87 protein-coding genes and 1 pseudogene are annotated in these 115343 nt (G+C 44.2%); 35 read left to right on the plus strand and 53 right to left on the minus strand.

Annotated features, from left to right (window positions below; all coding sequences use genetic code 11):
- Positions 1-425: 425 nt before the first annotated feature.
- The 13 genes and pseudogenes from L2729_RS13310 (at position 426) to panP (ending at position 17908) form a co-directional block, all read left to right on the plus strand.
- On the plus strand, positions 426-2450 hold the full coding sequence (locus tag L2729_RS13310) for an OmcA/MtrC family decaheme c-type cytochrome (RefSeq protein ID WP_248988702.1): 2025 nt from the start codon (positions 426-428) through the stop codon (positions 2448-2450).
- Between the two features lie 104 nt (positions 2451-2554).
- Entirely contained in the window at positions 2555-3544 is a 990-nt protein-coding gene (locus L2729_RS13315) for a DmsE family decaheme c-type cytochrome (protein ID WP_248988703.1), read from the plus strand.
- A gap of 13 nt (positions 3545-3557) precedes the next feature.
- Positions 3558-5675, plus strand: coding sequence for an MtrB/PioB family decaheme-associated outer membrane protein (locus L2729_RS13320; protein WP_248988704.1), 2118 nt, complete (start codon positions 3558-3560; stop codon positions 5673-5675).
- A gap of 348 nt (positions 5676-6023) precedes the next feature.
- Complete coding sequence (locus tag L2729_RS13325) at positions 6024-8987, plus strand: PKD domain-containing protein (protein ID WP_248988705.1); 2964 nt, start codon at positions 6024-6026, stop codon at positions 8985-8987.
- On the plus strand, positions 8980-9504 hold the full coding sequence (locus tag L2729_RS13330) for a hypothetical protein (protein ID WP_248988706.1): 525 nt from the start codon (positions 8980-8982) through the stop codon (positions 9502-9504). Before L2729_RS13325 ends, L2729_RS13330 begins: the two co-directional genes overlap by 8 nt.
- 304 nt (positions 9505-9808) lie before the next feature.
- Positions 9809-9925, plus strand: a pseudogene (locus L2729_RS13335) (MtrB/PioB family outer membrane beta-barrel protein); the annotation flags it as partial.
- Positions 9926-10092: 167 nt separating this feature from the next.
- Positions 10093-10668, plus strand: a complete 576-nt coding sequence (locus tag L2729_RS13340) for a hypothetical protein (RefSeq protein WP_248988707.1) — start codon at positions 10093-10095, stop codon at positions 10666-10668.
- A gap of 29 nt (positions 10669-10697) precedes the next feature.
- On the plus strand, positions 10698-11309 hold the full coding sequence (locus tag L2729_RS13345) for a uracil-DNA glycosylase family protein (protein ID WP_248988783.1): 612 nt from the start codon (positions 10698-10700) through the stop codon (positions 11307-11309).
- A gap of 37 nt (positions 11310-11346) precedes the next feature.
- Positions 11347-12501 (plus strand): sugar diacid recognition domain-containing protein, encoded by a 1155-nt coding sequence (locus L2729_RS13350; RefSeq protein WP_248988708.1) that lies wholly within the window; start codon positions 11347-11349, stop codon positions 12499-12501.
- Between the two features lie 97 nt (positions 12502-12598).
- Positions 12599-13132 (plus strand): type II secretion system protein, encoded by a 534-nt coding sequence (locus tag L2729_RS13355; protein ID WP_248988709.1) that lies wholly within the window; start codon positions 12599-12601, stop codon positions 13130-13132.
- Between the two features lie 251 nt (positions 13133-13383).
- Positions 13384-14742, plus strand: coding sequence for a GntP family permease (locus tag L2729_RS13360; protein WP_248988710.1), 1359 nt, complete (start codon positions 13384-13386; stop codon positions 14740-14742).
- 168 nt (positions 14743-14910) lie between these two features.
- The gene (locus tag L2729_RS13365; RefSeq protein WP_248988711.1) at positions 14911-16068 is read left to right on the plus strand and encodes a glycerate kinase; all 1158 of its coding nucleotides are present in this window, start codon (positions 14911-14913) and stop codon (positions 16066-16068) included.
- Positions 16069-16261: 193 nt separating this feature from the next.
- Positions 16262-17908: a pyridoxal-dependent aspartate 1-decarboxylase PanP gene (gene panP / locus L2729_RS13370; RefSeq protein WP_248988712.1), complete on the plus strand. Its 1647-nt coding sequence runs from the start codon at positions 16262-16264 to the stop codon at positions 17906-17908.
- A gap of 64 nt (positions 17909-17972) precedes the next feature.
- Here panP and L2729_RS13375 read toward each other — a convergent pair whose 3' ends face one another.
- Positions 17973-18608, minus strand: a complete 636-nt coding sequence (locus L2729_RS13375; protein ID WP_248988713.1) for a class I SAM-dependent methyltransferase — start codon at positions 18606-18608, stop codon at positions 17973-17975.
- Positions 18609-19209: 601 nt separating this feature from the next.
- On the opposite strand from L2729_RS13375, the gene L2729_RS13380 reads away from it, so the two are divergent.
- The gene (locus L2729_RS13380) at positions 19210-19692 is read left to right on the plus strand and encodes a hypothetical protein (protein WP_248988714.1); all 483 of its coding nucleotides are present in this window, start codon (positions 19210-19212) and stop codon (positions 19690-19692) included.
- A gap of 324 nt (positions 19693-20016) precedes the next feature.
- Positions 20017-20334: a VOC family protein gene (locus L2729_RS13385; protein ID WP_248988715.1), complete on the plus strand. Its 318-nt coding sequence runs from the start codon at positions 20017-20019 to the stop codon at positions 20332-20334.
- A gap of 251 nt (positions 20335-20585) precedes the next feature.
- Here L2729_RS13385 and L2729_RS13390 read toward each other — a convergent pair whose 3' ends face one another.
- Positions 20586-22307, minus strand: coding sequence for a phospho-sugar mutase (locus L2729_RS13390; RefSeq protein ID WP_248988716.1), 1722 nt, complete (start codon positions 22305-22307; stop codon positions 20586-20588).
- A 310-nt stretch (positions 22308-22617) separates the two neighbouring features.
- Here L2729_RS13390 and L2729_RS13395 point away from each other — a divergent pair, with 310 nt between their 5' ends.
- Positions 22618-23454: a pseudouridine synthase family protein gene (locus L2729_RS13395; protein ID WP_248988717.1), complete on the plus strand. Its 837-nt coding sequence runs from the start codon at positions 22618-22620 to the stop codon at positions 23452-23454.
- A 117-nt stretch (positions 23455-23571) separates the two neighbouring features.
- On the opposite strand, the gene L2729_RS13400 is transcribed toward L2729_RS13395, so the two are convergent.
- Entirely contained in the window at positions 23572-24321 is a 750-nt protein-coding gene (locus tag L2729_RS13400; RefSeq protein WP_248988718.1) for a cytochrome b/b6 domain-containing protein, read from the minus strand.
- Positions 24322-24843: 522 nt separating this feature from the next.
- On the opposite strand from L2729_RS13400, the gene L2729_RS13405 reads away from it, so the two are divergent.
- Positions 24844-26916 (plus strand): TonB-dependent siderophore receptor, encoded by a 2073-nt coding sequence (locus tag L2729_RS13405; RefSeq protein WP_248988719.1) that lies wholly within the window; start codon positions 24844-24846, stop codon positions 26914-26916.
- Positions 26917-27090: 174 nt separating this feature from the next.
- On the opposite strand, the gene L2729_RS13410 is transcribed toward L2729_RS13405, so the two are convergent.
- From L2729_RS13410 to L2729_RS13420, 3 genes are read right to left on the minus strand one after another with little or no spacing between them, the layout of a single operon-like run.
- Positions 27091-27690, minus strand: a complete 600-nt coding sequence (locus tag L2729_RS13410; RefSeq protein WP_248988720.1) for a GNAT family N-acetyltransferase — start codon at positions 27688-27690, stop codon at positions 27091-27093.
- Between the two features lie 32 nt (positions 27691-27722).
- Positions 27723-28130, minus strand: a complete 408-nt coding sequence (locus tag L2729_RS13415) for a GFA family protein (RefSeq protein ID WP_248988721.1) — start codon at positions 28128-28130, stop codon at positions 27723-27725.
- The gene (locus L2729_RS13420) at positions 28130-28816 is read right to left on the minus strand and encodes a glutathione S-transferase (protein WP_248988722.1); all 687 of its coding nucleotides are present in this window, start codon (positions 28814-28816) and stop codon (positions 28130-28132) included. The genes L2729_RS13415 and L2729_RS13420 overlap by 1 nt, the downstream gene beginning before the upstream one ends.
- Before the next feature lie 112 nt (positions 28817-28928).
- Here L2729_RS13420 and L2729_RS13425 point away from each other — a divergent pair, with 112 nt between their 5' ends.
- Together L2729_RS13425 and L2729_RS13430 are read left to right on the plus strand one after the other, a co-directional pair.
- The gene (locus L2729_RS13425; RefSeq protein ID WP_248988723.1) at positions 28929-31238 is read left to right on the plus strand and encodes a peptidase U32 family protein; all 2310 of its coding nucleotides are present in this window, start codon (positions 28929-28931) and stop codon (positions 31236-31238) included.
- 667 nt (positions 31239-31905) lie between these two features.
- Complete coding sequence (locus L2729_RS13430) at positions 31906-32739, plus strand: mechanosensitive ion channel family protein (RefSeq protein ID WP_283104232.1); 834 nt, start codon at positions 31906-31908, stop codon at positions 32737-32739.
- A gap of 122 nt (positions 32740-32861) precedes the next feature.
- Here L2729_RS13430 and L2729_RS13435 read toward each other — a convergent pair whose 3' ends face one another.
- Positions 32862-33851, minus strand: a complete 990-nt coding sequence (locus tag L2729_RS13435; protein WP_248988725.1) for a DUF1254 domain-containing protein — start codon at positions 33849-33851, stop codon at positions 32862-32864.
- Positions 33852-34822: 971 nt separating this feature from the next.
- On the opposite strand from L2729_RS13435, the gene L2729_RS13440 reads away from it, so the two are divergent.
- Positions 34823-36706 (plus strand): alpha/beta fold hydrolase, encoded by a 1884-nt coding sequence (locus L2729_RS13440; protein WP_248988726.1) that lies wholly within the window; start codon positions 34823-34825, stop codon positions 36704-36706.
- A 262-nt stretch (positions 36707-36968) separates the two neighbouring features.
- On the opposite strand, the gene L2729_RS13445 is transcribed toward L2729_RS13440, so the two are convergent.
- The 9 genes from L2729_RS13445 to L2729_RS13485 form a co-directional block, all read right to left on the minus strand.
- Entirely contained in the window at positions 36969-37193 is a 225-nt protein-coding gene (locus tag L2729_RS13445) for an amphi-Trp domain-containing protein (RefSeq protein WP_248988727.1), read from the minus strand.
- A gap of 50 nt (positions 37194-37243) precedes the next feature.
- A complete protein-coding gene (locus L2729_RS13450; protein ID WP_248988728.1) occupies positions 37244-37687 on the minus strand; it encodes a hypothetical protein in 444 nt (147 codons plus the stop codon).
- A gap of 51 nt (positions 37688-37738) precedes the next feature.
- Positions 37739-38143 (minus strand): GFA family protein, encoded by a 405-nt coding sequence (locus L2729_RS13455; RefSeq protein ID WP_248988729.1) that lies wholly within the window; start codon positions 38141-38143, stop codon positions 37739-37741.
- 108 nt (positions 38144-38251) lie between these two features.
- Positions 38252-39358, minus strand: a complete 1107-nt coding sequence (gene oleD / locus L2729_RS13460) for a 2-alkyl-3-oxoalkanoate reductase (RefSeq protein WP_248988730.1) — start codon at positions 39356-39358, stop codon at positions 38252-38254.
- Between the two features lie 6 nt (positions 39359-39364).
- A complete protein-coding gene (oleC, locus tag L2729_RS13465) occupies positions 39365-41068 on the minus strand; it encodes an olefin beta-lactone synthetase (RefSeq protein ID WP_248988731.1) in 1704 nt (567 codons plus the stop codon).
- A gap of 5 nt (positions 41069-41073) precedes the next feature.
- Complete coding sequence (locus L2729_RS13470; RefSeq protein ID WP_248988732.1) at positions 41074-41979, minus strand: alpha/beta fold hydrolase; 906 nt, start codon at positions 41977-41979, stop codon at positions 41074-41076.
- Positions 41980-42060: 81 nt separating this feature from the next.
- Positions 42061-43110: a 3-oxoacyl-ACP synthase III gene (locus L2729_RS13475; protein WP_101093280.1), complete on the minus strand. Its 1050-nt coding sequence runs from the start codon at positions 43108-43110 to the stop codon at positions 42061-42063.
- Positions 43111-43370: 260 nt separating this feature from the next.
- The gene (locus tag L2729_RS13480; RefSeq protein WP_248988733.1) at positions 43371-44660 is read right to left on the minus strand and encodes a methyltransferase; all 1290 of its coding nucleotides are present in this window, start codon (positions 44658-44660) and stop codon (positions 43371-43373) included.
- A gap of 129 nt (positions 44661-44789) precedes the next feature.
- On the minus strand, positions 44790-45950 hold the full coding sequence (locus L2729_RS13485) for a chemotaxis protein (protein WP_248988734.1): 1161 nt from the start codon (positions 45948-45950) through the stop codon (positions 44790-44792).
- 500 nt (positions 45951-46450) lie between these two features.
- Between L2729_RS13485 and L2729_RS13490 the strand changes: the two genes are divergently transcribed.
- Positions 46451-46696 carry a DUF1289 domain-containing protein gene (locus L2729_RS13490; RefSeq protein WP_248988735.1) on the plus strand — a complete coding sequence of 82 codons (246 nt, stop codon included), beginning with the start codon at positions 46451-46453 and terminating at the stop codon, positions 46694-46696.
- Positions 46697-46769: 73 nt separating this feature from the next.
- Here the strand turns inward: L2729_RS13490 and L2729_RS13495 are convergent, their stop codons facing one another.
- The 6 genes from L2729_RS13495 to L2729_RS13520 all read right to left on the minus strand — a co-directional run bounded on the left by L2729_RS13495 (position 46770) and on the right by L2729_RS13520 (position 55416).
- Positions 46770-47135, minus strand: a complete 366-nt coding sequence (locus L2729_RS13495) for a YajD family HNH nuclease (RefSeq protein ID WP_101093288.1) — start codon at positions 47133-47135, stop codon at positions 46770-46772.
- A gap of 225 nt (positions 47136-47360) precedes the next feature.
- Positions 47361-49337, minus strand: coding sequence for a BCCT family transporter (locus tag L2729_RS13500; protein ID WP_248988736.1), 1977 nt, complete (start codon positions 49335-49337; stop codon positions 47361-47363).
- A 499-nt stretch (positions 49338-49836) separates the two neighbouring features.
- Positions 49837-50547 (minus strand): phosphate signaling complex protein PhoU, encoded by a 711-nt coding sequence (phoU, locus tag L2729_RS13505; protein ID WP_248988737.1) that lies wholly within the window; start codon positions 50545-50547, stop codon positions 49837-49839.
- Between the two features lie 25 nt (positions 50548-50572).
- Positions 50573-51391 carry a phosphate ABC transporter ATP-binding protein PstB gene (gene pstB / locus L2729_RS13510; protein WP_101093294.1) on the minus strand — a complete coding sequence of 273 codons (819 nt, stop codon included), beginning with the start codon at positions 51389-51391 and terminating at the stop codon, positions 50573-50575.
- Positions 51392-51422: 31 nt separating this feature from the next.
- Positions 51423-53075 (minus strand): phosphate ABC transporter permease PstA, encoded by a 1653-nt coding sequence (gene pstA, locus L2729_RS13515; RefSeq protein ID WP_248988738.1) that lies wholly within the window; start codon positions 53073-53075, stop codon positions 51423-51425.
- 85 nt (positions 53076-53160) lie between these two features.
- Positions 53161-55416, minus strand: coding sequence for an ABC transporter permease subunit (locus tag L2729_RS13520; protein ID WP_248988739.1), 2256 nt, complete (start codon positions 55414-55416; stop codon positions 53161-53163).
- Positions 55417-55596: 180 nt separating this feature from the next.
- Between L2729_RS13520 and L2729_RS13525 the strand changes: the two genes are divergently transcribed.
- Entirely contained in the window at positions 55597-56097 is a 501-nt protein-coding gene (locus L2729_RS13525) for a glycine cleavage system transcriptional repressor (protein WP_248988740.1), read from the plus strand.
- Positions 56098-56184: 87 nt separating this feature from the next.
- On the opposite strand, the gene L2729_RS13530 is transcribed toward L2729_RS13525, so the two are convergent.
- The 3 genes from L2729_RS13530 to L2729_RS13540 form a co-directional block, all read right to left on the minus strand.
- Positions 56185-57051, minus strand: coding sequence for a sensor domain-containing diguanylate cyclase (locus L2729_RS13530; RefSeq protein ID WP_248988741.1), 867 nt, complete (start codon positions 57049-57051; stop codon positions 56185-56187).
- Between the two features lie 112 nt (positions 57052-57163).
- The gene (locus L2729_RS13535; protein WP_248988742.1) at positions 57164-57493 is read right to left on the minus strand and encodes a hypothetical protein; all 330 of its coding nucleotides are present in this window, start codon (positions 57491-57493) and stop codon (positions 57164-57166) included.
- A 694-nt stretch (positions 57494-58187) separates the two neighbouring features.
- Positions 58188-59909, minus strand: a complete 1722-nt coding sequence (locus L2729_RS13540; protein ID WP_248988743.1) for a methyl-accepting chemotaxis protein — start codon at positions 59907-59909, stop codon at positions 58188-58190.
- Between the two features lie 568 nt (positions 59910-60477).
- On the opposite strand from L2729_RS13540, the gene L2729_RS13545 reads away from it, so the two are divergent.
- The 4 genes from L2729_RS13545 to aguB all read left to right on the plus strand — a co-directional run bounded on the left by L2729_RS13545 (position 60478) and on the right by aguB (position 64817).
- Complete coding sequence (locus L2729_RS13545; protein WP_248988744.1) at positions 60478-61383, plus strand: LysR substrate-binding domain-containing protein; 906 nt, start codon at positions 60478-60480, stop codon at positions 61381-61383.
- Between the two features lie 221 nt (positions 61384-61604).
- Positions 61605-62711 (plus strand): agmatine deiminase, encoded by a 1107-nt coding sequence (gene aguA / locus L2729_RS13550; protein WP_248988745.1) that lies wholly within the window; start codon positions 61605-61607, stop codon positions 62709-62711.
- A gap of 54 nt (positions 62712-62765) precedes the next feature.
- Entirely contained in the window at positions 62766-63854 is a 1089-nt protein-coding gene (locus L2729_RS13555) for a polyamine ABC transporter substrate-binding protein (RefSeq protein WP_248988746.1), read from the plus strand.
- An 87-nt stretch (positions 63855-63941) separates the two neighbouring features.
- On the plus strand, positions 63942-64817 hold the full coding sequence (aguB, locus tag L2729_RS13560) for an N-carbamoylputrescine amidase (RefSeq protein WP_248988747.1): 876 nt from the start codon (positions 63942-63944) through the stop codon (positions 64815-64817).
- Positions 64818-65294: 477 nt separating this feature from the next.
- Here the strand turns inward: aguB and L2729_RS13565 are convergent, their stop codons facing one another.
- From L2729_RS13565 to L2729_RS13585, 5 genes are all read right to left on the minus strand, one after another.
- Positions 65295-66113, minus strand: coding sequence for an HNH endonuclease signature motif containing protein (locus L2729_RS13565; RefSeq protein ID WP_248988748.1), 819 nt, complete (start codon positions 66111-66113; stop codon positions 65295-65297).
- 804 nt (positions 66114-66917) lie between these two features.
- Entirely contained in the window at positions 66918-67220 is a 303-nt protein-coding gene (locus L2729_RS13570; RefSeq protein ID WP_102038947.1) for a hypothetical protein, read from the minus strand.
- 2 nt (positions 67221-67222) lie between these two features.
- The gene (locus L2729_RS13575) at positions 67223-67408 is read right to left on the minus strand and encodes a hypothetical protein (RefSeq protein WP_102038948.1); all 186 of its coding nucleotides are present in this window, start codon (positions 67406-67408) and stop codon (positions 67223-67225) included.
- Positions 67405-70002 (minus strand): hypothetical protein, encoded by a 2598-nt coding sequence (locus tag L2729_RS13580; protein WP_248988749.1) that lies wholly within the window; start codon positions 70000-70002, stop codon positions 67405-67407. The genes L2729_RS13575 and L2729_RS13580 overlap by 4 nt, the downstream gene beginning before the upstream one ends.
- The gene (locus L2729_RS13585; RefSeq protein WP_248988750.1) at positions 69999-71072 is read right to left on the minus strand and encodes a hypothetical protein; all 1074 of its coding nucleotides are present in this window, start codon (positions 71070-71072) and stop codon (positions 69999-70001) included. The genes L2729_RS13580 and L2729_RS13585 overlap by 4 nt, the downstream gene beginning before the upstream one ends.
- A 590-nt stretch (positions 71073-71662) precedes the next feature.
- Here L2729_RS13585 and L2729_RS13590 point away from each other — a divergent pair.
- Positions 71663-72142 (plus strand): DUF2947 domain-containing protein, encoded by a 480-nt coding sequence (locus tag L2729_RS13590; RefSeq protein WP_102038951.1) that lies wholly within the window; start codon positions 71663-71665, stop codon positions 72140-72142.
- A gap of 28 nt (positions 72143-72170) precedes the next feature.
- Positions 72171-72728: a chalcone isomerase family protein gene (locus L2729_RS13595; protein WP_248988751.1), complete on the plus strand. Its 558-nt coding sequence runs from the start codon at positions 72171-72173 to the stop codon at positions 72726-72728.
- A 15-nt stretch (positions 72729-72743) separates the two neighbouring features.
- Here L2729_RS13595 and L2729_RS13600 read toward each other — a convergent pair whose 3' ends face one another.
- Both L2729_RS13600 and L2729_RS13605 read right to left on the minus strand, forming a co-directional pair.
- Positions 72744-73628, minus strand: coding sequence for a DUF6268 family outer membrane beta-barrel protein (locus L2729_RS13600; RefSeq protein ID WP_248988752.1), 885 nt, complete (start codon positions 73626-73628; stop codon positions 72744-72746).
- Positions 73629-73795: 167 nt separating this feature from the next.
- Entirely contained in the window at positions 73796-74410 is a 615-nt protein-coding gene (locus tag L2729_RS13605; protein ID WP_428848251.1) for a TetR/AcrR family transcriptional regulator, read from the minus strand.
- Between the two features lie 162 nt (positions 74411-74572).
- Here L2729_RS13605 and L2729_RS13610 point away from each other — a divergent pair, with 162 nt between their 5' ends.
- The 3 genes from L2729_RS13610 to L2729_RS13620 all read left to right on the plus strand — a co-directional run bounded on the left by L2729_RS13610 (position 74573) and on the right by L2729_RS13620 (position 81067).
- Positions 74573-75685, plus strand: coding sequence for an efflux RND transporter periplasmic adaptor subunit (locus L2729_RS13610; protein ID WP_248988754.1), 1113 nt, complete (start codon positions 74573-74575; stop codon positions 75683-75685).
- 5 nt (positions 75686-75690) lie between these two features.
- The gene (locus L2729_RS13615; RefSeq protein WP_248988755.1) at positions 75691-78780 is read left to right on the plus strand and encodes an efflux RND transporter permease subunit; all 3090 of its coding nucleotides are present in this window, start codon (positions 75691-75693) and stop codon (positions 78778-78780) included.
- 283 nt (positions 78781-79063) lie between these two features.
- A complete protein-coding gene (locus tag L2729_RS13620; protein WP_248988756.1) occupies positions 79064-81067 on the plus strand; it encodes a methyl-accepting chemotaxis protein in 2004 nt (667 codons plus the stop codon).
- A 546-nt stretch (positions 81068-81613) separates the two neighbouring features.
- On the opposite strand, the gene cydX is transcribed toward L2729_RS13620, so the two are convergent.
- From cydX to purL, 5 genes are all read right to left on the minus strand, one after another.
- Complete coding sequence (gene cydX / locus L2729_RS13625; protein ID WP_101093332.1) at positions 81614-81730, minus strand: cytochrome bd-I oxidase subunit CydX; 117 nt, start codon at positions 81728-81730, stop codon at positions 81614-81616.
- Between the two features lie 16 nt (positions 81731-81746).
- Positions 81747-82886 carry a cytochrome d ubiquinol oxidase subunit II gene (gene cydB / locus L2729_RS13630; protein WP_248988757.1) on the minus strand — a complete coding sequence of 380 codons (1140 nt, stop codon included), beginning with the start codon at positions 82884-82886 and terminating at the stop codon, positions 81747-81749.
- Between the two features lie 15 nt (positions 82887-82901).
- Positions 82902-84458: a cytochrome ubiquinol oxidase subunit I gene (locus L2729_RS13635; RefSeq protein ID WP_248988758.1), complete on the minus strand. Its 1557-nt coding sequence runs from the start codon at positions 84456-84458 to the stop codon at positions 82902-82904.
- Positions 84459-84769: 311 nt separating this feature from the next.
- Complete coding sequence (locus tag L2729_RS13640) at positions 84770-85090, minus strand: hypothetical protein (RefSeq protein WP_248988759.1); 321 nt, start codon at positions 85088-85090, stop codon at positions 84770-84772.
- 578 nt (positions 85091-85668) lie between these two features.
- Positions 85669-89550 (minus strand): phosphoribosylformylglycinamidine synthase, encoded by a 3882-nt coding sequence (gene purL / locus L2729_RS13645; RefSeq protein WP_248988784.1) that lies wholly within the window; start codon positions 89548-89550, stop codon positions 85669-85671.
- Positions 89551-89830: 280 nt separating this feature from the next.
- Here purL and mltF point away from each other — a divergent pair, with 280 nt between their 5' ends.
- Positions 89831-91252, plus strand: coding sequence for a membrane-bound lytic murein transglycosylase MltF (gene mltF, locus L2729_RS13650; RefSeq protein ID WP_248988785.1), 1422 nt, complete (start codon positions 89831-89833; stop codon positions 91250-91252).
- 336 nt (positions 91253-91588) lie between these two features.
- Here mltF and tadA read toward each other — a convergent pair whose 3' ends face one another.
- The 4 genes from tadA to guaB all read right to left on the minus strand — a co-directional run bounded on the left by tadA (position 91589) and on the right by guaB (position 97584).
- Positions 91589-92119 (minus strand): tRNA adenosine(34) deaminase TadA, encoded by a 531-nt coding sequence (gene tadA, locus L2729_RS13655; protein WP_283104233.1) that lies wholly within the window; start codon positions 92117-92119, stop codon positions 91589-91591.
- Between the two features lie 145 nt (positions 92120-92264).
- Positions 92265-94196: an acyltransferase family protein gene (locus L2729_RS13660; RefSeq protein ID WP_248988760.1), complete on the minus strand. Its 1932-nt coding sequence runs from the start codon at positions 94194-94196 to the stop codon at positions 92265-92267.
- A 210-nt stretch (positions 94197-94406) separates the two neighbouring features.
- Positions 94407-95984, minus strand: coding sequence for a glutamine-hydrolyzing GMP synthase (guaA, locus tag L2729_RS13665; protein WP_248988761.1), 1578 nt, complete (start codon positions 95982-95984; stop codon positions 94407-94409).
- 127 nt (positions 95985-96111) lie between these two features.
- Positions 96112-97584, minus strand: coding sequence for an IMP dehydrogenase (guaB, locus tag L2729_RS13670; RefSeq protein WP_248988762.1), 1473 nt, complete (start codon positions 97582-97584; stop codon positions 96112-96114).
- A gap of 119 nt (positions 97585-97703) precedes the next feature.
- On the opposite strand from guaB, the gene xseA reads away from it, so the two are divergent.
- Complete coding sequence (gene xseA, locus L2729_RS13675; RefSeq protein ID WP_248988763.1) at positions 97704-99041, plus strand: exodeoxyribonuclease VII large subunit; 1338 nt, start codon at positions 97704-97706, stop codon at positions 99039-99041.
- 700 nt (positions 99042-99741) lie between these two features.
- On the opposite strand, the gene L2729_RS13680 is transcribed toward xseA, so the two are convergent.
- The 9 genes from L2729_RS13680 to rlmN form a co-directional block, all read right to left on the minus strand.
- On the minus strand, positions 99742-99888 hold the full coding sequence (locus L2729_RS13680; RefSeq protein WP_248988789.1) for a hypothetical protein: 147 nt from the start codon (positions 99886-99888) through the stop codon (positions 99742-99744).
- Positions 99889-101211: 1323 nt separating this feature from the next.
- Positions 101212-102687 carry a ribosome biogenesis GTPase Der gene (der, locus tag L2729_RS13685; RefSeq protein ID WP_101093351.1) on the minus strand — a complete coding sequence of 492 codons (1476 nt, stop codon included), beginning with the start codon at positions 102685-102687 and terminating at the stop codon, positions 101212-101214.
- A gap of 85 nt (positions 102688-102772) precedes the next feature.
- Complete coding sequence (gene bamB / locus L2729_RS13690) at positions 102773-103960, minus strand: outer membrane protein assembly factor BamB (RefSeq protein WP_248988764.1); 1188 nt, start codon at positions 103958-103960, stop codon at positions 102773-102775.
- An 11-nt stretch (positions 103961-103971) separates the two neighbouring features.
- Entirely contained in the window at positions 103972-104592 is a 621-nt protein-coding gene (locus tag L2729_RS13695; RefSeq protein ID WP_248988765.1) for a YfgM family protein, read from the minus strand.
- Positions 104593-104606: 14 nt separating this feature from the next.
- Positions 104607-105881 (minus strand): histidine--tRNA ligase, encoded by a 1275-nt coding sequence (hisS, locus tag L2729_RS13700; RefSeq protein ID WP_248988787.1) that lies wholly within the window; start codon positions 105879-105881, stop codon positions 104607-104609.
- A 138-nt stretch (positions 105882-106019) separates the two neighbouring features.
- Entirely contained in the window at positions 106020-107135 is a 1116-nt protein-coding gene (gene ispG / locus L2729_RS13705) for a flavodoxin-dependent (E)-4-hydroxy-3-methylbut-2-enyl-diphosphate synthase (RefSeq protein WP_248988766.1), read from the minus strand.
- Between the two features lie 22 nt (positions 107136-107157).
- Positions 107158-108168: a RodZ domain-containing protein gene (locus tag L2729_RS13710; RefSeq protein ID WP_248988767.1), complete on the minus strand. Its 1011-nt coding sequence runs from the start codon at positions 108166-108168 to the stop codon at positions 107158-107160.
- Positions 108168-108956: a type IV pilus biogenesis/stability protein PilW gene (gene pilW, locus L2729_RS13715; protein ID WP_248988768.1), complete on the minus strand. Its 789-nt coding sequence runs from the start codon at positions 108954-108956 to the stop codon at positions 108168-108170. The genes L2729_RS13710 and pilW overlap by 1 nt, the downstream gene beginning before the upstream one ends.
- A gap of 32 nt (positions 108957-108988) precedes the next feature.
- Positions 108989-110110 (minus strand): dual-specificity RNA methyltransferase RlmN, encoded by a 1122-nt coding sequence (gene rlmN, locus L2729_RS13720; protein WP_248988769.1) that lies wholly within the window; start codon positions 110108-110110, stop codon positions 108989-108991.
- A gap of 307 nt (positions 110111-110417) precedes the next feature.
- Here rlmN and L2729_RS13725 point away from each other — a divergent pair, with 307 nt between their 5' ends.
- Complete coding sequence (locus L2729_RS13725; protein WP_248988770.1) at positions 110418-111494, plus strand: CNNM domain-containing protein; 1077 nt, start codon at positions 110418-110420, stop codon at positions 111492-111494.
- Positions 111495-111893: 399 nt separating this feature from the next.
- Positions 111894-113636 (plus strand): bifunctional metallophosphatase/5'-nucleotidase, encoded by a 1743-nt coding sequence (locus L2729_RS13730; protein ID WP_248988788.1) that lies wholly within the window; start codon positions 111894-111896, stop codon positions 113634-113636.
- Between the two features lie 86 nt (positions 113637-113722).
- Here the strand turns inward: L2729_RS13730 and L2729_RS13735 are convergent, their stop codons facing one another.
- From L2729_RS13735 to L2729_RS13745, 3 genes are all read right to left on the minus strand, one after another.
- Entirely contained in the window at positions 113723-114232 is a 510-nt protein-coding gene (locus tag L2729_RS13735; protein ID WP_248988771.1) for a GNAT family N-acetyltransferase, read from the minus strand.
- 13 nt (positions 114233-114245) lie between these two features.
- Positions 114246-114761, minus strand: a complete 516-nt coding sequence (locus tag L2729_RS13740) for a GNAT family N-acetyltransferase (protein WP_248988772.1) — start codon at positions 114759-114761, stop codon at positions 114246-114248.
- A 132-nt stretch (positions 114762-114893) separates the two neighbouring features.
- Complete coding sequence (locus L2729_RS13745; RefSeq protein WP_101093368.1) at positions 114894-115196, minus strand: NrfJ; 303 nt, start codon at positions 115194-115196, stop codon at positions 114894-114896.
- Between the last annotated feature and the right edge of the window lie 147 nt (positions 115197-115343).

Consider the following 115343-nt stretch of genomic DNA (forward strand, 5'->3'; position numbering starts at 1 on the left):
GCTTGGTACTTGAACCCCGGCGGGAAAGAACATTCCCCAGAACAGTAAAGCCACGGCCTCAACGATATGCTAGAAACAAAAATGCCGCTCACCTTAAGTGAACGGCATTAAGGCTTAGCCTCCCTTTTTTAATGAGAGTCATTCTCACATCATCAATACTCATTTTATTACATATTTCGGATATTTATCGCGCATTTATTGATATTGATTCGGCTTTAGCACCCCTCATTAATACCTCTTTAGAAATAGAAAGATCCACGTCACACATTGACACCTGCTATGCAGATTTTCGCCTTGCATTACGTTAGCCTTTCATTGGGGAATCTTATTTCCAGCATTGACTTAAGCGGCAATTAAAAAATTACAGTCGGTCTACATAATCGGACCACACGTTTAGGCAGTGCCAAAACCTATGCAGGGAAAAAATGATGAACGTAAATAAATCTAAAATTGCGCTGCTGTTAGCAGCAAGCGCTGTATCAATGGCCCTAACAGGCTGTGGCGGCGATGATGGTACTGACGGTAATCCTGGCAACCCAGGTGGCCCAGCAGCTGACTACATCAACACACTCAACCTAAAAGTCACCGACGTGACTTATACTGACGGTGTGCCAACAATCAATGTCTTCGCAAGCAATGAAGAAGACTTACCCGTTGTTGGTCTTAAAGCACTTGAAGTTAAAAATGTAGATCAACTTATCCCTCAGGGCGCTACTGGTGCGGGTAATAGTGCGCAGTGGCAAAGGATTGGAAACCAAAAAGAGTTTACTGACCTAAAAAATGGTAACTACACTTTCACTATCGAGGTTAAAGGTTATAACGCTGAATTAACTCAACGTTACAACGTTATCGCCAGTGCTTCAACACTGCAAGATGGCGTCACATCCGTGCCGCGTACAGAGCTGTCACAAGACTTCTCTGGTGAAGGTTATGAGCCGCTTTACACTAAGAACATTGTTTCTCAGCAAACCTGTGCGAAATGCCACGCTGAAGGTGAGCCGCTAACTCGTAGACATAGCACCTATATCAACCAAGAAACCTGCGCGACTTGTCATGTTCCTGGCAGCTATGGGATGCCGGAAGAGAAAGAGTGGAATCACCTGATCCATAATATTCACAATACCAATAAGATATTTGAAAGCAGAGGCTATGTTTTCGATGGGAAAAAAGCTGAAGCTCTTATTCAAAACAATTGTAAGTCTTGTCACGTTGAGCCAGAAGCTGACAGTGGTGAGCTAACGGAATGGGGCAACTGGTCACGTATTCCTACTATGGAAACTTGTACTAGCTGTCACACAGGTATCGATTTTGTCGCCGGTAAAGGTCACTCACAACAGGCTGACAACTCAAACTGTGTTGCTTGTCATAGTGCCAGCTGGACTGCAGAGTTACACACTAGCGGCTTCGGTGACACTAAAGCGCTAATCGACACTTACGGCATGAATACAGCATTAGTTGTGAACCAAGATACTACAGCTACAGTGACTGTCTCACTCGTTAATGCTAATGGTGAAGCGGTTAATGCAACCACTTTATTGCCGCAAATTCAACGTATTGAAGCGACTACTAACGTTGGTCCAAACAATGTGAAGTTGGGTTATTACGGCAAAGATAGCCTAAACCTAGTATTAAACGGCGAACTTAACGCTGCCGCGACAATTACTGAAACTGGCGCTATTAGTTATACGACTAAAGCACTGACCTTCGGTGACGCTGGCGCAGATGCTGATACTGCATTCACCTTCACAGGCCTAGCACTTTGTTCTGAAAGTGGTCAGTTTGTTAACTGTGACACTGTTGCAGTAGATGGAAACCTTGATGATACAGGCCATCTGCTTAACGACTTTTTCACTGGTATGAAAGCTGATCTTGCTTTCGCTACGTTGTCTGGCGAAGCTGTAAGCATGCGTCATGTTGACTCAGTTAACTTCAGCGCATGTGCAAGCTGCCACAGCGAGGAGTTCCAAGTACACAAAGGTTCACATCACCCTGGTTTCGTTATGTCTGAGCAACTTTCTCATGAGAAAGATGCTAACGACCAACCGATCATCGGTGTAGATGCTTGCGTAGCTTGTCACACTCCAGATGGAACATATGCTGGCGGCGTGAACAAAGGCGCATTGGAGATGAAACTCCATAAGACTCATAGCCAAGGTGACTACGCAGTTATTCCAGGCATGAATTGTGACCAGTGTCATAACGACTTTAACCTTGATGCATTCAAGAAAAAAGGCGCCTTAGCAACCTCTAGCGGTAAGTACACTACCCCTATTGCTGCCACTTGTGTCTCTTGTCACAGCTACAACATGGATAGCTTCAAGGCGCACGTAGAAGGTCAAGGTGCATTAGTCGACGTATCTAAAGTAGAAGCGACAGACGCTGCTCAACTAGAAACGTGTTTCTACTGCCATGCGCCAACTCCAAGCGATCACACTCAGGTGAAGATGTAATTTGTACAACGCTTAAAACAACTTTGAAAATTAAAAATTGTTGAAATCGGGGGGAGTCCTCTCCCCCACTTTCATTAAGTTTGTGCAAGTTTAGGAAACCTATTATGAAGATCACCAAGAAACTAAAAACCTTACTTCCAGCGCTAATCGCATCGGCAGTACTTTCACTTGGCTTTGCTCACACAGCAGCAGCCTCAAAGTGGGATGCGAAGATGAGCCCTGATGAAGTAGAAGCCACACTCGACAAGAAATTCGCCGAAGGCAAATACTCGCCAAAAGGCGCAGACTCTTGCCTTATGTGTCACAAGAAGTCAGAAAAAGTCATGGCCATCTTTGACGGTGTTCACGGTGCTATAGACTCAAGCAAAAGCCCAATGGCAGGCCTTCAATGCGAAGCGTGTCACGGCCCAATGGGTAAACATAACCGTGGCGGCAAGGAGCCAATGATCGCTTTTGGTCCAGACTCTACGTTAATTGCTGAAAAGCAAAACAGTGTTTGTATGAGTTGTCACAAAGATGACAAGCGTATGGATTGGAATGGTGGACACCATGACAATGCTGATATTGCTTGTGCTTCTTGTCACTCAGTTCATGCTGCCAAAGATCCAGTATTATCAAAAAATACTGAAATGGAAGTCTGTACTAGCTGTCATACCAAACAGAAAGCCGACATGAACAAACGCTCAAGCCACCCAATGAAATGGGCACAAATGGTCTGTAGCGATTGCCATAACCCACATGGATCAATGAGTGATTCAGATCTCGTTAAACCTAGCGTTAACGAAACCTGTTACTCATGCCACGCAGAGAAACGTGGCCCAAAATTGTGGGAGCATGCACCCGTTACTGAGAATTGTGTTACTTGTCACAACCCTCACGGCAGTGTAAATGAAGGCATGTTAAAAACGCGTGCTCCGCAACTGTGTCAACAATGTCATGCCAGCGATGGCCATGAAAGCAGAGCTTACATGGGCAATACAGGACAAGGTTCGAGTGTCGGCGATAATGCCTTTACCGGTGGTCGCAGCTGTCTAAACTGTCATAACCAGATCCATGGTTCAAACCATCCATCTGGCAAGCTGTTCCAGCGCTAACGGAGACGAGAAGATGAAATTCAAACTAAATTTAGTCACCCTCGCCCTACTTGCAAGTGCTGGTGCAATTGTACCTAGCGTCGCAATAGCCGCTGACGGTTACGGTATTCAAAATGCGAATACCACTAAAGTAAAATTCGATAAGTGGGCTTGTAAGCGTTGCGCAGTCGAAACTGGCTATAGCGGCACTGTAGGTGTCGGTGTCGGTTACAACGACAGCGACGATATTCATTCAGCAAATGCGTTTGCCGCTGAAGATGAATTCGCAGGTAAAATTGATGCCGACCTTAAATACTCAGGTAAAAGCGGTTACCAAGCCTCTATCGAAGCTGATAATCTCGGTATGGAAAATGGCCGAGCTGATATCAATGTCGGTAAAGCAGGTCAATACAATCTAAACCTAAATTATCGCCAGATTGCTACCTACAAAACGGATAGCGCCATGAGCCCTTACCAAGGGGTTGGCAGTGATAACCTTACCCTTCCTGGTGACTGGGTAAATGGTGGCAGCACGCAAGACATGACCAACTTGAACTCAAGCCTTAACCCGCTTGAGCTATCGCTAAAACGTAAGCGAGCTGGGTTAGGTATTGACTACGCGTTTGTCAATCAGCAGGGTGAGTCTTTATGGAGCACCTACATCAATTATATGCGTGAAGACAAAAGCGGCCTTAAACAAGCTTCTGGTAGCTTCTCAAATCAATCGATGATGATTGCTGAACCTGTCGATTACACGACTGATACGCTTGAAGCAGGTATTCGTTTTGGCGGTGACAATTGGTTTACAGCGCTAAATTACAACGGCTCAATCTTTAAGAATGAGTACAGCGAGCTGTCTTTTGATAATGCCTTTAGCCCAACGTTTGGCGCACAAACGACCGGCTATATGTCACTTGATCCAGATAACGAAGCACACACAGTGTCGTTAATGGGTCAATATGTAGCAGGCAAAACAATCATCAATGGCCGAGTTCATTATGGTCAAATGACGCAAGACCAAGACTACAGCAGCTCAGGCTACGGCTATCAAATGCCGACAGAGTCACTCGACGGTAAAGTTGAAACCACGGGCGCCACACTTAAAGTTGTGTCACGTATTACTCGTCAACTGCGTTTAAACGCAAGCTACGATTACAACGACCGTGACAACCAAACCAACATTGAAGAGTGGACACAAATAAGCATTGACTCAACAACGGGTCAAGCAGCTTATAACACGCCTTACGACATCACCACTCACAAAGCTAAGTTAGGGGCTGACTACCGTCTTGCTCGTGGCCATAAACTTGAAGGTGGATTTGACTACCGTAAAGATGAGCGTAACTACCAAGACCGCGAAACCACTGAAGAAAGCACTGTTTGGGCGAAGTACCGCGTCAGTGCCTTTGATAAGTGGGACATGTGGGTTAAAGGCAGTTATAGCGATCGTGATGGTTCTGAGTATCAAGCATCAAAATGGACTTCAAGCGAGTCAAACGACTTGCTGCGTAAGTACAACCTAGCGGATAGAAATCGTACTCAAGTTGAAGCGCGTGTTACCCACAGCCCAATTGAGACTCTGACTATCGACTTTGGTGCACGTTATGCGCTCGACGATTATAGCGACACACAAATCGGCTTAACTGAATCGAAAGATATGAGTTACGATGCAAGTGTCAGCTATTTGCTCACTGAAGACATGACATTGACGGCGTTCTACAACCGTCAAAACATCGATTCAGATCAAGCAGGTAGCTCCAACTTCTCTAGCCCAAATTGGTATGGCGTTGTTGAAGATCAAGTCGATGTGGTTGGTACCGGTTTTAGCTACAACAACCTTATGGAAAAGAAACTGCGTCTAGGTGTTGATTACACTTACTCAGATTCGAATAGTACCACCCAAGTTACCCAAGGTATCACGGGTGATTACGGCGATTACTATGCCAAAGTCCATAACATTAATGTTTACGCTTTATACCGTGCAACAGACAAGATGGACGTACGCGTAGACTATAAGATGGAAAATTATAAAGATAACGACGCTGGCAATGATATTGCGCCAGACGGGATCTGGAACGTGTTAAGTTTTGGCAGTAACAGCCATGACTACAACGCGCACCTCATCATGCTTAGCATGAGCTACCGTCTGTAGTTATTATTTGGCTAGGTTATAGAATGGCTTAAGCAGGCAACTCTATAACCTACTCATTCAGATTTTATATTGCTGAGAATAAGCTAAAACGTGTACAAAAAAAGGCTTAGCTTTATTTAATACTAAAAACCCGCGACTGCGGGTTTTTTCACATTTAGACCCAAATTCAGCTAGATCCACTACCGCACACTCATTCAGCAACAAGATTACACCTAACATTGGCGTATAATCGAATATTACACCTAGCTCCTAATATCACCACAAAACAAAACAAAAACAAGCAGTACCAAGCGAGTAACAATTGCGCTACATTGCCTTTACTTGAGAATTGTCAACAAGGTAGTTCCATTGAAAGCGTCTCTATTTAAACTCTCTCTCATCACTTTGGCCTTAACCGCTCTAACAGGCTGCGATGAAAAAAATCAACTCCCCGTTGTCTATGCTAATGCGCCAGAAAGCATCGATGAAAGATCGCAAGTTTCATTATCCGTAACCGCGAGAGATGCCGATGGTTCCATCGCGACATATCACTGGTTACAGGAAAAAGGGCCTGAAGTTAACTTCACCGCAAGTGGAAATAGCATCGAGTTTACGGTACCAGATGTCTCAGAGGATACAGCGCTTGGCTTTACCGTGACGGTTGTCGATAATGAAGGCGCTTCAGCCAGTACCGACCTGAGTACCATCATAAAACAGATCAACCTTGCACCTATTTTTGAAACTGCCAATCCCCCTAATACTATTGATGAAAGGGTTGAAGCTTCGCTCAGTATTGTAGCGACAGATATAGATGGCAGCATTGATAATTATGCTTGGAAGCAGCTAGCAGGCCCAGATCTAGAGTTTACACAGCAAGACGGTATCATTAACTTTACGGCACCGGACGTATCCGAAGATACAGCATTAGTGTTCGAAGTGACCGCTGAGGACAACGAAGGTGAATCAGCAACCACTGAACTAACCACCCAAATTAAACACATTAACCGTGCACCGATTGTCGAAGATCTTCAACTCGATGTCGAGTTTAATGCATCGCTCCAATTTACATTATCTGCCAGTGATCCAGATGGCGATACCTTAACGGCAAGCTTTTCTGACCAACAAAGCATCGGTGAACTCAAGCTGATTGATGCTAGCGCACAGCAATATCAATATACCTCGGCTAACGATAATATTGTCCCTGACAGTGTTAACATCATATTGTCAGATGGTGTCGACACCACCACTGCAGTTATCGGCTTAAACATCATCGACAGCAGTGCACCGAGTGTTGTTTCAGTAACGCCTGAAGCCGATAGCGAAAGGGTTGCTGTTGATACTCAGGTTTTTATTGAATTTGATGATGTCATGTCTGTAGTCGCTGATGTCGCAAACAATACCTGCCTCGGTCCGATACAAATGTCATTCGATAATTTTCAGACATGTAGCGCATTTTCGGTCACCAGCGCAAATCCAAAGCAATTTACGTTAACGCCTAGTACGCTCGAATTTGATAAGACCTATCAGATAAAAGTCTCCGCCAATGCAACAAACTTTCATGGCGTTGCGGCAACAGAAAGCATAGTGTCTACTTTTAAAACCGCGAATGGCGATCTACAAATAACCGAGCTTTCTTCATCAAAATATTGGAGTGATAACCGTTGGTTAGAAATTTTCAACGGCACAAACAAAGAGATAAATTTAGCGGATTATACCATTCACACAGCAAGTGTAGACTTAGACACATACTCTGAATCAGGCTTACAAGTGTTCCCGCTACCAGACAAAATCATTGCTGCTGGCACCTATATGATAGTTCAAGGTCGTTTCGGCAATGGCTTTTGGCAGTCTAGTGTCGAAGAGTCATCACAGCTCGTACTGATAGGTAACAGCAGCGATAACATCAGGCCTTATTGGGGCGAATCTGGATTTATTGAACTGTTAAACCAAGACGAAACGAAGACCATTGATTTCATCCGCTTTGGTCACGACCTTCAAGTCCCTGTCTCAGCCGAGCAGTGGAATACAACCACCTCAGGTCCGCTTGTCGAAGAACAACTCGGTATGAGTTTAGTGCGAGCTATGGATGCTAGCGACACCAATACCAGCAACGACTGGCGCGCCGCACAATTTATGACCCCTGGTGGACAAAATGACATTAACTGTATCGATGATTTAGATGCTGATGGCATTCCTGATTGTGCAGAGCAAGAAGGAGCCACATTTGCTGGCCTGCCCTTGTATGAATGGGGAGCAAGAAGTGGAATAAAAGATATCTTTATTGAAGTGGATTATATGCAAAGCAATGATCCAGGCATCACCCCTCATCAAGAAGCATTACAAAGGGTCATTGATGTTTTTGCTCAACAAGATTATGCGGTTCATTTCGATGTTGGTGATCTTTACCATCAAGCAGCAGGCACTTCTCCTGCTCATTTTGACCTAGGTGGTGGTAATGAAGTTGAGTTTTACTTACAGACTTTATTTACTTCAAGTGCTACAGCCCCAGGGATCATCGATCATAAAGTTAAACACTCAGATATAAGACGTAGGCCTATTTTCCATTACATGCTTATGGCCAACACCCAGCAAAAGGATGGCTCAGGAGGATCATCAGGCTATGCTGAAATCAATGGTAATGATCTATTCATCAGCTTAGGTAACTGGGGGCTGAGTATGGATACGGAAGACAGTCGTAATATGACAATTAATTTTCAGTCTTCAACCATATTTCATGAACTAGGACATAACGTTGGACTTTTGCACGGCGGTGATGATTACATCAATAACAAACCTAACCATTTAAGCAGTATGAACTATCTTTATCAGCTGGACGGTCTTCCTACTATAGGTCAGCGTGAAGGCGACAGATACTATAAGAGGTTTTTCTTCGATAATCTAAATTGTAATTCAGAAAACAATGAGTTATTCAATGGATTTACCGTTTCACCACAGGATTTTGGGATAAATTATTCCTCAGGTACCAGTGCTAACATTGATGAAAATGCAGTAAATGAAAGCCTAGGATTCGGACAACCCAACGCCGCCGCAGTGGACTTTAATTGCAATGGCATCATTGACAACAATCTAGTCAATTATGATGTCGACTTTAATGGTGTCAACTCCGACTTACTTCGTGATGTCGATGAGTGGGCAATGGTAAATCTGCAATTCACCCAGTACTGGAGTGGTAACGTCAGTGGCGCTGAGCAGTCCCTTAGATCAGATAAACCATCGCAGAATGTGATGAACGACGACAGGCAAACCACCATCAAAGAAGATCAGCCAAGTCAGGCTTTCTTCCAAAAAATACAGATGATTAATAATGATTAAAACGTCCTTTTTAATCGGGATGATTTGTACCTTATCGCTCTTACTTGGCTGTGTTCCAGGTAAGAGCGAGCAAGTTCGCTGGGATATAAATCAAGGCTCGCTATGGTTTGGCTCTGATGAAGTGGACTGGCAAGAGGCAACAAAAACTCAAGTCTGCAGTGCCTGCACAATCAAGCACAGTACTCACTTTCATCCTGCTGGACCATCACATCGTTTTCAGTTGATAGAAAATGATCGATGGCGAGCCTCTAAAGTCGATGAATTTCGAAATTGGATTACTATTTGGCAAAATAATAGCCCCGTTAAGCTGCTTATTGAGCCAATATCAGAGCAACAATTATCACTCATATTACCTGATAAAAATATTACCGTTAATCTTCAGTCTAAAGTCAATTTTACCTATCAAGGTAACGACTACCAACTTTGGGTTAATTCTTTTAACACGCCATCGACGGCAAAAGAGTACTCAAATGAGTTGGATACTCATCATATCGATTACCTGCTTTTATCACTTTAGTGAATAAGTGTGGACCAATTAAACTCCGTACTTTCTAGCAGCGGTAATCTCAGGTTACCGCTGTTATCTCCCTTAATACCAACATAATTAAACTGCGATAATAAAACTATTGAAATGAGCCCAAGGCGTTGTAATATCCCGATTAAAACGGACTCAAATCACGTCATCTTATTCCTATTCGAACCCATCAGAAAACTCAATATCCAGCTTGAATGACTAGATGTACTCAACAACAGGATTGTCGATAATTCAGTAATGTGTCGCGATGCATTTCTCTGCCTACAGGAAATGAGGCAAGGACATCAACGACGCTGGCAATGATATTGCGCCAGACGGGATCTGGAACGTGTTAAGTTTTGGCAGTAACAGCCATGACTACAACGCGCACCTCATCATGCTTAGCATGAGCTACCGTCTGTAATCGTTAGCCTTTCGTTAAAAACCCGCAATCGCGGGTTTTTTTATGCCTTTAAAATAAGGTTTATAGCCTGACGTAGATCTAAATCTAACGATTTACTCGGCTTTCATCTTGAAGTTAGGCTCACTTTAGGCGATTGTAAGCTATCTCTTCGATTACTAAGACTCCCGATGACCCGTATGCCCTCTTCGCTCAAACGTTTTCTCTGTTTATGTCTGTTAGCGCCAATGCCTGCTTTCGCTTTTCAATCCGACACCACCAATATATTAATGCTAGCAATCTCGCTTGGCGGCTTTTGCTTTATGAATCTGCTGCTAACTGGCTTATTCTATTTCACAGGTCAATACCACAGCAGACGTTTTGCCAAAATGCATACACTGATCTCGCTGTTACCTGCACTATTAACCTTTGTATTGGCGATAACTTACATCGAAGGGGCCGGTGCTATTTCACTCAACATCGGGGTGATCATTGTCAGTATGGCGTTGAGTATATTGCCAATACAACTGAGCCCGACAGCTAATGCACCGACAGAGAGAACACCGTTAATTCTCGCGACCGTCGCATTATTGCTCATGATTGTTGCTTATTATGCCGCACCACTGACCATATTTGCCTTGGCCATCGCTCATGTTGCAGCGTCAAGTCGTGGCACGCTAAGTGTCAAACTGCTGAGCTACGCTACACTCATCACAGGCTACAGCTATTTAGGATATTGGGCTTATCAAATTGCACTTCACAGTTAAGTGCATCGTCATTGAGTCAGCCTCCACTTATGCGAGAAAATGCTAACCTCACCAATTTACTTAGCCAAGTAAAGCAATGTCAGCTTTGTGCAAAGCACTTGCCGTTTGCCCCCAAGCCTATTGTGCAACTTGCCAGCAATGCAAAAATACTGATTGCTGGCCAAGCGCCGGGGCAAAAGACACACCATAAAGGGCATCCTTTTGACGATGCCAGTGGCGAGCGTCTCAGGCTTTGGCTCGGGGTAACGCGAGAGCAATTTTATAACCCCGATCTGTTTGCCATTCTGCCGATGGGGTTTTGTTTTCCTGGCAGTTACGCAACAACCGATAAGAAAAGTGGCGATAAGCCACCTCGCCCCGAATGCGAAGCCGCATGGCGACAACCTTTGCTCAATGAACTACACAATATTGAATTAACCCTCCTCGTTGGTCAATACGCTATTGAGTGGCATCTAAAGCGCAAATTAACCGTCACCCACGCAGTAGAACAATGGCAAACCTTATGGCCACATACGTTAGTCATGCCTCACCCAAGCCCAAGAAACAACATTTGGCTAAAGCGTCACCCCGAATTCGAACAACAAATCATCCCCAAGTTGCAGCAACGTGTCGCCACACTCATCAGTACAGAGCAACACTAAGCCGTTCAATTACAGCTCCGTTTCATTAAGGGTATCAATGTATTTTTTAGATGGCTTACTTGCCAAACAGATAGTCAATCGCACCATGAAAATCATTGGTCACAACATCAATGTGATGAATAAACACGGCATTATATTGGGCTCAGGCGACCCCCATCGAATTGGTGAAGTGCATGAAGGCGCGTTACTGGCCATTAGCCAACAAAGAACCGTTGCCATTAGCCGTGCCAGTGAAGACACCTTACAAGGCGTCAAAGCGGGGATTAATCTGCCTCTGCATTATAAAGGCGACATCATTGGTGTCATTGGCATTACCGGTGACCCCAAAGAGCTCGGTCATTACGGTGAGCTCCTTAAAATGACCGCCGAAATCATTGTTGAGCAAGCCAACTCCCTTGAACTGGCACAATGGCAATACCGTCAAAAAGAGGAGTTGATCATCGATTTGATTAAGTCCGACGGTGCATTTACCCCACATCAGCTAAACTGGGCGGCGCAGCTCGATATCAACTTAGACACCCCTCGTGTTGCGGCCATCATTCAGGTGCAAGCTGACGAAGAGGAAACCTCGGCTAATTCGATGCTAAAACAGATATTGCACTTACTGGAAAACCCGTCACGCGGTAACTTGGTCGCCATGACCTCAATGACCGAGCTGGTGATCCTCAAACCTGCATTTCTTGATGGACATAAGTGGGATGCAACACTTGAGAGTGAGCGTATTGATCAGCTTATCGCTCGTCTACCGATTGAAATGAGAAAACGATTAAAAATATCCCTCGGGCATTTCTTTGTTAAACCACAAGAAATTAATCGCTCCTACCAAACCGCATTAGAGACTCTTTCTATCGGTTCTCAAATGCGCCCAGAGCAGAGTAAATATCTTTATGAGGATTTCTCTCTGTTAGTGCTGTTATCATCCCTCAAAGATAACTGGCGTGGGCAAGAGCTAGTAAGCCCATATCAATCATTAATCAGTGCCGATAAAAATGGTCAACTGGCTAAAACGTTGACCTGTTACTTACAACATTTTGGCGATCAACAGCAGTGTGCCAATGCGCTGTTTATTCACCGAAACACTTTACGTTATCGACTCGAAAAAATTGAAAAAATCACCGGCAGTAATTTACAGAAATTAGACGGTCTACTACAGCTCTACCTAGGGCAAGTGATGTTAACCTCTCAAGATTAGGGTGATGATTAACAATTAATAACATATCATTAAACTATAATTACCATAAGATCTAGTAGCTTACTTCAGTCTTAAGTAATGCCATAGGAAAGCCTACATGACACAGTTTCAACATAAATCAGGCTTCACTCTCATAGAGATGGTCGTCGTTATCATCATATTAGGTATTTTAGCGGTCATTGCGGCGCCAAAATTTTTAAACTTTAGAACCGATGCAAAGATTGCGGCGTTAGAAGGCGTTGCAGGAGCCATGTCCAGTGGTTTAGCCTTAGTTCACAGTAAAGCCGCTATTGAGGGGCAAGATTCTGAAACTGGTAGCATTGTCCATACAGGCGTGAGCATTCCGCTATATAACGGTTATCCAGCAGTTGATGGTAATGATTCTTTTGATAAACTCAATGAGCAAGTGCAATCTTGGCTCGAGATTGATTCGGTATCATTAACCAAGATACTTGCAGACAATAACGCAGCACCGTTTTTTATTGATAAGTCGACAGCCAATAACCAAATTTATATTTTCTTCTCTGAAGACTTACCCGATAAGAAAGTCTCTTTCTACTGTTATATTCTTTACCAAAACAAAACAACCAACACAGAGTATGAGTTATTCATCAGAACTGATGATTGCTAGCTAGAAACCGCTTTTTACTATGATTACACCAAAATAACGACGCCACAGTAAAACATGTGCGAATGCACAACATAACGTTAATTACTAGATGTAAATTAGTGCATAGAGTCAAAGATTTTTATCCCATCGAACCGCATAATAGCTAAGCCTGAAATCCTATGGCCTCGATTCACAATGAGTCGACGTCATATTTGGCTTTAGTTCCATCAAACCCTACACATAAATTAAAAATACCCCTACAGGGAAACGCTATGAGCCTCGTAATGATCTTGCTGGCGGTGATTGCATTTATCGTCATCGCTACCTCTAAATTTAAGTTGCACCCGTTTTTAACCTTAATAATAGCGTCATTTATTGCCGCTTTTGCCTATGGCCTACCTAGCGCCGATATTGCCAAAACCATCACTTCAGGTTTTGGTGGCATCCTAGGTTATATCGGTCTCGTTATCGTACTCGGTACCATCATAGGTACCATACTTGAAAAAAGTGGCGCCGCCATCACCATGGCAGATGTCGTCATTAAATTACTTGGCACTCGCTTTCCAACGTTGACCATGTCTATCATTGGTTACATCGTCTCTATTCCGGTCTTTTGTGATTCTGGTTTTGTGATTTTAAACTCACTTAAACAGTCTATGGCGAATAGAATGAAGGTCTCTAGCGTGTCGATGAGTGTCGCGCTAGCAACCGGCCTTTATGCCACCCACACCTTTGTACCTCCAACACCTGGGCCGATTGCAGCAGCAGGTAACCTTGGGCTTGAATCTAACCTTGGACTAGTGATTTTTGTCGGTGTGTTTGTTGCCGCTATCGCCGCGCTCGCTGGTACCCTGTGGGCGAATCGATTTGCCAATGTACAACCTGATGGTGAAGGTGCAGAGGAACTGTTAACTCAGACTGAAGACTACGAAACACTCAAGCAAAATTATGGCGAACTGCCTAGCCCTACACGCGCTTTTGCACCGATTTTCGTACCGATCCTATTAATCTGTTTTGGCTCCATTGCCAACTTCCCATCTGATCCATTAGGGGATGGCGCACTGTTTGATGTGTTGGCGTTTCTGGGTCAACCGGTCAATGCATTAATGATTGGTCTTTTCCTATCATTGTCACTGCTTAAAAGTAACAACAAGGTCAAAGAGTTCAGTGAACGTATCAGCCAAGGTCTGGTTGTTGCAGCCCCTATTCTACTTATCACCGGTGCAGGTGGCGCATTTGGCGCGGTACTCAAAGCAACCGAAATTGGCGCTTTCTTAGGCAGTTCGCTGTCGGCATTAGGCGTCGGGATCTTTATGCCGTTTATCGTTGCTGCAGCATTAAAGTCTGCTCAAGGCTCATCCACAGTTGCACTTGTTGCCACTTCAGCGTTAGTCGCTCCTATGTTGGGTGATATCGGTCTTGCAAGTGACATGGGCAGAGTGCTCACAGTCATGGCGATTGGTGCAGGTGCGATGACCGTATCACACGCCAATGATAGCTTCTTCTGGGTTGTTACCCAGTTTAGCCGCATGAGCGTTAAGCAAGCTTATAAAGCACAAACCATGGCCACCTTAATCCAAGGCATCACCGCTATGACCGTGGTGTATATACTGAGTTTATTCCTTATCTAGGTTGCTTATCTAAACTCAGTAAAAAGGCGAGTGTGCTTACTCGCCTTACCCCTCATTGAATCGTCGTGTTAGCACGACGATTCATACTCTTAATAAGACATTTGCCTAGAATAAGGCTAATCGTTCGCTTAAACAGTTTCAGCCCTGGGCTGAAAATAGGAAGACGGCATGAAAATTGTGATAGCCCCCGATTCATTTAAAGAAAGCCTCTCCGCAATGGAAGTGGCTAACGAAATTGAGCGAGGATTTCGCACGGTATTGCCCAATGCTGAATATCTGAAAATCCCCGTCGCCGATGGCGGTGAAGGGACAGTGCAATCCATGGTTGATGCCACTAATGGTCGCCTTATTTGGACACAGGTTTCCGGCCCATTAGGCCATAAAGTTAACGCTTTTTACGGCATTTTAGGCGATAGCTATCATGGCAATGAAAAAACAGCCGTGATAGAAATGGCCGCAGCATCAGGCTTACATTTAGTAGCAGCAGACCAGCGTAATCCACTGTTAACCACGAGCTACGGTACCGGTGAACTGATTGTTGATGCTCTTAATCGTGGCATCAAACATATTATTATCGGCCTCGGAGGCAGTGCCACCAACGATGGCGGTGCTGGAATGGCACAAGCACTTGGGGTACACCTTTTAGACGCTGATTCAACCGCCCTAGCCCCAGGTGGTGCGGCCTTGGCTCAGCTACAACATATTGATCTGGACGATCTGCATCCACTGGTCTCACAATGCCGCTTTGAAGTGGCTTGCGATGTTAATAATCCGCTTTGCGGTGAATATGGCGCCTCCGCTATTTTTGGCCCTCAAAAAGGCGCGACAACCACCATGGTGCAGCAACTCGATAATGCACTCAATCATTATGCTGATGTTATTACGCAAACGGGCATTCAAGACAACCGCCACCTAGCAGGGGTTGGTGCCGCAGGCGGCATGGGGCTAGGCGTTATGGCTTTTCTCAATGCGCAACTCAAACCGGGTATCGACATTGTGATGAACACCGTTGACTTAGCAAGCCATATTGAAGGCGCGAGCTTAGTGATCACCGGCGAAGGCAAACTAGATAGTCAAACATTACACGGCAAAACCCCTATGGGAGTTGCGGGTGTTGCCAACCAGTTTAATGTGCCCGTTCTCGCGATTGCAGGTTGTGTTAGTGACGATGCCAACGTGTTATTAGAACATGGCTTTACAGCACTATTTTCAATCACGCCACGTGCTTTACCTTTAGCTGAAGTGTTAGCAAACGCCAAAGCAAACCTTTATACCACCAGCAAAAACGTTGCCGCACTTTATTCGCTGTCCATGCCAGCAAAATAGCTTCGTTCCATGCCCGATTAAAGGCGCTATGGCGCCTTTTTAGTAAGCTAATCGCAAACTTAATAAGCCGCTGTCAATAATGGCAATTTACTTTTCTGCTTGATGCGCTAGAAAGCTTAACGTAAAGTGAGTACCCATTTTAAAGACTGATCCAGCACACAATCACTGTGTGATGAGTAGAGATTGTTAGCCGATGACACCAAGACGAGCCACCGCTTCTGAAGAAGCACTACTGAGAATATTTACCGTTCCAGAAGCCCCCGATTCAACCCTTAGTGTTATTGAACAAAATATCTCACAGAACTTAATGGGTTTTTTACAAGATAGCGTGGTGGCCGTTGAAAAGCCCTTGACCGAAATTGAGCTGGATTTTCAACAACATCAAATACCTGCCGCGCCGCAGTTTGTCTCAGACTATGCTGACGACATGATGAAGACGCTGGTCGCTCATTCAGTACATACCTCAGCGCCTAGCTTTATCGGCCACATGACATCTGCACTGCCCTACTTTGTATTGCCGCTATCTAAAATGATGGTGGGGTTAAATCAAAATCTGGTGAAAATTGAAACCTCAAAAGCGTTTACGCCATTAGAGCGCCAAGTTTTAGGAATGATGCATCATCTTGTTTTTGAAGAGAATGATGGTTTTTATCAGAGTTGGATGCACAGCGCTAATGTCTCATTAGGCGCATTTTGCTCAGGGGGGACCGTCGCTAATATCACTGCACTATGGACTGCACGTAACCAATTACTTAAAGCAGATGGTGAGTATCGTGGCGTTGCAGCTCAAGGCGTAATTAAAGGGCTGCGTCACTATGGATTTGATGACTTAGCGATTCTGGTCTCTGAACGTGGCCATTACTCATTATCTAAAACGGCTGATCTACTCGGGATCGGCCGCGAGAACATTGTTCAAGTTCCGACTTCAAACGACAACAAAGTCGATGTAGTACAGATGCGACAAATCGCTGCCAAGCTTGCCGCAGACAATATTAAAGTAATGGCCATAGTGGGTGTTGCGGGAACGACCGAAACCGGTAATATCGACCCATTAAATGCCTTAGCAGACTTAGCAATAGAGCTTAACTGTCACTTTCATGTTGATGCTGCATGGGGTGGCGCCAGTCTATTATCTAAAAAGTACCGTCATCTATTAGCAGGAATTGAACGGGCTGATTCAGTGACTATCGACGCTCACAAGCAGATGTATGTACCGATGGGCGCGGGAATGGTGATTTTTAAAGATCCCACTTTTGCCAACGCCATTAAACACCATGCCGAATACATACTCAGAAAAGGCTCAAAAGATTTAGGCAGCCAAACGTTAGAGGGATCGCGTCCCGGCATGGCAATGCTAGTCCATGCTTGCCTGCAAGTTATTGGCCGCGATGGTTATGAAATACTGATTAACAACAGTCTAGAGAAAGCGCACTACTTTGCCGGCTTAATTGAAGAGCATACTGAATTTGAATTAGTGTCCAAGCCTGAGCTTTGCTTATTAACCTACCGATATGTTCCGCAAGTCGTGCAAACGGCGATGGCAACAGCACGAGCTAACAAGGATGTACAAAAGCTGACTGAGTTTAATGCATTACTGGATGGCTTAACTAAATTGGTGCAGAAACGTCAGCGTGAACAAGGCACCTCATTTGTATCACGCACCCGTATTAATCCTGAGAACAAGCAGCTGATGGCCATCAAAGCCGTGGTGTTTCGAGTAGTTTTAGCCAATCCACTCACGACTCATGAGATTTTACAGCAGGTACTTGCCGAGCAAACGGTTATCGCCTCGCAAGACAATACCTTTTTACCTAAACTAATGGCGTTAGCTCAGCAATAACCAAGCCTGTTATTACTGACGACCAACGCCATACTTGTCATTGATAACTCTTGTTCAATAGCGCTTATTCTGAATCTAGCCGAGCGGTGATAAACAGATCTGTAACTTCACCAATCGGGCTAGCCTGTTGTTTGCGTTGTAACGCCAACAATTTAAAGCCTCGACGACTCAGTGCCGGCACTAACTGCTCCGCATGATGAAAGTAGGTAAAGACCTTATCACCATCACTTGAAGTATCTTCGCGCACCTTCGGGCATTCCCCCTCCATGGTACTAAGGTACAAAATTCCCCCAGGTTTAAGGCGCTGCGCCGCGGCATCAATCAGCCCTATTGCCTCTAGCCTATCAAGGTAGGGTAAACAGAAACCACACATAATGGCATCGAACTGCTCTTCAACGCGGTTTAGATGACGGCTATCGAGCTGCAGAACCTCTATCTTTGGGTTGTTTTCCTTAGCCAACATCAGCATATTGGGTGCTAGATCTGTTGCTAATATCGATAAATTTGGTTTTTCAGATAATAGCATTTGAGTGATATTGCCCGGCCCGCAAGCCAGCTCTAACACGCGGGCATCATCGGTGGGTAAATGGCTAATAAATGAATCAAAGGTGTCTGAATACATAGCAAGATCCATGTATTTATCCTGATACCTTTGAGCCAGCTTATCAAAGGTATTAACCGATATTTGATTATTATCCATTAGCCTATTCCTTAGCACTCAGTGCTTAGCATTTATACCATCATTGGTTTGTTAGTTACCCGCCAGCCTATTTATTAGCACTGAGGGATTAGCATCTACACCACGTTTGACTGTTTAATTAATCATCTACACTATCTTGCAAGACGCTGATTTACAACTTCTAATTTACGTATTTCTAAACCTCACGTTTAAAGAAAAAATCTGCGACAGAAACCAACCGAAGCTCATGATTGGTCTATAAAAACAGGCACTCCACTAAAGTATTGTTTGAAAAGCCTCAGCTTAAATCTCTTTTATAATCGCCATACTATGAGATAAAAACAACCCTGTAGCCGAAAGAAGAAAACAATGAAAAGACGTACCTTAAGCTTGTTCAATCAACCCGTACTTTGGAAGCCAGTAGTGAAAGTAACGTTAAACTGATCCTTAATCCCGAACGTTTCCTATCATTTGATAAAAGCCAGTTTGTTGCCAGCAGTCATCATCAGGAGTTAAAGTTGTACTGCGAGTTTACAAGCCTGTCGTTTTTGACAGATAATTCGTGATTCTAAAATATTGGTTCTGGAGTTCTAGCCGGATAACAGACAAAAATAGAGTGGAGATGGCTGTAGATATGATTTTTGATAGTTGGGATACCCCTTTCAATGAAGGAACGTTATTGCTGGTTAGTGCGGTATGGGGAGGAGATGAGTGGAGTGTCAGTTACCCCAATGGTAAAAGCTATCACCTCCAGATACCAACAGGCTCGAGGGCGATATTAACTGTTACTCTATTTCATCTTGAAACTGAATCTGTGTATGAGTTGAGATTTCCATCGGCATCAGCATTTAGGCTGTTGGATGAGGGAGGCTTACTTCATATCTGGAGTGAAACACAGACAAGTCATAACTGTTTTAAAGTTAAGGGGCATGCCTGGAGTGAAGAGAGTCCGGTGACTTTTGCCATGGGCAGTGATGATGGCTTTTCGTTTTTTATAACCACAGATGACGATTGTGTCGAAGTGGTGTGTCAACATCCTCCCGAGATCATTTTCATGCAAAAGCTGCAGTCAAACATAAAATTTAACAGCCACTGTGCAACATAATAATAAAATGCTGACGAGCCCAAAAATCAAACTTGTTGAAGGGCATTAGGAGCAAGCAGGAAATGATAATTCTACCTATTGGACTCGAGTGACAGGTCCACCAGACCGCACACTTCTAGTTGAAAGTGAAATTTTGTGGTTATAATTTTTAACCTCGATTTACCCTATATCCTGAGAGAGGCGAGGCAGCACTAAAAATCGGAGTGCCAGATAGCTTATGGAATTTCTCAGTTTCTCTATTGGTTCAAGATTAGTTAACATAATATCTGTTCGCGGATAAGGATATGCGGCGCTCAGTCGCAGCTTTCGAGAGGCGTTGTAATAATGAAGTTCAATCATTTAGGTATTCCGACAAATGAACGATTCGAAGGTGAGATAGACTTACCTCATCTAAAAATGACGGTATCAGACCACGAGAATAATCCATACGGGATTCAATGGATGCGTTTTTGGGAAGGTGCTCCATACCCAGACTTAGTGAAAACAGTTCCTCATGTTGCTTTTGAAGTTGAAAACTTAGCAAAAGAACTCGAAGGTAAAAAAATCATCATAGAACCAAACACACCGAGCGAAGGATTAACGGTAGCATTTATCGAAGTTAATGGTGTTCCAGTTGAACTAATGGAATATTGTAAACAATAGCAATCATCACGAGTATCGAACCATCTTTACCCTGTTTTCACTTGCCACCCCTTATGCTTGCATTAACCATAAATATTCCATAATGAAGATGATGCGAACAGATTAAACCTACATGTAAAACTCACTCGCCAGTGTCCAAAAGTCTTTTAATGTTGGTTCAGCTTAAGCACTTACACATCGCCAACATCTCAAAGTAAAAAGCCACCTTGCGGTGGCTGTTGGACGATGAATAGCGTTTTGCTACCACCCCGCTATTTAGGCAATGACGCCTGATGTGCGTTGACAAATGCATCCATGTTGGCTTGCGCTCTTAGCTGTGCGCTTGCCAATGTATCGTTTGCATTCATGGTCTCTACCACTTCGTAATAACACTTAATTTTTGGTTCAGTACCCGATGGCCTAACAATGACTCTGGCGTCGTTATCGAGACGATAGATGAGCACATCACTGGCTGGCAAACTAATATCTTCCTCGCCTCCGTCTGCAAACAAGCGTTTACCTAGATTGATATCGTCGGTAGACACTACCTTATGCCCTGCTATCGATTGTGGGGGGTTATCACGTAAATAGGCGCCAATATTGGGCGTTGTCGGTTTTAGCGCAATACTCACTTGGCTATTAAGATGGAATCCATGCTGTTGATATATCGACTCTAATCTATCCCAAATCGTTTGCCCTTGACTTGCAAGCTCTGCGGTCAACTGTGCAAAGCCAACTAATGCTGATAAACCGTCTTTGTCCCACACCATAGTGCCAAGCGTGTAACCGAGCGCTTCTTCATAGGCAAACAAAAATCGATTATCGTCTGTTTGTTCAGTCATACCGACATTGGTCAGCCACTTAAAGCCTGTTAACGTCGTACGGCAAGTCGCCTCTAAACTGGCGGCGACTTTAGATAAAAGACTCGATGACACAATCGTGGTGCACGTGAATCGCTGATTATCGGGTGCATGTGTCAGTAGATAATGGCCAAATAACACCCCGACTTGATCGCCGGTCAGCATTTGGTAATCACCATCCGATTTACGGACCGCAACCGCAAAGCGGTCGGCATCAGGATCGTTGGCGCAGGCTAACATTGCGTTGTGCTTTTTAGCCTCCGCCATCACCATGTCCATCGCCCCCTTCTCTTCAGGGTTTGGAAAGTTTACCGTCGGAAAGTCACCGTCGGGCTGCGCTTGAGCTGCAACAGAATAGACCTTGGTAAAGCCAGCGTCTTTGAGCACATCAAGTGCCATTTCATTACCGACACCGTGCATAGCGGTATAGGCCAGACTCACCTGCTCTGGCGCGGTCTGATGTTGTAATACCGGTGATTGATGAACGCCATCACGATAAGCCTGATAAAAATCATCTGCCAAGATCTGTAAATGACCCGCGGTTAATGCGTCATCTAATGAGGTGACCTTTATCTGCTCGTTGACAGCCTTTTCGATACACGCCGCAATACCACTGTCATGGGGTGGGATGATTTGCGCGCCATTGCCCCAATACACTTTATAGCCATTGTATTGCGGTGGGTTATGGCTGGCTGTCACCACAATGCCAGCGGCTGCGCCAAGGTGTAGCACACCAAATGCGACGAGTGGGGTCGCGGCTATTTTTTTCGTAAGGTAAACCTTAATCCCTAACCCACACAGCACACCCGCGGCATCTTCAGCAAACTGTTGTGAGTCATGGCGGCCGTCATATCCAATCACTACACCTCGCGTGGCAATGTCACTGACTTGTGCCATTAAATACGCCCCCAGCCCTGCGGATGTTTGTTGCACAACTAAACGGTTCATCCGAGTCGGTCCTGCGCCCACCACGCCTCTAAGCCCTGCGGTACCAAATGCTAAACGCCCAGCAAAGCGAGCAGTGATAGCTTGTTCGTCACCCGCGTCAATCAAGGCTTGTAGCTCTGCACGCATTAATGGGTCAGGGTCATTCTTAAGCCAATGCTGCACTCTAAATTTTAACTGCGTATCCATGGTTCACTCCAGTTTGTACCCGCTAGATAACCGTTATTAGTTTTATGCTCAATACTCATTCAGCATAAACGGCTACTGCAATTGAAAACGATTAGTATCCACACTAAGCCTAGCCCAAACAGAGAACAAGATAATTTGCATTAAAGTTTTTACATCAAGTAAGTGTCCGTTCAACGTGACTCATTTATCAAGCGCCCAAATTCCGACACGCATTACAATAGGTAAGCACAGCCAATAGATAGTGGTCGCAGCGAGGGTCACTGATAGTGTAAAATGGCCGCCCAAACATTGATGACTGCGTAATAGAAAAATGAGCCTGCTTAAAACTGAATGCCATATCAAGGTCACAGATCCCGAAATTGATGCGGTGAGTCTGCTGTCACAACAAACTGAACTCAGTAAACAGGCAATAAAACAGGCGATGCAAAAAGGCGCAGTTTGGCTGACACACGGTAAACAAACTAATCGCTTAAGACGCGCAAAAAAAGCACTAAATCAAGGTGATGAGCTGCACCTCTATTACAATCAAGCAGTGTTAGATGAACAAGTCGACGCGGCTGAGTTACTATATGACGAAGGTCAATACAGTGTATGGTTTAAGCCATTTGGCATGCGCTGCCAAGGTTCTAAGTGGAGTGACCATAGCACGATTAATCGCTTTGCCGAGACTCACCTCGAGCCTGCTCGTAGCGCCTATATTATCCATAGGCTCGATCTTGCTGCAACCGGGCTTATCGTATTGGGCCACAGCAAAAAGATCACTGCCGCCATTGCTAAGTTATTTGAAACGCGCGCGTTAGATAAATATTATCAGGTGATTGTAGAGGGCGAGTTTTCTACCGCAAAGGTCACTATCGACAGCGAAGTTGATGGTAAGTCGGCGCTGTCATACGCCCATCGACTGGAATACAACGCCGAGCTAAATCAATCTAAAGTACAAGTGAAGATTGAGTCTGGCCGAAAACACCAAATACGGGTTCATATGGCAAGTCTCGGCCACCCGGTGGTGGGTGATAGATTGCACGGTAATGGCAGTGAAGCGACACCAAATTTGCAGCTCACCTCGTGCTACTTAAACTTTATCTGCCCAGTCACTCAGCAAGATAAGGTCTTTGAACTACCACAAGCTTATCGTCCGCACTTTTAAGTTGACTATAGATACAAAAAAGCCACGTTCTATTTTAGAAAGTGGCTTTAATCGTTAAAAATAAAATCGTTCTAAGTCTGTACGATTTTAATCAGTACCGTCCCAATGAGCATGGTATTAATCAGTACTGTCTTCGCACTTACCCGCTATTCTTTTCTTGCCAGAAAACATCGCTGAAATAATACCAGGCTGATGACGTACTTCTGCCAACATAACACCGATGATATGCAGCAAGATAAGCAACATTAATAGATAAACACTGTAGAGATGAATGTCGCCAGCAAGACTTTTATAAGGCTTCATATTGGCTTTTTTATCGAGATTCACTCCAGTATCGTCATAGGCTTTTATGCTTGTAGGATCGACATTATCAGCGGCGATGTAACGAGTAACAGCCCCCGCAAAAGGCGGATAATAAATATCGGTTCCCGCACGCATCAACCCCGTCGTCATGATCACAACCAGCAGAGTCATTATTGCCACAACTGCGAACTTGCCGATAGGATTATGCCCTATGTATTGTGGATTCTCGCCGTTATTCAAGCGGTTTCGATAGGTGGTAACATCGCTGATTTTTGGGCGCATGGTGGAAAATTTGGCGAACCCAGAGCCGACAACGCCCCACACTAATCTGATGATCAAATTAACAGCAAACATATAACCAATAATGGTGTGTAACTCTTTAAGTTTAATCTTTGCAGCCAAACCACTGATCCCAAGTTCAGACTTGAATAGCATAATTAAACCGACAAACATTAATGCAGTGATTAGCACGACATTGACCCAATGAAAAACACGCACAGGTTTATCCCAAACTTGGTGTTCAACCAACTCATTGGCGACTTTATTATTCATTTTATTACTCATACCCGATTCCTAACGCCCTAACACTGCAGAGATGCCATAAAGGTAATTGATTACCTAAAGTACAAACGCCCGTTAAAGCCACCATTTTAGTTATGTTATTGCTAGCAACTTGGAACAACGCTGCTATCAAACTGCTACTAGAAAAAAGCCAGTATAAACTGTCAGGTTTAAGTTTCAGTTAATATTCATTAATATTCAACAGATCGTTTTCGTTCAATGCTGTTCAAGCAAACCTCGCCACAGCCCTCGCCACCATTGGGCTTGCGCCAATAAAAACCCTTAACATTCAAAAACACGCCGAGTGACTGGCTTCACAATAATTATCATCAGCCCGTTCAAGTGCTTACTTAATAATCAAATGAGTTTGATATTGATAGTTATTCTCATTACCATCCATATCTAATTGAGAATCTTACACAACATAACCAAATTAACTCTAACCTGCGCTTAACATTTGATACGGAATATCGGGATTGGCTTACGTAAGAGCTGTCATCGCAAAGAGCTATAAAGGCTGACAATATGAATACCCAAGTAAAGCTAATTACCGCACTTATTGCTGGCATTTTGCACTCCGGCGCTGCGATGGCAACGACCGTAGATGATGCCAACATCGAAGTCATCACCGTTATGGGTCACCAACAGCATTACAAAACCGATCAAGCTCATGGGGCCATGCGCTCAGATGTGTCATTACTCGACACGCCCCAGTCAGTGGTGGTTATTCCTAAAGAGATAATGGATGATCAATTAGTACGCACATTAGGTGATGCTCTTAAAAATGATGCCAGTGTGTCTATTGGTCGCGTAACTACAGATAGAGAACGCTTTAGCTTGCGCGGTTTTAGTTTGGATGAAAGCACTAACCTGCTTAAGGATGGCCACCAGCACTTTTCTAAGTACAGATTGCCGATGGCATTAGTTGAAAATGTAGAAGTACTAAAAGGCCCATCAAGCCTATTGTACGGCCAGTCTACGCCAGGTGGATTAGTCAACTTAGTCACTAAAAAACCCACTTATGATTCATTCTTAACCTTGGGTGTTAAGGGCGATGAGAATGGCTCTATTCGGGGATCACTCGATGCTGGCGGCAGCCTTAATGACGAGCAAACTATTCGTTATCGCGCCGTACTTGAAAAAGAGCAAAACAAAAACTGGCGTGAATACCAAGACGGAAGTGCACAAGAAAGTGATTTCCTTGTCGGTAGCTTGATGACCGATTTTGATATCGGCGACAATCTAACCCTCTCTTTGCATTATGACAAATCTGATGAACTGGCAGGCCAAGACAGCGGTGCCTTAATTGACGACAATGGTGATGTTGTCGGTGGCGACGAGATGATTTGGGACATGCCTTGGACCAAGATTGATGCTCAAAGCCAAAACTATGGGGCCGATATTAGCTATCAGCTCTCCGATGATTGGGAGCTCGCGGCAGGTTATAACAAACAACACAACGAACGTGAGCGATGGGAAAGTAAACCACAGACCGGCAGTTATGATCCTGACACTGGCAGCTATCAAAACAAGCCTTACAACAAGCTTGAAGATTGGCAACAACAAGCCTTTTACTTCGATGTTGTCGGCTCTATTGAGTTAGCGGGAATGCAGCATGATCTACTTTTCGGCGGCAACTATGTTGATCACCAATACAGTTCACTGAAAGTGAAAGGCAAGATGGCCGATGGCAATATCAATAGCGGTGTCACTATACCTCAGCCAGATCTTGATTATGCAGATGCTAAGGCATCTAGCGAGGAATACCAATATTACGGTGTGTTCGCGCAAGACTTAATTTCGCTAAATGATCAATGGCAGGTTTTAGTGGGAGTACGTTATGACCAACAAGATAAGGACGATGCTGATAGTAATACAGTGCTGCCTAAATTTGGTTTGATTTATCACCCCGTCGACAATGCCTCTATTTACGCAAACTACAGTGAGAGCTTTGAGCCACAAGGCAGTGTATTAGACGATGAAGATGGTAATTATGGTCTAGAGCTAGATCCTATTAAAGGCAAGATGATTGAGCTTGGCTCAAAATGGGAACTGCTTTCAGGTAAAATTCGTTTGAATGCCGCGGTATTTAACATCGAGCGCGAAAATATTCTGGTCAACACTGGCACCTCTGATAACCCTATCACGACCCAAGGTGGCGTTCAGCGTCATACCGGTTTTGAGTTTGGCGGGATGGGACAAATCAATGACGATCTATCTTTGATAACCTCTTTAATGTATCTCGATGCAGAATATAACTCACACGATGAATATCAGGGCAATCGCCCTGAAGATGTCCCAGAGTGGACCGCCTCTATTTGGGCTAAATATTCACTCAATGACAGAATGGCAGTTAACTTAGGCGCATTCTACGAGGGCGAACGCTTTGGCGATGCTGCTAACACCTTCGAGAAGGATGCATATACTCGCATTGATACCGGCATTAGCTATGCCATTCCAGTGGCAGGCCAAGATCTACAGCTTAGAGTGAATATCGAAAACCTATTTGATACTGACTACTTAGGTGGCGGCGAAAATGGTGAAGTGAACGTGGGTAAACCAAGAACCGTTAAATTTGGTATGAGCTACACCTTCTAACGCAGCACCTTAGGTTAAGACGGGACACATTAAACAAAAAAGCCTAGAGTTTTCTCTAGGCTTTTTTATGCTTATCGCTTTATTACGCTCATCAATCTTATAAGTTTATCGGCTGTCTGCTAGACCTCTATTAGAGCCTTATTTGTTACATCACAAATGGCTGCTGACTGATGCTCACTTATGCTGATTATCCGCTAACGGCTTACACATCATACTGTATGCCAGTGCTCTTCCATCGATTCTGAACATATCGATTATTTCACCGCACTTAATAAAGTCACTGCGTTGGTAGAGTTTGATTGCGGCAAGGTTATTCGACAAAACCCATAAATCGATATACTCAAGGCCAGTGTTTTGTACGGTCCAACTCTCAATAGACTCAATAAGCTTGCGCCCAAGCCCCTTGCCTCTTACTGATAAATCAACGCCCATGCCTAATAGCGCCCGATGTTCGGTATGAGACTCTGGGTGCGGTCGAATATCAATATGCCCAATAATCTTGCTCTCTTCTGCATCAACGGTCTCACCCTCGACAACATTGCCCTGTACCTCAGAGAAAGCAAGTAGCATTCTACGCCAGCCACTCTGGCCTATTTCACGCGCAATACCCTCTGAAAAACGGCGCTTCATTGCATCCGTCATCTGCGACTCGGATTGGGCTCGAGATAAGGGCTGAAACACCGGAGAATCATCAACACCATTTTCTTGTAGTTGCCGATTAAGGTATTCAAAAAAGGCGGGCATATCATTCTGAGTGGCTAATCTTACTTCCATTTAAATCATTCCTTTTTTCGCGTTAATCTGCATTAGCTGCGGCTGGGCTCAAACGCCTGGTACCTTGGTAGGTTAGCATCTAAATCTTCCCAATTTGCTTTTGACGTCACAAAATTGTGGGATAACGGCCGCTCTATAATATCAGAATCAAGTAAGCCAAGACGGACTCTAATACGGCTGGGGTCTTGCTCATTTGAACTGTAGATTGGTGAACCACATCGACTGCAAAAATGGCGATGACGACCAGGCTTAAAAGAGAAAGTAGTGAGCAGACTCTCGCCAGTTAAAATAGTAAATGCATTGCTCTGCACAAAACCATTGGTCGCAAACGCTGTGCCACTGTTTTTACGACATAACGAACAATGACAATGAATAATATCACTGATATCGCCTGCTATTTGCACTTTTATGTCGCCGCATAAGCATTGTCCCGTGTACATCAATTATGTGTCCTTTTCTGACTGTCGTTGCCAAAAACAACGACCTCTTTTGAGTCTAACCACATTGGATATTTGGTCATGACTTTACTGAACATTCGACTCTGTAAATAAGTATTAAGCCACTGCCTAAGCTTTGGATAAGATGATTGTAAATACCATTGCCGTTCAACACGGGCAAACTGTCGAATAAAGGGCACTAGCGCTAAGTCTACAATAGTAGGCTTATCTGACATTAGATACTTTTGCTGACAGAGCCTTTGCTCAAGCTGAACAAGGTAGCTTTCACACACTTGCCTATGCTCAGCTAATGTCGGTTCATGGTAGCGTTTAGCGGCGCGGTACTGCTCTAAATGGCCTTTAAATTCATTATCAAATATCGCGATAAGCCCAAGCTTCTCGTCAAGTACATTCGGGTTGGCTTGCTCTAAATAACCATCGGGGTCACTTTGCTCAAATGCCCATAGCATCACCTCTAAGCTCTCTTCAATCACTTGACCATTAGCGGTCACCAAAACCGGTACCGTACCTTTTGGGGATACCTCTAGCATCTCAGCGGGTTTATTGCTTAACACTAAATCCCGCAGCTGTACTTGCTGGCTGGATGCGTAAATAGCTAATCTAGCGCGCATCGCGTAGGGGCAATTTCTCAAGGAATACAGTATAGGTAATGCCATGATTTTGTTCATTGTTGCTCTGTCAGCTCAATTATCAAATGCGAATAATTTACTTTAACGATATTCATTCACAAAATATACGGGTAACATCCCCCCATTAAATTTCTGACAACAAGTTGTAACCATGGATCCAAAGATTGAATTATTAGCACCAGGCGGAGATATTGATGCGATTAAAGCGGCAATTATTGCCGGAGCCGATGCTGTTTATTGTGGCTTAGACACCTTTAATGCGCGTAACCGTGCCGCTAATATTTCCTTTGAGGAACTTGTTGGGATCATTCGTTTAGCGCATCAATATCAATGTGAGATTTTTCTCACATTGAATATCGTGATTTTAGAAAACGAATTTAAAACGCTAGCAAAACTACTCAGCAAGCTCGCCAACACCACATTAGATGGCGTGATAGTGCAAGATATTGGCATGTTCCAGCTAATTAAACAGCACTTTCCAACACTTGATGTCCATGCATCCACTCAGCTAACGACCCATAACCGCGGCCAACTGCCTTTTCTGAAGAAGCTAGGTGCATCAAGGGTTAACCTATCTAGAGAGCTTAACCTGCGGGAAATCACCGAGCTGACAGCCACTGGCCGAGAACATGACATCACCACCGAGGTGTTTGTTCATGGCTCACTGTGCATCGCTTTCTCGGGCTTGTGTTACTCCACTTCCGCCAGCGTCGGTAACTCCGGCAATCGTGGCCGTTGTAGCCAAGCTTGCCGTGAAGAATATGAAACCACTGAGACGGGTCATAACTTCCCACTTAACATCAAAGACAACTCCGCTTTCTTTGACTTACCTGCGCTAATTGAAGCCGGCGTACATTCGTTTAAGGTTGAAGGGCGTATTAAGGGTGCCAGCTACGTTCATACTGTGATTGATAGCTTCCGAAAACAGATTGATGGCTACTTCAAAACCGGTGAGTTACTAGAAGATGGCGAGCGCTTATATAAAGTGTTTAACCGCGATCTCACCAACTCATTCTTAAAGGGTGACTTGAACCAGTCGATGTTTATCGATAATCCACGTGATAACTCGAAAAACCATCTCAAAGACAAGCTGACCCAAAACGGTAGCCAGTCTATTTCAGTGGTGCAAATTCACGATGCAGAGCAAGCGCTCCAAGTTGAAAAGAGTCAAATTCAAGCCAGTGTAGATGACAAGATTAAGCACCTGACGATTGATAAGTTACCACTCACACTGGCATTTTCAGGCCAGCTAGATACCCCTCTATCGATTACAGTGACCAGCCTCGATTTCGTTGTCGGTCAAACCGAGCTTGAGCCTCGCTCGTTTGTACTGCATTCACGTAGCTTACTGACTAAAAGCGACGATGCCTGTATTGATATTGGCGCCATTGAAAAACGCTTTAAGAGTCTCAACAATGCAGAGTTCGCACTCAAGCCGATAATGGTTGATGACTTAGCCACAGGGTTAAGTATTCCCTTTAAAGAACTCACTACCCTTAAAAAACAGCTACTGTTAACACTCAACCATGGTACGCCGGTATTGCCTGCCGTTGAGCTGCCTAAGCTCACTAAGCACCCAAAACCGCTCAAGCGCGATGGCAGCGAGAGTCTACGGGCTGAGTTATCGATTTTGATCTGTGATGAGGCCGATGTGACATTAGCAGATAACACTGATGCCGATATCTATTTCAAGCTGCCTGACGCCTATAAGCGTGGCTGCACTCAGTATGTGAGTTTTCTGCAGCAAAACCCGCGCTTGATCCCTTGGTTTCCGTCGGTATTAATCGGTAAAGACTATGATGTGGCCTTAAACATTTTAGAACAGGTAAAACCTGAGCTGATTGTGACCAACAATACCGGTATTGCACATCGTGCCTTTGAACTCGGCATCAAGTGGATTGCTGGACCCTTTTTAAACACCACCAACTCTTATGCACTGCTAGCGATGCAGGAGCAGTTTGACTGCCACGGCGCCTTTATCTCAAATGAGATAAACCAGCAGCAGATCAAGCATATTGCTAGGCCAAAGAACTTCAAAATGTTTTACAGCATCTATCATCCCATCTTATTGATGGCTAGCAGACAGTGCTTTTTCCAGCAAAGTGTCGGTTGTGAAAAACCGCGTATCGATAACGGCTGTATGCTGTCTTGCGACAAATCGACCAGCATCACCAACCTTAAAGGTGACGAGTTTGCCATTGATAAGCAAAAAGCCGGCTACCCAAGTATTTATAACCAAGATCAATTCTTAAATACTGAGATCATTGACGACCTCGCCAATCTGTTTGATGGTTTTATGATTGATCTAACCAATATTGGCGCCGGTGATAAACCCTCGCCTGATAAAGCACAGTTAATTAAACAGTTCGAGCAACTCCTCGATGGCCAATCGGCAGCGGTTGCTACACTCGACAACATGGTGCCACAATCGACTGTGCTGCAATATCACAACGGTTTATAAACAGTCAGTAATCTAATTGCGTTTGATGGGTGACTGGACGCTATTAGTTTAAAAAACAAGATTAAATTAGATAGATTAAACGCACTATTATATAAAGGGCTATACCACTGTTAAGCTAGAGTCGTTCAGGCTTAGCAGTTTAATCCTATAACTGCAAGGGGCTGTTGATCTTTCACGGTTGTTTTTGCCGCAGTTTATTGGCTATTTTAACAAGGCGGAGGCTATGTCGTTTAGTCATTCTCCACAAATAGCCTACAACACCGTAAAAATAGCCAAGAAGCGCGGCCCTTAGGGTTCGTTTCAATGCTTTTAGTCTTTTATGACTAGAATGCGTTACGAGCTTTTCGCTTAGCCTGCTAAGCATCATCGCTCAAGCCTTGTACTAAAATCATTGAATTCGAACAAAAACTAAGCTCGAAAGATCAACAGCCCCTAGTCCCTATGACTTTGTATCTCGACTCGCTCCTACCTCTAATATCCCCGTTTTAAGTGGTGTGTTAATCACCTTGTTTTCTGGCTATATTCCCCATAGAGTATTGGCATAGAAAACCGTCATCCAGCATCATAATAATAAACAAGAATACAGGTAACAGAATAAGTGGATAACATAGCATTAGCAGTCGATTTCCTTTTCGAACACAAATTATTATTAACCGTGTTAATAATAATGACTATCTCAGCAATAAAGCGTTTTATCATTACACGTATTCGTGGCGATGTTGCTTTTCTTTCTGATGTGCAGCGTAAATGGATGTCACGCACTAAAAACAGCACCTTTTTTCTCATCGTCATTATTTTATTCATGCTGTGGCAAACCGAAGTCAGCAAGTTTGCCCTGTCGGTAACGGCGATTGCAATTGCATTGGTGGTGGCATCAAAGGAGATTATTCTTTGCTTTACCGGCTCAATACAGCGTGCGAGTTCACGTTCATTTGTGATTGGGGATTGGATTGAGGTTGGAAAAATATACGGTGAAGTGATTGAACATAACTTGATGGCCACGGTTATCCAAGAGATCGATCTGCACCATGGTCAATATCATTTCACCGGCAAAACCGCCACGCTGCCTAACAGTATGTTTTTTACCTATGCGGTCAAAAACCTCAACTTTATGAAGCGTTATGTTTACCATAGCATTACGATTACCGTGGTCGAGTTCGTTAATCTCTACCCGCTGTTTCCTGCGTTAACTCTTCAAATAGAGCAACACTGTGAAGACTTTATTGAAGTGGCCAAGCGCTATAACGGTGTAATAGAAAAGCATGCCGGTGTCGACTTACCTGGCAGCGAACCACATATTCATATCAATAGCGGTCCAACTGGCGAGCAAAATGTTCATATCATGATTTTTTGCCCCACGGAACGCGCCATGCATTTAGAACAGTTGATAAGAGAAGACTTTATGATTGCCTATCACCAACACTTTACTCAGCAAAGTGAGCTAAAGAGTGAGTCAAAAGAAGGGTTAAGTATTGATAGCGCGTCGCTAGAAAGCCGTTAGCCATTGCCTAATCAAAACAGAGCGTTTAGCCATAGAATGTAGGCCAATATTAACGACTGCGGCATTAACGCTCACACCAGTCGCACATAACTTTCTTGTGCGACTGCATACGTTGCTCACGACTATTGAACGGGATGAATTGAATCCATAGGTTTTATGTTACCGCTGATGACTTTTTTCGAGGGTGTATAATGTCGCATTGCCGCGTTCCACACTCCGGATGCATTCTCAATTGGAATATTGTTTATTTTGTCATCACAGCCAAAGTGCACCGTAAAGCTACCATCTTTGTTGCGTTCAGCGACTTCTGAATTGATGTTTGCAACGTCGTTAAACATAAAGCCAGCTTTGTCATAAACAGTAATCGACCAGAAACCACCGACATTATCAGGATCATCAAAAGTTGTTGCTTGGCATTCTGCTCCTTCGTAGAACTTAGAAAACTGATAAATATTATCTTTCCAGGTAGCGCCTCCCCAACCGATAGCAGTCCCCATCAAGTATTTATCCGGTTCGACATAAGCAGACGTTCCGAACATTTTCTCAGTATCAAGCAACCCAGACTGAGTGAAGCTTTCTAATATTGCATGATGAACCTTATCGTAAGACACTTGATCGTACTTTATTGGCTCAAATGTTTTAGCACTGGCCGCAGAGAGCTTAATTTGATCTTGTATTGCATGAATGGCGGCGAGATCTTGCTCGTCCCCACTTTTGACACCGATGCGAACCAATGCATACATGTAATTTGTATGTGATGGTATTTCATGCTCTCCAGCCTTAAAAACCATGTCATAGACACGATGATTTTCGTCCAAATACATAAGTGAGATATAACGGTCAACTGTTTGCGGTAATGTCACCGTGGCCCCCTTTGCAGTATCTATCAGAGCCATGGAATAGAGTGTATCGCGGTTCATGCGAATAACCGGTTGATTATCCACAGGAGGGACTTGGCGCTTGTGATAAAATTTATTTATGCCTCCCGCATTTGTTTGAGTAATTGCCATCTGCCGATGAGTTTCAATCACAGGATAATTGCTGGTCGTTACAACGGCTTCAGTTGCTATAGCTGGTGAAATAGTTGCGATATTAAAGACGATAATTGCCAAAAAATTCCTTCTGCTCATTCTAGTCATTTCCCTATTTGGTTAATTTTAAAATAACACCCGTCACCCACGAATAACCAACATACGTTGCTCAAGCAGAGATATCAATACTCTGCAGACCCGCCTGCATGAGACAAACTCTTTCAGTATTATCTTTAGCTAACACTTGGAGAATCGCCTTATTTAAGATCAATAGCTCAAGCTGCCCCGTAAGATCAGTACCCGATTATAAGGCCGCTAAGCGGGGTCAAAAATGAAGACAATTGATCAGTACTGATGCTGTCGGCAATACTCACGCTAGGTACAAATAAACCCGTTGAAGATGAAGCTATTAATCTAAGCAAAGAAATCAAACGATCTAAAAAAACACCGCGGCGCTGATGTATATAGCAACAATGAACTATATCCTGTTCAGATTTAAAGACAGTTTATAGAAACTCTTAAGTGTCTATAAAAATGGAGGATTACCTACCTCAGTCTAATTATCTATATAAGCTAATCCGCTATACTTTATTAAGCATTTCGTAACACTCAAATTTCAATCAAAAACTAAGTAATAATAACAATCAATGTCTATTTATCTGTCATTGGTCATAAAAAATGATGGTCAACCATGCTGCTGAAACTCTATTTTAAGGGGTAGTGATGTTGCAACATCGTTTAATAAGGAATGCCAAGAGGTTACAATCAGTAGAGCAACAATTTAAAATCAATTTATTGATTAATCATGAGGATCCTAAAAGCCTTAGGACATCTAAGTCCCTATGCATTTATAACCAACAAGCGGGTGTCACTTATTGCTGAGATCCAGCGCTCTCTATCTAACATACGATAGTGGTATAATGATCAAAATGGACTACTTTTAATATTATGAGGTTTATCTGTTTTCTGATATTCCAGAATGAGGGGGATGGTCTTAGTGATCATGTTATCTCTGTTACAAATATTGAATTAAATCATTGGTATATAATTTTATGGTTAATCATTTTACTATTTCTCAGGTCGATACTGACGCTTATCCTTTACGACATGAAAATGTTAACAAATTTGCATTAGTTTGTGAGGGTGGAGGCCAAAGGGGTGTATTCACTTCAGGTGTATTAGATGCGTTCTTGAAAGCAAATTATAATCCGTTTCATTGTTTAATTGGTACGTCAGCAGGCGCATTGAACCTAGCGTCATACGCTTGTGGCCAATATAGACATGCTTATGATGTCATTAATAAAGTGACTCGAGATCCAAACTTCTTTAATATTAAAAATATATTCCGTGGTGAAAACAGCTTAAATTTAGATTTATTAATTCATGCAACTGAAACGCATCTTGCCCTTGATTGGGAGACTGGATTAAAAAATCTAGAGAATCGGGAATTATATTGTGTTGCAACCAATATAAATAGTATGAAAGCTAAATGTTTAGATTTAAAAAGAGGCTCTTGGAAAAAATCATTAAAAGCCACTTGTGCTATTCCTTTATTGACTATCAACCCGATAAAAATCGATAACGAGGATTGGTATGATGGTGGTGTTACAGCACCTATTCCGGTTAGAAAAGCATATAAGCTTGGTTATAAACATATCGTTGTCATTAGAACCATTCCTATCGATGCAAGTTATAATCATGAATGGTTGAACTTTTTAAAAAAAGTGGGTCCTAATAAAATTAAACATTTAAGCCACTTATTGATGACTCATGAAGATGCATATCGTGCTGACCAAGAATTTTTAGAAAACCCGCCTGATGATGTTGTTATTTATGAAATCCACCCTGCAACGCATTTGAAAACATCTTTAGTTAATTCTACTAAAAAGGCAGTGGATAGTGATTATGCGTTAGGTTTTGAGATGGGTAAAAAATACCTTAACCTGATTGCAGATAAAATTCATAAAGGCCAATTTGAAATTGCCAACGTGGCCGAGATCCCCCTCAAAACCAAAGATGATGTTCATACTGCTAAAAAAGCATGTGCAGAGGTCGTTAACAACTTAAAACGTGGTAGTTTCAACGGTTTTGACAAGGTCAGGATTAATTGGATTAATTATAATCCACATAATAAGAAAGATACCTTGGTGATTGTTAATGGCAGAAATGAATCTTACTGGGGCTACTTAGAACTCATTTATGAGCTGTCATATTTTTATAATATTTATACTTATGATCATCGAGGCCAAGGCGAATCGGAACGTGGCGCATCAGATTTAGATTTAGGTCATGTAAATGAGTTTCAGGATTACATTGTTGATTTACAATTATTTATGGATAAAGTCGTTTATCCTAATAGTGATGGAGAGTGTTATTTAGCGGGACATTCTATGGGTGCAAATATTTGCACTCAATACATTCAACTTTATGAACACAAGGTTAAAAAGTTATTACTCAGTGCACCTATGTTTGGTCTTGGTTTATCCATTAAAAGTAAGTTAGATACCTCTAGCCACTCAATTGTTGAGCGTTTCACTAAGAAACCTAATTACGCATTAGGTCGTTCTTTTTATGATTTTCCTGAATTTGATAAAAATGTAGTCACTAATAGTAAATTACGCTACTCGCGTTATACTGATAGCTATAATGAAAAGCCAAATTTAAAGCTAAATGGTCCGAGTACAAAATGGATCCAAGAATCAATTAAGGCGTGTGATAAAGCATTAATAAATGCGCATAAAGTTGATATTCCAGTCCTGATATTACAAGCTGGACATGACTATGTAGTGAGTAATTTAGCGCAAGATAAATTTAATGAAACTTGTCCTAGTAGCTATATTGAAGTTATTGAAGGCGCATTGCACGGTCTATTTATAGAAGAAGATAAACATCGAGATATTGCCGTCAACAAGTTAATTTTCTTTATGAAAAACTAAACAATTCATTAAAAACAACACTCATATTTCGGGGATGCATAGACTGCTTTATTTATATGCAAGCTCCAGAATAGATTTTAGTTCTCTTAAGTATTAAGCCTTTAACATTTGTTGATGAATGTATATTTATAGCGACTAACGATGCAAAGCAATACGCGCCACCATTAACGATCAGTAAGGCACTGATTTTAATGGCAAATCAAAGGCGCAATATTGAATAATTGCTTTCAATACAGTGCCTATTATCTGCAGTCGCTAGAGTCTATTTGGGTGACCACTTGATTTGAAACTCAATCTCTTCTTCGTCATCACTGCGTTCGTGCTCGACACTATATTCCGCGCGAACGGGGACGTAGATCCTCTCGCCTGCAATCTGTATTTCAAATTTTTCGCCCGACTCTAATGAATCAGCTAAACGCCTAAGTTTGGCGGCAAAGTCGGCATTGGTATAGCCTTTTTCAATGTCTCGTTGTGCTTTTGTGGTCATGTCGATATTCCCTGTGTTTTTGCTGCTATTTCCTAATACTTGCTGGCACATTAGTCGAGCCTTAACCACAACTCTTGCTCTTTAAGCTCACCATTTTCTATGCGCTTGCTTTGCCACTGTTCACCTGCGATCTGGTAAGTAAAAGCAAACGCCTTATCGGCAGCGACTCCGAATGAGTTCAGTTGTGGGTATTCAACATATTCCGTTGCTGTATATGTGTAGCGCCCCGTGCCAGCAGCCCAAAACTCACTCTCTGGTTTAGCCTCAGTGCCGACATTTTTCATGGTCGTAAAACTAAAATGATTTGCAGAGATAACTTTAATGGCGCTCAGCTTTAGGTCGCCGTATTGCACCCATTTACCATTACCATCGAGGTACTTACCAGAAGTTAACTTCCAGCTACCAATAAAGGGGTTTTCAGCTGCGCTTAAGGGGGATGCAACCAATATCAATAGCGTAATAACGCACATCGACTTAATCTTGAACCGTTTCATTTCTGTTCCTTGAAATTATAATCTACCTAATTTGAAGACGAGGTTAAAAGGTTAATCATAAACCTCATCGATACCTTCAAGCTTAACCCAGTCATGACAGCGAGTTTGATATACCGTTACGGTAGGCGAGGCTAACTGCGCTTTTGACACTGTGTCATCGGCAAAATTCCCCAGAGGTATCGCGACCACATTGGGCATGACATCGAGAGTAAACCACAGATTTCCACCGCAATTAGGACAAAATTGAAAAGTGATCACCGCGCCTTCATCGCCGGTACGTTGATAGTGATGGCTTGGGCCACTAAACGCGACTTGGTTCAATTGATAGCGGGCTTGAACGCCAAAGGCGCTCCCTGTCCGCTTTTGGCAAGCATTACAATGGCACACAGACACCCGAATGGGCTCACCAGTAACCGATAATGACAGTTGACCACAGTTACAGCTCGCTTTGTGCATAATACCCTTCCATGGATGACTTTGATAAGTGGTTTTATGAGTGGATCATAAAAGTGATTTTATTTGGTCTGTGAGCATGTACGAAGAGTTGCTAGGCTAACACCTACACTAACTTAGCGATTTTTTTAGTCGTTGCATACCTTCATCAATACTCACTATTGCGTTATAACCCAGATCGCGTTTAGCGGCGCTGATATCATAATAGTGACTGGTGGAAAGCTGCCTTGCGACAAAACGGGTCATTATCGGTTCTTCCGTTTTACCCAATAGACGGAAAACCGTTTCCAATACCGCACCAACACCGTAAGCAAGTGAAGTGGGTACCCGCTTACTGACGCTTGGCAGTGATTGGCATGCCAAAATTTTATTCAGCATCTCAGCCATGGTAATCGGCTCATCATTACTCAAATAATAGGCTTTGCCAGCGCACTGCGCTTTTAGTCCTGCTGCATTTGCTCTGCATAACCGCTCTGCCGCTAAGATATGTGCAAAGGCGGCGTTACCGACGTAGATAGTATCGACTAACTTATCTTGCTGACCCACCAGCTTTAAACGCCCTGCTTTAGCACGTTCAAGTACCCGTGGTACCAAATGTGGGTCACCTGGTCCCCAAATAAGGTGTGGTCTTAATGACACCGTCTGCAGCACTTGCCCTGCATCGGTTTTATCACCACTGGCGCTGATCATCATCTTTTCGGCAACCGCTTTAGATTCCCCATAATGATTCAGATATTGCTCTGCATACGGCGCTGATTCATCACAGCCATTTTCATCAAGGCCTGTAAACGTAACACTTGGGGTGCTGGTGTATATAAGTTTGCTGATATTGGATTTTTTGCAAGCCTTGATGATAAATCGAGTTCCATCAACATTTGGTGAGAAATAGCTCTGCTTACTCCCCCAAACACCCGCTTTAGAGGCCACATGAAATACAATATCACAGCCTTGCATCGCCGCTAATACCCCGGCTTCGTCAGCAAGATCGCCCTTTACCATCTTCACGCCCATCGCTGACAGCAAGGGGTGATCACCACGGGCAAATCCTGTCACCTTAATGCCTATCGCAAGCAGGCGTTCACAAATGGCTTTACCTAGAAAACCACCCGCGCCGGTGACAAATGCGTGCGATGCGTAATTTTTTAGGTTAATCAGTGCCGTTTGTTCTTCTAGGGCAAAGACACTCAAAGGGGGGACTAACGGGTTATTGTCAGACACAATCAACTATTCCTTGATCTGTTTCTGGGCCCAAACGGCCAATTTCTCTCTAAATATTTTGGCGTTGTGGCGAATATCGACGGGGAAATCAGGGTGAATGAGAAATCGCTCAATCCCCTGAGTATGGCTGTGTTGCTCTGCCAACGTGCGTAATTGAGCGTACAACAAATTCGACTTTGAACAGGCTACCGCTTGATTAAGCTCAATACAGACTAACGGGGTTAATTTACCCGCAATCATCACACCTACAAGCGCACTGCGTTTGATCCCTGCATGGGTATTAAAAATTCGCTCAACAGGAATGGAGTAGTAACGTTGAACGCCGTTATCCGCGGTTATCGCATCTACGCGGTGCGCTTTACGCCCACACATCCACAATAAGCCTTTATCATCAAGGTAGCCCAAATCGCCCATTCGGTGCCGAATGAGAGCGCCGTCGTTGATTTTAGCCGCTATGGTCGCGCTTTCTCTTTGATAATAAGCGCGGCTCACCATCGGGCCTTTAACCACGATTTCGCCAATCTGATGCGGGGGAAGCGATAGCGTGTCGTGCCAGTTTTCAATAGGGCTTTCATCAATATCGATAATCGAGATATCTACGCCTGAAATGGCACTTCCAACACAGATCCCACCACCATTGTCGGTAATAGTGGTGGTATTAAATAGCGATTGGCTGCCAATTTTACTTAAGGGTAAAGACTCTGTCGCGCCATAAGAATTAAGCACTTCAACATCGCTATTGAGCATAGCGCTAAAGCGTTTAATCGATGAGATGGTTGCGGGGGCGCCTGCCGATATCACTCGCTTGATACTGGTGAGTTGGTGATGGGTGCGACTTCCCGCTTGACCTAAACGCTCTATCAATGCCGGGTTAACAAACATATTGCTGCATTGATACTTTTCAATAGCAGCAAAGATAAAATCGGGATTGGCTGTAATGGGCTTACTTGCATCCATGTCTGGCACAATCGATGCCATACCCAACGCGGGCCCAAATAAGGAGAATAGCGGGAAAGTGGCCAAATCGCGCTCACCTGATTTAATGGCGTAATCATGTTTAAGCGCACTAATTTGTGCTTCAAACATTTTATGGGAATAGACCACCCCTTTGGGCGTGCCCGTACTGCCACTGGTAAACAGAATCGCCGCCATAGCGTCATCCGCTAGCCATTGCAGTTTAAAGGCGGTGTTATCACACTCTTTGACTATTTGCGCTAGGTTAACCGCCCCCGTTAAGCCATTAATGAGCCTACCACCACCCACTGAGATCAGATGTTTGACACTGTGCTTGCCCCAGCCAAACAAACGTCTGGCGACATGCGCTTTGGGGATCCCTATAAACACATCTGGTTTAGCCTCAATAAAACACTGTTTGAGGTTTTTAATCCCCATTCCAGGATCGACCAAAATAGGGATAATCCCCGCTTTAAATAGCGCAAAGGTCAAACAGAAAAAATCGATACTGGGGGTGACCATCAGCACCGCTTTCATGCCCGGAACCAGGCCAAACTGAATCAGCGCGGCAGCGATGTGATCGCTTTTAGCATTAAGCGTTTGAAAGTCCATCTCTTCATAGCTTAAGCGGTCAAGTGTTTGACCGCGTGAGTGTTGTACGGCAACAGCAAGAGAGTCAGGTATGTTGTTGGCAGCGTCGACAAGATGACGACAAAGGTTGGCACCAACGTGCTGACGCTCAAGCGGGCTAATCATTCTATTTACGCCACCGAGTCTTTTACTGCTTCAATGCTATTTTCATCGATGAAGGTGTTGATATGAGCAATGACTTCATCGCTAGCATCTTCAAGGATATAGTGGCCACAATCAGCAAACTCATGCACTTGTGCATGGGGCATTCTTTGTTTCCATTCATCCAAAAAGTGCTTATCAAACACAAAATCTTGTAGGCCCCAGCAGATCACCGTTGGCACCTTGGCAAACTTATCTAAGCTTGCGGCGATGTCTGACACCATCTCATAATTGCGATCGCCCGGCTTTAACGGAATATCCTGTACAAAACGTAAAGTAGAGATACGGTTTGCCCACGAGTTAAACGGGGCAACGTAGGCCTGACGGATATCTTTATGCATCGGCTTGCGTTTCACACCCACATAAGACGCTGCCGATGAGAAGGCATTAAAGCCACGCACCAAACACGTCCCTAGAAGGGTATTACGGCAGATTGAAAGCGCCCACGGAAAAGGTTTTGTTTTCGGAAGGTGAAACGCGCCCGTATTGAGAATAACTAAACGTTTAATACGGTCAGGATAGCGAGCAGCGTAACCCATACCAATCATGCCGCCCCAATCGTGGACAACAAGCGTAATATTATCTTTAACGTCTAAATGCTCAAGCAAGGCTTCAAGATCGTCGATACGGCTTTTCAGAGTGTAATCGTAACCGCTGTCATCAGGCTTATCAGAAAGGCCACAACCAATATGATCAGGCACTATGCATTGATGCTTACCGCTTAGCGCGCTAATAAGATTACGATAATAAAACGACCAGCTAGGGTTACCGTGAACCATCACTACTGGGTCGCCAGAACCTTCATTCACATACTGAAGTTTATTGCCGTTTCTATCTAAATAATTACGTTTAAATGGGTGTAGGGTGTCTAACATGACGCTTCCTATAATTTTTATACTGGGCTTATGATAAATGCGTAAGGCTTAGCCAGCGGCGAGCGCTACTGGCCGGTGGTGTTACCACTTAAGCCCCAACATCATGCAATTTAAGCCACTACCAATACCTAAAAAGCTCACTTGGTCGCCGCTTTTCAAAAAGCCTTGGTCATGTGCCATCGCGGCGGTAACGGGCAATGAAACGGTGCCCATGTTGCCCAGTAATCTATAAGTCGGAAACTCTTTTTCTTCAGGAATATTCAGTGCTTGCAGAACATTACGACGGTTTGATGAACCCACTTGGTGACAAATAACTTTATCAACTTGCTCAACTAACCAGCTGCGCTGATCTAAGAAGTGGCTCCAAGTATGGCGTGCGAGCTCAACACCCTCTTTAAGCAAAGCCACACCATTGGTGCGCATAAATTCGCGGTATAACTGCGGACCCGCTTCTTCGAGTCCCCATTGGCACAAATCGTAATGTTGCGGCGCTGAAAGATGACTTGCACCTAACAACTGATGCTGACGATCACCTTTCAAATTGAGGCTGCCATCGGTAAGCAAAACGGCAACGGCACCAGAGCCACCGGTTAATGTTGCTAGCGATGATGCAAAGTTTTGCATCGTCGGTTCAGCAAGCATTTTGTCGATGGTGATATCCACAATATGGCGAGCAGATTCACAAGAAACCACCAGACCGGCTTTGATTTGGCCTAACTCAATGCGGTTAGCAATATCTAAAATACCTGACAACACGCCTAAACACGCGTTACTGATATCATAAATTGCCGTATTTTTAGAGACGCCAAGCTCAGCGGCGATACGACATGCAGTTGCGGGTTCATGTTGATCACGGCAAACGCCAGTGTAAACCACTGCGCCTAAATCGCTGATATCGACACCAGTTTCATCAATCGCCTTGTGCGCCGCAGCTAATGCTCCGTCAGACAATCTGTGCCCTTTTGGCCACCAACGTCTTTCATGGATCCCAGTCAATGCAGCAAGTTGCCCCATCGGAATACGAAACTTTTTGTATAACGGCGCTAAACGAGATTCAAGCTCCGAAGTTGAAACAACTTCAGGCGCTAATTCGTAGGCCATGCTATTGATAAAAACGCGGGAATATTTCATGAAACTGTATTTAATCGCTCACTAAACTGGCCAATTTTCGACCAATGAAGATAATTATTTATTATTAACCAGCCATTTGAGCAAGAAAAAGCAGATGATTCAATAAAAAACCTCATAACTGAGACCTTTAAATCCACTCTATCATCAACTTTGCTCTTAAAATGGCACCACTTTACCGTCAGATTCAATCATCACTGACTCAATTACAACTTAATAAACAATTTGTTACGCACTTATTAAATTATCAAACTGTCATTTTTCTATTTAAATGCGCTAATTATCGCATTTCGAGGCGTAATACTGTTTAAACAAAATTCACTCAACTTTACTTGGTAACCGCTCTCTTCTAAAAAGCAAACTCGGTCAAGTAATAGCCATTTTTCGAATACGCTTCTGAAAAGATGGGCCACCAAATCGATGCGACGAGTCAGTCGTTGTCGTTCACGCCCGTTGGCTTGATAATGTGCCCAGTCTATCGAATCAATCAAGGGCACTTTCTTGGTGTTTGCGGCCCAGCGACTGAAAGTTTCAAACTCACCATTGAGCTGGCTTTGCTTAATCGATGGAATAGGCAAATACTCATCCACTTGACGCATCTCACGTTGCAAAGAATCGAATCCTAAGCGCCATGCCATCTCTTGCAGCCGATATTGATTACCTTTAGCACTTGCTATCATGCTTTGTTGCAAAGGCAGCTGCAGATCCGCTCTAGTCAACAGCAAGTCGCTTGTTTTAGCCGTCATAGAGAGTGGCTGGTAATACTGAGCCTGAATAAGATGGTAGCAACACGGCGATATCACCACTTGCCGAGTCCCAGCGTTACTGGCGTGCTGTAACAAGGTAACGTGCAGATCACCGCAAGCATGCAGCGCCACAGCCAGTTGTTGCTCTTCAAGCTGGCCTTGCTGCTCCGCAAACGCATCAGCACAGACAAAACGTTGTGGTAACTGCCATTTATCTGCAAAATGCTGACCCGCCTCGCACAGGCTCTGCTGCCACTCTAAACTCACAACGTTGCGACCTTTTGCTTTAGCGATCAAGCGCCCTAAATGACCTTTGCCAGCGCACCACTCAAGCACTGGCAATTGAGTATCCGGTAACTGCGCAACAAAAGCCGTGATCTGTTGCCACTTTCGTCCTTTTATATGCGCACTAAAATGCGCCATATCATCCGCTTGCAGTAATGCTAATGACCGAATACTGTCATTTTTTAATGATGAAATTATTTCTGCAGGCTCAGTGGATGTAGCCGCTGCGACCTCGGGGAGCAATAAGTTTAAGTCCCAATCGCTTCCAGCGGCCTGCAGGTCTTGCTTTAACGACGGTAGTAATCGCTCACTTAGGCTTAGCTGGCAGGCATCAATAGCATCAAGTTCATCATCTGCAATTTGCCAAACTGATCTCGCTAGTGTCGGAAAAGCATCACCCCAGGGTAATTGACGACATTCAAAACTGCGGTTTTGCCAAAGTGGACGGCTCAAGCTCAGCAAACTGTCGAGCTGTTTGAATTGAGTCGCAAAGGCTGATATCGAGCTAGTATCTTGCTTCATATGAGATAAACATTGATTCGAGGTTGATGTTAAAAGACGTTAATACCGCTTTAAACAATAAAAGGAGACTTTTTGAAGTCTCCTTTTAGATGAGTAACGCCAGTTTATCACAGCTCTTTAGCGCAATGGTTATGGCGCTATCGAATCTTGCTTTTTAACTTGCATCCGCTTACCCAGCCATACGCCAAGCCCAAGCGGGGCAAAAAAGACCACCAGCAAGAACAATACAAAATAGAGTATCAGACTCTTGAGCGTTTTAGTGATCTCTTCAAAAACCACTTTAACGGTTTGCTCAGATATTTTCTCTAAATCAACTGCCGCTGCAGCGCGCTCTCTCGTCACCATAGCTTCTAATGCAATACGCTCGTTTTTCACCATTAACTCAAGCGCTTGTCGCTCAACTGACAGTTGAGCGAGCTTATCGTCTGTTGATGCGCTCAATTGCGCTAATAGTGGCGTTAACTCTCTGCGCAGATCAACCGCTAGCGCTTGCATCATCTCGGGGCTTTGCGCCATGAGTTGCTGAAACTTGGCTGAGGTATCACTAATACTCATTAAAGTCGCTTGCACCTCATCGGCGTTAATATTGGAATGTAATGCATAAAGCTCCGCTTTCCAGCCTAATATCTTTGGCATTTGCTCGGCAATCATTGCCATTCGGTCAGAAATGTCGCTCATGACCTCAGGCACGGTACCAAAGGTGGTTACCGCATCAAACTCATTGATTTCATTGTACTCTAACCAATCAGTAAAGGCTGACTGACGCGTAAATGACATATCCTTAATCGGGTACTTTGCGACATATTGCTTAACGAAATGCTGGTTCTTTTGGAAACTTGCCGCACCAAATTTTTTAATCGTGCGTTCAAACTGATCTCTCAGATGCTGGCTCACGTCGATAGCCGTTTGTTGCTGCTCACCAAACACATTCTTACCCGCACCGGATTCAAAAAATTGCGCCATTTGTTCGGTAAACACCCAGGTGTCAACCATGGCTGCAGTAGGAGATGCTTGAAATATGGTATGTTGCAGATTCTGCTCGGCGTTAATTTTCCACATCAGTGTATTCGACTTAATGGGCACACTGTCGCTGTTGCGCTCTATCAGATCGGCGCCACTTTCCACCTGACTATAAAACACCGTACTAAAATCTCGGCTGAAAACGCGCATGTTTAGCTGATCTTTAGGTAACGGCTCAATGCCACTTTCTAACTTGATCTCTAACAGGGAACACCCGGCAACCAACACTGCCGTAACAATGACAAAGCAAAAGCGAAACGCCGCTTTCATAAAGCCTCCATTAAAATGCAACATATTGAATATTATCAACTAATAAATTATTTCCCAAATTCTAACATCCGTTCCCTGCTAGGCATACAACTAAAACACATTAGGGTTTTAGATCGCTTATATAAACTAATGCTTACGATAAGAGCCTAGAGTTCAAGTTAAGTAAATCACTCGCAAACAGATAACCTCGTCTCTTAATTCTAGCTAATTTATACTTGTTGTATTAATAATTTAATCATACTGTCGGCGTTCTGTAGGCCTTCAAAACACAGAGGCTACTCTAAGCCCTCGCCACACACTGTGGTTCAAGTCACCAATCCCATCAATATGCTTTGAATTGATGCCGTTAAGTCAACAGTTTCTCCCACCACCAATAGAAATCAACGTTATGTTTTACAATAAATATTATTAATAAACAGGATTGCCTAATTCAAGTTAACTATAAATTTAACGCAATAGGTATTACACTTCGTCGCAAATTAGAACAGGTGCACAATAAAATGCAATCACCCTGCGTGGCTCGCTGTGGGCTAAATGAAGATGATTACTGTATGGGGTGCTATCGCCATATTGACGAGATAGTAGGATGGGGCAACGCCAGCAATGAGGCCAAAGCGCTGGTGTGGACAAAACTCAAACAACGTAAGGCCGACATGCTTGATGGCGAAAATAGTGCCATTTTAAGCCGCGTTAAATGGTTGGAAGCCGAAGCAAGAATTAAAGCAACCGAGGACGGTTCAACTTAACGTAAAAAAGCCGCAATGAGCGGCTTTTTTCATCGTTAATCGACGGTTTTATGTGTCTTAACTTAAAGTGCGATTACTTTTTGTTGAGCATACTTTTTAGATCGGCGAATGGATTATACGTCGCTGTGTCCATCTTAACTTCGGTAGTGGCGCCGTACTGGATCAATTCTTCAAACTTTGAATGCTCATTGTCGTGACAATATAAACAGAGTAATTCCCAGTTGGTACCATCTGATGGGTTATTGTCGTGGTTATGATCACGATGATGTACTGTCAATTCACGTAAGTTCGCATTGTTAAACTCACGAGTACAACGGCCACATACCCAAGGATAAAGCTTAAGTGCCTGCTCACGGTAACCCGTTTCACGCTTGGCTTTATAATCTCGTGCTTCGGCTAGTACTTTATCTAACTTACTTTGCCCTGGTGCTGCTGCCATGTCGGTATATCTCGTTTCGGTTTAATGTCTCTATGAATCTAATACTAACACTGAAATATATCCGCTGTAACTGAGTTCGATGATCAATCAGCCAAACTTTGCTGAAATAAAAAAGGCTAGCCCATTACACTGTTAAATTGCGTATTGAAGCTAACCTTTTTCAATGTACTTTCTACACTAAAACTGCGCTAATTACTGAATTTGCACTCAGTCATATATGGGTCTCTAGACTTCACGGCCTAAATACTCAGAACTTGAAAGATGCAGATAATGCAGGTACTTCTCGTACTGCGTAACCACATCAGCCAATACTTGCTCCTGAGTAAAGCCCATCACATCGTAATGTTGTCCACCGTGCTCTAAAAATACTTCAACCCGATAATACTCAGAGTCGCCTTCTGCAACTTCGCTTTCAATCGGGTTGGTAATACTAAAGGCACGGATCCGCAATCCATAAACAAAGTCATCATGTTCCTCATTAGCAATGACAAACCGAATACGACTATCAAAGTGCTTTAACTCTGCCGCTACGCCCTTGCTATTAAAGGTCTCACAGACCTTATTTAATGCCGGCTTTGCCACTTCTTCCAAGAAACCTAGCGCTTGAGCCTCGCTCGGATGTGAGACAAGAACATCAATATGATCTTCCCAACTGACGTTAGTCTTCGTGAATTGCACGCTGGTATTGTGGGATTGCACGCTATTGATCTTTAGCCAATCATCCTGCAATGCTTTAAACAGTCCAAAACACATCAGCAGCATCACAATTAGAAACGGCAATGCACTGGCTATCGCCGCTGTTTGTAAGGCTTGTAACCCGCCAGCTAACAACAGTACTGACGCCACTATGCCTTGTAACATGGCCCAGAAAATCCGTTGCCATACGGGTGCATTGTGATCGCCACCAGAGGTTAGGTTATCAATCACCAACGAACCTGAATCTGATGAAGTAACGAAGAAGGTGATTACCAAACATAATGCGATTGTCGATAACAAGGTCGAAAATGGCATGTGCTCAAAGAACACAAATAGCGCTACAGAGACATCTGATGAAACCGCATCAGATAGATAAGTAGCACCTTGGTTCATTATGGCGTCAATGGCAGAGTTACCAAATACTGTCATCCATAAGAAGGTAAACGCCGATGGCACAAATAGCACACCGATTAGAAACTCACGGATAGTACGACCACGTGACACACGAGCAATAAAAGTCCCTACAAATGGTGACCATGAGATCCACCAGCCCCAATAAAGTAGCGTCCAACCACCGAGCCAATCGTTCTTTTGCTCATAGGCATATAGGTTAAATGTCTTACCAACAATGTCACTTAAGTAGCCACCTGTGTTTTGTACAAAAGCTTGTAACAGTTCAACTGTTGGGCCGAATATCAATATGAAAATAAGTAACAGTATCGCCAAACCTAAGTTAAGTTCACTTAAGCGTTTCACCCCTTTATCAAGGCCGGAGAACACCGATACAGTGGCAATAAGCGAAATAACGATAATTAAGCCCACTTGCACATAAGCATTTACAGGCACGCCCAGTAGATAGTTAAGGCCTGAATTGACCTGCAGCACACCAAATCCAAGCGATGTTGCCACACCAAACATGGTACCCAATACAGCAAAGGTATCGACAGCATGGCCGATAGGACCAAAAATACGTTCACCAAATATTGGGTAAAGTGCGCTTCTAGGCAGCAATGGTAGTTTATGACGATATGAGAAGTACGCTAAACTCAGCGCCACTACGGCGTATATAGCCCATGCGTGAATGCCCCAATGGAAGAACGTAATCTTCATGGCATCTTTTGCAGCTTGTATCGTCTGTGGGTCGGCATCTGGCGGCGCAAGATAGTGCATCACCGGCTCTGCAACACCAAAAAACATCAAACCAATACCCATGCCCGCAGAGAACAACATGGCTATCCAGCTTTTATAGCTGTAATCAGGTTCAGAGTGATCAGGGCCAAGTTTAATATCGCCAAAACGCGACACCATCACGAAGATGACAAAAATTAAAAACACCGCTACGCCTAGGATATAGAGCCAGCCAGCTTTTAATTCAAACCAGGATTGTACAATTTTAAAGAAATCTTGCGCTTGGTTCGGCCAAATAGCGGTGGTCAGAACCATTAAAGTGATCAGGAAAACAGAAGAGAAAAAAACAGGTGGATTAATACTCGATTTAATCGACATACAGTTACCGCAGTTAATGAAGTATACGCCTCTATTCTCGCTAGGCGTAACAGGCCTGGCAGAGGTTAGGAGCCTATAAGCTAATATAAGAATACACTGGCGGGTTTATCATTTTGTGCCTAAACCCGTGAGGTGTACTCACCAAAGACATGTAAATAAATCAATAGACTAAACGGATGGTTGTTCAGTAAATTTGATCTACTCGCATATTTAAAATCGTATTGAATAGCTCAACCTAGAGTCTGCCGTGTAAGGCCCGATCCAGCTATTAAATAGAATTTGGCTTAGGTTTGGGTTTAAATTTGGATTTTCAACACAAAATTCATTAATGCGGATACATTATTCATTTAGCCGAGATTTTGTCTAGCGTCCAAATACAAAAAAACAGCAAAATGCTGTTTTTTAGTTTAACAAGTAACCACTTAGTATCAATCTGTGGGGCTTGTCTCATTATTCATTCAATGCTGTCAGGCCTTGTCTGCTTTATCAACAAACAAAACTAGAAGTCCAAGTCTCTCTCCATCTCTTCATAGGAGATATGACGTACATCCTTACCTTTAACGTAATAGATGATGTATTCGCAAATATTCTGACAACGATCGCCGACGCGCTCTACAGCACGCGCTGCCCAAAGTACGTCTAACACTTCAGGAATAGATCTAGGATCAGCCATCATATAAGTCATCAACTGACGAATAATTCCTTCGTACTCTTTGTCGAGCTTGGCATCTTCTTTATGCAGCTCTAACGCCACATCAGCGTCCATACGCGCTAATGCATCCAGAGTGGCATGCAAAGTACGCGTGGCATGGCGGCCCATATTTTCAATACTCACCAGCAAAGGCTGTTGATTTTTAGAACGTTTATCCAGCGCCGCTTTTGCTATCTTCACACACGCATCGCCAATACGTTCTAAATCGGTAATGGTTTTAGATATCGCCAATACCAGGCGTAAATCACTGGCAGCGGGTTGGCGCTTAGCAATGATCCGGGTGCACTCTTCGTCAATGGCCACTTCCATGCCATTCACTTTATGGTCGCCTTCAATCACTCTCTGAGCCAGCTCAGAGTCCAATGCAGCTAAAGCATCAAGAGACTGCTCTAGCTGACGCTCAACAAGCCCGCCCATCGTCAATACACGATTACGAATATCATCCAGTTCAGCATTGAACTGACCAGAGATATGTTTATTTAAGTTCATGTTTTCCATTGTAATAAACCTCTATCAGTTCAATTTAGCCGTAACGACCGGTAATGTAATCTTCAGTCTTTTTCTTACGCGGCGTGGTAAATATGGTGTTAGTGTCTGCATATTCAACCAGCTCCCCCATATACATAAAGGCGGTTTGGTCTGACACTCGTGCAGCCTGCTGCATGTTATGCGTCACAATAACTACGGTATATTTAGATTTAAGCTCAGTGATCAGCTCTTCAATCGTCAATGTTGAGATAGGATCCAGTGCCGATGTGGGTTCATCAAGCAGCAAGACTTCAGGCTCAATCGCAATGGCACGGGCGATAACTAAACGCTGCTGCTGACCGCCAGACAGACCGAATGCATTGTCATGTAATCTGTCTTTTACTTCATCCCAAATCGCCGCGCCACGTAAAGAGCGTTCAGCCGCATCATCAAGATCACGACGATTTTTTACGCCTTGCAGGCGCAATCCATACACCACATTCTCGTAAATTGATTTAGGAAATGGGTTTGGACGTTGGAATACCATACCAACATTACGACGCAGTGCGGCAACATCGACTTTTTTGTCATAGATATTCTGACCGTGCAGCAAAATTTCGCCACTGATATGACAGTGATCAACTAAGTCATTCATGCGGTTAATACAGCGCAATAGGGTTGATTTACCGCAACCACTTGGGCCAATAAATGCCGTAACCTTTTTCTTAGGGATATGCATAGACACATCAAACAGTGCCTGCTTATCGCCATATTTAAGGTCGAGGTTACGGATCTCTAATGCCGTGTCTTCTTTACTCAAGTTTTCTAGGTCTAGCATTTCAGTCTTCATTACCGATTGATCTATTGAAATCATGTTATTTCCTATCACTTAGGATAATCGTCAATTAATGCTCAAGCGAACGATATTTTTCGCGTAAGTGGTTTCGTACACCAATGGCGGTTAAATTTAACCCCACGATCACCGAGACCAAAAGGAAGGAAGTAGCGTATACCAAGGGGCGCGCTGCTTCTACGTTAGGGCTTTGGAAACCGACATCATAGATGTGGAAACCTAAGTGCATGAACTTACGTTCCAAATGCACAAATGGGAAATTAATGTCCACAGGCAGCGTTGGGGCAAGCTTTACCACACCGACTAACATCAGCGGAGCCACCTCACCTGCCGCGCGGGCTACCGCCAAAATCAAACCCGTCATAATCGCAGGGCTGGCCATTGGCACGATAATGCGCCACAAGGTTTCGGCTTTCGTCGCGCCCAGTGCCAAGCTACCTTGGCGTACCGAAATAGGGATACGGCTTAAGCCTTCCTCCGTCGATACTATCACCACTGGCAGGGTTAAAATGGCTAAAGTTAATGCCGACCAGAGAACACCTGGTGAGCCAAAAGTGGGCGCTGGCAGTGCTTCAGGGTAAAACAGTTGGTCAATTGAGCCACCAAACATGTAAACAAAGAAACCTAATCCAAACACACCGTATACGATGGATGGCACACCCGCTAAGTTAATCACCGCGATACGGATCATCTTAGTCACAGGCCCTTTCTTGGCGTACTCGTGCAGATAAATAGCCGCTATCACCCCAAATGGTGTCACGATCACTGCCATCAACATCACCATAAACACGGTACCAAAAATAGCGGGGAATACACCACCCTCGGTATTCGCTTCACGTGGATCATCGCTGACAAACTTACCGATACCGATAAACCAATGCCCGACTTTGCCTAATATACTCAGCCGGTTAGCGTAAGTAACATCTAAAATGGTATCAAGCTTAAGTGTCACCTCTTCGCCGCGCATGTCACGAATGATGACAAAGTCACGACCCGCTTCAGTTTTAAGGGCAAAGAACTCTTTTTCAACAACTTGATATGCGGCATCTAACGTTAAACGCTGCGCTTCAATTTTAGCTTTTCGACTATCAGTCAGCGCATTATCCAACTCGTAGCGGCGTGACTCTAAGCGCAGATTCTCTAGCTCATAGTTTATGGTGCCGATATCGCCTTTTTGAATATCGAGCGCTTTGTCATTTAGTGCAACAGCACGTTCGATATGCTCTGCAAAAGCAGTTTCAATATTATCAGGTGTTAACCGCTGACCATCTTCAATGATCCCCACTGGATAACCATAGAAGTCACCGTTTTTGCTACGTTCAATGACCGCGATATCATTCGGCTTAGTGCGCGAAATAATATTGGTCTCCATCACCCAGCGAAAATCTAAGTCAACAAACTCACGGTTACCGGTTTTAATCAGGTAACGCGTAACAGTGTCACCAACATCAGCATCAAACGTATGGCCGGCAGACAACAAACGCTCAATAGGCACTTCTTCTCTATCGTATATTTCACCGATAATGCTGTAACGATCACCGGTAGGATCTTGTATCTCCCACTGATAGATCTGAGCAGGCCAAAAGTAACTTAAACCACGCCATGCAATTAGCAATAGCAACCCTAGTACCGCGATTAAACAAACGCTCACGGCGCCACTGGTCATCCAAATCCAAGGAGAGCCAGATTTAAACCACTTACCCATTAGCTAAACCTCTTACGGCGACTGACGAATTACTCTTTATGAAATTAGTATTTATCATTATCAAAACATCCATATAAATCTACAATTACAGTGAGCTATAGCGTTCACGTAGACGTTGTCTTACCACTTCTGCAATCGTGTTGAAGAAGAACGTAAAGATAAACAGTACAAAGGCGGCTAGGAACAGCACCCGGTAATGCGAACTACCTATGGCCGACTCAGGCATCTCAACAGCAATGTTGGCAGCCAGGGTTCTCATTCCCTCGAAGACACTCCATTCCATAATCGCGGTGTTACCCGTTGCCATTAATACAATCATAGTTTCGCCTACTGCACGTCCCAATCCCATCATTACCGCAGAGAAAATACCCGGACTCGCGGTTAATAACACCACCCGCGTTAAGGTCTGCCACGTTGTTGCACCCAGTGCCAAACTACCGTTAGATAGATGACGAGGAACTGAGAACACGGCATCTTCCGCAATTGAGAAGATAGTGGGAATAACCGCAAAGCCCATTGCAACACCCACGACTAACGCATTACGTTGGTCAAAGGTGATGCCGAGCTCATTGGTGATAAACATACGTGTATCACCGCCAAAGAACGCTGATTCTAAACCTGGGCTAATCGCAAACGAGAACCAACCGACAAACAAAATCACCGGGATTAACATAATCTCTTGGTAAGTATCAGGCAGACGCTGCTTCCACTTCGCGGGCAATTTATGCCAAGCAAATGCGGTAGACAATACCGAGGAGGGCAATAATATGAGTAAGGTTAAAATGCCGGGTAAATTATGTTCAATCAAAGGCGCGAGCCAGAGGCCTGCAAGGAAACCCAGAATAACTGTCGGTAAAGCTTCCATAATTTCAATGGTTGGCTTAACCACGGCGCGTACTTTGGGAGACATGAAATATGCCGTATATATCGCACCGGCAATGGCCAACGGAGTGGCAAATAGCATGGCGTAAAATGCCGCTTTCATCGTACCAAACGCCAATGGCATAAGGCTTAATTTTGCTTCAAAGTCGTCAGAACCTGAAGTCGACTGCCACACATATTTAGGCTCAGGGTAACCTTCGTACCAAACCTTACTCCACATCGCACTCCACGATACTTCTGGATGGGTATTGGATACGCTAAACAGGTTGAGTTTACCGTCCGCTTCCACAACCAGCGCGTTAGAACGAGGACTAAACCCGACTGTGCCTGGGTTTTTAAGCTTAAAATTTTCAGAGAAAAGCTCACGCTGACTGGTGGTATAAAGCAGGCTTAAGTTACCCTCGTCGGTAATGGCGACAAAGCTCTTACGATAGAATTCTGACGCGACACTCTTGATCCCCGCTTTGTTTTGAAAGTCGCGAATTTCTTGATATTGACGCCCTTGCTCACCATTAACTTGAAAGTATTGCTGCACCAAACCACTGTCATAACTGACAAGCAAAGAGCTGGCACCCGCTAACAAACTCACATTAGTCACTTTGGCTTTGGCACGCCCGAGTTCAAGTACTTGTCGTAAGCTCACATCTTCAGCATCACGAATATCATAAACAAACAGTTTGTTATCTGAGCTCAAAATTAATTGGCGGTGATCGGGTGTCATCAACCTCTGTTGTACGTTGACGGGAGCATCAGGAATAATGCCTGTGTACGTCACCCATTCAACCTCTTCGGTCATCATGTTCTCTTCGCCTTCTTGGCGAGAGATGCGCCATACTTTGTCATTGTCTTGATAAACAAAGCTCATTTTGTCACTGCTAACATCAAATACTAAATGGTTAAGTGCATGACCTTCAGCATCAACGGTCAGCGGCGCGTTTCCATTTAAGAAACGAAGATTAGGCGTGATGAGGCGCTTGTCATCAGGGTACGTAACCCCAAACTCAACCCCTGCAATAATCGCTTGGCCATTACTCAACCCTAATGCAAAACGCTGCTCACTTGGCATGGCTGCTGAACTACTCACAACATGAGAGCCTGCAGGCGTATTAATCTGCTCAGTCCGGATCAGTTGTGATGTTTGGGTATCAAAAAAGTCCACTTTACCTAGCTGCGATACCCGGTACATGATCTCATTTTGCTCATCACTACCGACCATTAACGCTGGTTGAGTATCATGATATTGAGCACTCACAACCGGTGCGACCTCAGCGCTATCGAATAGCGGCTTAATCACATAAAGTAGATAAAAGAAGATCAGTAGCAAGGCCACAAATACCATGGTTCCACCAATGGTGACACCTATTTGGGCAGCTTTATCCATGATTGCTCTGCGCGATGTACCATTGTTTATCAATAGGTTTTTTGCAGCAGGTCCAGGCTGAGATACCTGAGTTTCCATTAAGAACCTCGATTATTTAAAAGCCAGTAAAATAAACTGGGATTGTATCCACGACTATGCTAACTGTAGTGTTACCAAATAGGCACTACGCTGACATATTCTAATGCTGTGCATTATATTACGCAAAAATGACACTAGTGTTACAGTGGTTAACTTATTAATTAATGGAGCTATATCAATATGTTAAGGTATCTCGTTACGTTACAAGCGATGGACCGTGAAGGTTTAGTAGAGCAAATAGCCCATGCAGTAAGCCGACACGGCGGTAATTGGTTAGATTCTGAGCTACGCCACATCGATGGCATATTTGCTGCAATCCTATTATTAGAGGTGCCTTCAGCACATTGGGATGAACTCGTTGAAAGCTTAGAATGCTTGGAAGGTGTTGCGTTAACCTACGCAAAAACGAAGAAAGCCACCAATGAAGATATCCACCTCAGTTATTCACTAGTTGCCTATGATAGACCGGGTTTAGTCCACGAGATCTCAAATAAGATCAGTGCACTAGGGATCAATATTGAGCACATGAGTACCCGATATGAAAGTGCTAGCCACACAGGTATTGCCCTGTTTAGGGCTGAGTTCGATTTAGGCCTTAAAGATGCCAGTCATGAGGATAAATTAACAGAAGCACTGCACGCTATTGGCGATGATGTGGTGTTGGATAACGTGTCGACTTAGTCGTCATAACGTACATTCAAGCTGAAACGTCTACTGACGTTATCGGGAGCAGACAAGTATAAGCCTGCCATGTGCAGGCTTCTTGAGCTAATCGCGATCACGCAGCTTGGTTTTGTACATGTCTTTATCAGCTATTGCGAGCAAGGAGTCCATCGTGGTTCCTTGGTCAGGGTAAATTGCGACACCCACACTACAACAAACCTCAATATTGTTACCATCGACAATGAATGCTTTGTTAAATGCCTTGTCTAAAGTTTCAACGACTAACGAAACATCATTCTTATTCGCCATTTCTTCCAGTAAAATAACAAACTCATCACCTCCTATCCTGGCGACGGTATCTGAGCCACGAATGCATTGTTTAAGGCGTATCGCAGTTTCTATCAAAACCTGATCTCCGAAAGTATGACCTTTGGTATCGTTAATGGTTTTGAATTTATCCAAATCAATATAAAGCAGCGCAAAACTCATTTTATGACGTTTAGACTGTGCGATTAAATGCTCCACACGGTCGAACAACAAGTAACGATTAGGGATTTTTGTGAGGTAGTCATAATGTGCGAGGTATTGAAGTCGTTCTGCTTCTTTTATACGACCGGTGATATTTCGATTGACCCCTAGCGCACCGACCATTTTCTCATTTGAATCATAAATTGGGACACACATTGACTCGATCCAGCCAATATCGCCATTTTTATGTAACATCCTGATTTCACCCGTCCATTTCCCTAATTCTCCCACCGCTGAGATCACTTCTGAAGTGATGTGGTCGGTGTCCTCAGGGACATGGAGCATACTAACAGATTGACCAATGGCATCTTCCTTGGAGTAGCCATACAGTGCTTCAGAACCTTTGTTCCAATCAGTAATGATGCCTTGCGAGTCAGTGACTACCACTGAATCAAACAGGTAATCGAAGGCCGTAGCGCGTGGTTTAAGTATTTGCGAGTTCATTATTTCTTCTATACCTTCAATTATGAAGCATAAAATGCCCTGTTAATGGGCGAATATTGAGCAACGAAAACAGCCCACTGTTTTTGTTCTTATTGATTCGCTTTTTACATGCCTATTGTGACTTGTTAATTTTCAACCAAAAAGCCTCTTGGCAATGATTTAAGAACGTCTTTGTTTTAGGACAAATATGCGTCTCGTCAGATTCGGAAATCACTTCATATGATATCCAACACTCTGGGCATATTTGTTCATTATCTTCAAATATATCAGCTTCATTACAACATTTCATCACCACCCCATTGCTGAAATGGAATATTGATTCGATGCAACTAACAACGATACCTTGATCGGTATATGATTTATCAAATGATTCTGAGGCTTCAAGTTTCACTCCGCTCAACTCACCTTTTGTTGCTGCGATGTAAGTGTGAAGATTATTCATTAATATACTCTTAAGTATCTGACTAGGTCTAATGTCGTTTTAAGCAGCTAAGAATTGCTGACTCAATGCTGAGAGACGAACAGAATCCTACTACCTTGTCCGACTTGAAAAACCTTGTTGAATGAAGTCACTTTGCGGCAAAAGATAAAGTCTATCTCTATTCCCCTCTAAAGACTCACTCGTGTAGGACTTATTAGGCCACAGATACTGGGACTCTTGTCATGAATACCACCAAACAACACTTTGATTTTCTTTATCAACAGAATTTTACCTATTTAACACTGCAAGGCAAGCTATCCGCAATCCTCGATGTGATAGTTGCGCATTCAGGCGGATAGCCGTCGCGCTTGATACTGAGATAGATTGTAGCTGCGATACTCTCATTACTGATAATTTGGAGACCAATTTTCATATTCTAGACTATGAATTTATGCGAGGGAGTTTCTACTGTAGGCTAGCAAGCAAGGCTTGAAGTACTCATAAGCCTTACAACAGCCTTTTAGGGGGCTGTTGACTTTCGAGCTTAGTTTTTGTTCGATTATTTACCGTTAGAAATAATCGATTTAGTACAAGGCTCGAGCGATGATGCTTAGCAGGCTAAGCGAAAAGCGCGTAATGCACTCTAATCTTGAAAGAATAAAAGCATTGAAACGACCCCGAAGGGCCGCGATTCATGGCTATTTTTGGAAAATTACTACACTCGATACTGCGCGATCTGCTGTTGCATCGACTCAGCTAGGATAGCTAACTCCCGGGTGGCCACATTGCTTTGCTCGGCTCCGGCTGCGGTCTGATCTGAGATATCGCTGATATTGATGATGTTTTTATTTATCTCTTCGGTTACCGAACTCTGCTGTTCGGAAGCCGTTGCAATCTGCGCATTCAGAGAGTTAATCTGTTCGATACTGACTATAATTTGCTGCAGTGCATCACCGGCTTGCTGTGACTTATCAACACTCAACTTTGCTTGCTCAGTCCCACGCTCCATCATCACCGTAGAATCACGAGCACCTTGCTGTAAACGCTGGATCATCTTTTGGATCTCTTCCGTGGAATCCTGCGTCCGTTTGGCTAAATTACGCACCTCATCGGCCACCACCGCGAAACCTCGTCCCTGCTCACCGGCACGGGCAGCCTCGATAGCAGCATTGAGTGCTAACAGGTTGGTTTGCTGGGAGATCCCCTGAATAACATCGACCACAGAGCCAATTTCATCAGAATGTTGCGACAAGAGCTTCATCGCCTCGGTTGCACCGTCCATCTCTGTAGAGAGGGTTTCAATCACCTTAATGCTCTCATCGACAATCGTCTGACCATTACTGGCTGCGGCGTTCGCCTCTTCAGAGGTCATTGCTGCGGCAGCTGCGCTTTGAGCCACTTCACGCACTGTTGCGGAAAATTGATGAATAGCAGTTGCGATCAGCTGGGTCTGTTGCTGCTGATCGACCACATTACGTTGAGTCTGAGTCGACACTACCGAATTTTCTTCGGCCGAACTTGCTAATCTAGACGTCGAATCATGGGTATTTTGTACCGCATGTTGGAATCTGGATGTAATCTGATTCACGTATGCTGCAATATGTGAAAATTCATCATCGCCACCCAAATTGATACGTTTGGTCAGATCGCCATTAGCGATATCGTTAGCGGTATTTTCGAGCTGGGTTACCGCCTGACTAACGCGTCGAATAATGAGAGTAGAACTGATACTGATCACTAGCATGCTGATACTGGAAAACAGCGCGACTAATAGAATGTAGAAAGCCATATTGTCCTTAGACAGTTCAAAACTCTCTTTCCCTTCAGCGACCTGTAGTTCCAAAAATGACTGTGCTTCTGTATTGATATTCTTAAACAGCGGGTTAATTTGAGTCAGTAATATGTGATTCGACTCCTCATAATCGCCGCGTCTTAGCGCCTCAAGAGCGGGCTCAAATCCCGAAATAGTCACCTTATCCAGTAGATCTGCTAATCGATTAATTTGCTCACGTTCGTCAGCCTCAAGAGGAGAGCTCAAAATCTCATTATCAACAATGTGATGCAGCAGGTCGATAGAGGCTTGGGTTGCCTTGATGTGCTTTTCAAGCGGGTGATTATGCATATCTGAGAACTTACTACTCGGGTCATGCTGAAATGCCAGCAAAAGCCCACTGCGTGCACTTGCAAGTTCATTAAGAACTTTACCTGCTCTAATGCTGTGCTGCATGCCCTGAGTGTAGAGTTCCTCGATAGAATCTCCCGCATCTTGCATACCAGTGATCCCCTTATACCCGAGGAGTATAAAAGAGATAACCGTAAGAAAAACAATTAACTTGAGCTGAAACCGAACCGACCTTATCTGCTGAATAAGACCCGTCCCTTGTGTGTTGGAGCTTTGAATACTGCGATTCTCCGCTTGAGCGATTAAAGCAGACATAATAATTCCCTATTAAGACCTAAAACAGTCCAGCAAAATATTGCTTTTATAATTATTCTTGATGTAAATAAATAGTATCAACATAGAGTGATACCCATAATGAAGTAGTTTAAAGTAAAAGGGATCTAAAAAGACATGATCCCTATCAAGGCATCAATAATGATTATTGTTATCACGCTGATAAAATGAGACTTTATCCACACTAATGCCAATTATATTACGGTCAAAATGAGCAGTAGCAGATAAATCCCCCCGCAAAAGAGTCCCACAATAGCGGTCACTCATACGACAACCAATACAGCTAAGAAGCGCGGCCCTTCGGGTTCGTTTCACTGCTTTTAGTCTTTTATGACTAGAATGCGTTACGCGCTTTTCGCTTAGCGAGTTAAGCATCATCGCTCAAGCCTTGTACTAAAATCATTATTCTTTACGGGATAGAGTCGAACAAAAACTAAGCTCGAAAGATCAACAGCCCCTAGTTGTTTATAAATAGTTATTGTTAATCTAGTGCGCAGTGCCTTAATCTAACCAGACTGTAACCATTATATTGATGTCAGATTAGAGACTTATGCGCCGTCTTCCTCCGTTAAACCCCTTAAGGGCATTTGAATCCGCTGCGCGGCACCAACACTTCGCCCGCGCCGCTGAAGAGTTGTGTGTGACTAACAGTGCTGTTAGTCATCAAGTGAAAGCCTTAGAGGCTGCATTGGGGGTCAGCTTATTCGAAAAAGAGGGGCGTAATGCTAAATTGACCCAAGTGGGTCAAAATCTATTGCCTGCAATTCAAGAAGCATTCGACATCATCAGTCAAGCGTGTGAAAAAGCAATAGAGCCGGGGCTAAGTGGCCGCTTAGTTATTTCTGCGCCTCCAGAGCTCGCATCGAAATGGTTAATCAAGCAGATTGGTGATTTTGCAGTACGTTATCCCAGTATCGATGTCAGCTTGCTCGTGCATCCAAGCGATGCGCAAAATATCAATGCCCAAGCCGACCTTTCTATCATCTATGGAGCGGGAGATGCTGACTGGAACCGTTTTTGGGCTACGCCAATCACTCAAATGGAATTTTTTCCCGTCTGTAGCCCAGCCCTGCTTCAAGCCGACAAACCATTAAACTTAAGTGCTCAACGTTTGCTGCACGATGATCAAGATGGCAAGACTTGGGCTACTTGGCTGGGGGCACATGCACCCCATATTCTGAATACACCACAGCATCTCAATTTTGCTCATGCAGGCCTGTCATTAGAAGCTGCCATTGCTGGTTATGGGGTCGCCATTGGCGACAACCTGACTGCCACGGCGGATCTCAACGCAGGTAAGCTCGTTCGCCCCTTCATAGAGAGTGTTCCCTCTTTGGGTAACTACTATCTGGTGGCTGAAAAACGCAAACGAAGCGATGCAAAACTCAATACCTTTATCGATTGGCTGCAGAATCAGATCAACAGTAAATTCAACCATTCTCCAGCGCTTGATTGAGCCTGCTATTGAAACGTCAGACACATTAAATTCTCTTCGTTATAGTTTAATCATCCCCCATCCCTTTAAGATGAGATTTTCTCTGCATTACTGCTGATAAATTACTTAACCCCCGCATATTGATGATAAAAACTCACCTGTTCGTGCAGTTTTTGTCAGTAGACCCCTGAGTTTTACCTCGTTAGGTTGAGTACATTAAATCAATTAACAAGGTAAACACTATGCCACGCACAATACATTCCACGCCGCGCCAAGATGGCTTTCGTATGCCGGGCGAGTTTGAACCCAAAAAAGGCTGTTGGTTAGGTTGGCCAGAACGAAGTGATGTTTGGCGAAACGGTGCAAAACCGGCTCAAAAAGTGTGGGTAGAGATATGCACAGCAATTGCCCAAAGCGAACTTGTCACTGTCTGTGTCTCCCAGGCGCAATATGAGAACGCCAGAACCATGCTGCCCGAATCAGTTCGCGTCGTTGAAATGAGCACCAATGATGCCTGGTTCAGAGACTCAGCTTGCGCTTTCCTCGTGAATGATAAAGGCGATGTCAGGGGCACAGACTGGACCTTTAACGCCTATGGCGGGCTTAACGGGGGTCTCTACTTCCCTTGGGATAAGGATGACAAGATAGCGCAGAAGATCCTCAAAATTGAAAATGTAGACCGATACCGTTCCTCATTAATCGCTGAAATGGGCGGGATTCAGTGCGATGGTCAAGGCACCTTACTGACCACTGAGCAGTGCTTACTGAACGCCAACCGCAATGGGCACTTAGGCAAAGCTGCGGTCGAGCAACAACTCAGAGATTATATGGGCGTCGAGAAAATTATCTGGCTGCCTCGTGGCTGTAAGTTTGATGAAACTGACGGTCATATCGACGATCTGGCCTGCTGGATTGCCCCGGGAGAACTCCTACTGCAATGGACGGATGACGAAAGCGATCCCCAGTATGAGATCTATCAAGAAGCCTATGAGATCTTAAGTCGCACTACCGATGCCCAAGGCAGAGCGCTCACCATACATAAAATACCCCAGCCTCAAGCTCTCGAGTGGACCGAAGAGGAAGCTGCGGGACTTGATTGCTCACCAGACACTCATTCACGCGCAGCAGGCACTAAGATCTGCGCCTCCTACATCAATTATTACATCGGCAACGACGTCATTATGGTCCCCGCCTATGACGATCCTATGGACGAACCCGCGCAAGCCATACTGAGAAACCTCTTCCCAAAACATAAGGTGATCGGGATCCAAAATGCCCGCGAAATACTACTTGGTGGTGGCAATGTCGCCTGCATCACGCAGCCACAATACGCTGGGATCAAAAAATAGCCGAAAACCCAACGCAAGATAACCACTCAAGACTGATATGACAGGGAAGCTTAGATGAATATATCGATAAAAATGATGCTAACAACATTAGCGCTGTGTAGCGCACATGCTCACTCAGAGCAAAACACACTTAATATCTATAATTGGTCCGACTATATCAGCGAAGACGCAATCAACTCCTTCGAGGCTAAAACGGGTATTAAAGTAAACTACGATGTCTATGACTCGCAGGAGCTTGCCGAAACCAAATTATTGTTAGGGAAAACCGGCTATGATCTTGTGGTCTCCTCCGGCTCTTTTCTACAACGTCAAATCGCGGTGGGGGTGTTCCAACCATTAGATAAGAGCCGTCTCAAGAACTATCATCACCTGGATCCTAAGGTGCTCAACATAGTTCAGTCGTTCGACCCCAATAATCAATATGCTATCCCCTACATGTGGGGAACCACAGGGATCGGCTATAACGTAGATAAAGTGGGTGAAATACTGGGAGACAAGCCCGTCAATACCTGGGATTTACTGTTTCAGGCCGACACGCTGTCAAAGCTTGCCGAGTGTGGTGTTGCCATGGTCGATGCCCCGAGTGAAGTTGTCAGTGCCATGCTGAAATATCTAGGCAAGGATCCAAACTCACAGGACTTAGACGATCTTAAACTCGTTGAAAATAGACTGTTAGCGCTTCGTCCCTATATCACTTACTTTCATAGTTCATCTTATATAACCGATTTAGCCAGTGGTAATATCTGCCTTGCGATGGGATGGAGCGGTGATGTCTTTATGGCTGCTAACCGCGCCGCAGAAGCCAATAACGGGATCAACGTCAACTACGTTATTCCTCAAGAAGGCGCACAGGGATGGGCTGATACTTTTAATATCACTAGCGATTCGAAAAATCTTGATGCGGCTTACGCCTTTCTCAACCATATACTAGAACCAAAAGTGATTGCGGGGATCTCTAACTATCTCTGGTATGCCAACGCGAATGCCGATTCATTACAATATGTCGACGCAAATATCACCTCACACCCGGGGATCTACCCCGATGAAAAAACCTTAAACAACCTGTTTGCCGATAAGAGTCGCAGCTTGAAATTTGAGCGCGCCATGAACCGCATGTGGACCCGAGTAAAAACCGGTCAATAAACTCACTGAATGTGACGAGGGGAAATAAGCCCCCCCGCCCATTAACTCGTGCCCCTCGATTATCCATGAGCAATAAGGGATCTATCAATGTCAAAATCCGTCAAATTCGCCGCGATTCAACTCGCTATCTCTTGGGATTTAGAAGCTAATATGACTAAGGCGACTCAAGCCGTTAAGGAGGCCGCTGAGCAAGGTGCTCAAGTGATCTTACTGCAAGAGTTGTTCGCTGCGCCCTACTTTTGTAAACAACAGCGCGCCAAATATTTTGATTTAGCTGAGGAGCTAAATCTGCATTCCTTAATACAGACGATGAGTGAGCTGGCAAAATCATTACAGGTTGTGCTCCCCATCAGTTATTTTGAACGTTCAGGCAATAACTTCTTTAATTCACTGGTAATGATAGATGCCGATGGCTGTGTGTTAGATAACTACCGTAAATCTCATATTCCCGATGGACCGGGTTACTGTGAAAAATTCTATTTCAGCCCGGGTGATAGCGGGTTTAAGGTTTGGCACACCCGTTACGGCTGCTTCGGCGCTGGAATATGCTGGGATCAGTGGTTTCCCGAGTTAGCGCGTTGCCTCACTCTTGCTGGCGCTGAAGCTATCTTTTATCCCACGGCGATTGGCTCTGAGCCTCAAGACCCAAGCTTAGATTCCAAAGATCACTGGCAACGCACAATGCAAGGTCACTCTGCGGCCAATTTAGTGCCTGTTATCGCAGCCAATCGAACCGGTATTGAAACCGATGACGGCATAGAGACCTGTTTCTATGGCAGTTCATTTATTACCGATCACACTGGAAAAATACTTGCTGAAGCTAAGCGACATAGTGAGGAGATTATCTATGCTGAAATCGATCTCGCGGCAACAAGTAAAGCACGCCATAGTTGGGGGCTCTTTAGAGATAGGAGGCCAGATCTTTACTCTGGCTTGTTATCGCTAACGACAGATAAGTTATAATCGACACCAATGGCGTCAATAGCAGGCGCCATTGGCCGTCAGCGATGACCGTTACCGATAAAGAGTATCGGTGCAGTTCAACATATCCATCGCCACGATGCATTCAAGTGCAGCGGTTAACCTCAGGAGTGGTTTTAACGGGTTATTCATTGAGATAGCTAACGCTATTGGCTCAATGTTAATCCATCTTGCTGGTCCATATACAGAAAAGCCCTCCTCACTGTGTGACTAACACAATGATAAAAGGGCGTATTTCAAGACCAATCTAGGTTGAACCAGATTTAGGTAATAGCATCATCGACAACAGTCTGATGAGCATCCTCAAATATCTAAAATTGCAGGTTTAACCCTAGCCAAACTTCAAAAAAATAAGGCCACTATCATGGCTGGCCTATTGGTTTGACTGCTTATCAACTCGATTATAGATTAGACAACAAATAGAACAACTTATAGTAACTGTTGTGCTATTTATTGGGGCTAATCTATATTGTTGTCATTTAGCAGATTAAAAATCTTTTGGTGTTGAGATAAATAATCTTCAAACTTTTCAAGGTCTGCGGCATTCATTCTGCCAGTTGCGAGTGCATCGCCTTCATTGATCCCCAATTGAGTCATCAGTGATCTGTCTAAATCATCAGCCAGTTTCAATCTAAATTCACGCCCAACCTTTTTAAAGGTGATGCGATGTTTAGCAAATAACTTATCGATATGAGCACACAACAAAATGCCATTAGCACCTTCTAAATGTTCAGCGGTGTTTTCACAATTGCGCCAAGCTTTAATATGTGAAGCAACCAGTATCTCTTTCACAGGCGTCAGTGTTAATGCGCAGGTTTCACTGCCCCATACCTTGATCACTTCATCTTTAAATTGACCTTGGCCTACGCGAGCGTTTATTTCATGTCTTTTTTCTAGAGCAGATAAAGGCGAATCACACGCATCGATAAGATCTTCACCAATGTCACCGTCGTTGATCACTTGCTCATTACCGATACAAAGTGATATTAGATCTTCAAGTTTCTCACTATCTTCTCTATCTTTTTCTGATACTTTTACCGACGCATGAACATACTGAGTTTTTTTACCTTTCGACGTCACAAGGCTGCAATCAGGGTTTCTTTTTTCATGCTCAAAATACGCGCGTTGTCCTTCTTTTCCCTTCATTAACTTGATAGATGCGTGACACTCTGGGCATCTACGCATGACGTTATTAACCCCATGAATTGATTCAACTGGGATTAAACGCCAAACACCACAAATAAGGGCTTCGCAAACAGAATTAGTTAGCTGTAACATATTGTTCCTTGTAATTTTTATTATTAATAAATAAACGATTAAACATCTTTTGCCAGTCTTAATCTGAAAGCAGTGCTATCTCCTTTACTAACTTAGCACTTTAGATACTTTAATATCAGTCCCTAGTATTTAAGTAGAAATAGTTGCTTGCAGTGATACAGGCTATTGTTAAGAGCTCTGTCTATCGACAGGTGGGTGTGGCCCAATAGCTTACTCGCGATTTGCATCTTAATATAAAAACTATACCCACCCATGACGCTCTAACGGGCAATCGTTCAGCTTAGATGATCGATAGTGACACTTTTGCCCTAATGCGTACAGCTCTAAGCCCACTCAATCGGTTAATATGCCAGCATAAACTCGCCTAACTCGACTTTTCTGTTATGTCGAAGGGGTAACTCGCGGAAAAGACGTACACCTTCTGTCGTTTGACCTCGAGACTTTTAGGTTCGCATTGTCTGTCTGCCCGTTATTTCAAATGACAAAAATAGCTTGTTCTCCTGCTTAGCGAACAGCAACTTCATTAATATGAGCAGTGAATTTCAAACAGAGACAGATTGATAAGTGAGCTTGTTAAGCTGGCGATTAACCTCAATAGCGTGAATGCTACCTGTCGACACACTAGCCACTCTGGATGTTAAATAGACTGACCAAGTGACTTGAATAGCGCTTGATGAATGATGAACTGAAGTTCAAGCAGATCAAATCGCGGTTGCGCAGCCGTAGATAATCTAGGTGTAGGTGCCGGCTCACGTTTACCCGCTAGCAAGAACAAGGCAGCATACGCGCCTTGTTCTTTAGTGCTTAAAGTGCTTCTTTCTTTCGTTCAATTTCAAGTAAGGCTAACATCAACTGCCGCTCTTTTGGCGACAATGACTGCACTGCTTTTTTCACGTTTTTTTGGTAGCGATCCAATGTCACTTTATCGTTAGCAATGGCCGCATCAAGCGTTTGCTCATATTTGCTCAGTAATCCATTTAACTTCTCTGCGTTCTTCATGTTGGTCGTATGCGCGCTAAAGGCCATATATAACACCACTCCCAACGTCATTAGACTAAAGACATCAAACTTGAAAGAGAACCGTTTAGGCTTAGTTTCCGTGGTCATGGTTATTGTTCCGTAATCAGTGAAAGTTTAATTTTTATAATCTCAGCGTGCTTAGCCGCATCACTTATTGCTTGATGTTCTTGTAAGTTAAAAAATTGAATGACAATAAATAAAACACCGACCAAGAGCAGCAGCACTAGGTTTTCTGCCAGCCATTCAACAATCGAAATGGTAATACTTTTTATCATAGGACGGCCTTACATTTGGGCAGCTCTTCATAATCGAAGAAGTTGACGTTAATCGAGTCACTGATCATCTGGGCATCAACGACCCCAAGTACAAAGCAGCGGTATTTCTTGGTACGTTTAAGCTCAAGTAAGATCAAATTATTTTGACCCTTTTTATGCAGTGTATTCAGCAGCGATAACGTGGATGGCTGATGATTAAGATAAGCGGTCATGTTAACTTCAAGCTTTTGTATTAACGACTCTTTGCCAACATCACCTTGGCCTAATTGAAGCCAATATTGAGGGTCGTCAAAATTAGAAGCAAACTCAGAAACCAGTCCAGCCACATCCGGTTTATAGAAAAACTTTTGCTCTGCGAGCAAGCCAATATCAGAGTTTTGTAAAAAGTTAGGCATATTAACCGCAGCCACTTTTTCATTTTCTAATCGAACCCCGATATAAGCACCGACATTCATATCTTGCTTCAGTACCGTAATGTTGGTGTCGAACGGTTTGATCACCTCACCAAAGCCGTAATGCTTAGGCAGAAATGATAACCACCCATAAGCAAGATCGTCATAAGCTCTTAAAAAATATTGCTCATGTTCAAGCGCAATGGTCTCAACGGGTTGATTTGACTCTTGCGGTTGATAAGGTGGCCGATATTTGATGATTTGGCCCACCAGCCTTACCACACTAAGATCCCGATAGGTTTGGAATATGCCATTTTCAACATCCAGCACATAACCAAAACCAATAGTGAAAATGCGATCGAAAGGGTCGACAGTACTGAAGGCTTCAGCAAAATTCCCCATCATAACGTGATAAGCATTTTTGTCCGTCACTGAGGCTCCCACCGGAACCCCAAAAGCAATCGCACCAGCAAGCATCGCCAGAGTGAGGTAGCCTTTGCTTTTTGACCACAAATACACACCCAATTTGATAAATAACAAAAAGATAGCCAGTAAGCTTGCAGCAATGCTCATTGGCGGAATAACCGCTAACTTGACGGCGTCTTTACCCAGCATGAACATACTGCCACCAGGTGAGAAAGCCGCAGTGGCCGCCGTAGAGGTCACCATTTTGATAAAGGAGATGTTATCTTGCTTAGCGAGCCACAGCTTCTTGTATTTTCGCTCTGAAATACTGGGGGTGAATTCGGCTAAATAGTAGTTGCCCAGCGTTTTTTTAGCGTACTTAGTCACCTGCGGTAAACGGGCAAAGCCGACTCGATCTAGACGCGGTTTTGTGACGGAAAAACGCGCGCTTTTCCGGTACTCATTCCACAACACTTTGGCGCGGCCTTTATATTTAGCTTCAATGGCTTGATGTAATCCTCTTTGGTCACTCAATGTCCAATCGTTAGCCACCTTAACGCCCTGCTTGTTAAAGACATCAACCGCCACCGTCAACGCTTGCGGTGAGTCATTATATTGCTCGTACTCCATCTCTTCAGGAATACCATACAGCCGGTGTATGTACTTAATTCGCCCACGCTCGAACATCGACATAAGGTAATACTTTGACTTAAGCATTTTGGCAACGGTGATATCATCCGCCGTCAGGTAAACACCAAAAGATTCTCCAGTGTCGTATTTCAGTGTGCTTAGATACTTGGCAAAGTCGACTTTAAGTTGTTGGCGGCAATCTGATTTACAGCTTGAGCTAAAATAGTCATCTTTGACTGAGCTATAGCCCTTTCTTATCGGATTATTAGCATCTTCAGCCACATCCTTACGGTAATTATCTGCGTCGAGCAGCGCTTGCGAATAGCTTTTCCAATGATTGGTAATGCTGTCATTTGCCTGGTTCAGTAACGCCACCCGCTCTTGCTCAATCAGGCTGTAGTTATTCTCTTTCTTGAGCGCCACTAAATACGCTTTATTGGCTTTTTGATAGCGAGCCAACTCTTGTTTATAGGTACGGTCAAACTGCCTAATGCGCGGAATGGCCTCAGTGATAAAAGCCACTTCTTGACGATTAAGTAGAAATTGGTCGGCCATATTGTCGAGGTTAGATTCAATCAACTTATTGAATCCTGCAGAGAAGTAAGCCAGAGAAGGAATTAATGCCACCATTAAATCTTTGCGTTTCGGGTCGCTAACAATGTCATCAAACTCGGGGAAACCTTCAATCGCAACAGTTTCTGCTAAATAGGCTTCTTTATAAACAATGGCTCTGACGGCGCTGAGCTTTTTATCATTTGAGGTGGTATCGACAACGCCATCAACCGCGATCCTCAAGCAAGGAATAATTAAGGCCCAGACCAAGACCAGTATCAGCGGGCGAAAAACCCCATTGATAAGCTGAGCAGTTTTGGGATTCAGCGGTTTACCCGCTTCTACCTTTTTTGTTTCATCGCGAATAAGCCGATTAAACAACGTCGCAGGTATAAAGGTGGCCACAGCCAGTGCTAAGCCAAATCCAGAAAGCGTTCGACCGAATAACTCTAACCTCTCCGCGGTAATGCTATGCTCGCCAAAGACCGCTTGAATAGGTTGGGCGTACATATCGATGAGTAAGATGTTTAGCGATAACTCTAAACAGACATAAACCACAAAGAGCAGCAGTAATAGCAAAATTTTTGCGTGGTTTGAAAACGTGCTTGAGATCATTGTTGTTGTTTCTTCATGATGTATTTTTGAGTGGTAACGGCTGTGTCGCCGTCTTGTTGTCTATCTAAGCAATATTGATAAAGCTCATCGCCTGGCGTTAACTGGCGACAGCGATTGGTGTCCATTTTATTGCTCAGCGGATAACTTTGCTGCCGGTTATCAATCGTTAAATATTGGCCGTCACTCAGTAGCCGTTGTTGCTCATCGAGACGGTTAAAATCAGCATTAGACGGCAATACGTTGGCAAGTAACACCGCATCCACTGTTAATGGCGGCGCTATAATTTTTTGTATTGGTGCAAGTACCACACTTTTATTGACCTGCATGCAGGCTGTTAATGGCTGCGTGTCAACGATGATGGCGATTGGCTCAGCGACATTAAAGCTATCGACGGTCATTAACACCCGCTTGCGCGCATCTGAAGTCAGTGATGTTGCCGCAAGATAGGGATGAGATTGAGCAGTGCTGTCTGATACGCCTTTAACGCCAGATTTTTCGACTTGCACCACATATTTTTCTGCTACCACAAATTGCAATGAATGCTGTGGAAATTGGGCTTTAGCTGATTGAAGCAACTCTTTTAGATCTGAGAGCCTTGTCTCAGGTTCAGGCCTAATGATAATCGCATCATGCCTCATCAGCTTTGGCGTTAACGCTAGCGCCAAAGCAGGTAAAGTGAGTCGCCTTTGGCTCTGAGTAAAATCATTGTCAGTATCTACCACTACCCAGTCGTTATTAACCCTTGCCACATCAATATAAAACCCCGAGAGTAAGTCTTGATGTTTACCGACATATTGCGGAAAAGTAGCGTCAGTGACCCGATAAAACAGCGCTGCATTACAAACACTTTGGTTAATAGGCAGTATTTCACCCGTCTCTGAGATGATTAGGTTTCGCTGCTTTAGCGCATTTTGTAATTGGCGGTGCTGTGGAAGATGGCTTGCATGCGCAGCCAATGAGCGGCTGACAGGAATAGCTGAGATATAATGATCAGGTCTTTTATCTACCGCACAACCCCAAAGCAAAAAAACCAGCAAAAAATATAACGAGATAGTCCTTAGTAACAACACACACAATCCTTCTTTATTATTATCGCTGGCAAAATAATACACCTACAACATAAATGCAACGTGTTGTAATTAAATGCGTCATTTAAGTGTTAAAGTTGTGCGCTTACAAGGGATGAGAGTCACTAATTCAAGCATTTAAGCTTATCAGCCCCCTCTGCTAGCTGTTATCACCTTGTCATTGGGCTTGGTTAAAAAATGGCTTGGAGACGATCGAACCAGCAATCACCTGTTTGTTTTCGGCATCCTTACGCCAATCCGTTATTTTTGCAGCGTTATATAGCAGCCACTTCAAAATGCACCTTTCAGAGCTCCCGCTGGATAGGTAAATAAGGTGGTGATAGGGCTAATAGTTTCATTACCGAATGATATATTGCGTTTGTTAAAGTGCCATCTTAAAACACACTTTGCCGCAGTGTCGTAGCACCACGGCAACGACCATGATAGCGCTAGGGTTATTATCTAAATGGCCTATCGCGCATGACTGCAACCATAACCAAGTACACTCATTAAAAATATCCCCATCTATGTCCCTTGCGTATATAATGCTGAGCACTGCGTTTTAAGCTAATTAAATTCAACAGAGAGGTCGCGTGTCAGATACCTATATTCCATTAGAACAGTACAAACGTAAGTGGATTTTTAATCATAAAGATCTGCCAGTGACCGATGAAGATAAAGCGCTAATTAAGCCGCTTTCTCAAAAGGCGTCGATGGAAGTTTGGAATAAATGGATAAGCAATAAAAGTAGCTGCGCCGAGCAATTTGGTAAAGGCGATTGGGCAGCCAAGCAAGACGCTTGGGCATTACCAGAGCCGTGGCAAAGTGCCTGGGACAGTGAAGAACCCGCTCTCCCCGAGCCTATAGCCGAACATATTAATTGGCAGGATGCAGCCAAGATTTATTTTTGCTATGAAAAGTATCAAGTGATTGAAACCCGTTGGGATGTATTTGTTAGAAACTGGAAATGCTTCCTGTTTTTTGACGATGGTCCATTGCTTATTTCACCGAAGCAAAAGCAAGCGATTATGTTTCTGCAAAGTGGTGAGTATCAATTGGGTACGCGTGGTTAAGCCCTGTCCCTTTCTATTTGAGGTTTTTATGAAGTTTATCTCTTCTATTGTGATTGCTGCTGCGCTGCTGCCACTCTCTTTACAGGCTAAAGAGATCTCGGGTGTTGAGCTTGTCAAAACGCTCACGCTAAACGAGCAGCCGCTAGTGCTTAATGGTGCGGGTGTGCGCAGTAAATTTTTTATCGACCTTTATGTCGGTAGTTTATATGTCCCAACTGTCATAGATAACACTGCGGCTGTATTGGCTGCTGACAACGTTGCAGTGAGACTGAACATTACCTCGGGTATGATTACTGCCGATAAGATGAAAGAGGCTATCAATGACGGCTTCGATGATGCAACAGATGGAAACACCGAGGCGATTCAAGCGCAAATAGTACAATTTATGCAGCTCTTTAGCGCAGAGATTGTTGACGGCGATCAGTTTACCTTACTGGCAAGTAAAGCCTCTGGCGTCACGGCGTTTAAAAATGGTGAAGCGCAAGCGACCATTGCCAGTGAACCATTCCGCCAAGCATTACTGAAGATCTGGTTAGGTGATGAACCGGCCCAAAACAGCTTAAAAGAAGCCATGTTGGGCCAGTAACATCCATTTTTCAGCTTAAAATTTGTAGGTAAAATCCAAGGCCAATGCGCCTTGGTTTTCAATATCTTCTTTGCTGTTTTGTGGGTTCAGTTCAAGCTCTCCATTGAAAAAGTAACCAGCATAGCCATTAACGCTAAAGGAGGAGTTTATTTTCCAGCCTACGCGCGCAAAGCTTACCCACTCATCAATTTCTGCCGTTTCTTCATCATCAGCAATCAAAAACCGATTAGTTCTTTTAGATGTACCCACACCAAAGTCCCAATCAGGATTCAGGGTATAACTCAGCTCTAAACCTGCAGGCCCACTAAATCCTGCTGAGAATGGATTACCCAATTTAAGCTGCTCGGTGATTTGCCAATTGACCGCGATAAATGGCACGGTTCTGACTTCATCAATATCATTGAGATAACCTACGCCAAAGCCAATCATATTGCCTGAGCTAAAGCGATACATTGCCGATAGAAAAGCACCATAGCTTTGCGCATTACTTAATGATGCATTATCGGACGCTGCATACTGTAATTTAGGCGCCAGCATAAACATCCAATGCTGATCGGGACGGTACGACAATGACAAGCTGGCACGATAGCGCTCAATCTTGTCCCATGTCTGCTGACCAGCAATACTGGTTGAAGACCAGTCATAATCGAGATTGTCGTAACCTAACTTAGCCCCAATAGACCACTGCTTATTGAGCCGCATTCCGGTCTTTACATCAAACATCCATTGGTCGCGTTGTAATCCGTTACCTTGCTCGCCAACGGCCGCTGTTCCGGTCGCGATTCGCGATACACTCACACTCAATGGCGAATAGGGTTTGCTCGGTTTTGCTTGGGCGAAAGAGGAAAGTGCCACAGCAGAAAGGACCATTGAGGTCATGAGAATTGGTTTTATGTGCATGCTAACTCCATTAGCAGAAAGGAGACGACTTATCGTTATTGTTGTGACTGTATCTTACGCTTGTTAAATAAAATAGGATCACTTTGTAACATCAACAACTGACGCCGTCGGTTATTAATGTTTGTAAAAAAAGAGCAGCCATTAACTGCTCAAGGTAAATATTGGGCTTACTTCGCCCGATAGGCATTTAAAAACATGCTCACGCTACCGCTGATATATTCCGCTCTGTCTTCTACAAGATCTGAGACATCTAAGCCAAGTTCTAGCTTCATTCTCATTTCTCCAAACGTCATTAAGCAAAATCTCACCGCGCAGTGATGTGGGTTATCGAACTTATAGACCCCCAATTTTGTGACATTAATAAAGTAGTCACTCAATATGCGCAGTATATTTTCCGGCCCCGCACTGTAAAACAATTTGGAAATTTCTGGATGAGTATCGGCTTGCGATACGCAGGCTTTAAACACCGTTATCGCTTCAGCACTGGTGATAACCTCAGCGAAGTGCTTGGAAAACAAGGCTAAGTTATCTTCGGGGGTCGATGGATCAGACAGCATTTCTTGGTTTACACCATGAATGAGGCATTTAGATTCTATCGAAGCGACAAACAGATCATCTTTACAGCCAAAGTGTGAGTACACCGTTTGCTTTGAGACCCCTGCCAGCTTAGCAACCTCATCCATACTGGTATGCGGGAAGCCTTGGCCACAAAAAAGCTCTTTTGCAGCCAGTAATATTTGCTCTCTTTTTTGCTCGCTACGGCTCATCACAGGTGCATTCATTGGCATTTACGCTCTTTCTAGGGGGCTGAAATAGTTCAATTAACTATTTAATCATAAACTAGACTAGACAGTCTAGTTCTTTAGAAATAGACTGTGCAGTCTAGTTTAACGTTTTTCATACATTGTGTTAACCATTAACTTAACTCAAACGGATTTTATAAAATGAATATTAAAAGGGCTGTGACTCGCCGTATGCTGCTTACAAGCTTAGTTGCTGTAAGTTTTCTTTCTGCATGCCAAGATGCACCCATCGAAGCCCCTGAGTTACCCAACTATCAATCCGTCAGCAGCAGTGAGTTAATAGCAGAGTCATCTTACCCCTACTCCCAAGAGTTTTCAGGCACCATCCGCGCCGGTAACACCACAGGTGTCGGTTTTGAGCTAGCCGGTAAAATTAATGCACTCACCGTCGACAGTGGTGACAGCGTCGTTGAAGGTCAGCTCTTAGCCCAACTCGATACTCGACTTTTACAGGCTGAAAAAAATGAACTGACAGCGAGTTTAGCGCAAAACAAAGCCGATGTAGATCTTGCTACCGCAACATTAAATCGTAGTCTTGAGCTTAAAAAACAAGGTTATGTTTCCGAGCAGCAGCTGGATGAGTTAAAAGGTCAACTCAACAGCTTACTGGCCGCAAAAAGTCGTTTTAATGCCTCAATTCAGGCCAATCAGCTTAAAATTGAAAAGTCAGATCTACTCGCCCCATTCAATGGCACCATCAGTAAACGTAGCCGTAATCTCGGCGAAGTTATCGCCCTAGGTAGCCCAGTGTTCACCTTAATCCAAGACAATAATGTGCAAGCTTATATCGGAGTGCCAGTTGAGGTGTCGAGTACCTTAACCACGGGTCAAACGGTAACCTTGCGCGTTAGAGATAAAGACTACCAAGCTAATATTGCGGGGATCGGCGCGCAATTAGATCCCGTGACACGCACCGTCGAGCTAAGAGTGACCCTGCCCTCTGATGCCAACGTTATTAATGGCGAGCTGAGTTACCTCACCTACCAACATGCTATCAATACGGCAGGCTATTGGGTGCCAATATCTGCGCTTACCGATGGTATCCGCGGTCTGTGGAATATCTATGTGTTAACCCAAGACAGTGAACAACGTTTCCGCATTGAGCGCCGAGATGTTGAAATAATCTACACCTTAAAAGATAAAGCCTTTATCAATGGCGCGGTTAAAGCTAACGAAGCCTATGTCAATCAAGGCTTACATAAGTTAGTTGCAGGCCAAATTGTGACTCGCCAAACTAACTTGGCAACGAGGTAATAACGATGGTTAAAGCATTAGTTGAAAATGGCCGCTTAATTAGCTTAGTCATTGCCTTATTACTGGTTGCAGGTTTAGGGGCTATTTCAAGCCTTCCACGCATGGAAGATCCCGATATTACCAACCGTTTTTCATCGGTTATCACCCACTATCCGGGGGCATCCGCCGAGCGCGTTGAAGCCCTTGTGACGGAAGTACTCGAAAGTGAATTAAGACGTTTAGAAGAGTTAAAGCTGGTGCAGTCAACGTCTCGCCCTGGCATTTCGGTTATTCAGCTTGAGCTCAAAGACAACGTTTTAGAAACGGCTCCTGTTTGGTCTCGCGCCAGAGATATGATTGCCGACGCCTCTGGATTACTCCCAGCTTCGGCGCAAAATACCATCTTAGATGACAAAGTGGGTTACGCCAACACCGCCATTTTAGGCATTGCTTGGCGCGGTGGCGGCGAAGTGCGTACCGACATGCTCAACCGCTATGCAAAAGAGCTGCAGAGTCGACTGCGACTGCTAAATGGCACTAATTTTGTCAAACTTTATGGCCAACCAACTGAAGAAATCTTAGTGCAACTTGATGGCCATAAAGTCAATCAACTGCAGTTAACATCAAAGACAATAGCCCAGATCCTGCAAAATGCTGACGCAAAAGTCTCTGCGGGTGAAATTAATAATGATGATTTTAGAGCGCTGGTTGAAGTCTCTGGTGAACTGGATTCGATTGCACGTATACGCCAAGTCCCGTTAAAAGTGACCAACGATGGACAGATCATTCGCTTAGGCGATCTGGCCAAGATCACTCGACAACCTAAGATGCCCGCCACCAGTATTGCATTGGTTGAGCAGCAGCAAGGAGTCATGGTTGCTGCTCGCATGCTTAACAATACCCGGGTTGATCTTTGGCTTGAAAAAGTACGTGTTGTGGTTGATGAGATGCAAGCCGGGATCCCTGCCAATATCGAAATCGAATGGCTGTTTGACCAAGAGCATTACACCACAGACAGATTAAGCGGATTAGTCGGTAGCCTGTTGCTCGGCTTTGTCATTATTCTTGCCGTGTTAATGCTCACACTCGGAATAAGAAACGCCGTGATTGTGTCCTTATCACTGCCATTAACCGCCTTATTTACACTAGCGTGTATGAAATACATCGGCTTGCCTATTCACCAAATGTCCGTCACGGGGTTAGTAGTCGCGTTAGGTATCATGGTCGATAACGCCATTGTGATTGTGGACGCGATTTCTCAACGCAGACAGCAAGGCAAAGGCAAGATCCAAGCGGTGACAGAGACCTTGCAACATTTGTGGCTACCCTTGGCTGGTTCAACAATTACCACCATGTTGGCGTTTGCGCCTATTGTGTTGATGCCAGGTGCTGCAGGAGAATTTGTTGGCGGCATTGCTATCTCAGTGATGTTTGCCCTGCTCGGTTCATTTATTATCTCGCACACCATTATCGCCGGACTTGCGGGTCGATTTGGTGTCGATGGTAAAGGCACCCATTGGTATCATCATGGTATAAAGCTACCTATGATGAGCAATGCCTTTAAACGCAGCTTGTCTTTTGCCTTGTCTCGTCCTTTATTGTCAGCCGTGGTCATTGGCGTATTACCCGTGATGGGCTTTATTGCCGCTGGCAAAATGACCGAACAGTTTTTTCCACCATCAGACAGAGATATGTTTCAAATAGAGGTCTATCTAGCACCTCACGTGAGCGTTGATAATACCCGTATCCAAGTTGAAAAAATGGATAAGGAACTGCGAAAAACTCAAGGAATAACCCGTATTGATTGGGTTGTCGGTGGTAATGCTCCCTCTTTTTACTACAACCTATTACAAAGGCAGCAAGGCGCGAATAACTATGCACAGGCGATGGTTAAGGTCAGTGACTTTGATACCGCTAACCGACTTATTCCTGAGTTACAAAAATCACTCGACTTAGCCTTTCCACAAGCTCAAGTGATTGTCAGAAAGTTAGAACAAGGCCCGCCTTTTAATGCGCCCGTCGAGCTAAGAATATTTGGCCCTAACTTAGATCAGCTCAAACTGCTGGGCGAACAGGTAAGAAAGGTGCTCAGTGATACCCCTGACGTTATCCATACTCGTGCCACCTTAAGTGCTGGTGCGCCCAAGATATGGCTGCAGGTCAATGAAGATGCTAGCTTAATGAGTGGCTTGTCGTTAACAGATATCGCCAAACAGGTTGAAATGGCAACCACTGGCATTAACGGCGGCAGTATCTTAGAACAAACAGAGTCACTGCCTATTAGAGTGCGCTTGTACGACAGCACTCGTGAAGAGCAAACAAAACTGTCGGGATTAATGCTGGTATCAAGCAATGCTAATGGTATTCCGTTATCGGCAATATCGACCAGTAAAATAGAGGTGAGCCGCGGGGCTATCCCACGTCGCGATGGTCAGCGCGTCAATACCATTGAGGCTTACATCACCAGTGGAGTATTACCGCAAGAGGTGCTCAACCGCGTCAAAGCAAAGCTCGATGCGATTCCTCTCCCCAGCGGTTACAAAATTGAGGTTGGTGGTGAAAGCGCAAAGCGCAATGAAGCTGTCGGCAATCTAATGTCCAACTTGGTGTTAGTGGTAACCTTGCTATTTGCCACAGTGGTCCTGTCATTTAACTCATTTAGGTTAACCGGCATTATATTATTCAGTGCAATGCAATCAGCAGGACTTGGATTACTCGCGGTTTATACCTTCGGTTATCCGTTTGGATTTACCGTTATTATTGGATTACTCGGCTTAATGGGACTGGCGATTAACGCTGCTATCGTCATTTTAGCAGAGCTAGAAGAGGTGCCTGCGACCCGCGATGGCAACATTCAAGTCATCGTTGACCTTGTCAGCAGCTGCGGACGCCACATAGGTTCAACTACTATTACCACTATCGGTGGATTCTTACCTTTGATTATTGCTGGCGGCGGGTTCTGGCCCCCCTTTGCCATTGCTATTGCAGGAGGCACACTGCTAACGACCCTGCTCTCTTTAGTGTGGGTCCCTACCATGTATCACTTAATTATGCGGCCTAAAAAGTCAACTCAACCCGACTCGCCGCTGCCGCTAATGGCCAATGCAAAGAGTTAAGGCTTTTGTCGCTATGGTGCCAAACAGCGGTCCTTAACGTGTAATCATAAGAGTTAAAAACGCTATCATTTGTCCTGTTCGTCGGGGCAAATGATACGCCTTTCACCTAATTTTAAACTTTAGCAAACACTTATCCTATTGTCGGCCAACAGATTAACCACATTAAGGTCCCATTTTTTTAGCATTTTAGTTAAAACGGCTTAAGTTATAGACCTACATCAAATAACTTATCCTTAATTTCTATTAGATTAACCGCAACATCCTACAGATAACTAAAACCGTCATGAATTATAAAAAATGGCCAGTGGCCAAACAAATTGGATTGGTCACTTTTATTCTTACGCTTATTATTTTCGGTGCGTTAGGCAGTACCTCCTATATTTCCGCCTCTAATGTATTAACCGAAAAAGCAGAAACTGCAATGCAGGCTCAAATGAACGGCACCGCCGATCTTATTGAGCTTCAATACGACAGTTTGTTATCACTCGCCCAACGTAATGCAGATGTCTTTAGAGCCATGTACCCTGGCAACTTCCATAAGCCTGATAGAACTGTGCGAGTATTAAGCATAGACACACCTGCACTGGTACATGAACGCGAGCAAATCAACTCCTCTAAAAGTAAAGTCGATCGCTACTCCAAGCTAACGGGCGGCAACGCAACCGTATTTGTGAGAGACGGTGATGATTTTATGCGCATAGCAACATCGCTAAAAAAAGCCAATGGAAAACGTGCTTTAGGTACTTATCTTGGAAAAAATCATCCCGGTTACAGTATCTTACTGCAAGGCCAAACCTATGAGGGCTATGCACGCCTATTCGGTAAAGACTATATGACGGTTTACCGTCCGATTAAAAATAAAGCCGGGGCTGTCATTGGTATTCTCTATATCGGTTTTAATATCAGCGACTCGTTAGCACAGCTGCGTAGCGCAACCAATAATCTACGCCTTGAAGAAACCGGCAGCTTTCTCATTATTCGTAAATCAGATCAAACGATTGTAGCCCAACCAGGCCATGAAATTGGTGCAGAAGCAAACAAGAGTGTGCTTAATGGTATCACTGTAGAGCAAGCCTTGACGGATCAAGGTTCATGGGAGTTCATCAACAATGATGGGGCAAAATCCTATGCATATACACTCAACATACCGGGTTGGAACTGGGCTCTTGTCGGCCAAGTGCCGATGAAAGAGCTCAATGAAGAGAGTGGTAAGTTGCTCACCGTCAATTTGATTGTTTCCACCGCAGGCTTAATTATCATCACCTTACTACTGTCGTTGATTTTGCTTAGAGCACTTAAACCACTGCAACAACTTGAAGTACAACTCGACAATTTAGGTAAAGGCGACCTGTCACAAAGCTTTGCAACCACCGACAGTAATTCAAACAATGAAGTCGACAAAATCACTCAAAGCGCCTCAAGGATGGCAACCAACCTTAGAGAACTGATCATTTCGCTACAGCAATCAGTGACCTCTCTGCAAGAACATGCAATGCAAACTCAAGAAACGGCAAGGCTTAATGGTGAAGAGTCTCAAGGCTTAATGGCGCAAACAGACCAAATTGCCACCGCAATTGAAGAGATGTCAGCCTCGGTGCGTGACGTGGCCAACCATGCTAGCGAAGGCGCGCTCATGAGCCAGCAAGTTGATTGTGCAGCGCAAGATGGTACCGCGCACCTAAATCAGCTGCTCATCGGTTTACAAAACCTCAGCGAACAACTGGCGACCAGTCATGAAAGTGTTGAACTTGTCAGTAAAGAAAGCCTCGCGATTAGCCAAGTCACTGAAGTAATTAATAGTATTGCAGAGCAAACTAATCTACTCGCGCTTAATGCCGCCATTGAAGCCGCTAGAGCGGGTGATCAAGGCCGCGGGTTTGCGGTTGTTGCAGATGAGGTGCGTACCTTAGCCCAGCGCACGCAAACGTCGACATCAGAGATCTCGCATACAATTACCCAACTTCAAACTCAAGTCAAAGCGACTGCGACTCAAATGACTCAGAGTAATGAACTGGGCGATCGCTCTGCTATTCAAGGTAAAGAAGCAACTGAGCTACTGATTAAAATCACTGAAAGTATTGGTGAGCTAGCGGTTGCGTCGAGCAGTATCGCCAGCGCCACCGAGCAACAAAGCGCTGTAGCGGAGGAGATAACCCGTAACCTCCACCAAATTACCGAACTCGCCAGAGATGGAGAACAGCGTTCGGGTGACACCGTCGACTCAGCTGAAAACCTTGCCCTTATCGCCGATGATATTAAGCAAAAAATCAGTGTGTTTAAGGCTTAGAATATAGCCAATGGAGAGTTGATTACTCACTATTTAAAATCTAGGCTGTTGGTCTAGCCCCTCACCTAAAGGCAACAGTATTAAAGCTGTTGCCTTCTAGTTTGAATTAACTGAAAACAAGCACTGGCTCAGCATTTATTACCTTCAACTATTACACACCATCTCGCTGACATGCCAACCGCTAGTGGGCATCAAGTGTCCCCTGCCACATTCCAGCGTCTGCAATGACTCGATTAACTTGGGTCTGAGAGTACTTTAGGCTCCGCACAACAATCAGCTTCATTGCCATTAGCTGAAGTAGTCATTCTCAGTGGTAAGCAGATGCTATTCATCAAAGATGATTTGTTTGAGATGATACTGCATAGAAAATAAAGAGACATGGATATAGCTATCGCTAAACAGCTTCGAAATGCAGGATTTTGCCGATCGAAAAATGACATATTTAACATGCAGTTAGTGAAATAACGTTACTCAACTATCTCTTTTTTGGGCAATAAAAAGCCTCGCAATTGCGAGGCTTTTTAGGATCATTCAACTCATCAGAAGTTAATCTTCAGTCTCAATATCTCGATCCATGTTCTCAGTATTTTCAAGCCAAAGAGCGTTGATAATACCAAAGGAGCAGGCTAACAATACGCCTAAAATCCAAGCAAAATACCACATAGTCTAAGCTCCTTATTTAGTAGAGTGAGGTCTTATTCTTTTCGATGAAGTCGCGCGATAAGCGGCCAAACATCTTCAAATAAGTCCAAACAGTGTAGCTTAATACAATCGGTACAAAGATGATTGCAGCCCATGTCATTACTGTAAGTGACACTTTACTCGCCGTTGCATCCCACATGGTCAAGCTCACATTCGGATCTAACGATGATGGCATCACGAATGGGAACATTGCTGCGCCACAGGTTAAAATAACCGCTGCGATACCAAGTGAGCTGAAGAAGAACGCAAAACCTGAGCGGTTCATGCGGCTTGATAGCAACACTAAGATTGGCATTAGTAGACCCAATACAGGGAATAACATAGTGACAGGGTACTTATCGTAGTTAACCATCCAAGCGCCCGCTTCAACTGCTACAGTCTTAAGCGTTGGATCAGATACACCGTAAGTGTCGATAACAGAAGTAATAACGTAACCGTCAATACCGTTTACCAACCATACGCCTGCTGCGCCGAAAAACACGAATAACAGTACTGATAACACCTGCGATGTTTTGGTCGCACGCACACGTAGCTCGCCTTCAGTCTTCATCTGTAGCCAAGTAGAGCCTTGAAGCATAAACATGCTCACACATACTAAGCCAGCAAGAATGCCGAACGGATTCAATAGACCGAAGAAGCCACCGTGATAAGTTGCACGTAGGTATTCGTCAAAACTAAACGGAACACCTTGAAGCAAGTTACCAAACGCAACACCGATGATCAGTGGCGGTACAAAGCCACCAACGAACAATGCCCAATCCCATGACTTACGCCATCTTGGATCTTCAATCTTCGAACGGTAATCAAAACCGACAGGTCTAAGGAACAATGCAAATAGAACCAGCATCATTGCAATATAAAAACCTGAGAAAGAAACCGCATAGACAGTAGGCCATGCCGCAAACAATGCGCCTGCACCAGTGATTAACCAAACTTGGTTACCGTCCCAATGCGGGGCGATAGAGTTAATCATGATACGACGTTCAGTGTCATCCTTACCGATAATCGGTAGTAGTGCACCCACGCCCATATCGAAGCCATCAGTGACAGCAAAACCGATGAGCAGCACGCCGACAAGTGCCCACCAGATAAATCTTAACATTTCATAGTCAAACATAATCAGATCTCCAGTTTAAGCATCTAGCTTTTCAAAGTGATAACGACCCGTCTTCAAACAACTTGGACCTTGACGGATAAACTTAATCATTAGAAAAAGCTCAATCACTAACAAGATTGCATAGAAGATGGTAATTGAGATGATACTGAACAACAGATCGTTGACCGACAAGTTTGAAGCTGACATAAAGGTCGGTAACACTTCAGATATTGTCCAAGGTTGACGACCATATTCAGCCACAAACCAACCACATTCAATGGCGATCCAAGGCAGTGGTAGGCTATAAAGCGCCGCTTTAAGTACCCACTTTTTCTCTTCAATCTGATGACGCGTACTCTGCCAAAATGCTGCAGCGAACACTAACAACATCACAACACCAGCACCCACCATGACACGGAAAGACCAGAATATAGGCGCTACATTTGGAATCGAGTCATTGGCAGCCATTTTAATCTGCTCATCAGTCGCATCAATAACCTTGTCGGTATAACGTTTCAGCAGGAAGCCATAGCCTAAATCACCTTTCGACGCTTCAAATGCATCTCTAATTTCAGCGGTTTCATTGCCTGTTCGAAGTTGCTCAAGTAGGCCATATGCCACCATACCGTTGCGAATACGCACTTCGTGATCAGCAATTAAATCTTTAATACCGGTCACTTGTTCGTCTAATGAACGAGTGGCAATAATTCCCATTGCGTACGGGATTTTAATCGCATAATCAGTATGCTGTGTTTCCTGATTAGGGAAACCTACCACTGTAAACGCTGCTGGAGCAGGCTCTGTGTGCCATTCAGCTTCAATAGCGGCGAGTTTAACGCGCTGTGCTTCACCGACTTTATAGCCAGACTCATCACCCAGTACAATAACTGACAGAATAGATGCCATACCAAAGCTTGCTGCGATAGCAAAAGAGCGACGAGCAAATGGCAGGTCACGTTTCTTCAGGATATAAAAGGCACTAATCGCCAAGACGAACATTGCACCAGCAACATAGCCTGATGCTACAGTGTGAACAAACTTCACCTGTGCAACGGGGTTAAATAACACTTCTCCCCAGCTAGTCATCTCCATACGCATGGTTTCGTAGTTGAACTCGCTACCCACAGGGTTTTGCATCCAACCGTTAGCCACCAAGATCCAAAGCGCCGACATGTTAGAGCCTAGGGCGACTAACCAAGTAATGGCAAGATGTTGACGTTTGCTAAATCGGTCCCAACCGAAGAAGAACATGCCGACCAAGGTCGACTCGAGGAAAAAGGCCATTAAGCCTTCAATCGCGAGCGGCGCGCCAAAAATGTCGCCTACATAATGTGAATAGTATGACCAGTTCGTACCGAACTGAAACTCCATCGCTAAACCGGTGGCTACACCGAGCGCGAAGTTAATACCGAATAACTTACCCCAGAACTTGGTCATATCTTTATAGATTTGCTTACTGGTCATCACATAAAGTGATTCCATAATGGCTAGCAGAAATGCTAGCCCCAAGGTCAAGGGAACAAATAGGAAGTGATACATGACCGTCATCGCAAACTGAAAGCGCGACAGCTCAACAACCTCTTCTAAAATCATTTGTGACTCCTTAGGTGGTGCGTCCAATTACTATTGTTAGATCCCCATCAACAACAGTAACTGCCTATACAGAAATATTAATGCAGTAAACTGGGCTATCGTTATAAAAAGCCCACTTGACTGCGTCTGTTTGTTTAATTCATAAATGTTGTAATTTAAAGCGCAAAACACTATCAATCGATAGCTTACCATCACAGTATCAACAGCTAATGTGATCGACATCTCAAACTTGTGAGCGTAAAACCAACAAATTAGTTAATATCAGTCACTTGCAATACAAAATAAGTTTATCTGCAGGAGATTTATACCATTCAGAATTGATTCAAATCAATCAATGCATTCGCTTTCAATGGGTTTTGGGCTAGAGCACACAGTTCCACCCAGCCCACCATTGACAGAAGATTTAACCCATGATAGGAGTCACGATAAGCAGATGTAAACAAGTAATTTATAGCGCTAGCAATACATTTACCCATATAAATAGACAAAATTAAAATCACACCAATTAAAGCAACAATATTACTATCGCTAAAATCATTGATCAAAAACAACGCCCAAAGCAAAATACAATAAAAACAGGCGCTTATAAAAATCAATGTCATCAACCGACATTTACACCATGTAAAATTCATTAGTTTTTCTAATACTACACTGTAATTTTTCTCGTTTGATGGGAAAAATGATTTCGCATAGAATGAGCACCAAGTTAAGGAGACGGTCTAGTTAACCCGGTGAAGTTGCCCGGAAAGACTTTTCTCCGCTTATATCATCAATCAAGCGTGGAGATACCATTATGAATACATTTTTTGAGCGTCTAGTTAGCCGTTATCAGCGTGTTTTCGTTGAGCTTTATACATCAAGAGAGCGTTAATTTAAGTTTTCTTTGCAAGGTTAATCTTGAAGTTTTGTTAGCGCAAAGCGGCCACTCTTAGCAATAAGAGTGGCTTTTTAATATTCAAAATTCACGTTTTCTATAAGCTCCCCTTTCCATTAGCTTTTTTCGCTAACCTGCTATAACTGTACTTAGTCATTCGACATTGCCCAACAAGGGTAAAACACCTTAAATTAGCATTACATGCATCGCTAAATTTGACCTAATCGCCTGTTTAACTACTCTTTTTTTCATTTTAGATTTAGGCATAAAAAAAGCCCCTAATATTTAGGGGCCTTTGAGGCGGTTAACCTTAGCGAGTTTATACGCTAATGCTAATTAACCAATTGATTTTCTAACGTTACGGAACATTCTCATCCAGGGACTATCTTCACCCCATGAATCTGGGTGCCATGAGTTGGCAACCGTTCTAAAGACACGCTCCGGATGCGGCATCATAATCGTTACACGGCCATCAGTTGAACTCAATGCCGTAATTGCATTGGGTGAACCGTTAGGGTTTTGTGGATACTGAGTCGCTATTTGACCATTACCGTCAACATAACGCAGTGCGATGGTGCCTGATGCTTCAGCGGCGGCTAATGCCTCAGGTGAGGCAAACTCTGCACGACCTTCACCGTGAGAGACTGCAATCGGCATACGAGAACCTGCCATCCCTTCAAAGAACAAAGATGGACTCTTCTGCACTTCAACCAAACTGAAACGGGCTTCAAAGCGTTCTGAGCGGTTGCGCACGAAGTGTGGCCATAATTCAGTACCAGGAATGATGTCTTTTAGATTCGACAACATCTGACAACCATTACACACACCCAGCGAGAAGCTATCATTGCGTTCAAAGAATTGACTAAACTGCTCACGAGCGCGCTCGTTAAACAAGATTGACTTAGCCCAGCCTTCGCCCGCACCCAGAACATCACCGTAAGAGAAACCACCACAAGCCACTAGGCCTTGGAACTCCTCTAAGCTGATCCGACCGCTGAGAATGTCACTCATGTGAACATCTGTCGATTCGAATCCGGCACGATCAAATGCAGCCGCCATTTCGATATGCGAGTTAACACCTTGCTCACGTAAGATAGCCATCTTAGGTGCAGCACCTTTTAAGATAAACGGCGCTGCAACGTCTTTACTTGGGTCAAAGCTTAAATCAACCGTCAGACCAAGATCGTTATTGTCTTGTTTAAGCTCATGCTCCTCTTTGGCACACTCAGGGTTATCACGTAACGCTTGCATGCGGTAAGTGGTTTCAGCCCAAAGGGTACGCAAGGAGGTACGTGATTCGGTTAAGATTTCACGTTCAGCATCAAAGATGGCGATTTGGTCGCTATCTGTTAGCTCGGCAACTTTATGGCAAGGAACGCCCGCAGCCACAAACTGAGCGCTAATCGCAGCAGACTGTTCACGACGAACTTGGATTACTGCTCCGAGTTCTTCGTTAAATAGACGCTCAACGTCAGTCCCTGCTAATGCACTTAAATCGATGTTTAAGCCAGTGTGTCCAGCAAATGCCATCTCAACAAGTGTGGTGTATAAGCCACCGTCACTTCTATCGTGATAAGCAATAATTGATCTGTCCGCAACTAGCGGTTGAATGACTTCAAAGAAGCCTTTTAACGTCGCTGAGTTATCAAGATCTGGCGCGATATCGCCAAGTTCACTGTAAACCTGCGCTAAGCAAGAACCGCCAAGACGATTCTGACCTAAGCCTAAATCGAGCAATAACAGTTCGCTGTCGCCTTTATCAGTGCGTAGCTCTGGCGTGACGGTGTTGCGAATATCCTGCACTACACCAAACGCGGTGATCACCAATGACATAGGTGAGGTCACGGCTTTTTGAACGCCGTTATCTTCCCATGCTGTCTTCATCGACATTGAGTCCTTGCCCACTGGAATAGTCAGTGACAAGTCAGGACATAGCTCTTCGCCAATCGCTTTAACCGCTTCATAAAGACCTGCATCTTCACCAGGGTGACCCGCAGGTGACATCCAGTTAGCAGACAACTTAATCCGCTTGAACGAGCCAATATCAGTACCGGCGATATTCAAGATTGATTCCGCAACTGCCATACGCGCAGATGCGCCAAAGTCGAGCAGTGCCAGCGGCGTACGCTCACCTATCGACATAGCTTCACCAACATAGGCATCATAGCTTGACGCTGTGACAGCACAATCGGCGACAGGAACCTGCCATGGACCCACCATTTGGTCGCGATTAACCAGACCGGTTACCGTTCTATCACCAATGGTGATCAAGAAGGTTTTTTCAGCAATCGTCGGTAAGCGTAGCAAACGGTGCGCCGCTTCTTTAACGGTAATATTACTTTGATCAAGCGCAGCGGAGATGGCTTTAGCGCTAACAACGTCGCGGCTCATCTTAGGGGCTTTACCTAACAAGACTTCTAATGGAAGGTCAATTGGATAGTCTTCGAAATGTTCGTCACTTAGGATCAGATCTTTCTCTGCAGTGGCGACGCCAACAACGGCAAACGGTGCACGTTCACGTTCACAAATGGCGACAAATATATGCAGATTCTCAGGTGCGATTGACATAACGTAGCGCTCTTGCGACTCGTTACACCAGATCTCAAGCGGGCTCATGCCTGGCTCATCCGAGGGTACGTTACGCAGTTCAAACTTACCGCCACGTCCGCCATCGTTAACAAGCTCAGGAAAAGCATTCGATAAACCGCCAGCACCCACATCATGGATAAACTGGATTGGGTTTTCATCACCCATCTGCCAACAGCTATCAATCACTTCTTGGCAGCGACGTTCCATTTCAGGGTTTTCACGCTGAACAGAAGCAAAATCTAAGTCTTCACTTGATTGGCCCGATGTCATTGAAGAGGCAGCACCACCGCCAAGACCAATGTTCATTGCAGGGCCACCGAGCACAACAAGCTTAGCGCCAACGGTGATCTCACCTTTTTGCACATGATCTTCGCGAATGTTACCTAAACCACCCGCAAGCATAATAGGCTTGTGATAGCCGCGGACTTCAACGCCATTGTGACTATTAACTTCCTGCTCGTAGGTACGGAAGTAACCGACCAGCGCTGGACGACCAAACTCGTTGTTAAATGCAGCGCCGCCTAATGGACCTTCAGTCATAATATCTAGCGCGGTAACAATACGATCGGGTTTACCGTAATCAGCTTCCCAGGGTTGAACAAAGCCAGGGATTTTAAGGTTTGAAACACTAAAGCCGGTCAAACCCGCTTTTGGCTTAGATCCACGACCTGTAGCGCCTTCATCACGGATTTCACCACCAGAACCTGTCGCAGCGCCCGCATAGGGGCTGATTGCTGTTGGATGGTTGTGGGTTTCCACCTTCATCAAGATATGCATCGGCTCGGTGTGATAACCGTAAACGCCATCTTGCTTAGGGAAAAATCGCCCCGCGGTAGCACCCGTCATTACCGCCGCATTATCTTTATAAGCAGAGAGGACATTATCGGGTGTGACAGCCATGGTGTTCTTAATCATCTTGAACAATGACTTTGGCTGTACGTCGCCATCAATAGTCCAATCTGCATTGAAGATCTTATGACGACAATGCTCAGAGTTTGCCTGTGCAAACATCATCAATTCAACATCGTGGGGATTACGGCCTAACAACTTAAAGTTTTCGACAAGATAGTCGATTTCATCTTCAGCTAATGCCAGCCCTAATGTGGTGTTAGCCAATACAAGCGCACTGCGCCCTTCACTAAGAATATCAACGCTTTTGAATTTTGTAGGTTCAGTGCGAACAAACAACATATCGGCGGCATTAAAGTCCGTTAAAATCACTTCGACCATGCGGTCATGTAATAGTGCAGATAACGACTTTGCTTGTTCGCCTGTCAACTCGTCAGCAACAACGTAGTAAGCAATACCACGCTCTAAACGCAATACTTTATCGAGTCCACAGTTGTGGGCGATATCAGTAGCTTTAGAAGACCAAGGAGAAATGGTACCGGGACGGGGGGTAACAAAATGGAGTTGACCTTCTGGCTGGTGTGCTTCAATAGCCGGGCCGTAGGTTAAGATTTTTTCAAGCTGTTGAGTTTCATTTTCATCTAGTGATTCTTTCAAATCAGCTAAGTGGGTAAACTCGGCATAGATTTGGCGCACGGGTAGTGCTGCCGATTCACAAGCTTCCATCAGCTTCTGTACTCTAAACGCCGAAAGTGCTGGGGCTCCGCGGATGATCTCCATCACGTTTTTCTACCTTATAAATTATAATTGCAGGGTCAGATCTGGCGCCATTATAGGGAAATGTTTGCCACAAATCATTAGCAGTCGTTATAGAAAACAGTGTTTCCCGTATAGGAAAAAGTGCTCGCTATTTTTTGTCGATTTGCTGAGCAAAATGTTGATTTAGCGCCATACTAAAACTGAACCCTTGATGAAAAATCGCACTTTTCTTGCAACACTTAAGAATGTGGTATAATCGACGACTATTTCTTTATATTTTAAGCGCTAACCCATAATAATGATGAAAAGATTTTTACTTGTTTACTGCTGCGTTATCTTACTGGCTGGCTGCCAGAAGGTCGCTGTGGAACAAGAAAAACCTAGCGTCATTGCCCCTAAAACGGAATTAGTGGTTGGCACCATATTTGGCCCTCAGATCTACTTTAGTACCGGCCAAGGTGACTCAGGTTACGATTACGAGATGGCGGAGCGTTTTGCACAATACTTAGATCTCGAACTTAAGATGCAACCTTATGGCAATATCAGTGAGCTTTATAGTGCACTAAGGCGTGGCGAAGTTGACTTAATTGCGGCAGGGCTGGCTGACACCCCCTCAAGACGAGAGCAGTTTCGGGTGGGTCCACCTTTATACCGAGTTAACCAAGTTTTAGTCTATCGACAAGGCACCCCACCACCGAAAGATATCAATAAGCTGCAAGGCGATATCACGGTGATCACCGACTCCTCATTTGTTGACACCTTAATCGAACTGCAAAAATCTAATCCCGACCTTGTTTGGGATCAGGAAAAAGATAAAGACGCAGAAGAGTTACTCACCATGATTGCCGCTGGCGAGCTCCTCTATACCATTGCCGATTCTACCAGTTTAGACATTAATAGACGCTTTATGCCTGAGTTACGCCAAGGGCCTATATTAAAAGAAAAACAACCGGTTGTTTGGTTGCTGCCACCCAATAATAGTGACCGCCTAATGAGCAAACTATTAGCCTTTTGGCATATAGAAAAACGCCGTGGCACCCTCGCCCAACTAAACGAAAAGTATTTTGCTCACGTAAAACGTTTTGACTATGTCGATACCCGCGCCTTTATTCGTGCCATCGATAATAAACTGCCGAAATACCAAGCAACGTTTGAAAAGTACGCTGGAGATATTGATTGGCGCAAACTTGCTGCTACCGCTTATCAAGAGTCACATTGGAATCCCAATGCACGTTCACCGACCGGTGTACGCGGATTAATGATGCTAACTCTACCCACCGCAAAGCAAGTGGGCATTAAAAATCGTCTTGACCCTTTTCAAAGTATTCAAGGTGGCGCTAAATATCTCAACAGTATGCTGGAGCGCTTACCCGACTCAGTACCGGAGAGTCAGCGTATGTGGTTTGCACTTGCTTCTTATAATATTGGTTTCGGACATGTTGAAGATGCGCGAAAATTAGCCCAATCAATGGGACTCAATCCTAGTGCTTGGCGAGATATTAAAGAGGTCTTGCCGCTGCTGCAAAAACGTAAGCATTACAAAAAAACCCGTTATGGTTATGCTCGCGGCAATGAAGCGGTTCACTATGTCGATAGTATCCGTCGTTATTACGACACTTTAGTGTGGATTGATAACCAGAATATTTTACTTGAATTAAAGGAAGATGTTACTCAAACTGCAGATAACAGCGGCCAAGTTATCGAAAGTGCTCAACCGCAGTAATAGAAGCTGACAACCCTAGACGCAGATTCATTAAAACTTCATCTAATAACGTTAGGTTAGTTACTCATCACAAGATCTGGAGATCACATGAGAAAAAAAGCGATTAATAATATTGCAGCACGTCGCCGTACACAGCTGAAAACCCGTCATTTAAAAACCTTAAATAGACAAAAACAGTTCTTCGCTTTTATTCGCCCTTCTGAGTGATACCTATCGCACTAGATACCTGGCCATTATTGATGGGGAAGATGTACTTCTGTGGTGTTGTGGATGAGAATAACGAGTTGCTGCAATTCACGCCTCGTATAAGCCCATTTTGCCACATGAATAAATAGATCATTTATTTAATTTGGCCGGTATCGCTTGCAGAGCATCAAGTTTAGCTTGCGCTTTAGCGGTTTTTTTCTCTTTTCTACGTCGCCTAAAAAAGGCGCTTAACTGCTCAGCACATTCGGTTTCGAGCACACCAGATGTCACCTCAACCTGATGATTAAACGCACTGTGACGTACGATATCAATCACCGTACCCGCAGCACCGGTTTTCTCATCATTGGCACCAAACACCAACCGACTAATCCTTGAATGCACAATGGCGCCAGCGCACATAGCGCAAGGTTCTAATGTTACATACAAGGTGCTATCTATTAGGCGATAATTTTCTAATACTTTACCCGCTTGGCGGATACACTGCATTTCGGCATGGGCACTGGGATCATGCAAGCCAATACTAAAGTTAAAACCGGCACTGATCACTTCACCCTCTTTAACTAATACCGCACCAACGGGCACCTCACCTTTTTCTTCAGCCTTAGTGGCCATCTCCATCGCCATCTTCATAAAACGGCTATCTTGTTCCTGCTGTGACAATCGGTGCCCCTATTACGTTATAAAACCGCTCAATGTTATGTGACATCATTCCAATGTGACTAAAACACTTAGCTTGGTTACTTTCATCGTCATTATACCAAGCTTTAATTCGTTACAAGTAACAATTTAGCCCCTCAGCATCTCACTAAATGCTCTTTAGCCACTTCACCTCATCAACCCGTTCGCCAAAGAATGTCGCCCCAGCCACAGTATGGTGACCATAGTCATAAAAGTATTTCTGATAATCATCATTAATGGCGTAACAGAGCTGTTTACGCTTATTGCAAACATAATCCATTCTATCGAGCACCCTAACAGTGGGGTATTTATTCCCAAGCCTGATTAAGGTCATATTTGCCTGCAGGGTAAACTGCTTAAATTCTCGGTCAGAAAACTGCTCAAAGTGTTTCTGATTGATTTTAGCAATATCGAGGCTAGAAACATTGTTTCCACCTCGCTCCTTTAGCAATAAGTGAAATAGGAAGTCGGCATAGGTACGCTGGCCAAACTCCTCAAATTCATAAATATTTTTAACTAAAATCAGTTTTTTATTATCCGCAATCGAGCGGGTAACGATGGTTTCGAGCTCACTGAGATCGGCAGGTTTATATTGAGATGCGAACATCACAACATCGGCCAAGAGGTAATTGGGTGAACGATAAAAAGTCTCATCGATGTTACCTATCTCAGTGCCGAAACGCGCTATTTGAAATTGGCGCTGGGTGATGATGCTACTCGTAAGCACATTAAAAATGTCTTTAGAGTGCGAGTTCCCCACTATCAATAAACGCTTTCGGTCATCTTTAGTATCAAACCACTGAGTCCTGTCATAGCTGTTCTTATCGACACCATAATCCTCATTACCACTGAGAGTACGCAGCTGGCTCCAGCTATTGGCACCAAGCTGTCGATTATCCGGCTGATAAGACTTCACCATTAAGTTCGAGTCAGCATCATTGGATTTATAGAGTTGATTTGCATCTACCAATAGGCCTGTCATCGCAAATACCGCCGTCAACACACCACCACTGGTGAAAATAAATCGACGACTATAGGTCTGCTTGTTTCTCAAAGGCACTTCAACAAAGCGCCAACTCAAGTATGACAGAGCAACAATACCAATACACAGAGACAACATCAGCCAATGTGAGGGTTCGGTAAAACTGCGATACTTAACCAATGCAAATATGGGCTGATGCCATAGATAGGCGCTATAACTTATCAGCCCAATACCGACAAAAAACCGCCGACTTAAAAGCTGCTGCACCAAGGTGCCATTTTTGGCAAACAGAATAATCAATACTGTTCCAAGAGTGGGAATTAGCGCGTACAAACTTGGAAAGGGAATAGTGGAATCGAAAATGAAAATTGAAAATAGCACTAACAGCAAACCCAATATACTCAGCGGGTTATTCAGCTTTTCTGGCAACAACTTATATTTCTCTTGATGGAGACTAAACGCCGCAAAAACACCGATGAGTAGTTCCCAACCTCGCGTAGGCAATAAGTAAAAGTTTGCTGACGGCGCATTATATGCTGCCCATTGTGCTAAAGATAAACTAGCCAAGAAAATCAGTACCAATGCGCCGAGAATGACACGTTTGCCTTTACCCCATAACATCATTAAGAACAAAGGAAAGAAAATATAATACTGCTCTTCAACCGCCAAACTCCATGTATGCAACAAGGGTTTTAGCTCGGCGGCGGTATCAAAATAATCACTTTCTAACCAAAAGAGGATATTAGATGAAAAGGTGGATACTGCGACAATGCTTTGAAAGAAGTCTTTAAGATCCAGTGGCATTAACCATAGCCAGGCGAAAGGAATACAGCAAAACATGACAAAAAACAGCACCGGTAAAATCCTTCTGGCCCTGCGTTCATAAAAGTTAATAATACTAAATTTGTCCTGCCCCAGTTCAGCCAAAATAATACTGGTGATCAGGTAGCCGCTAATGACAAAAAAGACATCGACCCCCACAAAACCACCGCTAAACTGAGTAAAGCCAGCATGAAATAAGATAACCGGAATAACGGCAACTGCCCTTAAACCATCGATTTCAGCTCTATAGCGCATAGGCAAGCTCCTGCTAATAAATCCCAATCCATTAATTTATACCAGTTGCATTAGATATTTAGTCAATGAACAGATACTTAATGCAATTGGTATTAGTATAAGAAACATCGGTTTGTTTCGCTGAAAAATCATGCCAATAAAAAAAGCGCGCACATATTACTATGTGCGCGCTTAATCGTTTTATATAAGGGCGTGGTTATCCCTTAACGGTTATTCCCACTCGATTGTCGCAGGTGGCTTACCTGAAATGTCGTAAACAACACGTGAAATGCCGTCAACTTCATTGATGATTCGATTAGATACGCGACCTAAGAAATCATACGGTAAGTGCGCCCAATGAGCTGTCATAAAGTCGATAGTTTCTACCGCACGTAAGCTAACAACCCAATCGTACTTACGGCCATCGCCCATTACGCCAACAGAACGTACCGGTAGGAACACAGTGAACGCTTGGCTCACTTTGTTGTAAAGATCAGCACTGTGCAGCTCTTCAATGAAAATCGCATCCGCTAGGCGCAATAAATCACAGTACTCTTTCTTTACTTCACCCAGTACGCGCACACCAAGACCCGGTCCAGGGAACGGGTGACGATAAAGCATGTCATAGGGCAGACCTAGCTCTAAACCAATCTTGCGCACTTCATCTTTAAATAACTCACGCAGTGGCTCAACAAGGCCCATCTCCATATCGTCAGGTAAACCGCCAACGTTATGGTGTGATTTAATCACGTGCGCTTTACCTGTGGCGCTACCAGCAGATTCGATAACATCTGGGTAAATAGTGCCTTGAGCAAGCCATTTAGCATTAGCGCATTTCTTTGATTCTTCATCGAAGATCTCAACGAAAACACGACCAATAATTTTACGTTTTGCTTCAGGTTCCGCTTCGCCGGCCATTTGCTCTAAGAAACGGTGCTCTGCATTCACATGAACAATGTTAAGTCCAAAGTGATCGCCAAACATATCCATCACTTGCTCAGCTTCGTTTAAACGTAAAAGACCGTTATCAACGAACACACAAGTCAACTTATCGCCAATCGCACGATGCAGCAGCATAGCCACAACCGATGAATCAACACCACCCGATAAACCTAAGATAACTTCATCGTCACCGATCTGCTTTTTAAGTTTCTCAATGGCATCTTCAATAATTGAAGACGGTTTCCAATTCGCATCACAGCCACAGATCTCAAGGGCGAAATGCTCAAGCATACGCTTACCTTGACGAGTGTGAGTCACTTCAGGGTGGAACTGCACGCCGTAGAACTTTTTGTCTTCATTCGCCATGGCGGCAAACGGACATGTCTCGGTTTTTGCGACAGTAACAAAACCTTCAGGAATTTCAGCTACCTTGTCGCCGTGACTCATCCATACGTCAAGCAGAGGCTTACCGATGTCACTGACCGCATCTTCGATGCTTTTGAACAGTGCCGATTCGGTTTGAATTTCTATTTGTGCATAACCAAACTCACCTTCACCCACACCTTGAATCACTTTACCGCCAAGCTGCTCAGACATGGTTTGCATGCCGTAACAAATTCCAAGTACTGGAACGCCTGCGTTAAATACATATTCAGGGGCACGTGGAGAGTCTTCTGCTGTCACACTTTCTGGACCACCGGCTAGGATAATGCCGTTAGGTGCAAAACCACGAATTTGTTCTTCGGAAACATCCCAAGCCCAAAGTTCACAATAAACACCGATTTCACGAATACGGCGGGCAATCAATTGGGTGTATTGAGATCCAAAATCGAGGATGAGGATCTTATGCTCATGAATATTGTTCATGGGGTACCTTAATCTTTATATTTTTATTTAACTAAATTCTTAATATTACGTAGAGGTCTTGCATCGCGATGAGGCAGCCAATGTCCACATAAATAAAAGGCGACAGTCACTGTCGCCTTTTCAAACCTTACGAGCCGAAACTGTAGTTTGGCGCTTCTTTGCTGATAGTCACATCATGCACATGAGACTCGCCCATGCCTGCTGAGGTGATTTTCACAAATTCTGCTTTTTCATTAAGATCTTTAATGGTCGCACAGCCCGTTAGGCCCATGCATGAACGTAAACCGCCCATGTGCTGGTGAATGATCTCTTTAAGCTTACCTTTGTAAGCAACGCGACCTTCAATACCTTCCGGCACCAGTTTGTCTGCTGCGTTATCGCTTTGGAAATAACGGTCAGACGAACCTTGTGTTTGCGTCATGGCGCCAAGAGAACCCATACCGCGGTATGACTTATAAGCACGGCCGTTATATAGCTCAGTTTCGCCTGGTGCTTCATCAGTACCGGCAAACATAGAACCTGCCATGATGCATGATGCACCGGCAGCGAGTGCTTTAGCTAAATCACCAGAGAAGCGAATACCGCCATCGGCGATAACAGGGATATTAAGATGTTTAACCGCGGCAGCAGCGTCAGAAACTGCGGTAATTTGCGGCACACCTACACCGGTGACGATACGAGTCGTACAGATAGAACCAGGACCAATACCGACTTTAACCGCGTTAACACCCGCTTCAACCAGTGCTAATGCACCTTCAGCTGTCGCAACGTTACCGCCAACAATTTGTAAGTCAGGATATTTGGCACGAGTATCACGAATACGCTGCAGAACGCCTTCTGAGTGACCATGAGATGAATCGATAAGCAGTATATCAACGCCGGCGATAACAAGTGCGTCAACACGCGCTTCATTACCTGGGCCTGCGCCAACTGCAGCGCCAACACGTAAACGACCTAACTCGTCTTTACAGGCGTTAGGCTTACGCTCAGCTTTTTGGAAATCTTTAACCGTGATGAGGCCTTTAAGCTTAAAGTTATCATCAACAACAAGTACTTTCTCAACACGGTGAGAATGCATCAGCGTTTGAACTTCATCAAGCTTGGTGCCTTCAGGCACTGTCACTAGGCGATCTTTAGGGGTCATCACCTGATCAACCGTACGGCTCCAATCAGTGATGAAGCGCACGTCACGACCGGTAATAATACCGACCAATTCGTTGGCGTCATTAACGACTGGGTAACCCGCAAAACCGTTTTTAATTGTGAGTATTTTAAGATCGGCAAGGGTGGTGGTTGGCGTCACAGTGACTGGCTGTTGAACAATGCCCGCTTCGTAAATTTTTACTTTGCGTACTTCTTCAGCTTGTTGCTCAATCGTCATATTTTTATGAATAAATCCTAAACCACCTTCCTGAGCAATCGCAATTGCTAAGCGTGCTTCTGTGACGGTATCCATCGCAGCTGACACTATAGGCGTGTTTAGTTCTATCGTATTGGTTAGACGTGTTTTGACAACGGCAGTATTTGGGAGGACGGTGGAGTGCGCAGGAACTAGCAACACATCATCAAACGTTAGCGCTTCTTTCTTCAATCTTAACATGCAACATCTCCCCAAGAGAGTAGGATTTAGAGGTGAAATATTGCGGCGAGATTATACCTTGCATATCTGGGTTGGTAAATGGAAAATAGGCATTAATTAGCATTTAGTGTGAAATAATCATGAAAACCGCAAAAAACAACGTTTACACGGTCTCTCGGCTCAATGGTGAAGTAAGACAGCTGCTTGAGGGACAGTTGGGCCGAATTTGGCTAAATGCTGAGATTTCAAATTTTGCCGCCCCTGGTTCTGGCCATTGGTATTTGACCTTAAAAGACAATGCTTCGCAGATACGCTGTGCCATGTTTAAAGGCCGCAATCAAGCAGTGACTTTTCGTCCCGTCAATGGTCAGCAAGTATTAGTTAAGGGCAATATTAGCGTTTACGAGCCTAGAGGCGATTATCAACTACTGATCGAATCTATGCTCCCCGCAGGTGACGGTTTACTCGCGCAGCAATATGAAGCGTTAAAGATGAAGCTCGCAGCCGAAGGCATGTTTGCTGCAGACACTAAACGCCCATTACCCAAAAACATTCAACGAATAGGCGTGGTCACCTCCCCTACTGGCGCGGCTATTCGCGATATCCTGCATGTATTAGCAAGGCGTGACTCCTCAGTGGAAGTCATCATCTACCCAACGCCAGTGCAAGGCGTTGCAGCCGCGAAAAGTATCTGCAGTGCCATCAACCTCGCCAACACCCGCGCTGAAGTTGATGTTCTGCTGGTCACTCGTGGCGGCGGCTCATTAGAGGATTTGTGGTGCTTTAACGACGAAGGGTTAGCACACACTATCTACAACAGTGGCATTCCAGTCGTGTCCGCCGTCGGTCATGAAGTTGATACGACCATCAGTGATTATGTCGCCGATCTTCGCGCCCCGACCCCATCCGCCGGGGCTGAGTTGTTATCAAATGATGCCGACAACAAGGCCCAAAAGCTCACCGCGGTACTGTCACGCTTAAAGCAAAGTTGGCAGCATTATCAGTTAAAGCAACAAAGTCGATTGCAAACGGCAGAGCACCGCCTGCAAAAGCAAGATCCACAACGCCGCTTACAAACCTATGAACAAACCTTTGATGAGATGCAATTAAGACTGCAAAAAGCGATGCAATCAAAACTGCATGGTTTGACGTTAAAGCAACAGCAACTCAGCAGCCGACTCGACAATCAATCGCCGCAACATCGATTAGATTTAGAAAGCCAACGTTTAAGCTATTTGGGTGACAAACTCACTGCGCTAATGACAGATAAGCTCACCATGAGTGAACAACGCATCAGCCATCGCGCTCAGCAGTTAGACACAGTGAGTCCACTGGCGACGTTAAGCCGAGGGTATAGCATCACCTTAAACGGCGACGGTAAGGTGCTACAGGCGGCTGACGATACTCTTGTTGGTGATACACTGACCACACGTTTGCGAGATGGAAGTGTGACCTCGACGGTTATTGAGGTGGGGTAACCAGTTGCAGATTCTATCTTCACTTGAGAAGGCATGTTCAAAGTTCGTTTGAAAATTAACGTACAGCTAATCAAACTTCGTTTGAAAATCAAAGTCGTGGTGCTTCGCCCACTCCTGAGTTTTACAGCCATAAGCAATCAAACTTCGTTTGATAAAGGTCGTGAGCTTCCAGTTCACACTCGGCCAAGAGGGGATCAACAGCAATCCCCTCTTGGATCACCCCTGCCGCCCCGACGAAGTTGTCTTCCTCGTACTTATTCGAAATAGCCTAACGCTTCCAATGGGGCATCTGATGTAAATGGACTTACGAATGTCGTGGTGGCATGGATGCCAAGGAACGACCTGCCCCGCGAAAGCTATGCCCACGTCCGTGTGGGCATTACGGCTATTTCTTCAACGTACTTCGGCAACTTCGATGGGGAATAAGTATTTTCTGTTCGTTTGGTATGGAATTTAACTGTTGAGTTCCTATTTTTAAACACAAATGCCGAGAGTTTGTGCTTTCATAACCCAGTGTAGATGCGGCTGAGGCCGTCGGTTTCAGGGATGAAACCGCAGAGCGGCCATGGATGGCGAAAAGCGTGCCTCTGTTGCGTCTGCACATACGGTCGTTCATTTGCATCCATGTGATCACGACATTCGCACATCCATGTGCAACACCACCGCTGGTCATTGGAACCACAACGCTGAGAATATCAAGCTACGCTTGACCAAGGTCGTGGTGCTTCACCCACACCAGAGCCAAGGGGCAAAGCGCTTGCGCTCCTCTTTGATCTTCAATATAAGTAACTTCTACAAATTCTTTATGTGTATCAAGGCCAATAAAAAGTATGTTATGTTTATTCATGCAGATCTCCTATTTAGTTTCTTTAACAAAACTATTATGGCTCTGGCTTTCAGCTAACCCACGATTGATTGGAGATCAGCATCTTTAGTGGGGAGTCATTATGTCTAGCCACTATTGTGAATTCGTTTAAATTTCCATTTAAGATTGAATCTAGAGGGATGAAGAGTTGAAGAAACTAATCGCTATTTTTACGGAAAAACCTAAAGGACTGATTGCAGAAAATAAAATATATAAATTTGGCTTTCTCACTATTCTAGTGTCATTCCTTTTTTGGACGTTAAGTATAAGTCTTGATTCTTCGAATCCGTACAGGTATGGCAATTATGATATTCTAATAGTACCAATAATGTTGTTATTAAATCATATATCATTCAGTTTTAAATTTAGCACCACTCACACAGTGATATTACGAATGCTGGCTATTAGTTGGTTGGTATTTGGGGCTATTTGGTTCTTCATTACTTAATATATCTGAAATAGTCAGAGATGGCTAACAAGCTTATAAATCAAGACTCACTCAAGGCTGTCATGCCATTTGCTGTGCTAATCGCCCGCCAGCGCTAGGTTCACTTATTATAAGGGCGTTACCGCATATCCGTTTGCCATATTTTCCCTAATGAAATTCATCACTCAAGAGTTTTAACTCTGACAAGCTTTTGTCCAATAGCTAGCTCGGCCTTTAGTCATATATCTATTTGTTAGCAGACCAAAATGGAGCCACAGAATACACCCATTCCCCATCGAAGTTGCCGAAATACGTTGGAAACTCTTTGTTGACCAGCAAAAAGACAGGACAGCCATATCTTTTATAGACTTTCTATTTCAAACTCAAATGCCGAGTGATTGTGTTTTCTAACCCTGTGTAGATGTGGCTGAGGCCTTCGGTTTCAGGGATGAAACCGTAGAGCGGCCATGGATGGCGAAAAGCGTGCCTCAGTTGCGTCTGCACATACGTTAATTCATTCACATCAGATGCCCCATCGGAAGTGTTAGCTATTTATCCATAAGCACGAGGCCAAAATTAGTTGACCACTTCAGTACTTAATGCATGTAACTTCGTCGGGGCGTCATGGTGGATGCATGGAGGATAAGGCCACTCTTCGGCATCCATGCCGCCGCGGCATTCGTGAATCCATTCACATCAGACGAGCAGTCCTCCTTGCCCGGCTGTGGGATGGAATCCCACGACGTTGGTCAGGCGCAGCCTGATGCTTTAAAGCTCCAATATAGCCCTATGGCACAGACCACCAAACCCCAAGCAACAAAAAAGGAACCCTAGGGTTCCTTTTAGTATCAACTTGCTATCAAGCAAAGAGCAAAGAATTAATCTTCTTTCTTCTTGTCACGAATATGAGACGTCATACGTTTACGACGACGCTCTTGACCCACAGTCAGCTTCTTAGTGTGCATGCCCTCAAACGGGTTTTCACCATCTTGGAAACGGATCTGGATCGGTGTACCCATCACTTTAAGTGAACGACGATAGTAGTTCATCATATAGCGCTTGTATGAATCAGGTAGCTTCTTAACCTGGTTACCGTGAACAACCACAATAGGAGGGTTGTAACCACCAGCGTGAGCGTATTTAAGCTTCACACGGCGACCTCTAACCAATGGAGGCTGGTGATCGTCTTGTGCCATTTGCATAATACGCGTCAACATTGCCGTACTTACGCGGTTAGTTGCACTGTCGTATGCTTCTTCAACTGACTCATATAAATGGCCAACACCAGTACCGTGCAATGCCGAGATAAAGTGAATACGGGCAAAGTCGATGAAGCCTAAACGGCGGTCGAGTTCGCTCTTAACACGTTCTTTTATCTCTTGATCGACTCCGTCCCACTTGTTGACGGCAATCACTAATGCACGACCTGCGTTAAGTGTAAAACCAAGTAGACCTAAGTCTTGCTCAGCAATACCTTCGCGGGCATCAATAATAAGCAGTACCACGTTACAGTCTTCAATGGCTTTCAAGGTTTTAATAACCGAGAACTTCTCAACCGTTTCATGGACTTTACTGCGGCGACGAACACCTGCAGTGTCAATTAACACGTACTCACGACCTTCACGTTCCATTGGAATGTAAATACTGTCGCGAGTGGTGCCAGGCTCGTCATACACAACAACGCGTTCTTCACCTAAAATACGGTTGATTAGCGTTGATTTACCTACGTTAGGCTTACCAATAATGGCAAGTTTTATCGGTAAGTCTTGTAGACGCTTTTGCTCAACTTCGGCTTCTTCTTCCGTGTATTCACGCTCTTCTTCGTCCTCTTCGCCTTCACCCTGCTTGGTGATCCCCATCGCTTCCGCGTAAGGTGCTAAAGAGTACTCAATCATGTTCGTTACACCACGACCTTGCGCCGCGGCCATTTGGTAAACTTCACCAAGACCCAACGACCAAAATTCAGCACAGGCTGAATCGGCATCGACGCCGTCAACTTTGTTGGCGACAACGAATGTGGTTTTTTCACGGCTACGTAGGTGCTGCGCGATCGCTAAATCGGCAGCGGTTAAACCTGCGCGAGCATCTGTCATAAACAGGACTACGTCAGCTTCTTCAATAGCAGCTAACGACTGTTCAGCCATACGGGTTTCAATCCCCTCTTCAGTGCCATCGATACCACCAGTATCAACCACAATGAACTCATAGCCAGACAAGTGCGCTCGGCCGTACTTACGATCCCGAGTTAGCCCAGGAAAATCTGCCACTAAGGCATCTCTGGTACGGGTAAGTCTGTTAAAAAGGGTCGACTTACCAACATTCGGTCGCCCAACAAGGGCCACAACAGGAATCATTTAATTGCCTCTATTACTCATTTCTATTAACTAAAAAGCCCCCGGAATACACATCCAGGGGCCTTATCATGTCTAACAATTCGGCTTACGGAAGTGTAACTCGAACTATTTGTCCATCACGAGTCTGCACATACAAGTTGTCTTTAACAACAAGCGGCTGACTGTATAAACCGGAACTATCTACTTGAACACGCCCGACTATTTTACCATCAGACTTGCTTAAAAAATGCAGGTAACCTTCAAAGTCACCTACAACAACGTAGTCTTTAAACGACACTGCGGCGGTTAAATTACGGTTTGCTAGCTCAACATTACTCCATAACTCTAGACCATTTCGTCTATCAACAGAGTAAATACGGCTATGGTCATCAACCAAAAACAAGCTTGCACCTGAATAAGCTAACTCATGAAAGCTTGAATACTTACGCGTCCAAACAACACGACCCGTGCGCATCTCCATTGAGACAAGGTTACCGTTGTAACTTACTGCGTAGAGGTTTTCACCCACTAGCAATGGTTTCATATCAACGTCAGCCATACGAGAAAACTCATTACCGCCAGCTGGCGTATAAATCGCTTGTGCCCATGCAGCCTGACCGTTGCTTTTAATCACTACTGCGATTTTACCATCAGCAGTACCGACAAAGAAACCACCCGCATCATAAGCTGCAGAGCCTGTGCCGCGTAAGGTTAATGTTGGCAGTTGGTTTTCATAAACCCAACGTTTTTCGCCATCATCAACATTGAAAGCTTCTAACGTACCTGAACCGGTATTAACCACAACTAAGTCGTCGCCAACCGTTGGAGCTGATAACACTTCACCGCTAGCGATAACGTGCCATATAGGTTCACCTGTTTCAGCATCAAATGCTGCAACAAGGCCACTTTCGCCACCGACAAAGACTTTGTTTCGTGCCGCGGTAACACCACCGGCTAAACGTGCGCCTTTGTTTTTCGCGAGAATATTATCTCTAAAGATTGAGCTAAAATCGTTATCCCATACTTTTTTGCCAGTAGCTTCATCAAAAGCGACGACTTTACCGTAGCGGTCAGCAACAAAAAGTTTATCATAACGCGCCGCTGGACGGAGGCGTGAATAATAATCACCGACACCAGCACCGACATTAGCGCTCCAGCTCACTTCTGGAAAAACGCTTGCTTCAATTTCTGTAAGCGGAGAAACGGGCTCTTCCTCAACATCGTTCGATGCACACGCAGACAGCATTCCTATGCTCAATCCACATGCGAGCAGTGTTTTACACCAAGACTTCATGGGCAGATTCCTTATGCCTTGTTCAAATTATCAAGCTTCATTTGCAATGTTGGACTACTCATAGTGCCACCATTTTCTACTGCAGCTTGATAAGCAAGCTTAGCCTTGTCGGTTTCACCTTGGCGAACCAAGAAATCACCTTTTAATTCATCTCTTTGTGCCACTGAAGCAACATCTTTGATCTGCTCAAGCGTGGTAATCGCTGTCGCATATTGACCTTGCTCTGCTTGCACACGTGCAAGACGCATGGTTGCTACAAGCACGATGCTGCTATCGGCATTAACCGCAATCACATTTTTAAGTGTGGCTTCGGCTTTTTCCAAATCACCCGTTTCAACGGCTGACTTAGCGACCATAAGCTCTAATAAAGACTGATAGCCTTTTTGACCATGTTCTTTAGCAAACGTATCTGCAGCGCTTAGCATCACTGCATCAGCTGTGTTTTGACTGCTTAGAGCCTGAAAGGACTCTGAAGCGGCTTCTGCTTGAGCTAACTGATAGTCGGAATAATAGTTCCAACCAAATAATCCACCTAAACCGACAACAGCACCTACGACAATTGAACTACCGTAATCTTTCCAGAACTGTTTGATAGCATCTACTTGTTGTTCTTCTGTGCTATAGACTTCCACGTGTACTTCCCCTTTTAAATCAGTTCTGCAATATAAGTCGCCAACGCATCTCGGGCAACTAATTCTTGTGCTTTATCTTCACGAAGGTACTTTACTGCAACTTGATTATTGGCAAGTTCATCTTCGCCAATCACAAGTGCCACAGCAGCACCACTTTTATCTGCTCGCTTCATCTGTTTTTTAAAGTTGCCGCCACCACAATGGCTCATGACTTTCAAACTCGGCAAACTTGCTCTTAACTCTTGCGCAACCTTTATCGCTTCGACTCGGCAGTTATCACCCATCGCAGTGACATAGACGTCAACGGCGGGTTTAACATCTTTATCTAGCTCGAGGGTTTCTAGCAATAACACAATACGCTCTAGACCCATAGCGAAGCCGACTGCTGGTGTTGACTTACCACCGAGTTGACCCACTAAACCGTCGTAACGGCCGCCAGCTAAAACAGTGCCTTGTGAGCCTAGACTTGATGTCACCCACTCAAACACGGTGCGGTTATAGTAATCTAAGCCACGCACTAGACGAGGATTGATTGTGTATTGGATGCCAACAGCCTCTAAGAGTTCACATAAATGTGAAAAATGTGAACGAGTCTCTTCGCCTAAGTAATCCATCAACGCTGGTGCATCACCTAACAAAGCTTGAACAGCAGCATTTTTAGAGTCTAAAACTCTAAGCGGGTTACTGTACATCCGGCGTTGGCTGTCTTCATCTAGCACATCTTTATGCTGCTCTAAAAAGGCAATCAAAGCATCTCGATATGCTGCACGCTCTTCGCTATCACCTAAGGTGTTGAGCTCAAGTGTGACATGCTCCGAAATCCCAAGCTTTTCCCAAAGCATGGCAGATAGCATTAATACTTCAGCGTCGATGTCTGCACTGGCGATGCCATAGACTTCAACACCAAATTGATTGAATTGACGGTAGCGTCCCTTTTGTGGGCGCTCATGACGGAACATAGGTCCCATATACCAGAGACGTTGCTCTTGGTTATAGAGTAAACCGTGTTCATTACCGGCGCGTACCGTTGACGCTGTACCCTCTGGACGTAACGATAAGCTGTCGCCGTTACGGTCTTCAAAGGTGTACATTTCTTTTTCAACAATATCAGTCACTTCACCGATTGAACGTTTAAAAAGATCGGTACTTTCAACGATAGGTGTACGGATTTCGCTGTAACCGTATGCACTGACGGTCTCTCTAAGAACGGTTTCAAGTTTTTGCCATATAGGACTTTGGGTCGGCAGAATGTCGTTCATTCCGCGGATCGCTTGGATCTGTTTTGCCACTGTTCGATTCGCCAAATTTGCTGTTTAAAAATAAAAAACGCCCCGCATTATAGGCGTTTCGATACTAAACGTAAAATGGGTGTTTTTACCCATAAAAAATCACAAGTAAACCAAGTTCACTTGTGATTATAAAATTGTTTACTTAGTTACATCTTGCGCTGGAATTCTTGCTTCAGTCATGGCGACTCTTGCCCGAATTTTAGCTTCTAGCGAATCAACAATATTGTTATTGTCAAAACGCTCTTTTTGACGCACACCGTCTTTGTAGTAGCCGCTCATGCGGTTACCGCCGGTAAGGCCAATATTGGAAATAAGCGCTTCACCTGGACCGTTGACCACACAACCGATGATAGAGACATCCAATGGGGTAACGATATCTTCAAGACGTTGCTCTAACTCGTTAACCGTAGAGATAACATCGAACTCTTGGCGAGAACATGACGGACAAGCAATAAAGTTAATTCCTCGTGAACGTATGCGCAATGATTTAAGAATATCAAAGCCCACTTTAATCTCTTCAATCGGGTCAGCCGCAAGTGATATACGCAGCGTGTCGCCAATACCATCAGCCAGTAACATTCCTAAGCCAACAGCCGATTTAACCGAACCTGCACGCGCACCGCCCGCTTCAGTGATGCCTAAGTGAAGTGGTTGTATTATTTGCTTAGCCAACAGACGATATGACTCAACCGCTAAGAATACATCTGATGCTTTAACGCTGACTTTAAACTGATCGAAATTAAGGCGATCAAGTATATCAACATGACGCATCGCAGATTCAAATAGCGCTTCAGGTGTAGGCTCTTTGTATTTGTCCATTAGTTCTTTCTCTAATGAACCACCGTTCACCCCGATTCTAATAGGGATGTTTTTGTCACGCGCGCATTCAACCACACTGCGAATACGCTCTTCGTTGCCAATATTACCTGGATTGATACGCAAACAATCGACACCGTATTCAGCCACTTTAAGGGCGATACGGTAATCAAAATGAATATCGGCAATTAACGGTATGTTGGTTTGTTGCTTGATAAGTTTAAACGCTTCAGCAGCATCCATGGTGGGTACGGATACGCGAACAATATCGGCGCCGACTTTTTCTAATGCGTTAATTTGCGCCACTGTGGCAGCCACATCGTTGGTGTTAGTATTAGTCATCGACTGCACGGCGATAGGTGCGCCGTCACCAATCGGTACATCGCCAACATAAATGCGGCTAGATTTGCGTCTGATAATTGGAGATTCGTTATACATCGTCTTTGTGCTCAGTCATCTGTTATTGTCCAGCCAGAGGCAGGCTTAAGTGCGCCACTTCACCGCTAGGATATTGTTGCAAACTAACTTGAGTTCCATTGAGCTCAATACTCACAACTTGTGGAGCGCCCAATATCACTGCGAAAGGCTCTGCGCCAGTAACATTGATGTTATTCCCTGGTTTTTTTAAACCATTGACCAGTGTCTTACCGTTCGCATCCGTCACTTTTATCCAGCAATCACCCGTGAGGCTTAAGACCAAATCTGACAGCGTAGCATCGCTATTGCGATTAACTTGCTCAGTGACGGTATTCGCGTCATTCGAGGTATTATCACCTAATGGGCTGTCAACCATTGAAACCAGCATCTGTCCCACTGACAGCGGCGCACTGGCGACGCTGAGCTGGGGCTGAGTAATCAAAGTATCAGTCGCACCCTCTTGATTTGATGCCGTATAAACGGGCTCATTATTACCGGTACTTTGTGAGTCTGTTGTTTGTCCATTGCTTAGTCTTTCATTAAAGAAAGCCTCCTCCGCAGAGGCGGCAACTTCCTCAACTGTTGGCTGTGAGTAATCGACGTTGGTTTCTATGGATGATTTTTGAAACCACCACAACACCATTAACGCCAACAATACAAACACAATGACGTAGGTGACAAACATCAACCTACCGTCACGGGCTTGGTGTGTTCTCTTGCGTGAAAAGCTTTGCATTGACGGTTCAGCATCATTTAACAGCTGTTTATCTAAACAAACTTGCACTTCAAACGGATCTGCTTGCACCGCGCGAGCATAATTTTTTACGTAGCCGCGTACATAGGTCGCCGCGCCGACGGCTAATAAATTGTCTGCTTCAATATCGAGTATGATACTCGGACGTAAATGCAATTGCGTCGCAACATCCTCTATTGAAACGCCTTTATTTTCGCGAGCTTTTTTTAGCAAAACGCCCAGTGTGAGTGTTGACTCTTCCACTAGGCTTTCAGTGTCGTTGTTATCTATGTTGGGCAGATCATTCTGTTCATTTTTCATTAATGCGTATTAGCCCGATATTGCTTGGCCTGAGGCGAAGAAGGAAACTTTGCTAAGAGTAAAATACCAAATTTCCTTACTGCTTCATCGTCATTCAGACCTTGTTCAATTTCAATTCCCAGCGCTAAACTGATTGGAGATTCGACCGCTACTTTATGGTAACGTGATAGCCGAACTCTCGCCTCTGTATACCGTTTTGCTTCAAGTTCAATTTCAGTTAACTCGATAAGCGAGGTGCGTCTTCTAGGATCATACTTAAGCGCCATAGCAAAATATTGTTGCGCTTTTTCTATTAGACCTGCTTTTCGGCTACAAATTCCCAAGTTCTCATAAGTCGATGCTGACTGAGTATACAAAGGACGTTCAACAGCTTTAAGGAACATCTTTTCAGACTCAGCATATTGACCTTGTTGACACAGGAATGTACCGAAATTATTAAATGAATCTCCGCTGGCATTCCAAAGGTTTGTCGCTTGTCGGTATGCCTGTTCGGTCTTTTCTAATTCACCTACTGAACTGTAATAATATGCAAATGCGATATGCACATCTTCAAGCTCAGGAGCAAAAGCTAACGCGCGGTCTAAATTCGCTTTGGCTTGCTCACTATTACCTTTTTGTAGATAGGTTAAGCCTAACTGTACCCGTTGACGCGCTGCGGCCACTTTATTGACTTTTCGTTCAGAGACAGGTGTATCAGTGCCAGTATAAGTACTTTGTGTCACACAACCCGAAAGTGCTGTTGCAGACAACAAAATAACCAGCGGCACGCTCACCTTTCTATGATTCATCGTTTAGCCTATCTACCAATAGATACAAAGAGTTAATCCATTGTGACCGAAATTTGGTTCTCTTGCATGCGTTTTTTCGCTAAACGCTTGGTTCTGTCTCTAATATCACCAGCAAGTTGACCACAAGCGGCATCGATATCGTCACCACGGGTTTTACGCACAATAACCGTTAAGCCATATTCCATCAGTACTTTAGAAAAACGATCTATTCGTGAATTAGACGAACGGCCGTAGGGAGAACCTGGGTATGGGTTAAAGGGAATTAAGTTTACTTTGCATGGCGTATCTTTCATCAGCTTGGCCAATTCATGCGCCTGGTCAGTACTGTCATTAATGTGATCAAGCATCACATACTCAACAGTTACACGGCCACGGTTAGCATTAGACTTGGCAATATAGCGACGGATCCCCGCGAGAAAGTCTTCTAATGGGTACTTCTTGTTGACGGGTACCAATATATCTCGTAGTTCATCGTTTGGCGCGTGAATACTGACGGCTAAAGCCACATCCAGTGCGTCGCCAAGAATATCTAACGCTGGCACAACACCTGAAGTCGATACGGTGACACGGCGCTTAGACAAGCTAAAACCGAAATCATCTAACATGATATCCATTGCCGGAATAACGTTCTTCAAGTTAAGTAATGGCTCACCCATTCCCATCATAACAACGTTAGTGATGGGACGATCGCCGGTATCTTTCACAAAGCCAATAAAGTCGGCGACACGCCAAACCTGACCGATGATTTCAGACACGGTAAGGTTACGATTAAAGCCCTGCGCTCCCGTTGAGCAGAAGGTACATTCAAGTGCACAACCTACTTGAGACGAGACACATAAAGTGGCGCGATCTTCTTCAGGTATGTATACCGTTTCAACTTCTTGGCCGTTACCTACGTCAATAGCAAACTTGATAGTGCCATCAGCTGATTTTTGATAGCTTGATATTGCAGGCGCAACAATTTCAAATTTACGCGCTAACTTTGCTCGTAATGCTTTGTTGATGTTGGTCATCTCTTCAAAGTCACTCACACCAAAGTGATAAAGCCATTTCATCAATTGATCGGCACGGAACGGCTTTTCGCCCATTTCGGCGAATACCGCTCTCATCGATTTACGATCAAGATCTAATAAATTGATCTTCTTTTCACTCATGTATGTAACCTCAAAAACCTAAAACCTGCATCCGGGCGGCGAATTATACAGATCCTAACAAAATTTGGCCAGTAACCTAGGTCCCCTAATATGCTCATGCTGCTATTTCATGCACTTATACTCAATGTTTCATCCGCCAAACCAAGACAAACCCGCTAAGCAGAGGATGACGGACTCAATATAGAGACAAAAACCGCAAAAAATAGCGTCTAAACTTCATTTGCTCGTATCACGGAAAATATAAACCTGTGTTAGAATCCGCTCAGACCAATGTTGGTCCGCCATTTGGAAGTGTAATTTCACCTGTATGATAACTCTTATCATTATCGTTTTTGTCGCCATTACCATCTCTTTTCTTTGTAGTGTGTTTGAAGCAGTTTTACTCTCAGTCACGCCCAGTTATATCGCCACTCTTGCCGCAACAAACCCCGCAGCAGCAGCAAGGTTGAATAAACAAAAAGAAAACGTTGAATCTCCACTCGTTTCTATCCTTACTTTAAATACCATTGCTCACACTGTTGGAGCCGCTGTTGCAGGCGCGCAAGCCGCTAAAGTGTTTGGTGACGAGATGTTAGGCGTATTTTCAGGTGTGCTTACCTTTCTTATTTTGTTCTTCTCAGAAATCATTCCTAAAACATTAGGCGCAAACTACTGGCGCTCACTTGCCCCAACCGTCTCAATCGCCTTAGTATGGATGGAGCGTGCTACGCTGCCACTTATCTGGATGTCTAAGCAGGTAACCCAACTAATGGGTAAAGGCGATGAAGGCCAGTATATTCGTCAAGAGATGAGTGCAATGGCAGAAATAGGCAGAGTCTCTGGCGAACTAGACGAGCAGGAGTCAAAAATTCTGACTCAAATGTTGTCTGTTAAAGAGATGCCTGTCACCACGATTATGACACCACGCACGGTGATGTTTAAGCTACCTATAACATTAACCCAAGGTGATTTTGCCACTAAGTATATGACAAAACCCTTTACCCGAATCCCTGTTTACCAAGATGAACCTGATAATATTATCGGCTACATCAATCGTAACGACGTATTGCTGGCAGAGCGTAAAACGCCGAGTGAGCCCATTGCAGTGTTGAAGCATAACTTGCTGGTCATTCCTGAAACTGCAAAAATTCTCCCGCTATTTGAGTTAATGATTAAGCGTAATACCAAGATTGCGATGGTGGTTGATGAATACGGCTCTGGTGAAGGCATTGTGACCCTAGAAGATATCGTCGAATCGCTTCTAGGACTGGAAATTGTCGATTCCAACGACCCTGTCACAGATATGCAGCAATTAGCGCGTAAATTGTGGAGTCGTAGAATGAAGCATAAAGGCATTGTGCTTTCGGACGACGGCGAGTTTGATGACAAGCCAGATAAGGGCTAATTATCTTGCATACCTAAACCGCTTAGGTATATATAAAAAAGGGAGCTTAGCTCCTTTTTTTAGCCGCCAAAATCAGTATTTCACCAATCAGAATGGTTAGTGCTATAATTCTTGTTTGGTTCTGAGGACTAATACCAATTGTATTAAGTATGTAGTCAATTCAGAATCGCTCAAGCTTTTCAATTCAAGGCGCATTAACGAAATAATGGTGATCCCTTGTGAGGCAATGCAAAGTAGAAGTGGAATGTTTGAGCGCTTCCCGTCGGGTGGGTTTCGAAGCACTGTATCCTACGTAGGTAACTCTTGATATAGAACAACTAGTAGCTTCAAGTTCCCCACTTGCCTTCAGCGCTTTGAATTCCCACTGAATGAACAGATACTTAATACAACTGGTATATGATGACGTCTAATTACACTTTAAAACTTGCCCACATCAACGACACACATTCTCATTTCGACGCAAACCGACTGCAGTTTACGATATTCGAGCAACAACAAGCATTAACGCTATACACTCATAGTGGTGGATACGCACGTATTGGTTACCAACTTTCTCAGGCCAAATTGTCGGCCAAAGCCAATCAGCAATCGTTTCTATTCTTACATGGCGGCGACAGCTTTCAAGGCACACTTTACTTTAAAGAGTTCAAAGGCAAAGCCAATTCAGATCTACTGAACCTGTTAAGGCCCGATGCGATGGTACTCGGTAATCATGAAATTGATGCGGGTAACGGCCCGGTCTTAGATTTCCTTAACGATATCCAGTTCCCGTTACTTGCGGGCAATATGGATTTAAGCCAAGAAAGCCACCACAAAGCAGCACGACTGGCCTCGCACCCTAACCTTTATGATTACGACAACGACACGCAGACAGCCAAGTATATTTTAAAGCCACTGCAGGACAAACAAGTCGCTATTGTCGGGATCACGCTTGACCAAATGAAAGAGATTGCCCGCCCCGACGAAGATACCCATTTTATCAATGCCATTGAGACGACAAGGCGCACCGTCGCTAAACTTCATGCTGAGGGTATTGTTCACATCATAGTGCTGAGTCATCTTGGGCTAGACCAAGACAAAATACTCGCCCAAGAGGTTGATGGGATAAGTTTGATTGTTGGCGGCCACTCTCATACGCTGCAAGGTGATTTTCGCGAGTTAGGATTAAGCAATATGCCTTATGCGGAGCGCGTGAACAACACGCCAATCGTGCATGCCGGGAAATACGCCGAAAACATAGGCATCGCTGATATTACGTTTGATGACAAAGGTACAGTGACAGACCTTAACGGCGGCAATTATTTTATGCTCGACCAGCAATTTATATTGCAAGCGGGTGAAGGTGAAGTCAGCGCTGATAATTATCTTGCGATCCGCGCAAAACTTGACGCTAACCCGGCTATTTTTTGGGATGGCGAAGACAGGGTCATTCAGCAAACTATCCTTAAAAAATATCGGCCAACGCTTGAAGCCCTCGACAATCAAATTCTCGGTTTTGTACCAAGAAACCTCATTCATACACGCTTGCCGAGTAAAGCACTGCCCCATGGCAGTGAGATAGCGCCTTTAGTCAGCCGGAGTATGTTCCAAGAAACTGTCGATATGGGCATTGAAGTTGATTTTGCGCTGCACAATGCCGGTGGTGTTAGGCAGTCACTTAACAAAGGGCAATTAAGCCTTGCCGAAGTGATCGGCCGTATTTTGCCGTTTGACCTGCCTTTAGTGACCTACCAAATTCAAGGCCGCTGTCTATTTGAGATGTTGGAATCTGCCATTAATGCTGCCACGAATAATAGTGTCATCGGCACTGGAGCAGGCAGTTTCCCTTACACCTATGGCCTTAAGTATTTTTATGATGGCAGACAAACCTTAGGTGAACGGATCATTAAGCTTGAGATTATGCGCCACGTTGAAGGCATACCGCAGTGGTTTGATATTGACCCAGAACAACACTATATCGGCGTGTCATCAGCATATACCGCATCAGGTAAAGAGGGTTACTCACCTATTTTACAGTCCAGCTGGCAGCGCAGTGTCGAGACGCTCACCTTAGCTGAAGCTTTTATTCGTTTTATGGCACGCCCTGAAACACTCGTGGACGTAATAGAGCCACAGGTGCATTACACTAGCCATAGACGTTAACCCTGACCGCTGCTTATTCGCGTTAATCGCTAACAGAGCAGAGCAAAGTACCTCGTTATTTAACGGGGTATTGTTTCAATCCAACGTCACTTATTTATCAGCACTTTACTCATGCTAAAGTTAACTAATACCTGCCCTGCGCGTGGATGTCGGTTCTTTGAAAGCACCTTATATCCCTGTTTTTCGAAAAAGCGCTTGGCTAGATAAGACGCCTCAACCGTTAACAGCTTTACTTGCTGCGCTACGGCAAATGCTTCTAAGTAACCGTAAAGCGCAGTGGCAATACCTCTCCCCGTAAAGTCAGGATGACTAAACAGGCAATCGATGTCAGCCCTAAGCACCTCTTTGGCACTGTCTGATGGTTTAAGCAGTGCAGGCTTGAGGTTGATAAACCCCGCAATAACGCCTCTCTCAACCGCCACCCATGTTGTAGTAGGCTGTAACCTTGTAAGCCAATCTTGATGACTTCGAGGCGCTTGTGACCACACTGCACGTTCATCAGCACTATAGTGGCTACTGGCTCCCTGCGTGATACTCAGGTGAAACAAGGTCGCGAGTTGGTCGACATCCTGTTCAGTAAACAATCTCACACTCATCATCTTATCCAGCTTAACTTTGCTCCTGTTCTGTCAGCACTTTACTCATTAAATAACCCATTATAATTTGACCACGCTTTTCTTGATAACTGCGATGGTGGAGTCTAAATCCATGAGAAAGAAACAGCGGTTTTGAAAGCTTAGAAGCATCCACTGACAAGTTACTGATATTGGCGGAAGTCGCCCAAGTTTGTAATTGTGTAAAAAGTGCAGTGGCGATCCCCTGATGTTGAAAATCAGGGTGAACATAGAGACTGTCAATATAGCCACGAGTATTAAAATGGGTCTCAAGATTGACCAAACCGCAACATAAAGGCACACCTTGTACATCGCGCTCATCATCGATCATTAGCCAAGCTTTTGAGCGAGATAGCCTTTTGTGCCAATGGTAGCCGGAACGAGGCGAAGACGACCAAGCTTGTTTCTCTGCTATAGAGTAAACATCATCGGCAATAACATTAATGGCCAGGTGAAATAAGTGGCTAACTTGGACCGCATAACACTTGCTGTAGGGAATAATTCTGAGCATGACAATCAATCAAACGAAACAATAGCGTTATTTTGCGCTAGTTCATGACAAAAGAAAACGGCGCAGACAAAGTCTGCGCCGTTTTCTTATACTGTGATACAAGTTGAGCTCTTAGCTACAACCAGATCCGTATTACTTCTTGTCGATACTGCCAACAAACAATAGCTTGTCAAAAGTACGATTTAACGTTTTGCTGGCAAAGTCGCTCATCCACATCTGCTCTTGAACAACGACGTTATCGCCTTTCTTAACTTCAATTTGTGGACCCGCTGCCCAAAATGTTTGGTCAGCTTCTTTAATCTGTACATAGGTATAACCGCCGCCATTCATAGTATCCATGACAGTACCTTCATGCATAACACCTTGAGCCCAAGCGCTAGACATACCAAGAGCCAGTGTTGCTGCTGCAGCCAATTTAACTATTTTAGCTATCATCGGAAATTTCCTTTCAAAGTTATCAATTCAAATATATTAAAGCATGCAATAAAGCATAAATCTCTAATACTCTTCACTAATCATAACCTAATCTCCAACTATTAGACGCAACTCTCATTCCAAAGGAAATTTAGCCCTATCACGGAA

The organism is Shewanella gelidimarina (genome assembly GCF_023283945.1).
GTDB classification, from domain to species: domain Bacteria; phylum Pseudomonadota; class Gammaproteobacteria; order Enterobacterales; family Shewanellaceae; genus Shewanella; species Shewanella gelidimarina.

Excerpts from the sequence above, each read along its gene's own strand:
- L2729_RS13310 (WP_248988702.1), top strand. The coding sequence starts at position 426 with ATGATGAACGTAAATAAATCTAAAATTGCGCTGCTGTTAGCAGCAAGC.
- L2729_RS13315 (WP_248988703.1), top strand. The coding sequence starts at position 2,555 with ATGAAGATCACCAAGAAACTAAAAACCTTACTTCCAGCGCTAATCGCA.
- L2729_RS13320 (WP_248988704.1), top strand. The coding sequence starts at position 3,558 with ATGAAATTCAAACTAAATTTAGTCACCCTCGCCCTACTTGCAAGTGCT.
- L2729_RS13330 (WP_248988706.1), top strand. The coding sequence starts at position 8,980 with ATGATTAAAACGTCCTTTTTAATCGGGATGATTTGTACCTTATCGCTC.
- L2729_RS13340 (WP_248988707.1), top strand. The coding sequence starts at position 10,093 with ATGACCCGTATGCCCTCTTCGCTCAAACGTTTTCTCTGTTTATGTCTG.
- L2729_RS13345 (WP_248988783.1), top strand. The coding sequence starts at position 10,698 with ATGCGAGAAAATGCTAACCTCACCAATTTACTTAGCCAAGTAAAGCAA.
- L2729_RS13350 (WP_248988708.1), top strand. The coding sequence starts at position 11,347 with ATGTATTTTTTAGATGGCTTACTTGCCAAACAGATAGTCAATCGCACC.
- L2729_RS13355 (WP_248988709.1), top strand. The coding sequence starts at position 12,599 with ATGACACAGTTTCAACATAAATCAGGCTTCACTCTCATAGAGATGGTC.
- L2729_RS13360 (WP_248988710.1), top strand. The coding sequence starts at position 13,384 with ATGAGCCTCGTAATGATCTTGCTGGCGGTGATTGCATTTATCGTCATC.
- L2729_RS13365 (WP_248988711.1), top strand. The coding sequence starts at position 14,911 with ATGAAAATTGTGATAGCCCCCGATTCATTTAAAGAAAGCCTCTCCGCA.
- panP (WP_248988712.1), top strand. The coding sequence starts at position 16,262 with ATGACACCAAGACGAGCCACCGCTTCTGAAGAAGCACTACTGAGAATA.
- L2729_RS13375 (WP_248988713.1), bottom strand. The coding sequence starts at position 18,608 with ATGGATAATAATCAAATATCGGTTAATACCTTTGATAAGCTGGCTCAA.
- L2729_RS13380 (WP_248988714.1), top strand. The coding sequence starts at position 19,210 with ATGGCTGTAGATATGATTTTTGATAGTTGGGATACCCCTTTCAATGAA.
- L2729_RS13385 (WP_248988715.1), top strand. The coding sequence starts at position 20,017 with ATGAAGTTCAATCATTTAGGTATTCCGACAAATGAACGATTCGAAGGT.
- L2729_RS13390 (WP_248988716.1), bottom strand. The coding sequence starts at position 22,307 with ATGGATACGCAGTTAAAATTTAGAGTGCAGCATTGGCTTAAGAATGAC.
- L2729_RS13395 (WP_248988717.1), top strand. The coding sequence starts at position 22,618 with ATGAGCCTGCTTAAAACTGAATGCCATATCAAGGTCACAGATCCCGAA.
- L2729_RS13400 (WP_248988718.1), bottom strand. The coding sequence starts at position 24,321 with ATGAGTAATAAAATGAATAATAAAGTCGCCAATGAGTTGGTTGAACAC.
- L2729_RS13405 (WP_248988719.1), top strand. The coding sequence starts at position 24,844 with ATGAATACCCAAGTAAAGCTAATTACCGCACTTATTGCTGGCATTTTG.
- L2729_RS13410 (WP_248988720.1), bottom strand. The coding sequence starts at position 27,690 with ATGGAAGTAAGATTAGCCACTCAGAATGATATGCCCGCCTTTTTTGAA.
- L2729_RS13415 (WP_248988721.1), bottom strand. The coding sequence starts at position 28,130 with ATGTACACGGGACAATGCTTATGCGGCGACATAAAAGTGCAAATAGCA.
- L2729_RS13420 (WP_248988722.1), bottom strand. The coding sequence starts at position 28,816 with ATGAACAAAATCATGGCATTACCTATACTGTATTCCTTGAGAAATTGC.
- L2729_RS13425 (WP_248988723.1), top strand. The coding sequence starts at position 28,929 with ATGGATCCAAAGATTGAATTATTAGCACCAGGCGGAGATATTGATGCG.
- L2729_RS13430 (WP_283104232.1), top strand. The coding sequence starts at position 31,906 with ATGACTATCTCAGCAATAAAGCGTTTTATCATTACACGTATTCGTGGC.
- L2729_RS13440 (WP_248988726.1), top strand. The coding sequence starts at position 34,823 with ATGGTTAATCATTTTACTATTTCTCAGGTCGATACTGACGCTTATCCT.
- L2729_RS13445 (WP_248988727.1), bottom strand. The coding sequence starts at position 37,193 with ATGACCACAAAAGCACAACGAGACATTGAAAAAGGCTATACCAATGCC.
- L2729_RS13450 (WP_248988728.1), bottom strand. The coding sequence starts at position 37,687 with ATGAAACGGTTCAAGATTAAGTCGATGTGCGTTATTACGCTATTGATA.
- L2729_RS13455 (WP_248988729.1), bottom strand. The coding sequence starts at position 38,143 with ATGCACAAAGCGAGCTGTAACTGTGGTCAACTGTCATTATCGGTTACT.
- oleC (WP_248988731.1), bottom strand. The coding sequence starts at position 41,068 with ATGATTAGCCCGCTTGAGCGTCAGCACGTTGGTGCCAACCTTTGTCGT.
- L2729_RS13470 (WP_248988732.1), bottom strand. The coding sequence starts at position 41,979 with ATGTTAGACACCCTACACCCATTTAAACGTAATTATTTAGATAGAAAC.
- L2729_RS13475 (WP_101093280.1), bottom strand. The coding sequence starts at position 43,110 with ATGAAATATTCCCGCGTTTTTATCAATAGCATGGCCTACGAATTAGCG.
- L2729_RS13480 (WP_248988733.1), bottom strand. The coding sequence starts at position 44,660 with ATGAAGCAAGATACTAGCTCGATATCAGCCTTTGCGACTCAATTCAAA.
- L2729_RS13485 (WP_248988734.1), bottom strand. The coding sequence starts at position 45,950 with ATGAAAGCGGCGTTTCGCTTTTGCTTTGTCATTGTTACGGCAGTGTTG.
- L2729_RS13490 (WP_248988735.1), top strand. The coding sequence starts at position 46,451 with ATGCAATCACCCTGCGTGGCTCGCTGTGGGCTAAATGAAGATGATTAC.
- L2729_RS13495 (WP_101093288.1), bottom strand. The coding sequence starts at position 47,135 with ATGGCAGCAGCACCAGGGCAAAGTAAGTTAGATAAAGTACTAGCCGAA.
- L2729_RS13500 (WP_248988736.1), bottom strand. The coding sequence starts at position 49,337 with ATGTCGATTAAATCGAGTATTAATCCACCTGTTTTTTTCTCTTCTGTT.
- phoU (WP_248988737.1), bottom strand. The coding sequence starts at position 50,547 with ATGGAAAACATGAACTTAAATAAACATATCTCTGGTCAGTTCAATGCT.
- pstB (WP_101093294.1), bottom strand. The coding sequence starts at position 51,391 with ATGATTTCAATAGATCAATCGGTAATGAAGACTGAAATGCTAGACCTA.
- pstA (WP_248988738.1), bottom strand. The coding sequence starts at position 53,075 with ATGGGTAAGTGGTTTAAATCTGGCTCTCCTTGGATTTGGATGACCAGT.
- L2729_RS13520 (WP_248988739.1), bottom strand. The coding sequence starts at position 55,416 with ATGGAAACTCAGGTATCTCAGCCTGGACCTGCTGCAAAAAACCTATTG.
- L2729_RS13525 (WP_248988740.1), top strand. The coding sequence starts at position 55,597 with ATGTTAAGGTATCTCGTTACGTTACAAGCGATGGACCGTGAAGGTTTA.
- L2729_RS13530 (WP_248988741.1), bottom strand. The coding sequence starts at position 57,051 with ATGAACTCGCAAATACTTAAACCACGCGCTACGGCCTTCGATTACCTG.
- L2729_RS13535 (WP_248988742.1), bottom strand. The coding sequence starts at position 57,493 with ATGAATAATCTTCACACTTACATCGCAGCAACAAAAGGTGAGTTGAGC.
- L2729_RS13540 (WP_248988743.1), bottom strand. The coding sequence starts at position 59,909 with ATGTCTGCTTTAATCGCTCAAGCGGAGAATCGCAGTATTCAAAGCTCC.
- L2729_RS13545 (WP_248988744.1), top strand. The coding sequence starts at position 60,478 with ATGCGCCGTCTTCCTCCGTTAAACCCCTTAAGGGCATTTGAATCCGCT.
- aguA (WP_248988745.1), top strand. The coding sequence starts at position 61,605 with ATGCCACGCACAATACATTCCACGCCGCGCCAAGATGGCTTTCGTATG.
- L2729_RS13555 (WP_248988746.1), top strand. The coding sequence starts at position 62,766 with ATGAATATATCGATAAAAATGATGCTAACAACATTAGCGCTGTGTAGC.
- aguB (WP_248988747.1), top strand. The coding sequence starts at position 63,942 with ATGTCAAAATCCGTCAAATTCGCCGCGATTCAACTCGCTATCTCTTGG.
- L2729_RS13565 (WP_248988748.1), bottom strand. The coding sequence starts at position 66,113 with ATGTTACAGCTAACTAATTCTGTTTGCGAAGCCCTTATTTGTGGTGTT.
- L2729_RS13570 (WP_102038947.1), bottom strand. The coding sequence starts at position 67,220 with ATGACCACGGAAACTAAGCCTAAACGGTTCTCTTTCAAGTTTGATGTC.
- L2729_RS13575 (WP_102038948.1), bottom strand. The coding sequence starts at position 67,408 with ATGATAAAAAGTATTACCATTTCGATTGTTGAATGGCTGGCAGAAAAC.
- L2729_RS13580 (WP_248988749.1), bottom strand. The coding sequence starts at position 70,002 with ATGATCTCAAGCACGTTTTCAAACCACGCAAAAATTTTGCTATTACTG.
- L2729_RS13595 (WP_248988751.1), top strand. The coding sequence starts at position 72,171 with ATGAAGTTTATCTCTTCTATTGTGATTGCTGCTGCGCTGCTGCCACTC.
- L2729_RS13600 (WP_248988752.1), bottom strand. The coding sequence starts at position 73,628 with ATGCACATAAAACCAATTCTCATGACCTCAATGGTCCTTTCTGCTGTG.
- L2729_RS13605 (WP_428848251.1), bottom strand. The coding sequence starts at position 74,410 with ATGAATGCACCTGTGATGAGCCGTAGCGAGCAAAAAAGAGAGCAAATA.
- L2729_RS13610 (WP_248988754.1), top strand. The coding sequence starts at position 74,573 with ATGAATATTAAAAGGGCTGTGACTCGCCGTATGCTGCTTACAAGCTTA.
- L2729_RS13615 (WP_248988755.1), top strand. The coding sequence starts at position 75,691 with ATGGTTAAAGCATTAGTTGAAAATGGCCGCTTAATTAGCTTAGTCATT.
- L2729_RS13620 (WP_248988756.1), top strand. The coding sequence starts at position 79,064 with ATGAATTATAAAAAATGGCCAGTGGCCAAACAAATTGGATTGGTCACT.
- cydX (WP_101093332.1), bottom strand. The coding sequence starts at position 81,730 with ATGTGGTATTTTGCTTGGATTTTAGGCGTATTGTTAGCCTGCTCCTTT.
- cydB (WP_248988757.1), bottom strand. The coding sequence starts at position 82,886 with ATGTTTGACTATGAAATGTTAAGATTTATCTGGTGGGCACTTGTCGGC.
- L2729_RS13635 (WP_248988758.1), bottom strand. The coding sequence starts at position 84,458 with ATGATTTTAGAAGAGGTTGTTGAGCTGTCGCGCTTTCAGTTTGCGATG.
- L2729_RS13640 (WP_248988759.1), bottom strand. The coding sequence starts at position 85,090 with ATGAATTTTACATGGTGTAAATGTCGGTTGATGACATTGATTTTTATA.
- purL (WP_248988784.1), bottom strand. The coding sequence starts at position 89,550 with ATGGAGATCATCCGCGGAGCCCCAGCACTTTCGGCGTTTAGAGTACAG.
- mltF (WP_248988785.1), top strand. The coding sequence starts at position 89,831 with ATGAAAAGATTTTTACTTGTTTACTGCTGCGTTATCTTACTGGCTGGC.
- L2729_RS13660 (WP_248988760.1), bottom strand. The coding sequence starts at position 94,196 with ATGCGCTATAGAGCTGAAATCGATGGTTTAAGGGCAGTTGCCGTTATT.
- guaA (WP_248988761.1), bottom strand. The coding sequence starts at position 95,984 with ATGAACAATATTCATGAGCATAAGATCCTCATCCTCGATTTTGGATCT.
- guaB (WP_248988762.1), bottom strand. The coding sequence starts at position 97,584 with ATGTTAAGATTGAAGAAAGAAGCGCTAACGTTTGATGATGTGTTGCTA.
- xseA (WP_248988763.1), top strand. The coding sequence starts at position 97,704 with ATGAAAACCGCAAAAAACAACGTTTACACGGTCTCTCGGCTCAATGGT.
- L2729_RS13680 (WP_248988789.1), bottom strand. The coding sequence starts at position 99,888 with ATGAATAAACATAACATACTTTTTATTGGCCTTGATACACATAAAGAA.
- der (WP_101093351.1), bottom strand. The coding sequence starts at position 102,687 with ATGATTCCTGTTGTGGCCCTTGTTGGGCGACCGAATGTTGGTAAGTCG.
- bamB (WP_248988764.1), bottom strand. The coding sequence starts at position 103,960 with ATGAAGTCTTGGTGTAAAACACTGCTCGCATGTGGATTGAGCATAGGA.
- ispG (WP_248988766.1), bottom strand. The coding sequence starts at position 107,135 with ATGTATAACGAATCTCCAATTATCAGACGCAAATCTAGCCGCATTTAT.
- L2729_RS13710 (WP_248988767.1), bottom strand. The coding sequence starts at position 108,168 with ATGAAAAATGAACAGAATGATCTGCCCAACATAGATAACAACGACACT.
- pilW (WP_248988768.1), bottom strand. The coding sequence starts at position 108,956 with ATGAATCATAGAAAGGTGAGCGTGCCGCTGGTTATTTTGTTGTCTGCA.
- rlmN (WP_248988769.1), bottom strand. The coding sequence starts at position 110,110 with ATGAGTGAAAAGAAGATCAATTTATTAGATCTTGATCGTAAATCGATG.
- L2729_RS13725 (WP_248988770.1), top strand. The coding sequence starts at position 110,418 with ATGATAACTCTTATCATTATCGTTTTTGTCGCCATTACCATCTCTTTT.
- L2729_RS13730 (WP_248988788.1), top strand. The coding sequence starts at position 111,894 with ATGACGTCTAATTACACTTTAAAACTTGCCCACATCAACGACACACAT.
- L2729_RS13735 (WP_248988771.1), bottom strand. The coding sequence starts at position 114,232 with ATGAGTGTGAGATTGTTTACTGAACAGGATGTCGACCAACTCGCGACC.
- L2729_RS13740 (WP_248988772.1), bottom strand. The coding sequence starts at position 114,761 with ATGCTCAGAATTATTCCCTACAGCAAGTGTTATGCGGTCCAAGTTAGC.
- L2729_RS13745 (WP_101093368.1), bottom strand. The coding sequence starts at position 115,196 with ATGATAGCTAAAATAGTTAAATTGGCTGCAGCAGCAACACTGGCTCTT.